The organism is Pseudomonas sp. BN411 (genome assembly GCF_029871235.1).
GTDB lineage: Bacteria > Pseudomonadota > Gammaproteobacteria > Pseudomonadales > Pseudomonadaceae > Metapseudomonas.
Map to the genome: position 1 here is coordinate 1 of NZ_SSOM01000019.1, position 112,125 is coordinate 112,125.

113 protein-coding genes and 1 pseudogene (1 of these 114 only partly in view) are annotated in these 112,125 nt (G+C 63.0%); 54 read left to right on the plus strand and 60 right to left on the minus strand.

Translation table 11 applies throughout. The annotated features are described in order from the left end of the window. Positions 1-62 precede the first annotated feature (62 nt). Positions 63-1,213, plus strand: a protein-coding gene (locus E8F06_RS00845; RefSeq protein WP_280363247.1) for an IS3 family transposase whose coding sequence is annotated in 2 segments (ribosomal slippage) — positions 63-306 and positions 306-1,213 — 1,152 coding nt in all. Because the reading frame shifts where the segments join, the coding sequence is not laid out codon by codon here. Positions 1,214-1,530: 317 nt separating this feature from the next. Continuing rightward, positions 1,531-1,902, plus strand: a complete 372-nt coding sequence (locus E8F06_RS00850) for an NUDIX domain-containing protein (RefSeq protein ID WP_280363249.1) — start codon at positions 1,531-1,533, stop codon at positions 1,900-1,902. Between the two features lie 130 nt (positions 1,903-2,032). Here the strand turns inward: E8F06_RS00850 and E8F06_RS00855 are convergent, their stop codons facing one another. Then, positions 2,033-2,680 carry a pentapeptide repeat-containing protein gene (locus E8F06_RS00855; protein ID WP_280363252.1) on the minus strand — a complete coding sequence of 216 codons (648 nt, stop codon included), beginning with the start codon at positions 2,678-2,680 and terminating at the stop codon, positions 2,033-2,035. A 59-nt stretch (positions 2,681-2,739) separates the two neighbouring features. Further along, positions 2,740-4,608, minus strand: coding sequence for a quinoprotein ethanol dehydrogenase (exaA, locus tag E8F06_RS00860; RefSeq protein ID WP_280363255.1), 1,869 nt, complete (start codon positions 4,606-4,608; stop codon positions 2,740-2,742). A gap of 407 nt (positions 4,609-5,015) precedes the next feature. Between exaA and E8F06_RS00865 the strand changes: the two genes are divergently transcribed. The 3 genes from E8F06_RS00865 to E8F06_RS00875 all read left to right on the plus strand — a co-directional run bounded on the left by E8F06_RS00865 (position 5,016) and on the right by E8F06_RS00875 (position 8,879). Continuing rightward, on the plus strand, positions 5,016-6,278 hold the full coding sequence (locus E8F06_RS00865; RefSeq protein ID WP_280363258.1) for a histidine kinase: 1,263 nt from the start codon (positions 5,016-5,018) through the stop codon (positions 6,276-6,278). After that, a complete protein-coding gene (locus tag E8F06_RS00870; protein WP_280363261.1) occupies positions 6,275-6,907 on the plus strand; it encodes a response regulator transcription factor in 633 nt (210 codons plus the stop codon). The genes E8F06_RS00865 and E8F06_RS00870 overlap by 4 nt, the downstream gene beginning before the upstream one ends. A gap of 1,174 nt (positions 6,908-8,081) precedes the next feature. Continuing rightward, on the plus strand, positions 8,082-8,879 hold the full coding sequence (locus E8F06_RS00875) for a sulfite exporter TauE/SafE family protein (protein WP_280363264.1): 798 nt from the start codon (positions 8,082-8,084) through the stop codon (positions 8,877-8,879). A 59-nt stretch (positions 8,880-8,938) separates the two neighbouring features. Here the strand turns inward: E8F06_RS00875 and E8F06_RS00880 are convergent, their stop codons facing one another. From E8F06_RS00880 to E8F06_RS00895, 4 genes are all read right to left on the minus strand, one after another. Beyond that, entirely contained in the window at positions 8,939-9,493 is a 555-nt protein-coding gene (locus E8F06_RS00880) for a transposase (protein ID WP_280363266.1), read from the minus strand. Positions 9,494-9,757: 264 nt separating this feature from the next. Continuing rightward, the gene (locus E8F06_RS00885) at positions 9,758-10,360 is read right to left on the minus strand and encodes a TetR/AcrR family transcriptional regulator (RefSeq protein ID WP_280363268.1); all 603 of its coding nucleotides are present in this window, start codon (positions 10,358-10,360) and stop codon (positions 9,758-9,760) included. Between the two features lie 2 nt (positions 10,361-10,362). Next, positions 10,363-10,584 (minus strand): GDCCVxC domain-containing (seleno)protein, encoded by a 222-nt coding sequence (locus E8F06_RS00890; RefSeq protein ID WP_280363271.1) that lies wholly within the window; start codon positions 10,582-10,584, stop codon positions 10,363-10,365. A 41-nt stretch (positions 10,585-10,625) separates the two neighbouring features. Further along, on the minus strand, positions 10,626-10,973 hold the full coding sequence (locus E8F06_RS00895; RefSeq protein ID WP_280363273.1) for a mercuric transporter MerT family protein: 348 nt from the start codon (positions 10,971-10,973) through the stop codon (positions 10,626-10,628). Positions 10,974-11,047: 74 nt separating this feature from the next. Here E8F06_RS00895 and E8F06_RS00900 point away from each other — a divergent pair, with 74 nt between their 5' ends. Next, entirely contained in the window at positions 11,048-11,446 is a 399-nt protein-coding gene (locus tag E8F06_RS00900; protein WP_280363276.1) for a MerR family transcriptional regulator, read from the plus strand. Between the two features lie 19 nt (positions 11,447-11,465). Here E8F06_RS00900 and E8F06_RS00905 read toward each other — a convergent pair whose 3' ends face one another. Next, on the minus strand, positions 11,466-11,723 hold the full coding sequence (locus E8F06_RS00905) for a hypothetical protein (protein WP_280363278.1): 258 nt from the start codon (positions 11,721-11,723) through the stop codon (positions 11,466-11,468). 851 nt (positions 11,724-12,574) lie between these two features. Beyond that, positions 12,575-12,741: pseudogene (locus E8F06_RS00910) on the minus strand (IS21 family transposase); the annotation flags it as partial. Between the two features lie 254 nt (positions 12,742-12,995). On the opposite strand from E8F06_RS00910, the gene E8F06_RS00915 reads away from it, so the two are divergent. Beyond that, positions 12,996-14,237: a hypothetical protein gene (locus E8F06_RS00915; RefSeq protein ID WP_280363281.1), complete on the plus strand. Its 1,242-nt coding sequence runs from the start codon at positions 12,996-12,998 to the stop codon at positions 14,235-14,237. Positions 14,238-14,785: 548 nt separating this feature from the next. After that, positions 14,786-15,247, plus strand: coding sequence for an antitoxin Xre/MbcA/ParS toxin-binding domain-containing protein (locus E8F06_RS00920; RefSeq protein ID WP_280363284.1), 462 nt, complete (start codon positions 14,786-14,788; stop codon positions 15,245-15,247). A 1,170-nt stretch (positions 15,248-16,417) separates the two neighbouring features. On the opposite strand, the gene glmS is transcribed toward E8F06_RS00920, so the two are convergent. The 21 genes from glmS to rpmH form a co-directional block, all read right to left on the minus strand. Next, complete coding sequence (gene glmS / locus E8F06_RS00925; protein WP_280363287.1) at positions 16,418-18,253, minus strand: glutamine--fructose-6-phosphate transaminase (isomerizing); 1,836 nt, start codon at positions 18,251-18,253, stop codon at positions 16,418-16,420. Between the two features lie 15 nt (positions 18,254-18,268). Next, a complete protein-coding gene (locus E8F06_RS00930; RefSeq protein ID WP_280363290.1) occupies positions 18,269-19,039 on the minus strand; it encodes a DeoR family transcriptional regulator in 771 nt (256 codons plus the stop codon). A gap of 140 nt (positions 19,040-19,179) precedes the next feature. Beyond that, the gene (gene glmU / locus E8F06_RS00935) at positions 19,180-20,544 is read right to left on the minus strand and encodes a bifunctional UDP-N-acetylglucosamine diphosphorylase/glucosamine-1-phosphate N-acetyltransferase GlmU (protein ID WP_280363292.1); all 1,365 of its coding nucleotides are present in this window, start codon (positions 20,542-20,544) and stop codon (positions 19,180-19,182) included. A 107-nt stretch (positions 20,545-20,651) separates the two neighbouring features. Beyond that, positions 20,652-21,077 (minus strand): F0F1 ATP synthase subunit epsilon, encoded by a 426-nt coding sequence (locus E8F06_RS00940; RefSeq protein WP_120653847.1) that lies wholly within the window; start codon positions 21,075-21,077, stop codon positions 20,652-20,654. A gap of 43 nt (positions 21,078-21,120) precedes the next feature. Next, the gene (atpD, locus tag E8F06_RS00945; protein ID WP_190829029.1) at positions 21,121-22,497 is read right to left on the minus strand and encodes a F0F1 ATP synthase subunit beta; all 1,377 of its coding nucleotides are present in this window, start codon (positions 22,495-22,497) and stop codon (positions 21,121-21,123) included. A 30-nt stretch (positions 22,498-22,527) separates the two neighbouring features. Then, positions 22,528-23,388, minus strand: coding sequence for a F0F1 ATP synthase subunit gamma (gene atpG, locus E8F06_RS00950; RefSeq protein WP_280363295.1), 861 nt, complete (start codon positions 23,386-23,388; stop codon positions 22,528-22,530). A gap of 52 nt (positions 23,389-23,440) precedes the next feature. Next, the gene (gene atpA / locus E8F06_RS00955; RefSeq protein ID WP_280363297.1) at positions 23,441-24,985 is read right to left on the minus strand and encodes a F0F1 ATP synthase subunit alpha; all 1,545 of its coding nucleotides are present in this window, start codon (positions 24,983-24,985) and stop codon (positions 23,441-23,443) included. Between the two features lie 21 nt (positions 24,986-25,006). Next, positions 25,007-25,543 (minus strand): F0F1 ATP synthase subunit delta, encoded by a 537-nt coding sequence (locus tag E8F06_RS00960; RefSeq protein ID WP_280363299.1) that lies wholly within the window; start codon positions 25,541-25,543, stop codon positions 25,007-25,009. Between the two features lie 12 nt (positions 25,544-25,555). Then, positions 25,556-26,026 carry a F0F1 ATP synthase subunit B gene (locus E8F06_RS00965; RefSeq protein WP_069086358.1) on the minus strand — a complete coding sequence of 157 codons (471 nt, stop codon included), beginning with the start codon at positions 26,024-26,026 and terminating at the stop codon, positions 25,556-25,558. 49 nt (positions 26,027-26,075) lie between these two features. Further along, positions 26,076-26,333, minus strand: a complete 258-nt coding sequence (atpE, locus tag E8F06_RS00970; protein ID WP_003457994.1) for a F0F1 ATP synthase subunit C — start codon at positions 26,331-26,333, stop codon at positions 26,076-26,078. Between the two features lie 181 nt (positions 26,334-26,514). Further along, positions 26,515-27,384 carry a F0F1 ATP synthase subunit A gene (gene atpB / locus E8F06_RS00975; protein WP_280363302.1) on the minus strand — a complete coding sequence of 290 codons (870 nt, stop codon included), beginning with the start codon at positions 27,382-27,384 and terminating at the stop codon, positions 26,515-26,517. 16 nt (positions 27,385-27,400) lie between these two features. Next, positions 27,401-27,808, minus strand: a complete 408-nt coding sequence (locus tag E8F06_RS00980; protein WP_190829025.1) for a F0F1 ATP synthase subunit I — start codon at positions 27,806-27,808, stop codon at positions 27,401-27,403. Between the two features lie 147 nt (positions 27,809-27,955). Next, on the minus strand, positions 27,956-28,828 hold the full coding sequence (locus E8F06_RS00985) for a ParB/RepB/Spo0J family partition protein (RefSeq protein WP_280363305.1): 873 nt from the start codon (positions 28,826-28,828) through the stop codon (positions 27,956-27,958). Between the two features lie 9 nt (positions 28,829-28,837). Next, the gene (locus E8F06_RS00990; RefSeq protein WP_280363308.1) at positions 28,838-29,626 is read right to left on the minus strand and encodes a ParA family protein; all 789 of its coding nucleotides are present in this window, start codon (positions 29,624-29,626) and stop codon (positions 28,838-28,840) included. Between the two features lie 14 nt (positions 29,627-29,640). Next, entirely contained in the window at positions 29,641-30,288 is a 648-nt protein-coding gene (gene rsmG / locus E8F06_RS00995; RefSeq protein ID WP_280363309.1) for a 16S rRNA (guanine(527)-N(7))-methyltransferase RsmG, read from the minus strand. Next, positions 30,288-32,180 carry a tRNA uridine-5-carboxymethylaminomethyl(34) synthesis enzyme MnmG gene (mnmG, locus tag E8F06_RS01000; protein ID WP_280363311.1) on the minus strand — a complete coding sequence of 631 codons (1,893 nt, stop codon included), beginning with the start codon at positions 32,178-32,180 and terminating at the stop codon, positions 30,288-30,290. Before mnmG ends, rsmG begins: the two co-directional genes overlap by 1 nt. Before the next feature lie 519 nt (positions 32,181-32,699). Further along, on the minus strand, positions 32,700-34,067 hold the full coding sequence (gene mnmE, locus E8F06_RS01005) for a tRNA uridine-5-carboxymethylaminomethyl(34) synthesis GTPase MnmE (RefSeq protein WP_280363314.1): 1,368 nt from the start codon (positions 34,065-34,067) through the stop codon (positions 32,700-32,702). Positions 34,068-34,151: 84 nt separating this feature from the next. Then, positions 34,152-35,831, minus strand: a complete 1,680-nt coding sequence (gene yidC / locus E8F06_RS01010) for a membrane protein insertase YidC (protein WP_280363317.1) — start codon at positions 35,829-35,831, stop codon at positions 34,152-34,154. Positions 35,832-35,833: 2 nt separating this feature from the next. Next, the gene (gene yidD, locus E8F06_RS01015; RefSeq protein WP_280363320.1) at positions 35,834-36,079 is read right to left on the minus strand and encodes a membrane protein insertion efficiency factor YidD; all 246 of its coding nucleotides are present in this window, start codon (positions 36,077-36,079) and stop codon (positions 35,834-35,836) included. Continuing rightward, on the minus strand, positions 36,072-36,476 hold the full coding sequence (rnpA, locus tag E8F06_RS01020; protein WP_280363322.1) for a ribonuclease P protein component: 405 nt from the start codon (positions 36,474-36,476) through the stop codon (positions 36,072-36,074). Before rnpA ends, yidD begins: the two co-directional genes overlap by 8 nt. 13 nt (positions 36,477-36,489) lie before the next feature. Next, entirely contained in the window at positions 36,490-36,624 is a 135-nt protein-coding gene (rpmH, locus tag E8F06_RS01025) for a 50S ribosomal protein L34 (protein ID WP_003290924.1), read from the minus strand. Positions 36,625-37,150: 526 nt separating this feature from the next. Here rpmH and dnaA point away from each other — a divergent pair. The 6 genes from dnaA (at position 37,151) to E8F06_RS01055 (ending at position 45,239) form a co-directional block, all read left to right on the plus strand. Beyond that, positions 37,151-38,614, plus strand: a complete 1,464-nt coding sequence (dnaA, locus tag E8F06_RS01030; protein WP_280363324.1) for a chromosomal replication initiator protein DnaA — start codon at positions 37,151-37,153, stop codon at positions 38,612-38,614. A 29-nt stretch (positions 38,615-38,643) separates the two neighbouring features. Further along, a complete protein-coding gene (gene dnaN / locus E8F06_RS01035) occupies positions 38,644-39,747 on the plus strand; it encodes a DNA polymerase III subunit beta (RefSeq protein ID WP_280363327.1) in 1,104 nt (367 codons plus the stop codon). A gap of 7 nt (positions 39,748-39,754) precedes the next feature. Then, positions 39,755-40,861: a DNA replication/repair protein RecF gene (gene recF / locus E8F06_RS01040; RefSeq protein WP_280363329.1), complete on the plus strand. Its 1,107-nt coding sequence runs from the start codon at positions 39,755-39,757 to the stop codon at positions 40,859-40,861. Next, positions 40,858-43,278, plus strand: coding sequence for a DNA topoisomerase (ATP-hydrolyzing) subunit B (gyrB, locus tag E8F06_RS01045; protein ID WP_280363332.1), 2,421 nt, complete (start codon positions 40,858-40,860; stop codon positions 43,276-43,278). Before recF ends, gyrB begins: the two co-directional genes overlap by 4 nt. Before the next feature lie 156 nt (positions 43,279-43,434). Further along, positions 43,435-44,289, plus strand: a complete 855-nt coding sequence (locus E8F06_RS01050; protein ID WP_280363334.1) for a hypothetical protein — start codon at positions 43,435-43,437, stop codon at positions 44,287-44,289. A 755-nt stretch (positions 44,290-45,044) separates the two neighbouring features. Further along, on the plus strand, positions 45,045-45,239 hold the full coding sequence (locus E8F06_RS01055; protein ID WP_280363337.1) for a hypothetical protein: 195 nt from the start codon (positions 45,045-45,047) through the stop codon (positions 45,237-45,239). 134 nt (positions 45,240-45,373) lie between these two features. On the opposite strand, the gene E8F06_RS01060 is transcribed toward E8F06_RS01055, so the two are convergent. The 4 genes from E8F06_RS01060 to glyQ form a co-directional block, all read right to left on the minus strand. After that, positions 45,374-46,138, minus strand: a complete 765-nt coding sequence (locus tag E8F06_RS01060; RefSeq protein ID WP_280363339.1) for a lysophospholipid acyltransferase family protein — start codon at positions 46,136-46,138, stop codon at positions 45,374-45,376. Between the two features lie 14 nt (positions 46,139-46,152). Next, a complete protein-coding gene (gene gmhB, locus E8F06_RS01065; protein ID WP_280363341.1) occupies positions 46,153-46,683 on the minus strand; it encodes a D-glycero-beta-D-manno-heptose 1,7-bisphosphate 7-phosphatase in 531 nt (176 codons plus the stop codon). 72 nt (positions 46,684-46,755) lie between these two features. After that, positions 46,756-48,801 (minus strand): glycine--tRNA ligase subunit beta, encoded by a 2,046-nt coding sequence (glyS, locus tag E8F06_RS01070; RefSeq protein ID WP_280363344.1) that lies wholly within the window; start codon positions 48,799-48,801, stop codon positions 46,756-46,758. Beyond that, the gene (gene glyQ / locus E8F06_RS01075; RefSeq protein WP_179061470.1) at positions 48,798-49,745 is read right to left on the minus strand and encodes a glycine--tRNA ligase subunit alpha; all 948 of its coding nucleotides are present in this window, start codon (positions 49,743-49,745) and stop codon (positions 48,798-48,800) included. The genes glyS and glyQ overlap by 4 nt, the downstream gene beginning before the upstream one ends. Before the next feature lie 82 nt (positions 49,746-49,827). Here glyQ and E8F06_RS01080 point away from each other — a divergent pair, with 82 nt between their 5' ends. The 3 genes from E8F06_RS01080 (at position 49,828) to E8F06_RS01090 (ending at position 51,712) form a co-directional block, all read left to right on the plus strand. Beyond that, complete coding sequence (locus E8F06_RS01080; RefSeq protein WP_280363348.1) at positions 49,828-50,379, plus strand: DNA-3-methyladenine glycosylase I; 552 nt, start codon at positions 49,828-49,830, stop codon at positions 50,377-50,379. A 60-nt stretch (positions 50,380-50,439) separates the two neighbouring features. Continuing rightward, positions 50,440-51,327, plus strand: coding sequence for a lysophospholipid acyltransferase (locus E8F06_RS01085; protein WP_280363351.1), 888 nt, complete (start codon positions 50,440-50,442; stop codon positions 51,325-51,327). A gap of 118 nt (positions 51,328-51,445) precedes the next feature. Further along, the gene (locus E8F06_RS01090; RefSeq protein WP_280363353.1) at positions 51,446-51,712 is read left to right on the plus strand and encodes a PilZ domain-containing protein; all 267 of its coding nucleotides are present in this window, start codon (positions 51,446-51,448) and stop codon (positions 51,710-51,712) included. A gap of 98 nt (positions 51,713-51,810) precedes the next feature. Here E8F06_RS01090 and E8F06_RS01095 read toward each other — a convergent pair whose 3' ends face one another. From E8F06_RS01095 to def, 5 genes are read right to left on the minus strand one after another with little or no spacing between them, the layout of a single operon-like run. Then, positions 51,811-52,134: a tetratricopeptide repeat protein gene (locus E8F06_RS01095; RefSeq protein ID WP_280363355.1), complete on the minus strand. Its 324-nt coding sequence runs from the start codon at positions 52,132-52,134 to the stop codon at positions 51,811-51,813. A gap of 12 nt (positions 52,135-52,146) precedes the next feature. Next, complete coding sequence (trkA, locus tag E8F06_RS01100; protein ID WP_280363356.1) at positions 52,147-53,520, minus strand: Trk system potassium transporter TrkA; 1,374 nt, start codon at positions 53,518-53,520, stop codon at positions 52,147-52,149. A gap of 11 nt (positions 53,521-53,531) precedes the next feature. Next, entirely contained in the window at positions 53,532-54,845 is a 1,314-nt protein-coding gene (gene rsmB / locus E8F06_RS01105) for a 16S rRNA (cytosine(967)-C(5))-methyltransferase RsmB (protein WP_280363359.1), read from the minus strand. Further along, the gene (gene fmt, locus E8F06_RS01110) at positions 54,842-55,786 is read right to left on the minus strand and encodes a methionyl-tRNA formyltransferase (protein WP_280363361.1); all 945 of its coding nucleotides are present in this window, start codon (positions 55,784-55,786) and stop codon (positions 54,842-54,844) included. The genes rsmB and fmt overlap by 4 nt, the downstream gene beginning before the upstream one ends. Before the next feature lie 55 nt (positions 55,787-55,841). Then, complete coding sequence (gene def / locus E8F06_RS01115) at positions 55,842-56,348, minus strand: peptide deformylase (protein WP_280363363.1); 507 nt, start codon at positions 56,346-56,348, stop codon at positions 55,842-55,844. Positions 56,349-56,490: 142 nt separating this feature from the next. Here def and E8F06_RS01120 point away from each other — a divergent pair, with 142 nt between their 5' ends. From E8F06_RS01120 to E8F06_RS01130, 3 genes are all read left to right on the plus strand, one after another. After that, a complete protein-coding gene (locus tag E8F06_RS01120; RefSeq protein WP_280363366.1) occupies positions 56,491-57,516 on the plus strand; it encodes a LysM peptidoglycan-binding domain-containing protein in 1,026 nt (341 codons plus the stop codon). Between the two features lie 83 nt (positions 57,517-57,599). Beyond that, on the plus strand, positions 57,600-58,694 hold the full coding sequence (dprA, locus tag E8F06_RS01125) for a DNA-processing protein DprA (protein WP_280363367.1): 1,095 nt from the start codon (positions 57,600-57,602) through the stop codon (positions 58,692-58,694). Between the two features lie 41 nt (positions 58,695-58,735). Beyond that, positions 58,736-59,290: a Sua5/YciO/YrdC/YwlC family protein gene (locus E8F06_RS01130; RefSeq protein ID WP_280363370.1), complete on the plus strand. Its 555-nt coding sequence runs from the start codon at positions 58,736-58,738 to the stop codon at positions 59,288-59,290. Here E8F06_RS01130 and E8F06_RS01135 read toward each other — a convergent pair. Beyond that, positions 59,280-60,257 (minus strand): NADPH:quinone reductase, encoded by a 978-nt coding sequence (locus tag E8F06_RS01135; RefSeq protein ID WP_280363372.1) that lies wholly within the window; start codon positions 60,255-60,257, stop codon positions 59,280-59,282. The two genes, E8F06_RS01130 and E8F06_RS01135, sit on opposite strands and share 11 nt — an antisense overlap. A 136-nt stretch (positions 60,258-60,393) precedes the next feature. Here E8F06_RS01135 and hemF point away from each other — a divergent pair, with 136 nt between their 5' ends. Next, entirely contained in the window at positions 60,394-61,314 is a 921-nt protein-coding gene (gene hemF / locus E8F06_RS01140) for an oxygen-dependent coproporphyrinogen oxidase (protein WP_280363375.1), read from the plus strand. Beyond that, a complete protein-coding gene (aroE, locus tag E8F06_RS01145) occupies positions 61,311-62,138 on the plus strand; it encodes a shikimate dehydrogenase (protein ID WP_280363376.1) in 828 nt (275 codons plus the stop codon). Before hemF ends, aroE begins: the two co-directional genes overlap by 4 nt. Before the next feature lie 192 nt (positions 62,139-62,330). Here the strand turns inward: aroE and E8F06_RS01150 are convergent, their stop codons facing one another. The 3 genes from E8F06_RS01150 to betC form a co-directional block, all read right to left on the minus strand. After that, a complete protein-coding gene (locus E8F06_RS01150; RefSeq protein ID WP_280363379.1) occupies positions 62,331-63,890 on the minus strand; it encodes a SulP family inorganic anion transporter in 1,560 nt (519 codons plus the stop codon). A gap of 154 nt (positions 63,891-64,044) precedes the next feature. Further along, positions 64,045-64,971 (minus strand): choline ABC transporter substrate-binding protein, encoded by a 927-nt coding sequence (gene choX, locus E8F06_RS01155; RefSeq protein ID WP_280363382.1) that lies wholly within the window; start codon positions 64,969-64,971, stop codon positions 64,045-64,047. A gap of 24 nt (positions 64,972-64,995) precedes the next feature. Next, the gene (gene betC / locus E8F06_RS01160; RefSeq protein ID WP_280363384.1) at positions 64,996-66,501 is read right to left on the minus strand and encodes a choline-sulfatase; all 1,506 of its coding nucleotides are present in this window, start codon (positions 66,499-66,501) and stop codon (positions 64,996-64,998) included. Positions 66,502-66,612: 111 nt separating this feature from the next. Here betC and E8F06_RS01165 point away from each other — a divergent pair, with 111 nt between their 5' ends. The 5 genes from E8F06_RS01165 to E8F06_RS01185 all read left to right on the plus strand — a co-directional run bounded on the left by E8F06_RS01165 (position 66,613) and on the right by E8F06_RS01185 (position 70,995). Continuing rightward, positions 66,613-67,566: a LysR family transcriptional regulator gene (locus E8F06_RS01165; RefSeq protein ID WP_280363386.1), complete on the plus strand. Its 954-nt coding sequence runs from the start codon at positions 66,613-66,615 to the stop codon at positions 67,564-67,566. A gap of 147 nt (positions 67,567-67,713) precedes the next feature. After that, the gene (locus E8F06_RS01170) at positions 67,714-68,700 is read left to right on the plus strand and encodes a hypothetical protein (protein ID WP_280363388.1); all 987 of its coding nucleotides are present in this window, start codon (positions 67,714-67,716) and stop codon (positions 68,698-68,700) included. A gap of 1 nt (position 68,701) precedes the next feature. Next, a complete protein-coding gene (locus E8F06_RS01175; protein WP_280363390.1) occupies positions 68,702-69,949 on the plus strand; it encodes a peptidyl-prolyl cis-trans isomerase in 1,248 nt (415 codons plus the stop codon). Continuing rightward, on the plus strand, positions 69,946-70,554 hold the full coding sequence (locus tag E8F06_RS01180; RefSeq protein ID WP_280363391.1) for a hypothetical protein: 609 nt from the start codon (positions 69,946-69,948) through the stop codon (positions 70,552-70,554). The genes E8F06_RS01175 and E8F06_RS01180 overlap by 4 nt, the downstream gene beginning before the upstream one ends. Positions 70,555-70,626: 72 nt before the next feature. After that, positions 70,627-70,995: a DOPA 4,5-dioxygenase family protein gene (locus E8F06_RS01185; RefSeq protein WP_280363393.1), complete on the plus strand. Its 369-nt coding sequence runs from the start codon at positions 70,627-70,629 to the stop codon at positions 70,993-70,995. Positions 70,996-71,262: 267 nt separating this feature from the next. On the opposite strand, the gene trpA is transcribed toward E8F06_RS01185, so the two are convergent. After that, positions 71,263-72,072, minus strand: a complete 810-nt coding sequence (gene trpA / locus E8F06_RS01190; protein ID WP_280363396.1) for a tryptophan synthase subunit alpha — start codon at positions 72,070-72,072, stop codon at positions 71,263-71,265. Further along, positions 72,069-73,277 carry a tryptophan synthase subunit beta gene (gene trpB / locus E8F06_RS01195; protein ID WP_280363399.1) on the minus strand — a complete coding sequence of 403 codons (1,209 nt, stop codon included), beginning with the start codon at positions 73,275-73,277 and terminating at the stop codon, positions 72,069-72,071. Before trpB ends, trpA begins: the two co-directional genes overlap by 4 nt. A 138-nt stretch (positions 73,278-73,415) precedes the next feature. On the opposite strand from trpB, the gene E8F06_RS01200 reads away from it, so the two are divergent. From E8F06_RS01200 to E8F06_RS01215, 4 genes are all read left to right on the plus strand, one after another. Next, positions 73,416-74,306 (plus strand): LysR family transcriptional regulator, encoded by an 891-nt coding sequence (locus E8F06_RS01200; RefSeq protein ID WP_280363401.1) that lies wholly within the window; start codon positions 73,416-73,418, stop codon positions 74,304-74,306. 59 nt (positions 74,307-74,365) lie between these two features. Next, a complete protein-coding gene (locus tag E8F06_RS01205; protein ID WP_190828978.1) occupies positions 74,366-74,581 on the plus strand; it encodes a dodecin in 216 nt (71 codons plus the stop codon). 125 nt (positions 74,582-74,706) lie between these two features. Beyond that, positions 74,707-74,931 carry a DUF1161 domain-containing protein gene (locus tag E8F06_RS01210; RefSeq protein ID WP_280363403.1) on the plus strand — a complete coding sequence of 75 codons (225 nt, stop codon included), beginning with the start codon at positions 74,707-74,709 and terminating at the stop codon, positions 74,929-74,931. A gap of 168 nt (positions 74,932-75,099) precedes the next feature. After that, complete coding sequence (locus E8F06_RS01215; RefSeq protein ID WP_280363407.1) at positions 75,100-76,098, plus strand: LLM class flavin-dependent oxidoreductase; 999 nt, start codon at positions 75,100-75,102, stop codon at positions 76,096-76,098. Between the two features lie 44 nt (positions 76,099-76,142). Here E8F06_RS01215 and E8F06_RS01220 read toward each other — a convergent pair whose 3' ends face one another. Beyond that, positions 76,143-76,574, minus strand: coding sequence for a hypothetical protein (locus E8F06_RS01220; RefSeq protein WP_280363409.1), 432 nt, complete (start codon positions 76,572-76,574; stop codon positions 76,143-76,145). A 53-nt stretch (positions 76,575-76,627) separates the two neighbouring features. Then, positions 76,628-77,044, minus strand: coding sequence for a hypothetical protein (locus tag E8F06_RS01225; protein ID WP_280363411.1), 417 nt, complete (start codon positions 77,042-77,044; stop codon positions 76,628-76,630). A gap of 56 nt (positions 77,045-77,100) precedes the next feature. On the opposite strand from E8F06_RS01225, the gene E8F06_RS01230 reads away from it, so the two are divergent. Together E8F06_RS01230 and E8F06_RS01235 are read left to right on the plus strand one after the other, a co-directional pair. Continuing rightward, positions 77,101-78,177, plus strand: coding sequence for an aminopeptidase (locus E8F06_RS01230; RefSeq protein ID WP_280363414.1), 1,077 nt, complete (start codon positions 77,101-77,103; stop codon positions 78,175-78,177). Positions 78,178-78,235: 58 nt separating this feature from the next. After that, entirely contained in the window at positions 78,236-78,469 is a 234-nt protein-coding gene (locus E8F06_RS01235; RefSeq protein WP_190828968.1) for a DUF1161 domain-containing protein, read from the plus strand. Positions 78,470-78,609: 140 nt separating this feature from the next. On the opposite strand, the gene E8F06_RS01240 is transcribed toward E8F06_RS01235, so the two are convergent. Both E8F06_RS01240 and E8F06_RS01245 read right to left on the minus strand, forming a co-directional pair. Further along, a complete protein-coding gene (locus tag E8F06_RS01240) occupies positions 78,610-79,254 on the minus strand; it encodes an HAD family hydrolase (protein WP_280363417.1) in 645 nt (214 codons plus the stop codon). Between the two features lies 1 nt (position 79,255). Beyond that, the gene (locus E8F06_RS01245) at positions 79,256-79,801 is read right to left on the minus strand and encodes a gamma carbonic anhydrase family protein (protein WP_280363419.1); all 546 of its coding nucleotides are present in this window, start codon (positions 79,799-79,801) and stop codon (positions 79,256-79,258) included. A 112-nt stretch (positions 79,802-79,913) separates the two neighbouring features. Between E8F06_RS01245 and prlC the strand changes: the two genes are divergently transcribed. From prlC to E8F06_RS01270, 5 genes are all read left to right on the plus strand, one after another. Next, entirely contained in the window at positions 79,914-81,962 is a 2,049-nt protein-coding gene (gene prlC / locus E8F06_RS01250) for an oligopeptidase A (protein ID WP_280363421.1), read from the plus strand. Continuing rightward, positions 81,959-82,225 (plus strand): YheV family putative zinc ribbon protein, encoded by a 267-nt coding sequence (locus E8F06_RS01255; RefSeq protein ID WP_280363423.1) that lies wholly within the window; start codon positions 81,959-81,961, stop codon positions 82,223-82,225. The genes prlC and E8F06_RS01255 overlap by 4 nt, the downstream gene beginning before the upstream one ends. Before the next feature lie 159 nt (positions 82,226-82,384). Further along, a complete protein-coding gene (locus E8F06_RS01260) occupies positions 82,385-83,026 on the plus strand; it encodes a Vat family streptogramin A O-acetyltransferase (RefSeq protein ID WP_280363425.1) in 642 nt (213 codons plus the stop codon). A gap of 81 nt (positions 83,027-83,107) precedes the next feature. Beyond that, positions 83,108-84,166, plus strand: coding sequence for a PA0069 family radical SAM protein (locus E8F06_RS01265; protein WP_280363428.1), 1,059 nt, complete (start codon positions 83,108-83,110; stop codon positions 84,164-84,166). Between the two features lie 110 nt (positions 84,167-84,276). Then, positions 84,277-84,984 (plus strand): carbonic anhydrase, encoded by a 708-nt coding sequence (locus tag E8F06_RS01270; RefSeq protein ID WP_280363431.1) that lies wholly within the window; start codon positions 84,277-84,279, stop codon positions 84,982-84,984. 36 nt (positions 84,985-85,020) lie between these two features. On the opposite strand, the gene E8F06_RS01275 is transcribed toward E8F06_RS01270, so the two are convergent. After that, positions 85,021-85,680: a hypothetical protein gene (locus E8F06_RS01275; RefSeq protein WP_280363432.1), complete on the minus strand. Its 660-nt coding sequence runs from the start codon at positions 85,678-85,680 to the stop codon at positions 85,021-85,023. 386 nt (positions 85,681-86,066) lie between these two features. Here E8F06_RS01275 and coxB point away from each other — a divergent pair, with 386 nt between their 5' ends. From coxB to E8F06_RS01295, 4 genes are read left to right on the plus strand one after another with little or no spacing between them, the layout of a single operon-like run. Further along, positions 86,067-87,194, plus strand: a complete 1,128-nt coding sequence (coxB, locus tag E8F06_RS01280) for a cytochrome c oxidase subunit II (protein WP_280363434.1) — start codon at positions 86,067-86,069, stop codon at positions 87,192-87,194. A 29-nt stretch (positions 87,195-87,223) separates the two neighbouring features. Beyond that, positions 87,224-88,813 carry a cytochrome c oxidase subunit I gene (ctaD, locus tag E8F06_RS01285; protein WP_280363436.1) on the plus strand — a complete coding sequence of 530 codons (1,590 nt, stop codon included), beginning with the start codon at positions 87,224-87,226 and terminating at the stop codon, positions 88,811-88,813. Position 88,814: 1 nt separating this feature from the next. Further along, positions 88,815-89,366, plus strand: coding sequence for a cytochrome c oxidase assembly protein (locus E8F06_RS01290; protein WP_151131116.1), 552 nt, complete (start codon positions 88,815-88,817; stop codon positions 89,364-89,366). A 25-nt stretch (positions 89,367-89,391) separates the two neighbouring features. Beyond that, positions 89,392-90,279, plus strand: coding sequence for a cytochrome c oxidase subunit 3 (locus E8F06_RS01295; RefSeq protein WP_280363439.1), 888 nt, complete (start codon positions 89,392-89,394; stop codon positions 90,277-90,279). Between the two features lie 33 nt (positions 90,280-90,312). Here the strand turns inward: E8F06_RS01295 and E8F06_RS01300 are convergent, their stop codons facing one another. Beyond that, positions 90,313-90,516: a twin transmembrane helix small protein gene (locus E8F06_RS01300; RefSeq protein ID WP_280363441.1), complete on the minus strand. Its 204-nt coding sequence runs from the start codon at positions 90,514-90,516 to the stop codon at positions 90,313-90,315. A 69-nt stretch (positions 90,517-90,585) separates the two neighbouring features. Between E8F06_RS01300 and E8F06_RS01305 the strand changes: the two genes are divergently transcribed. From E8F06_RS01305 to E8F06_RS01325, 5 genes are read left to right on the plus strand one after another with little or no spacing between them, the layout of a single operon-like run. Further along, complete coding sequence (locus tag E8F06_RS01305; RefSeq protein WP_280363443.1) at positions 90,586-91,314, plus strand: SURF1 family protein; 729 nt, start codon at positions 90,586-90,588, stop codon at positions 91,312-91,314. Next, positions 91,289-91,870 carry a hypothetical protein gene (locus E8F06_RS01310; protein ID WP_280363445.1) on the plus strand — a complete coding sequence of 194 codons (582 nt, stop codon included), beginning with the start codon at positions 91,289-91,291 and terminating at the stop codon, positions 91,868-91,870. Before E8F06_RS01305 ends, E8F06_RS01310 begins: the two co-directional genes overlap by 26 nt. Before the next feature lie 37 nt (positions 91,871-91,907). Then, complete coding sequence (locus E8F06_RS01315; protein WP_280363447.1) at positions 91,908-92,993, plus strand: COX15/CtaA family protein; 1,086 nt, start codon at positions 91,908-91,910, stop codon at positions 92,991-92,993. A 24-nt stretch (positions 92,994-93,017) separates the two neighbouring features. Beyond that, positions 93,018-93,923 (plus strand): heme o synthase, encoded by a 906-nt coding sequence (gene cyoE / locus E8F06_RS01320; RefSeq protein ID WP_280363450.1) that lies wholly within the window; start codon positions 93,018-93,020, stop codon positions 93,921-93,923. Then, the gene (locus E8F06_RS01325; protein ID WP_280363452.1) at positions 93,920-94,555 is read left to right on the plus strand and encodes an SCO family protein; all 636 of its coding nucleotides are present in this window, start codon (positions 93,920-93,922) and stop codon (positions 94,553-94,555) included. The genes cyoE and E8F06_RS01325 overlap by 4 nt, the downstream gene beginning before the upstream one ends. A 204-nt stretch (positions 94,556-94,759) precedes the next feature. On the opposite strand, the gene E8F06_RS01330 is transcribed toward E8F06_RS01325, so the two are convergent. From E8F06_RS01330 to E8F06_RS01345, 4 genes are all read right to left on the minus strand, one after another. Next, entirely contained in the window at positions 94,760-95,536 is a 777-nt protein-coding gene (locus E8F06_RS01330; protein ID WP_280363454.1) for a MetQ/NlpA family ABC transporter substrate-binding protein, read from the minus strand. A 54-nt stretch (positions 95,537-95,590) separates the two neighbouring features. After that, positions 95,591-96,256, minus strand: a complete 666-nt coding sequence (locus tag E8F06_RS01335) for a methionine ABC transporter permease (protein ID WP_179061520.1) — start codon at positions 96,254-96,256, stop codon at positions 95,591-95,593. Then, positions 96,256-97,263, minus strand: a complete 1,008-nt coding sequence (locus E8F06_RS01340; RefSeq protein WP_280363457.1) for a methionine ABC transporter ATP-binding protein — start codon at positions 97,261-97,263, stop codon at positions 96,256-96,258. The genes E8F06_RS01335 and E8F06_RS01340 overlap by 1 nt, the downstream gene beginning before the upstream one ends. Positions 97,264-97,426: 163 nt before the next feature. Then, positions 97,427-98,269: a PA5502 family lipoprotein gene (locus E8F06_RS01345; protein ID WP_280363459.1), complete on the minus strand. Its 843-nt coding sequence runs from the start codon at positions 98,267-98,269 to the stop codon at positions 97,427-97,429. Positions 98,270-98,471: 202 nt separating this feature from the next. Here E8F06_RS01345 and E8F06_RS01350 point away from each other — a divergent pair, with 202 nt between their 5' ends. Further along, positions 98,472-100,100, plus strand: a complete 1,629-nt coding sequence (locus E8F06_RS01350) for a GMC family oxidoreductase N-terminal domain-containing protein (protein ID WP_280363462.1) — start codon at positions 98,472-98,474, stop codon at positions 100,098-100,100. Here the strand turns inward: E8F06_RS01350 and znuB are convergent. From znuB to E8F06_RS01365, 3 genes are read right to left on the minus strand one after another with little or no spacing between them, the layout of a single operon-like run. Then, positions 100,072-100,857 carry a zinc ABC transporter permease subunit ZnuB gene (gene znuB / locus E8F06_RS01355; RefSeq protein ID WP_190828927.1) on the minus strand — a complete coding sequence of 262 codons (786 nt, stop codon included), beginning with the start codon at positions 100,855-100,857 and terminating at the stop codon, positions 100,072-100,074. The two genes, E8F06_RS01350 and znuB, sit on opposite strands and share 29 nt — an antisense overlap. After that, complete coding sequence (znuC, locus tag E8F06_RS01360; protein ID WP_280363464.1) at positions 100,850-101,650, minus strand: zinc ABC transporter ATP-binding protein ZnuC; 801 nt, start codon at positions 101,648-101,650, stop codon at positions 100,850-100,852. Before znuC ends, znuB begins: the two co-directional genes overlap by 8 nt. Next, a complete protein-coding gene (locus E8F06_RS01365; protein ID WP_280363466.1) occupies positions 101,647-102,147 on the minus strand; it encodes a Fur family transcriptional regulator in 501 nt (166 codons plus the stop codon). The genes znuC and E8F06_RS01365 overlap by 4 nt, the downstream gene beginning before the upstream one ends. Before the next feature lie 64 nt (positions 102,148-102,211). Between E8F06_RS01365 and E8F06_RS01370 the strand changes: the two genes are divergently transcribed. From E8F06_RS01370 to E8F06_RS01380, 3 genes are all read left to right on the plus strand, one after another. After that, positions 102,212-103,126: a zinc ABC transporter substrate-binding protein gene (locus E8F06_RS01370; protein ID WP_280363469.1), complete on the plus strand. Its 915-nt coding sequence runs from the start codon at positions 102,212-102,214 to the stop codon at positions 103,124-103,126. A gap of 177 nt (positions 103,127-103,303) precedes the next feature. Further along, positions 103,304-105,451, plus strand: coding sequence for an adenosylcobalamin-dependent ribonucleoside-diphosphate reductase (locus E8F06_RS01375; protein ID WP_280363473.1), 2,148 nt, complete (start codon positions 103,304-103,306; stop codon positions 105,449-105,451). A 16-nt stretch (positions 105,452-105,467) separates the two neighbouring features. Continuing rightward, a complete protein-coding gene (locus E8F06_RS01380) occupies positions 105,468-106,154 on the plus strand; it encodes an NrdJb (RefSeq protein ID WP_280363475.1) in 687 nt (228 codons plus the stop codon). Between the two features lie 165 nt (positions 106,155-106,319). Here E8F06_RS01380 and E8F06_RS01385 read toward each other — a convergent pair whose 3' ends face one another. Together E8F06_RS01385 and E8F06_RS01390 are read right to left on the minus strand one after the other, a co-directional pair. Then, on the minus strand, positions 106,320-107,270 hold the full coding sequence (locus E8F06_RS01385; RefSeq protein WP_280363478.1) for a homoserine kinase: 951 nt from the start codon (positions 107,268-107,270) through the stop codon (positions 106,320-106,322). A gap of 31 nt (positions 107,271-107,301) precedes the next feature. Then, entirely contained in the window at positions 107,302-107,583 is a 282-nt protein-coding gene (locus tag E8F06_RS01390; RefSeq protein WP_190828918.1) for a DUF2782 domain-containing protein, read from the minus strand. Between the two features lie 74 nt (positions 107,584-107,657). Between E8F06_RS01390 and polA the strand changes: the two genes are divergently transcribed. After that, on the plus strand, positions 107,658-110,405 hold the full coding sequence (gene polA / locus E8F06_RS01395) for a DNA polymerase I (protein WP_280363480.1): 2,748 nt from the start codon (positions 107,658-107,660) through the stop codon (positions 110,403-110,405). 277 nt (positions 110,406-110,682) lie between these two features. Here polA and yihA read toward each other — a convergent pair whose 3' ends face one another. After that, positions 110,683-111,324, minus strand: a complete 642-nt coding sequence (gene yihA, locus E8F06_RS01400) for a ribosome biogenesis GTP-binding protein YihA/YsxC (RefSeq protein ID WP_280363482.1) — start codon at positions 111,322-111,324, stop codon at positions 110,683-110,685. Between the two features lie 175 nt (positions 111,325-111,499). Here yihA and E8F06_RS01405 point away from each other — a divergent pair, with 175 nt between their 5' ends. Next, positions 111,500-111,790: a c-type cytochrome gene (locus E8F06_RS01405; RefSeq protein WP_280363484.1), complete on the plus strand. Its 291-nt coding sequence runs from the start codon at positions 111,500-111,502 to the stop codon at positions 111,788-111,790. Positions 111,791-111,841: 51 nt separating this feature from the next. Beyond that, positions 111,842-112,125, plus strand: partial view of a c-type cytochrome gene (locus E8F06_RS01410; RefSeq protein ID WP_280363486.1) — the start only. The gene runs 322 nt beyond the window's last position; the window shows 284 of its 606 coding nt (coding positions 1-284); its start codon is at positions 111,842-111,844; its stop codon lies off the right edge, out of view.

A 112,125-nucleotide genomic window follows, 5' to 3' on the forward strand; every position in this document is an offset into this window, starting at 1 on the left:
TGAATCGCCCCTAGTTTCGTAGACACCTCCAAGCCTCATAATGAGGCCCGTTAGGAGGTGCCATGAGCAACCAGCGTTACCCCGAAGAATTCAAAATCGAAGCGGTCAAGCAAGTGACCGAGCGCGGCCTCCCCGTAGCCGAGGTGGCAGCGCGGTTAGGCATGTCGGTGCACAGCCTGTATGCCTGGATCAAGCGCTACGGCAAGCCCCAGGCGCAGCGGCAGCAAGAAGATGATCAGCAGGCCGAACTGCGTCGTCTACGCGCCGAACTCAAGCGAGTGACCGAAGAGCGAGACATCCTAAAAAAGGCCGCCGCGTACTTTGCCAAGGAGTCCGGCTGAAGTACGCCTTCATCAGCAAGCTGTCGGTGGAGTACCCGGTACGGCGTCTCTGCCAGACCCTGAAAGTGCATCCCAGCGGTTACTACGCCTGGCTGGCCGAGCCGAAATCCGTACGCGCCAAGGAAGATCAGCGCCTGCTCGGGTTGATCAAACATGCCTGGCTGGAAAGCGGTGGGGTCTACGGCTATCGCAAGATTCACGACGACCTGCGTGAGCTGGGAGAGTCCTGTGGCCGGCACCGCGTGGCTCGCCTGATGCGGGGAGAAGGGCTGCGCTCGCAGACCGGCTATCGTCGGCGCCCCGGCTATTACGGCGGCCGGCCAACGGTAGCTTCGCCCAATCGCCTGGAGCGGCAGTTCAACGTCAGTGAACCGAACAAGGTCTGGGTCACCGACATCACCTACATCCGCACCTATGAGGGTTGGTTGTATTTGGCGGTGGTGCTGGATCTGTTTTCACGCCAGGTGATCGGCTGGTCGATGAAGCCACGGATGTGCAGCGACCTGGCCATCGATGCCCTGTTGATGGCGGTCTGGCGGCGCAAGCCCAAGCAGGAAGTGATGATCCACTCCGACCAGGGCAGCCAGTTCAGCAGCTCGGATTGGCAGAGTTTCCTCAAGGCCAACAACCTGATCAGCAGCATGAGCCGACGCGGCAACTGCCACGACAACGCGGTAGCGGAAAGCTTTTTTCAGTTGCTGAAACGGGAACGCATCCGACGGAAGACCTACGGCACCCGCGAAGAAGCTCGGAGTGATGTGTTCGATTACATCGAGATGTTTTATAACCCCAAACGCCGGCACAGCAGCGCTATGCAGCTATCGCCAGTGGAGTTTGAAAAGCGCTATTTCCAGAGCTTGGAGAGTGTCTAGGAAAGCCGGGGCGATTCACCTGACGGTGATTGACGACTTCACTAAGCAATCGGTGGGCAAACGGTCCGCTAAAGCCAATAGCTGCCTGCTGGAACCGGCTGAAATCGACCCATAGCTGCAGGTGGGAGCTGGCAGCAACTGGCCAGAAGCAGAAGTTTAGAGTAGGAGAAATATGCTCCGCTGAGTTCCAGCACCGGTAGATCAAGGATCAGGAAGGCCAGCCCAAGAGCCGCGTAATCACTCCCCTTACTGGGCGGTGACTCTTCTACCATTCTCATTGTCGAAGCCTGGGAACGCTCACGCTGTAAGGAGCAGTTATGGGCAATGCACTCAAGATCCGAGCTACAGTGATCTGCCGTCGAGACAACGAGGTATTGCTCGTCCGCAAGACTCAGAAGAAATGGAACCTTCCGGGTGGGCGGGTTGAGCCTGACGAGGCTCCACCGCAAGCGGCTCATCGGGAACTCATGGAGGAAATCGGGCTGGAAGCGGAACAGCTCGATTTTGTTACCCAGCTTGAGCTGTTCGAAACCCTCCACCATGTCTTCCATGCCCAGCTTCCCACGACGCAGGCTCCGCGGCCGCTCAATGAAATTGCAGAGTGCCGTTGGTTCCGGCTGGACTCTCTTGACGACCGCAAATGCCACAAGGCTGTAAGTCGCTTGTTCAAGGCTGTGCAGGTGCCTTAGCAACTGGCGGGAGCGCGAGCGACTGCCTATGCTGTTGAACGTTGGGAAGTAAATGGCTTATATCGACACTCTCGCTTGAGCCGGGGCAATGCCCCGGCTTTTTGTTGCCTGCAATTTCCATCGTCGCCGCTCAGTCCCACCCGCTCGGACAGCCCTTGCAGCCTTCCATGTTGGTAGCCTGAAAGGTGGCGTAATGCTTGCGGGCGCCGGTCAGGTCGGCGTTCTCCAGGTTGGCTTCGCTGATCTTGGCTTCCTGCAGGTTGGCGTCGCGCAGGTCGGCGTCCTTGAGGTCGGCTTTGCTCATCCAGGCCATTTCCAGGTCGGCGGCCTGGAGATTGACCTTATGCATCTTCGCTCCCGACAGGCGCGAAAACTCCAGGTAGGCCGCAGTGAGGTCCGCTCCTTCGAACTGCGCAGCCTGGGCGAACATCCCCCAGCCCTGTACGGCCACCATGCGGCTGTCGCGCAGGTCCGCCAGGCGCAGGTTCGCCTGCTGTAGGCTAGCGCGGGTCAGGTTGGCGCCTGCCAGGCGTGCCTTTTCCAGATTGGCCAGGTCGAGCCTGGCGTGGCGCAGATCGGCGCCTTCGAGGTTAGCGCCGGAAAGGTTCATCTTGCCCATGTCCTGGTTGGCCAGGTTAGCGCCGCGAAGGTCTGCGCCGGGGCAGTGGCTTTCCGGAGCGATGCGGCAGCCGTTGATCACCAGGTCACCGTCGTCGGCGATCGCGAGGCTGGTGGCAGCCAGCAAGACGAATGGAAGGAACAGGGTCAGGTTCTTCATGGCAGGTTTCCAGGTGAACAGGGAAAGGAAAACCGGGGCACTGGGCCCCGGTCCGTCACTCAGCGTTGCGCCGTCTTGTCCCAGCTCGGCAGCTTGAACACCCAGAAGGAACCGCCCTGGGCCACGGGCTTGGTCAGCTCGGCCATGTCGCCGCCCCAGAGGGGAACTGCGCCGCCGTAACCCACGGTCACGCCGATGTACTGCTCGCCGTCCTGCTCCCAGGTGATGGGCGGGGAGACGATGCCGCTGCCTGTCTGGAACTGCCACAGCTCCTTGCCGTTCTTGGCATCGAAGGCCTTGAGGAAACCGTCGCCGGTACCGGTGAACACCAGGTTGCCCTTGGTGGCCAGCACGCCGGCCCAGAGTGGCAGGCGTTCCTTGTGCTCCCAGACCACTTTGCCGGTGGTGGGGTTCATGGCTCGCAGAATGCCGACGTGGTCGTCATACATGCGCTTGATGCGGAAGCCCTGGCCGAGGTATGCCGAGCCCTTCTTGTAGGACAGTTCCTCGGTCCAGTAGTCCTCCTTCCAGTGGTTGGCCGGCACGTAGAACAGACCCGTGTCTTGGCTGTAGGCCATGGGGTTCCAGTTCTTGCCTCCGAGGAAGGGCGGCGAGACTTCCACCGGCTTGCCGTGCTTCTGGCCCGGCTCGGGCAGCTGCGGACGCTGGTTGGGGTTCTCAACCGGGCGGCCGGTCTTCATGTCGATATGGCTGGCCCAGGAGATGTTGTCGACAAAGGGGAAGGCGTTCTGCAGCTTGCCGTTGCTGCGGTCCACGACATAGAAGAAGCCGTTGCGGTCGGCGTGGGCGGTGGCCTTGATGGTCTTGCCGTCCTTGCCCTTGTAGTCGAACAGCACCAGTTCGTTGTTGCCGGAGAAGTCCCAGGCGTCATTGGGGGTGTGCTGGTAGAACCACTTCACCTCGCCGGTGCTCGGGTCTACACCTACCTGCCCGGAGGTGTAAAGGCTGTTGAAGTCCTTCGGATCTCCACCGTCCGCGGTGCGCGCCCAGCCGTTCCAGGGAGCCGGGTTGCCGGCGCCCACGATGATGGTGTTGGTCTCCGGGTCGAAGCTCGCGCTCTGCCAGGGGGCGCCGCCGCCGTGGCTCCAGGCTTCCTTCTTGCCGGTGGGGGAGTTTCGGTCGTCCGGCCAGGATGGTGCCTTGACGTCGCCGGTGGGGGTGCTGTCTTTACCGTTCAGGCGGCCCATGTGGCCTTCGACGAAGGGGCGCATCCACACCTCTTCGCCGGTATCCGGATCGCGGGCATAGAGCTGGCCGACCACGCCGAACTCGTCGCCGGAGCTACCGTGGATCAGCAGGACCTTGCCGGTCTTCTGGTCCTTCACGATGGTCGGTGCGCCAGTCATGGTGTAGCCGGCACCGTGATCGCCGAACTTCTTGTTCCAGACTACCTTGCCGGTCTTCTTGTCCAAGGCGACCACGCGGGCATCCAGTGTGCCGAAGAAAATCTTGTCGCCGTAGATGGCCGCGCCGCGGTTGATCACGTCGCAACAGGGCCGGATGTCATCGGGCAGGCGGTGGTTGTAGGTCCACAGGCGGTGGCCGGTCTTTGCGTCGAGGGCGAAGACGCGGGAATAGGAAGCGGTGACGTAGATCACCCCGTCGCTGACGATGGCCTGGGATTCCTGGCCGCGCTGCTTCTCGTCGCCGAAGGAAAAGGACCAGGCCGGGGCCAGCTTGAACACGTTGTCGGCGTTGACCTGGGCCAGCGGGCTCCAGCGTTGGGCATTGGTGCCGAGGCCGTACTGCAGCACGTCGCCGGTGGTGTTGTGGTCGTTGGCGATGTCGTCCCAGGTGACGCTCTTCGCGAAGGCGCCGCCGGCCGCGGCCAGGCCCCCGATGAGCAGCAGACAGCGGATGGTCGTGGCGAGCGGGTTGGCAGGAGAGGGTAGCGATCTTGTTGTCATGGTTGCGATTCCCATAGTCGATGGATACGGGGCAATGTGCTGGCCCAGCGTCTCGAATAGTGGGATTCGCGCCTTTTCCTTGATACGGAAATGCTCCCGCGCATGCCGGGAAAACTTCCCAGTGCGCCCATGAATTGGGCTTGCCACCAAATCCTCTGTCGCCACCTCCCGAGGAGCCAATACCAAGGGCGGCTAATGCGACTGCTACCAAGGTGCCGGTCGGGCATTACCAAGGTAGTAGAAGCTGGTCGTCAATTCGGCCCTAGCATGGTTGCACATGAACCAGAAGGAGGCCGTCCATGCGCATCCTCAGGCACCTGCTATTACCCTTGCTGCCGATCCTCAGCCCGCTCGGTTTAGACCGCCCCGGTGCTGCCGGTCATCTGGCTTGAGTGGTGAGGCCCGCCATGTCCGCGCTATGGCGAATCAACCTGCTGGTGACCCTGTTCTTCGCTCTGGTGGGTGCTGCCTGCCTGGCCCTGCTGCTGCGCCAGGCGGGGCAGGACGTGCACCGGGAGCTGATGGCCGCCGAAGCAGTGACGGAGTACCTGCGGGAAGCGGCGCGGCGTGATCCAGCGGCCTTGCAGCCGCACCTCACCGATAGTCTGCGGCATGTGCGCGTCCACCGTCTGGACCAGCCCGCCGCCGAACCGGCGCCCGGTCCGTTGCAACGCTGGCTGGCCCACTGGCTCTATCCCGCCGGCAATGCAGACACCGAAACGTTGCTGCTGGCCGATGGCAGTAAGGTACGTATTAGCGTCGACCCGCGCGACGAAGTGGACGAGATACGCGATTCCCTGCAGCAACTACTATTGCTTTTCGGCCTGGCCCTGGGTCTCAGCCTGATGGCTATCCGCTGGGCAGTGCGCCGGGGCTTGCGAGTGCTGGATGAACTGCTGCGAGCCTTGCAGCAGGTGTCCCGTGGCGACTTGCAGGCCCGCCTTCCGCCTCATTCATCCGCCGAATCCCGGCGGCTGGCCGGACACTTCAACCTGATGGCCACCTCCCTGGAGAGGGTAAAGACCGAGAATGCCGAACTCACCCACGCGCTGTTGGCCTTGCAGGAGCGTGAGCGTCGGCAACTGGCCCAGGCCCTGCACGACGACCTCGGTCAGTACCTGGCGGGCATCCGCGCCCAGCTCTTCCTATTGCGCAATGTCAGCGGGCAACTGCCGGTGGTGCATCGTACCGCCGAGGCCCTGGAGAACAATTGCCAGCACCTTCAGGATGGTTTTCGCGCATTGGTCCGCGATCTCTATCCGGTAATGCTGGAGCGCCTGGAGTTGGCCGAGGCATTTCACCTGCTCGGCCAGCAGTGGCAGCAGGCCCATGGCATCACCTGCCACATGCAGCTGGCCGACGAATTGCCGCCACTTTCTTGCGAAGCCAAGGCCCATCTCTACCGCCTGTTGCAGGAAGCCCTGACCAATGTGGTGCGCCATGCAGGCGCGAGCGAGGTGCGGGTGCGCCTTCGCGCCGGACGGCGACGGCTGCGCCTGCTGGTGCGTGACGACGGCCGAGGCGCCGGAAGCCTCGCCGGCGGAGGAATTGGCCTGCGCTCCATGCGCGAGCGCGCCCGCTGCCTGGGTGGCGAACTAAAACTGCTGACGCGCCCCGGCGCCGGACTGGCGCTGTGCCTCAGCGTGCCCGTGGAGGAGCTTGGACCATGAAAATCCTGTTGGTAGACGATCATGCCGTGGTGCGCCAGGGCTACGCTGCGCTTCTCGGCGCCCTGCTACCGGAGGTACGGGTGAGCGAGGCAGGAAGCGGCGAGGAAGCGCTGCAGAAGGTGCAGGAAGATATCCCCAATCTAGTTATCGTGGACGTCGGGTTGCCCGGCATCAGTGGCCTGGAAGTCACCCGCCGGCTGCGCCGGCGCTTGCCGCAACTGCGTGTGTTGTTCTTCAGCATGCACGACGAGCTTCCCCTCGTACGCCAGGCCCTGGACGCAGGTGCTACCGGCTACATCACCAAGAGTTCTCCTCCGGAAGTGCTACTGGAAGCGGTGCGGCGCATCCTCGCCGGCTACCTCTACATCGAGCAGCCGCTTGCCACCCAGCTAGCCTGCCAGCAGACCGATGATCCGCGCCTACGTGGTATCAGCCAGCGGGAATTCGAGATCTTCGTGATGCTCACCCGTGGCATGCCAGCCAGGGAGATCTCAGAGCGTCTGTGCATCAGCGGCAAGACGGTTTCCAACTACGTGACCCAGCTGAAAAGCAAATTGCAGGTGGAGTCCCAGGCGGAGATGGTGCACCTGGCGATTGATACCGGCGTATTGCGGATGGCAGCGCGTTAAGTGGGAGCGGCAGCGCTGCCCTTGGCACTTGCTAGGTCTTCGGGCCGATTAAGCTCCCTCACAAGGGGAGAATTTTTTGTAGTGGTTTTATGAAGCGTCTGCTTCTGGCCCAGGCCGTGTAAAAACGCAGCGGGTGATGAATAGCTGGACGTTGGATTGTTTTAGCTGCACCCAACGGCGCAGCTTTAGCCCTTTCTCGACGCTTGAGTAGCGCCAGATCAGACTTTGCCCAGCAGGGCATACCGCTGGATGCCCTCTATCGCATCTGTCGCGCGCCGAGGAGGCTGGTGAGCTGGATAACTTCATCCACCTGCGTTGATCAGCAAGTTCGAATCTCAGCCACTTCCTGGAGCCTGAGCAGTCGCCAACAAATACCCACAAAGGGATGGCGTCACCCTGGTCCCGCTACCCCAAAAATGGGAGTCGACACCGAAATTGGATTGACTGCCGTATCTATTTTCCCCCTGTCTAGAAGGGACACATCAGGGCTGCCGCGGCATTGACCCGTTCCCCAAGGGCTCGCAGGCGTGCCGGCATCATTTCCCCTGGGTGTATCGACTCCAGCGTGCTCCTCCCTGGACAGAGAACCATTGACGGCCACAGCTCTTCCCCATCGCTGTGGTGGCCCTCTTTCTCGGCCATGTGCATCAACTAGATTTATAGATAGCCCCACCGTCGGACCTGGGGCTTTCGACTGGCGCGGCATTTCCTCCCCCAATGCGATTGCTCGCAGGCCGCGCCGGCCGCTTTTTACCCCACCTATGAGCATCAACCATCAAGGACTTCAGTCTTCAACAACTCGAAGGCTTTCTGCTCGTTGCACATGTTCTCCAACAGATACACGCCCACACGCACGCCCCGAATAATGCTGGTGCTTGGCGCGGGTGGCTAGGTCGCCGCGCAGTTCAATCAAGGTAAGCGTCCGGCGATCCCACCTTGCTAACAAATTCTTCGTGTCGCCTGCCGGCCTTCGGGCGACCCGCCGCCTGTTTACGATTGCCGCCCCATGCACGGCAAAGCAGCGCCGCACATGGACAACCGCTTGCCTGGTCTATACCGTTGCCTGCCTGAAAAATCAGCCCTAGTGCTTCTACAGCGACCAACGTAGACGAATCCTAACTAGCCAAGGCGCGGCTTGATCGTCGCCCGGGCGCGATCCTCTAAAAGACGACTGATGGCCACCAGCAGAGCAAATAACAAGCTAACCGTATTTGGTAGCGGCACCGTCATCGGTGCTATGGGGGGATTGATAGGATTGGGTGGTGCGGAGTTCAGGCTGCCGCTGCTAATTGGTCTCTTCGGCTTCGGTGCGCTGGAGGCGGTCATCCTCAACAAGGCCATGAGCTTGGTCGTGGTCGCGACTGCACTGCCGTTCCGAGCCTTCAGCGTTCCCTACGCGGCTGTCGTCGAACGGTGGGACATCATCGTCACGTTGCTTGCCGGAAGCCTGGCAGGCGCCTGGTTCGGAGCTGGGTGGGCTACCAAGCTCAGAAGCCAGACGCTGTATCGGGTTCTGGCCGTGCTGTTGGTAGGCATCGCCGCCGCTCTTCTATTCGGCCATGAAGCCAGCGCGACCGGCACTCCGCTATTTCAGGGGGTGACCTTAGCCAGCGTGGGCATCATCGTCGGCTTTGGCATAGGCGTGGTTGCTGCCCTCATGGGCGTCGCAGGCGGAGAACTGTTGATCCCCACAATCGTCCTGCTTTTTGGTGCAGACCTTAAGCTAGCTGGCAGCCTTTCACTGGCGGTGAGCTTGCCGACCATGATCGTGGGCTTCACCCGCTACAGCCGCGACCAAAGCTTCTCGATCATTCGGGCTCAGTTGCCGTTCATCCTGATCATGGCAGTGGGCTCGATTGTCGGTACCTTCATCGGCGGTCAACTGCTTGGCTTGATTTCAACGAGCTACCTGCTCCCTTTGCTGGCCGCGATTCTGCTGATCTCGTCGGTAAAAGTCTGGCGCCATGGCTGATCTCGATGCTGCCCGGCAAAATTGCTCGACTGCGACCGAGCGAGCGACCGTATCTAGGGTCACTCTCGGCCAGGGTTTGGGCACCATCGATGCGGTAGCAGATCTGCAATTTCACTTGCCCGCTGTGTCGGCAGGCGCATGAGGACGTCCTTCAGGTAGGCATACGGATCGTGCCCGTTGAGCCGTGCTGACTGGATCAGACTCATGATCGCCGCCGCCCGTTTGCCGCTGCGCAGCGACCCGGCAAACAGCCAGTTCGAGCGACCGAGCGCCCACGGTCGGATCTGGTTCTCGACCCAATTGTTGTCGATGGGCACGACACCGTCCTCGAGGTAGCGAGTCAGGGCTACCCAACGCTTCAAGCTGTAGTCAAGTGCCTTGGCAGTCGCTGACCCGTCAGGCACCAAGTCGCGCTGGGCCAGCATCCAGGTATGCAGCGTTTCGAGTAGCCATTTACGGACGACGTTGGCGTTGATGCCGTGGTTCAAGGCGACACTGGCCACCGAGGCTCCTGGCTGGAGACACTCCTGGACGACCTGGGCCTTGAAGGGCTTGGGGTAAGAGTTTCGCTGGCGCATGAGGATCCGCTGGCAAGGGCTAAAAATGGTGTCCACTTAAATAGGTGGACACCATCGCCCTTAGCGTTGGAGCGGAAAAGGTGTGTTGGCTGGACGCTTACCAATCAAGGTCTGCACACGCCTGACCATCTGCTGCGACGGTCGAGAGTAGGTCGTCGCTAGGCCTGTCACTGAGCCCGACTAGATCGAAACCAGTGCGGCGGATCATCCGACTGGATTCTGGCCGCAGCGTTGTACTAACGGCGACGCCGCGGCCAACTCAGCAGTTAATCATCGGGGGCGATAACCTGGCGCAGCCGATCACACTGGGGTTAAGCGTTGCGGGCCGGCCACGCCGAGGATCAAGGCCGTGAGAGAGGAATTTGCAGTGGCCAGCTCGACACCCCCGCGAAGTAGCTCCCCACTGACGGCGCTGACTGCACCCAGAAGGGCAATACATCGTAGATGCAGCTGATCCGGATGTAGCTGCGAATAGGGCGCCAAAGCATGCTCCCATATCGCTACATGGTTTGCAGCCAGTCGTCGCTGAACTGTGGTCATTGCTTCATTGCCATTCAAGGCCGCTTGTAATGCATGCAACTCCTTGCCAGCGCCAAGAGCGTGGTTTATGTAGGCTTCACTGATCGCCCTTGCGATTCCGGGCAAATCACGCTTCGCCCGCTCAAGCGAGAATTGCAAAACTTCAACTTGATGCGCATCTGCCTGCTCACACAGCGCAATTAACAGCCCGGCTCGCGAATCGAAATGTCTGTAGACGACCGTGTGGGTTATGCCAACTTGATGCGCCAGCGAGCAAAGGGTCAAACCCTCTGTGCCTTGGTTACGTACCACTAGCAAGGCCGCATCCAGCAACTGATTGCGGCGTTCGCATTTCGGCAGGCGTAATGCATGACTCGCACTCATTTTCACACCTCCCCTTGATGATGCACGGGTTGTAGTTGGCGGGACGGGCACCGTACCGAGCCATACGAACAAAACACACAGCAGTCACCGGGCTTGGGTCGCAGCAAGGCATGGCAGCGACTGCACTCATGGAAGTACTCACAGGCGTCGGTTCGCATGCGTACCCGTGCAATAAATCCACAGTAAGGACAGCGCAAGTCGCAATCGAGTGTAAGAGCGTCCATCCTGACCTCGGCGAATACACCAAGCGGGTGAGCGACTGCGTTTAGCGTAGCAATAGCGCCAGCCAAGGTGCCGCAAGCAGCCCCATCACCACTGTCGAAATCCACCAGAACCAGCGCCGGTTTCGAGTCAGCGCGCACTTTGCGTCTGGCGACCAGTTAATCGCATACGGCGGCACCAGGTAGACGCGGCTGAAGGCAAACCCCAGACAAAGTACGGCCACCCCGACGAACAAGGGGCGATAAGGAACAACGAACTCCACGCGCACGGTCCAAGCTGCACCACCTAGCCCAAGAGCCAAGAGAGCAGCCGGGCCAATGCAGCACATCGAAGCCACTACCCCAGCTACTAGACTGGCATAGAGCGCGCGCGTCACGGTGAGAAAGGCCATGTCGGCCACCCGAAGCAAACCTGCCGTTCAGCTAGTCTAGTTTCTGTATCTAGGTACGGTTTCAAGAGGTTCGTATGGCCGAAGTTTTCAGCATCGGCAAGCTTGCAGAGCGGGCCGGCGTAGGGGTTGAGACAGTGCGCTATTACCAGCGTCGAGGGCTCTTGGAGGAACCTCGAAAAGGAATGGGCGGGCAGAGGCGCTATGCGCCAGATCAGCTCAAACGCTTGTGCTTCATCAAACGTGCGCAGGCCCTGGGCTTCACTTTGGCAGAGGTTAGTAGCCTCCTGGCGATAGCAGACGGGCAGCATTGTATGGATGCGCGAATGCTGGCAGTCGAAAAATTGCACGTGATCGAGATGAAACTGGCCGCACTCACGGCAATGCACCAGGCTTTATGCGCACTCGTTCAGCGATGCGAGGTGAATCCCTCCGAGCAAGCTTGCCCGCTCATAGAGACCTTGATCGAGGATTGATTTACTTGGACCTCATCGGTCAGAGCTTTCGAACAGCTCCGCGAACCGATCCAGACAGACAGCGTCCGTATGCCCAGCTGCCATACCCATGTGCGAGGAAACTGCGGTATTCATTGAGCGCCGCCATCTCGGCAGCGGAAATGCGTTGGAACTCCAGTACCTGATCATCGGACCAATGCACCATCGCCTGTTCCAGAAAAACCACCATTGCGATGTGTGTCGCCGAGACGTTCAACGACAGGCGATGTAGCTCGGCCCAGGTGAAAGGATTGTCCATTAAACGCTCCTGGCACGTTCGCTTGAAAAGCTGACGTGGTTCGGTGATCACCTCGTCTTCCGACTAGCCAACACCAGAGTGATAGTTCCGTCGGCGCTTGATGAAACGTAAGGATCAAGAGTCGGGAACCCGTCCGCCGCCCGTTCCACCAGCAACTCCCCCGCAAGGCGAATCCGCTCACGGGTAGGGTTCGGGAGCCTGATGCTCTCTTGCGCATAACCGTTGGCTGCCACTTCTGCGGCAGCTCGTTCGAACAGGTCATCCAGCAGGACCAGGGTTGCTCTATCCACAGTTTTTCCCGTTAACGCGAATGTTCTACGTCGATGTCGGGTTATCCACACCGATTTCCCACACCCGGAGTGGCTGGGACTCCAAAGACGCTGCTGCAACCCCAAGCAAGGGCGCGCCTGAACTGATGGGTGAGTGGGAGGACTCCGGAAAGTGCGAATGACTGGGACCGCGACGGCTGGCCAGTTGGGGGCACGGGGACAAGCATGCCGAGCGTTTTTCCAACGTCAGCAAAAGCAACTGAGCTCGATTCAAAACAAGTCGAGGCCAAGCTTCATACAGCTGGACGAGTGAGGACTGAAACTCAATCTTGGGTGAAGAAAACCCATCTTCGGGGCCAATGAGGACAGTGGCTCGGCGTGCGGCTGGCGTTAGAGGGTTTATCGAGAGGTGGCCTTTAGGGGCGTGGAAGGTCTGCGTCACGCAGACCAAAGGACCGCCATAGCTAGGCACGACATGGGGAAATGGCGAAGCTCCTGGCAGGGTAAACCCAACACTACTAGGACGAGCGTTTGTTAGGGCGTGCTCCCTTGAGCGCCCCAAGGGAAATACGCCATAAAGGCACTGAGCTTGTGGAAAACCTCACGCCGCTGATACACCGGCTGAGTCGCTTCCGGTGCCCTGACCCATTTGCGGATCGTGTTGCGCGACAACCCGTGCGCTTGGAAATCTCATGCAGCGACAGCTTGTCGCGAAAGTACATCCGCCGAATTTTTCCCATCATTTCCATGCTGATCACCCCTGTGTTTTCCTGCTCAAAAATTGAGCAGGTACAGTGAAACACCAGGGTCAGTTTTCGGTCAGCGGCAACAAACTGCTATTGCAAGCATGGTCAGGCCAGGGTGGTTGGGAACAATCTTGAAGCGCGTGACCGTAGGGTTACTTGCACCCAATTTGCGCCGAGCATCTGGCATTTTCTAAGGCTGGTCCAAGGAACCGAAGATGTGAGATAAAACGCGAAAATCCAGTAGGGACGGATCAATTTTGCGCGCTACAGAAGTTTTCAAACCACAAGGCACACCTATCCACACTCTCGTGCGTGAGCCGGTGGCTGTTGAGTCTGTTCAGGACTTTGACGATGCGATTGAAGAGACTGGCAAGCTGGTCAGGGTTGTAGGTCCGTCCAAATCCGGAAAAACGGTCTTCGTGGCTACGAAGGCGCAAGACCGTGACCTCATTCGCGTATCTGCTTCTGGTATCAACAGTGGGGCCGATCTCTGGAACAGGGTATTGGCGAGCGCAGGTGCGGAGGCTCAGCGGACTACATCTGTTGAGCTTGGAGGAACCGTTGGCGGAGAGGCCGGGGGTAAGGGCTCTGCAGGTGTGATATTCGCCAAAGTGGAAACTGAGGGTAAGGTAAAGGCTGACGTTTCCGCCAAGCGTACTACAGCAAGTACTCAGGCCTCAGACCCACTCCAAGCCGTTGTTCAACTCCTCGCACGGCAAGAGGTTTGGGTCTTCATTGATGATTTTCATTACGCGACTCCTGATGTACAAACTCAGCTGGCTGAACAGATAAAGTTTGCCGCCGAGGAGGGGGTTCAGCTCATCATTGCGTTAATCCCTGGCCGCTCGGAAGACATCCTCAGAAGGAATACAGATCTTCAAGGACGCATCGTCGACATTCCTTTCACATATTGGAATATCGACGATTTGTCTGAGATTGCTGAGCATGGATTTCCATTTTTGGGAGTACGGCTGGAGCCGGGCAGTGCGCAGCTTTTAGCTAAGGAGGCAGCAGGAACTCCGCAGCTGATGCAAGCCCTCTGCCTAGAGCTTGCACGGGAGCTGGGGGCCCGTGAAACTCTGGACCCACCGCAACATTTTGAGATGGGAGCAGATAAAGTAGCCACTATTTGTACGAAGTTGGCTAGCAATCGGGCTGATTTCAGTTCCACCATAGACCAAATGCGAAAGGGGCCACCAACGCGTGGAACTTCGCGCAAAAGCTATCCTGATACCAACGGGAAAGTTCGCGATGTCTACGAACTGCTCATTGCAGCCTTCGGAATGGACCCTCCGCAGCTCACTTTCACTTACGATGAATTGCAGAAACGTGTAGACCAATTAGCCGGGGCCGATGTCGCTAGCGTATGGGAATCCGTTCGGCACATGTCGGACATTGCCAACAACATGAGCGCCGAGAAGAAGCTCGATTTTGCAGGCGACCTGCGCTGGGTTTCAATCCTCGACCCATATCTGTTTTTCGCGTTGCGCTGGGGATAGCTTTCCGCTCAGCAAGGCTGAACATAGGGATCGGCTTAAGACACGCAGCTCAATGTGGAGATCAAAGACCGCATGTGAGCTGCGCGGCTTGATCGTCCAAAGCGCGAGCGACTTGCGCCACCCTAGCAATGCATGTGTGCAGCAGGATGGCGGTTTACTGGCCTCTGGCACCCTCTCATTGGTTTAACCTGCAAAAGACGTGTTTCGTCCAGAAGCACGCCTTCCCAGAGCTTTATCCCTCTGAACCGAGTTCTAGCCGAGCCATTCTTGGATGAGGCCGGCAGTCTGCCGAATGGACACCAGCGCTCAGGCACCGATGCTATATTAAACAGGCTGCCCATAAGCTTCCTCTCCCGGCGAATTTACCGGCGATGAAACCTGGTACACGGCCCCTATGGGGCCGCTAGAACCTGGCTGTATGGCGGTTTAGCCCACAGGCACTGAAGATATCCACAGCCTCAGCGACACTTCGAATCGGTCGATTGGGTGATCTCACGTAGCTGGGGGGACTTCCAGGCTGATGAACGTTATCCACAGCTGAGAACGTGATGCCTACCACTGCCCAATCAAACCAACTCCTTCCGACCGCGGACCCTATTGAGCTCCTGATCGGCCGAGAAAGAATTGGAAATCCACTCCAAATCTTTGAACTTATCGAGACCGGAATTCCGATCACAAATGCCGCGCGGGCTCTATCTGAGCTCGACTTGATGGGAAATCAGCAGGTTCTGGCCAAGATCATTGGCATGTCACCAAGAGCACTTTTGAGAAGGTCTCGGGTTGCCGACAAAGCATTGAGTCCCACGCTGAGCAGCCGCCTACTCACCTTCGTTCAAATTTTGATGCAGGCAGAAGTGGTGTTTGGCTCAAGGCAACTGGCCGCAAAGTGGATCACAAAACCTGCACTTGGACTCGAAAGTTATCCACCGATTGACCTGCTTACCAACCCGCAAGGGGCGGAGATTGTTGCTGACTTCTTGGCTCGAATTGAGTACGGCGTTTATCATTGAGCATTGACTTAAAACACTTATTGACTTGAAATCTTGAATCAATGTCTTACGCGAATGAAGAATGGTGTGTGTCAATAAGACAAGATCGAACAACACCCAAGTTGCTAAGGCCATCGTGCTCAAGGCTATGTAGAAATTCACCATAACTAGAAAATAACACAACCATAAATCCGATATGATGCGAAATCGGTAAGTTAAAGCAACCCGCCCCGATACTCTGATTGAGAATTTGCTGTATACATCGCTCGATATACGGATAGCGCGATACTTCTTGCCCCATCGCTCGTGAAATAAACTCCACAGCCCTTCCTATATCATCCTCCGTCTTTAGCTCGATTCCGACCTCGCTAAGTCTGAGCCAGTACCGTTCTAGGATACTGCTCCACTCAAACTGGAAATTACTTGAGTAAACGTCAAATACAATTTTTGCGTATTTTTGCAAAAACTCATCCGAGTTCGGCTCAGATTCGTACTGGTTCGCGCTAGTTCCACATTTGCAACGATCCCAAGGAATTCCAATATAAAGGTGCTCATTGCTGAATGGTGACTCGCAGAAAGGACAAGAAGATACCAATTTTGTGTTGTGGACAGGGCACACATAAACATCAAAAAACTGGTGACTTCTCCTCCAGTATGCAAACCCCAATTTACTTAAATCCTCCCTGACACAGTCCGGGCACAAATTATTATTTGGCCCACGAAGGTACTCATTAAGTTTTGAATAATTTCGGATTCCATAGAGCCATTCAGGGGACTTATTAAATCCATCATATGCTATCCACATGGATGGAACATAACCTGTATGGCCAATAAGCAGTCGACGGAATCCCGGCATTCCGTCCCATCCTAAAAACTCCGAAAGCCTTCTGAGCTTATGTAAAGTCCAGTCGCCATTGGAGACGGCAAAGCCCATTTTTTTGTAAAGACTATTGGTATTCCCACTACCCGAGAAAATTAGGTTCCTGGAGAAATAGGAATCCAAAGTCTCATCCGGTTCAGGTTGGATGAGCATTGGAGAGATTCGGAGTACGGGGGAAGGCAGACGTGGACGGTGCTGGGATGCACCGTCCACGAGACTCACTGCTTAGGAGGTCAGCTGCGCGACAGACTTTATTCTCTAGCGACAGACTTTATTGTCTAAGACCACCGTTCGTTCAAGCAGGCTGTGGATTACTCCACGGTCACCGACTTGGCCAGGTTTCGCGGCTGGTCGACGTCGGTGCCCTTGAGCACGGCGACGTAGTAGGACAGCAGCTGCAACGGGATGGTGTAGAGGATCGGCGCCAGCGCGTCGTCGATGTGCGGCATGGCCACGACATGGACGCCCTCGCCGTTGTCGATGCCGGCTTCGCGGTCAGCGAAGACGATCAGCTCGCCACCACGCGCACGCACTTCCTGCAGGTTGGACTTGAGCTTCTCAACCAGCTCGTTGTTCGGCGCAACGGTGACCACCGGCATGTCGCTGTCCACCAGCGCCAGCGGGCCATGCTTGAGTTCACCGGCCGGATAGGCTTCAGCGTGGATATAGGAAATCTCCTTGAGCTTCAGCGAGCCTTCCATCGCCACCGGGTACTGGGCGCCACGGCCGAGGAACAGGGTGTGGTGCTTCTCGGCGAACAGCTCGGCCACCTTTTCCACGGTCTTGTCCATGGCCAGGGCTTCGCCCAGGCGGGTCGGCAGGCGACGCAGTTCTTCCACCAAGCCGGCTTCCACGCCCGCCTCGAGGGTGCCGCGCACCTGGCCGAGGGACAGGGTCAGCAGCATCAGGCCGACGAGCTGGGTGGTGAAGGCCTTGGTTGAGGCCACGCCGATTTCCGGACCGGCCTGAGTCAGCAAGGTGAGGTCGGATTCGCGCACCAGGGAGCTGGTGCCAACGTTGCAGATGGCCAGGCTGGTCAGGTAGCCCAGCTCCTTGGCATTGCGCAGGGCGGCCAGGGTGTCGGCGGTTTCACCGGATTGGGAAATGGTGACGAACAGGGTGTCCGGCTGCACCACTACCTTGCGGTAACGGAATTCGCTGGCCACTTCGATCTGGCAGGGGATACCGGCCAGGCCTTCGAGCCAATAACGGGCAACCATGCCGGCGTGATAGCTGGTGCCACAGGCAACAATCTGCACATTGCGCACTTTGGCGAACAGCTCGGCGGCACGCGGGCCGAAGGCGTTGACCAGGACGTGGTCGGTGCCCAGACGGCCTTCCATGGTGCGCTGCACGACCTTGGGTTGCTCGTGGATTTCCTTGAGCATGAAGTGGCGGTACTCGCCCTTGTCGGCGGCTTCGGCACCTTCGTGGTACTGCACCTGCTCGCGCTGCACGGCGTGACCCTGCTCGTCCCAGATTTGCAGGCTGTCACGGCGGATCTCGGCGATATCCCCTTCTTCCAGGTAGATGAAGCGGTCGGTGACCTGGCGCAGGGCCAACTGGTCGGAGGCGAGGAAGTTCTCGCCCAGGCCCAGGCCGATCACCAGCGGGCTGCCGCTGCGGGCGGCGAGCAGGCGGTCCGGCTGGCTGGCGCTGATCACCGCCAGGCCATAGGCGCCATGCAATTCGGGCACGGCAGCCTTGAGGGCGTCGGCGAGGTCAGGGATGGTCTTCAGCTTGTGATGCAGCAGGTGGACGATGACTTCGGTGTCGGTGTCCGAGGTGAAGACATAGCCCAGGGCCTTGAGCTGTTCGCGCAGGGCTTCGTAGTTCTCGATGATGCCGTTGTGGACAACTGCCAGTTGCTCACCGGAGAAGTGCGGGTGGGCATTACGCTCGCTGGGGGCACCGTGGGTGGCCCAGCGGGTGTGGGCGATGCCCAGGCGACCGAGCAGGGGCTGCTCGGCCAGGGCCTGCTCCAGCTCGGCGACCTTGCCGACGCGACGGCGGCGGTCCAGCGTGCCGTCATTGGTGAAGACGGCCACACCAGCGCTGTCATAGCCGCGGTATTCGAGGCGCTTCAGGCCCTCGACCAGGATGGGGGTGATGTTGCGCTCGGCGATGGCGCCAACGATGCCACACATGGCTCTTCTCCTATTTCAATCTATGCGCGCGCAGATCAGCTTGATCCCGCGCGCGGCTATCTGTTCGCGCGCTTCGGCAGAAAGGCGCTCATCGGTAATCAGGGTGTGGATGCTGCTCCAGGGCAGCTCCAGGTTGGGAATGCGCCGGCCGACCTTGTCGGACTCGGCCATGACGATCACTTCGCGAGCCACTTCGGCCATGACGCGCGAGAGGCCCAGCAGTTCGTTGAAGGTGGTGGTGCCGCGCTGCAAGTCGATGCCATCAGCGCCGATGAACAGCTGGTCGAAGTCGTAGGAACGCAGGACCTGCTCGGCCACCTGACCCTGGAAGGATTCGGAATGCGGGTCCCAGGTGCCGCCGGTCATCAGCAGCACGGGCTCGTGTTCCACCTCGCGCAGGGCATTGGCAACGCTGAGAGAGTTGGTCATCACCACGAGGCCAGGCTTGTGCCCGAGTTCCGGGATCATCGCCGCAGTGGTGCTGCCGCTGTCGATGATGATGCGCGCGTGCTCACGGATGCAGCCGACGGCGGCGCGGGCGATGGCCAGCTTGTAGGACGAGACCGGCTGGGCGCCCTCACCGATCAGCTCCTGGGGCATCGGGACGGCCCCGCCGTAACGACGCAACAGCAGGCCGTTCTTTTCCAGGGCGGTGAGGTCCTTGCGGATGGTCACTTCGGACGTGGAAAAGGCCTTGGCCAGCTCATCGACACTCACCTCGCCGTGCTCGTCGAGCAGCGCAAGGATGGCGTGACGGCGCTGCGGTGTGTTGCGTTTGGTCATCACCGAAAGTTTCGTTTCGAAAGATAATGGCGCGAATCAAAACCTAAGATGCTTCCCGCGTCAATCCCGAAAACGACAAAAGGCGGCCTGAGCCGCCTTTTGCATGGGCTGCGGGTTATCCACAGCCCAGGTTTTCCACAACCTTACTTGTTGATTTTCACCGGGCGCTTCCAGCCTTCGATGTTGCGCTGCTTGGCACGGCCTACGGCCAGGGTGTCGGCTGGCACGTCCTGGGTGATGGTGGATCCGGCACCCGTGGTAACGCGGTCGCCCAGAGTGACCGGAGCCACCAGGGAGCTGTTGGAGCCTATGAACACGTCCTCGCCCATGACGGTGCGGAACTTGTTGGCGCCGTCGTAGTTGCAGGTGATGGTGCCGGCGCCGATGTTGGTGCGCGCACCGATTTCGGCATCGCCCAGGTACGACAGGTGGCCGGCCTTGGCGCCCTCGCCCATCACGGCGTTCTTCAATTCGACGAAGTTACCCACATGGGCCTTGGCGCCCAATACGGTGCCCGGACGCAGACGTGCAAACGGACCGCAATCGGCGCCCTCGCCCAGCTCGGCACCTTCCAGGTGGCTGTTGGCCTTGACCACGGCGCCGCGGCGCAGGGTGCTGTCCTTGATGACGCAGTTCGGGCCGATCTGCACACCATCCTCGATCACGACCTTGCCTTCGAGAATGACGTTGACGTCGATCAGCACATCGCGACCGACGCTGGCTTCGCCACGCAGGTCGAAGCGGGCGGGGTCCAGCAGGGTCACGCCCTGGGCCATCAGGCGACGGGCAGCGCGTTTCTGGTAGTGGCGCTCGAGGTCGGCGAGCTGGATGCGGTCGTTGGCGCCCTGCACTTCCATGGCGTCATGGGGGTGTTCGGTGGCCACCACTAGACCGTCGGCCACGGCCATGGCAATGACGTCGGTGAGGTAGTACTCGCCCTGGGCGTTGTTGTTGGACAGGCGGCCCAGCCAATCAGCCAGGCGCTTGCCGGGTACCGCGAGGATGCCGGTGTTGCCTTCACGAATGGCGCGCTGTTCGGGTGTCGCGTCCTTGTGCTCGACGATGGCCTTCACCACGCCAGCGGCATCACGGACGATCCGGCCGTAGCCGGTGGGGTCATCCAGTTCGACGGTGAGCAGGGCAAGCTGGTCGTCCTTCACCTTCTCCAGAAGGCGCTGAAGGGTCTCCACTTCGATCAGCGGAACGTCGCCGTAGAGGATCAGCACGCGCTCGGCAGTCAGCTGTGGCAGAGCCTGGGCGACGGCATGGCCGGTGCCCAGCTGTTCAGCCTGGAGGACGAAACTCAGGTCATCGGCAGCCAGGCGCTCGCGTACGGTCTCGGCGCCATGGCCGATCACCACGTGGATGCCCTTGGGCTCGAGTTTGCGGGCCGAGTCGATGACGTGGCCGAGCATGGCCTTGCCGGCCACCGGATGCAGGACCTTGGGCAGGGCCGAACGCATACGCGTGCCCTGGCCGGCGGCGAGGATGACGATATCGAGAGACATGGAGGGGATCACCGAATCAGGCTGGTAAGCAAAAACCGGAATGCCGGAAAAGAAAAAGGGTAGCCAAGGCTACCCTTTAACTTGTCTGCAATGAAGCCTGGGAGCTCTTAGCCGCCGAACTTCTTGCGGATCTGCTGGACGGTACGCAGCTGGGCCGCGGCCTCGGCCAGACGAGCAGAAGCGGCAGAGTAATCGAACTCCGCGCCCTTCTCGTGCAGGGCCTTCTCAGCAGCCTTGAGGGACTCCTGAGCAGCAGCTTCGTCCAGGTCGCCGGCGCGCAGCACGGTGTCGGCAAGGACCTTCACCATGTTCGGCTGGACTTCGAGGAAACCGCCGGAGATGTAGTACACCTCCTCCTCACCACCCTGTTTGACCAGGCGGATCGGACCCGGCTTGAGGTCGGTGATCAGCGGGGCGTGACCCGGAGCGATACCCAGATCGCCCAGGTGGCCGTGCGCAATCACCATCTCCACCAGACCGGAGAAGATCTCCGCTTCGGCGCTGACGATATCGCAATGGACAGTAATAGCCATACGCTTGCCTCACGTAAGCGCCCGTTGCCGGGCGCTCAGGGGGTTACAGTTTCTTCGCTTTCTCGATGGCTTCTTCGATGCCGCCGACCATGTAGAACGCCTGCTCGGGCAGGTGGTCGTAGTCACCGTTGAGGATGCCTTTGAAGCCAGCGATGGTGTCCTTCAGCGACACGTACTTACCCGGGGAACCGGTGAAGACTTCGGCCACGAAGAACGGCTGGGACAGGAAGCGCTGGATCTTACGAGCACGGTTAACGAGCTGCTTGTCCGCTTCGGACAGTTCGTCCATACCCAGGATCGCGATGATGTCCTTCAGTTCCTTGTAACGCTGCAGAACGTACTGGACGCCACGAGCGGTCTCGTAGTGGTCCTGACCAATCACCAGCGGGTCCAGCTGGCGGGAGGTCGAGTCCAGCGGGTCAACGGCCGGGTAGATACCCAGGGACGCGATGTCACGGGACAGTACGACGGTGGCGTCCAGGTGGGCGAAGGTGGTCGCCGGGGACGGGTCGGTCAGGTCGTCCGCAGGAACGTATACGGCCTGGATGGAGGTGATCGAACCGGTCTTGGTGGAGGTGATGCGCTCTTGCAGAACGCCCATTTCCTCGGCCAGGGTCGGCTGGTAACCCACAGCGGACGGCATACGACCCAGCAGCGCGGACACTTCGGTACCGGCCAGGGTGTAACGGTAGATGTTGTCGACGAACAGCAGAACGTCGCGGCCTTCGTCACGGAACTTCTCGGCCATGGTCAGGCCGGTCAGTGCAACGCGCAGACGGTTGCCCGGCGGCTCGTTCATCTGGCCGTATACCAGGGCCACTTTGTCCAGAACGTTGGAATCCTTCATCTCGTGGTAGAAGTCGTTACCCTCACGAGTACGCTCACCCACGCCGGCGAACACAGAGTAACCGCTGTGCTCGATCGCGATGTTACGGATCAGTTCCATCATGTTTACGGTCTTGCCTACACCGGCGCCACCGAACAGGCCGACCTTACCGCCTTTGGCGAAGGGGCAGACCAGGTCGATTACCTTGATGCCGGTTTCCAGCAGCTCGTTGCCACCCGCCTGCTCGGCGTAGGACGGAGCATCGCGGTGGATAACCCAACGCTCTTCTTCGCCGATGGGACCAGCTTCGTCGATGGGGTTGCCCAGCACGTCCATGATGCGGCCCAGGGTCGCTTTACCGACCGGGACGGCAATGGCCTTGCCAGTGTTGGATACGTCCAGGCCACGCTTGAGGCCTTCGGTCGAACCCATTGCGATGGAACGAACCACGCCGTCGCCCAGCTGCTGCTGAACTTCCAGGGTGGTTTCGACGCCGCTGACTTTCAGCGCGTCGTATACGTTCGGCACCTGATCACGCGGGAATTCCACGTCGATAACGGCGCCGATGATTTGAACGATACGTCCGCTACTCATATCTGGTTCCTCTAAATATATGAACCGGTCTTAAACCGCGGCAGCGCCGCCGACGATTTCCGAAATCTCTTGAGTGATCGCTGCCTGACGCGCCTTGTTGTAGATCAGCTGGAGGCTGCTGATCAGGTCACCGGCGTTGTCGGTGGCGTTCTTCATCGCGATCATCCGTGCCGCCTGCTCGCAAGCGTTGTTTTCAACCACGGACTGATACACCTGGGATTCCACGTAGCGCACCAGCAGACCCTCAAGGATCTCCTTGGCGTCAGGCTCGTAGAGGTAGTCCCAGTGGTGCTTCAACTCTTGATCGGCGTCGGCCACCAGCGGAACCAGTTGGTCCACGGTCGGCTTCTGCGTCATGGTGTTGACGAACTTGTTGGAAACCACGAACAGGCGGTCGATACGGCCGTCCAGGTATGCGTCGAGCATGACCTTGACGCTGCCGATCAGGTCGTTGATCGAAGGCTCCTCGCCGATGTGGCTGATAGCTGCCACGACGTTGCCGCCGTAGTTGCGGAAGAAGGCCGCACCCTTGCTACCAATCACGCAGAGGTCGATCTCCACGCCTTGTTCACGGTAACCCGCCATGTCCTTGACCAGGGTCTTGAACAGGTTGATGTTCAAGCCGCCACACAGACCACGGTCGCTGCTCACCACGACGTAACCGACGCGCTTGACTTCACGGTCGATCATGAACGGGTGGCGGTATTCCGGGTTCGCGTTGGCCAAATGACCGATCACCTGGCGGATGCGCTCCGCGTAGGGGCGGCTGGCAGCCATACGCAGTTGTGCCCTGCGCATCTTGCTGACCGCCACCTTTTCCATGGCGCTGGTGATCTTCTGCGTGCTTTTGATGCTCGCAATCTTGCTGCGAATCTCTTTTGCGCCTGCCATGTAACACCTATCGGGTTAGCAGGCGGGGGGCCTTTCGACCCCCCGCTGCGGCTTACCAGGTTTGGGTGGCCTTGAACTTCTCGATACCAGCCTTGATGCCGGCGTCGATTTCGTCGTTGAAGTCACCCTTCACGTTGATCTTGGCCATCAGTTCGGCGTGATCACGGTTGAAGTAGGCGATCAGGGCTTGTTCGAAGGCGCCGATCTTGGACAGTTCGATGTCCTGCAGGAAGCCACGCTCGGCGGCATACAGGCTCAGCGACATGTCGGCGATGGACATGGGCGCATACTGCTTCTGCTTCATCAGCTCGGTAACGCGCTGACCGTGTTCCAGCTGCTTACGGGTAGCCTCGTCCAGGTCGGAAGCGAACTGCGCGAACGCAGCCAGTTCACGGTACTGGGCCAGGGCGGTACGGATACCACCGGACAGCTTCTTGATGATCTTGGTCTGGGCCGCGCCACCAACACGGGATACCGAGATACCGGCGTTAACGGCCGGACGGATACCCGAGTTGAACAGGGCGGATTCCAGGAAGATCTGACCGTCGGTGATGGAGATCACGTTGGTCGGAACGAACGCGGAAACGTCACCAGCCTGGGTTTCGATGATCGGCAGGGCGGTCAGGGAACCGGTCTTGCCTTTCACGGCGCCGTTGGTGAACTTCTCTACGTACTCTTCGGAAACGCGGGAAGCGCGCTCCAGCAGACGGCTGTGGAGATAGAACACGTCGCCCGGGTAGGCTTCACGGCCCGGCGGGCGGCGCAGCAGCAGGGAGATCTGGCGGTAGGCTACGGCCTGCTTGGACAGGTCATCGTAAATGATCAGGGCGTCTTCACCGCGGTCGCGGAAGTATTCACCCATGGTGCAGCCAGAGTACGGAGCGATGTACTGCAGGGCAGGAGACTCGGAAGCACTGGCGGCCACGATGATGGTGTTGGCCAGGGCGCCGTTCTCTTCCAGCTTGCGAACTACGTTGGCGATGGTCGATTGCTTCTGACCGATGGCAACGTATACGCAGCGGATGCCGCTGTCTTTCTGGTTGATGATGGCGTCAACGGCCAGGGCGGTCTTACCGATCTGACGGTCGCCGATGATCAGCTCACGCTGGCCACGGCCGATCGGGATCATGGCGTCAACGGCCTTGTAACCAGTCTGTACCGGCTGGTCTACCGACTTACGCCAGATCACGCCCGGCGCTACTTTTTCCACCGCATCGGTGGCAGCAGCGTTGATCGGACCTTTGCCGTCGATCGGGTTGCCGAGGGCGTCAACGACGCGACCCAGCAGTTCCGGACCAACCGGTACTTCCAGGATGCGGCCGGTGCACTTGGCGCTCATACCTTCGGCCAGGCCGAGGTATTTGCCCAGGATTACGGCACCAACGGAGTCTTGCTCCAGGTTCAGCGCCATACCGTAGATGCCACCCGGGAACTCGATCATTTCACCGTACATCACGTCGGCCAGGCCGTAGATGCGCACGATGCCGTCGGAAACGGAGACGATGGTGCCTTCGTTGCGGGCTTGGGAAGAGACGTCGAGTTTCTCGATACGTCCCTTGATGATTTCACTAATTTCGGAAGGATTGAGTTGCTGCATTGCTCTGCTGCCCCTTCAAACTCAAGATTTCAACGCTTCGGCCAGTTTCGCGATCTTGCCGCGAACCGAGCCATCGATAACCAGGTCGCCGGCGCGGATGACTACACCACCAATGAGGCTGGAGTCTTCCACGGCGTGCAGACGCACTTCCCGGCTGAGCCGTGCGCTGAGAACCTTGGCGAGTTTGTCTTGCTGTTCATCGCTCAATGCGAAGGCACTGGTGACTTCCACATCTACCGATTTCTCTTGTTCGGCCTTGTACAGCTCGAACTGCTCGGCAATTTCCGGCAGCAGCACGAGGCGGCCGTTCTCGGAAACAACGTGGATGAAGTTCTGTGCCTGGGCGTCGAACTTGTCGCCAACCACCTCGACAAAGGCGGTGGCTTTCTCTGCGCTCGTCAGACGCGGGGCTTTGAGCACACGCTGCATGGTGTCGTCCTGCGACACCGCAGCGGCCAGGCCTAGCATGGCCGACCAAGCGGCCAGCTGCTGATGGGCCTGGGCGTACTCGAAAGCAGCCTTGGCGTAAGGTCGGGCCAGCGTGGTCAGTTCTGCCATGATCGCCCTCGCTTAAATTTCGGCTGCCAGTTTGTTAACCAGCTCCGCGTGCGCGTTTTGATCGATAGTGGCACCCAGGATCTTCTCGGCACCATTGACCGCCAGGCTACCCAGTTGGGCGCGCAGCGCGTCTTTGACGCTGTTCAGTTCCTGTTCGATCTCGGCCTGAGCTTGCGCCTTCAGGCGCTCGCCTTCAGCACGTGCCTGATCGCGAGCTTCGTCGACGATCTGGGTAGCGCGCTTTTTGGCTTGCTCAATGATTTCTGCCGCTTGACCTTTGGCTTCGCGCAGTTGCTGACCCACTTTTTCATGGGCCAGCTCCAGGTCACGAGCCGCACGGTTGGCAGCGTCCAGGCCATCAGCGATCTTCTTCTGACGTTCACGCAGAGCAGTGATGACCGGTGGCCACACGAACTTCATGCAGAACAGTACGAAGATGAAGAACGCAACGGACTGGCCGATCAGGGTTGCATTAATGTTCACGCCAACACCTCGCTCGTTCGTTGTCAGTCGAATCCTCGAAAATCGAGGATTACTGGGCTACCTGAGCAATGAACGGGTTAGCGAAGGTGAAGAACAGGGCGATACCAACGCCGATCATGGTTACGGCGTCGAGCAGACCGGCCACGATGAACATTTTAACTTGCAGCATCGGAACCATTTCCGGCTGGCGAGCAGCGCCTTCCAGGAACTTGCCACCCAGCAGACCGAAGCCAATGGCGGTACCCAGGGCACCCAGACCAATCAGCAGAGCTACGGCGATCGCGGTCAGACCTACTACAGTTTCCATTTTTCCTCCCGACTTTATGTCGTGTTGGTTAAGGTTTAAGTGAAGCGGTAAAGCGAAATCGTTGTTTCCCACTGCCCTTGCGGGCTTTCCGGCCCAGAGCCGGAACCATCTCAAACTGACTGTGCACCCTCTCGGCCTTTCTCTCTTCTCGGGAGAAGGTCAGCGGGTGCGCAGCGCGTTATTAATGGTTGTCCTCATGCGCCATCGACAGATAGACGATGGTCAGCATCATGAAGATGAAGGCCTGCAGGGTGATGATCAGGATGTGGAACACGGCCCACGCCCACTGCAGTGCGATACCCAGGCCGCTCAGCAGCAGGATGCCGGCGCCGAACATCACGGCGATCAGGATGAACACCAGCTCGCCGGCGTACATGTTGCCGAACAGACGCAGTGCCAGGGAGATCGGCTTGGCGATCAGGGTGACGAATTCGAGCAGGAAGTTGACCGGAATCAGCAGGATCTGAACCAGCATGTTCTTGCTGCTGAAGGGGTGCAGGGTCAGTTCGCCGAGGAAGCCGCCGATGCCCTTGACCTTGATGCTGTAGAAGATGATCAGGCCGAAGACCGAGAAGGCCATGCCGAGGGTGGCATTCGGGTCGGTGGTCGGAACGGCGCGGAAGAACAGGTGCTCGTTGCCGGTGATAGTGGCAGCCAGCATCGGGATCCAGTCGACCGGGATCAGGTCGATGGCGTTCATCAGGAAGATCCAGACGAAGATGGTCAGCGCCAGCGGAGCGATCAGCGGGTTGCGGCCGTGGAAGGTGTCTTTCACGTTGCTGTCGACGAAGTCGACCATCACTTCGACCAGGTTCTGCAGGCCGCCGGGAATGCCGGAAGTGGCTTTCTTGGCTGCCATGCGGAAGAGGAGAACGAAGAGCAGACCGAGGCCGATGGACCAGCCCAGGGTGTCGACGTGGAAGGCCCAGAAGCCCATTTCCTTGGCTTGCTCGGCGCTGTGGGCGAAGCCCCAATCGCCATTGGGCAGACGACCGAAGGTCAGGTTCTGCAGGTGGTGCTGGATATAGCCCGAAGCGGTTTGCTCTGCCATGTTTGCCTCAAACGCCCTAAGGTTTCGAAAATCTTGTTCTCATCAGCAGGGGCGCGAACCAGTTGACCGACTGGGTCAGCAGGAAAACACCGAAAACTGCCGGCGCATCCAGAGGTTTCACACCTGCAAACGTCAGTGCGAACAGCACTGCCGTCAGAATCAACTTGCCCATCTCGCCCGCATAGAAAGAGCGGACTATCGCCTGGGCTGCACGGGCTCCACTGTAGCGGAACGCCTTGCGGGCGAAATACAGGTTCGGCACCCAGGCGATAAGCCCGCCGCACAAGCCAGAGTATCCAGCCACCGTGCCACGCCACTGCCAGAGAACGACAGCGGCGAGCAGCAGGACGACCAGTTGGACCAGCAGCACCGGAAAGACCGGTAGGCGATGGAAGGGCAGGCGGTTTGGCGTGCGGATATCCATCGCAACAGTTCCTCTGGCGTCGGCCGCTGAATTCAACGACTTGGCATACTTTGTGCCGACAAAATTGCGCGCAGAGTATAGGGGGGGAACCCCCCCTGTTCAACTGCCGGGTAGTGAAATCCGACCGCCGCTACAGCGCCAAGTGTTTCAGCGGATGTGGGCCAGGACGCCCTGCAATTCGTCGAGGGAGTTGTAGCGGATGACCAGTTGGCCTTTGCCTTTCTGCCCGTGCTTGATCTGCACCGGAGCGCCCAGCCGCTCAGCCAGGCGCTGTTCGAGGCGACTGATGTCCGGATCCGCCTTGACCGGTTCGACAGCTTTTTCCTTGCTGTTCAACCAGTGCCGTACCAGTGCCTCGGTTTGGCGCACGGTGAGGCCTCGTGCGACAACATGTCGCGCCCCTTCTACCTGTCGCTCCAAGGGCAGACCGAGCAGGGCACGGGCGTGTCCCATCTCCAGGTCACCGTGGGAAAGCAGGGTCTTGATCTCTTCCGGCAGGCCGATCAGGCGCAGCAGGTTGGTGATGGTGACGCGCGACTTGCCGACCGCTTCCGCCACCTGTTGCTGAGTAAGCTGGAACTCCTGCTGCAGACGCTGCAGGGCGATGGCTTCCTCGATCGGATTGAGATCCTCGCGCTGGATGTTCTCGATCAGCGCCATGGCGATGGCGGCTTCGTCCGGCACTTCGCGGACCAGGGCCGGGATCTTTTCCAGTCCGGCCTGGTGGCTGGCGCGCCAGCGGCGCTCACCGGCGATGATCTCGTAGCGGCCCGCACCAATCGGGCGCACCACGATAGGCTGCATCACACCCTGGGCCCTGATGGACTGGGCAAGCTCTTCCAGGGCGGTGGGGTCCATGTCGCGGCGGGGCTGGTACTTGCCACGCTGGATCAGTTCCAGGGGCAGGTGCTGCAACTCGCGGCTGTCGATCTGGACGGCTTCGTCTTCGAGTTTGGTGACGGTGCTGCCGCCCAGCAGGGCGTCCAAGCCACGACCCAGACCTCGTTTTTTCGCGGCCATGCGGATTCCTTATGCGGTAGCGGTTTTGGCTTTGGCGCGCTGGCGGCGAACCAGTTCACCTGCCAGCGCCAGATAGGCGACGGCGCCACGGGATTGCTTGTCGTAGACCAACGCAGGCATGCCAAAGCTCGGTGCTTCCGCCAGGCGGACGTTGCGCGGAATTACGGCGTCGTAGAGCTGGTCGCCGAAATGCTCCTTGAGCTGGGCCGAGACTTCGTTGGTCAGGCTGATACGCGGGTCGTACATGGTGCGCAACAGGCCTTCGATCTTCAGGCTCGGATTCAGCAGCTGTCCGATGCGCTGGATGCTGTTGACCAGGTCCGACAAGCCTTCGAGTGCGTAGTACTCGCACTGCATGGGAATGATCACGCCATCGGACGCCGCCAGGGCGTTGATGGTGAGCATCGACAGCGAGGGTGGGCAGTCGATGAGGATGTAGTCGTAGTTCTCGCGGATCGGCGCCAGGGCCTCGCGCAGGCGATGCTCCTTGTTTGGCACGTTGAGCAGGGCCACTTCAGCCGCGGTGAGGTCGCGGTTGGCGGGCAGCAACTGGTAGCCGCCGTGCTCGGAGAACTGCATGGCGGTCGCCAAGTCGCACTCTCCTGTCAGCACGTCGTAGATGGAGTGCTCCAGTGCGAGCTTGTCGATGCCGCTCCCCATGGTGGCGTTGCCCTGGGGATCGAGGTCGATCAGCAGCACGCGTCTCTTGGTGGCGACCAGCGACGCGGCGAGGTTTACACAGGTGGTGGTCTTGCCGACCCCGCCCTTCTGATTGGCAATTGCGAATACCTTGCCCATGGCTGCCTTCCCCCTCATAGCGTGCGGCGCAGTATCAGCAGATGGCGCTGACCTTGGCAACCGGGAACCTCCAGCTGATGCGCGGACTCGACGCGGAAGTGCGCCGGCAGTGCCTGGAGCTCGTCATCCGGGTGCAATCCCTTCATCGCCAGCCAGCGTGTTTCGCCATCACCGAGATGGCGGGTCCAGTTGCTGAAGTCCTCCAGCGAGCTGAACGCGCGGGAGACGATGCCGCTGAACGGCTGTGCGGGCGTGAATGCTTCGACGCGGTTGTGGACAACTTCAAGGTTGTCGAGTTTCAGCTCCAGCTTCACCTGGGTGAGGAAGCGGGTCTTCTTGCCATTGGAGTCGAGCAAGGTGAAGCGCCGCTCGGGGAACAGGATGGCCAGCGGAATGCCGGGCATGCCGCCGCCGCTGCCGACGTCGAGCCAGTTATCCCCAAGCGCGCCGACAAAGGGCACGACGCTGAGGCTGTCGAGCAGGTGACGCGAGACCATTTCATCCGGATTGCGTACGGCAGTCAGGTTGTAGGCCTTGTTCCACTTGATCAGCAGGGCCAGGTAAGCGAGGAGCTTTTCCTGGGTTTCCGGCGTGAGTTCGACAGCAAGTTGCTTTGCGCCACGGGACAGTTCGTCTGCGTGGCGCGGGGTAACCAGGGACATCAGGCGCTTTGCTCCAGCTGACGGCCAGCGCCGCGTTTCTTCAGGTGAATCAGCAACAGGGAAATGGCTGCCGGGGTAACGCCAGGGATACGACCCGCCTGGCCCAATGTTTCCGGACGGGAGTTGCCCAGCTTGTGCTGGATCTCCTTGGACAGGCCGGAGATGGTGGCGTAGTCCAGATCCGCCGGCAGGCGAATGTCTTCACTGGCACGCAGACGGGCGATTTCGTCCTGCTGGCGGTCGATGTAGCCGGCGTACTTGGTCTTGATCTCGACCTGCTCGGCGACTTGGGGGTCCTCGGCGCCGCCGCCGGTGAGTTCGACCAGGCCGGCGTAATCGATTTCCGGGCGGCTAAGCAGATTGAGCAGGTTGTACTCATGGGCCAGCGGCGTGCCGAATCGCTGGGCGATGGCATCGCCTTCCGGCGTGCCGGGGCGGACCCAGGTGCTCTTCAGACGCTGCTCTTCGAGGGTGATGCCCTCGCGCTTGGCTTCGAAGGCGGCCCAACGCTTGTCGTCCACCAGGCCGAGCTCGCGGCCCTTTTCGGTAAGGCGCAGATCGGCGTTGTCCTCGCGCAGGATCAGCCGGTACTCGGCGCGCGAAGTGAACATGCGGTAAGGCTCCTGGGTACCCAGGGTGATCAGGTCGTCCACCAGCACGCCGATGTAGGCCTCGTCGCGACGCGGGCACCAGGCTTCCTTGCCCTGGGCGCGCAAGGCGGCATTGGCGCCGGCGAGCAGGCCCTGGGCACCGGCTTCTTCGTAGCCGGTGGTGCCGTTGATCTGGCCTGCGAAGAACAGGCCGGAGATGACTTTGGTTTCCAGGCTGTATTTCAGGTCGCGCGGATCGAAGTAGTCGTACTCGATGGCGTAGCCGGGACGAACGATATGGGCGTTCTCCATGCCGCGGATGGAGCGCACGATTTCCAGCTGCACATCGAACGGCAGCGAGGTGGAGATGCCGTTGGGATACAGCTCGTTGGTGGTCAGGCCTTCCGGCTCGAGGAACACCTGGTGGCTGTCCTTGTCGGCGAAGCGGTGGATCTTGTCTTCAATGGACGGGCAGTAGCGCGGGCCGATGCCTTCGATCACGCCCGAGTACATCGGCGAGCGATCGAGGTTGCTGGCGATGATATCGTGGGTACGTGCGTTGGTATGGGTGATCCAGCAGCTGACCTGGCGCGGGTGTTGTTCCTTGGAGCCAAGGAAGGACATCACCGGAATCGGCGTGTCGCCAGGCTGCTCGGTCATCACCGAGAAATCCACGGAACGGCCATCGATACGCGGCGGCGTGCCGGTCTTCAGGCGACCGACGCGCAGCGGCAGCTCACGCAGACGGTGGGCCAGTGCAATGGACGGCGGATCACCGGCACGGCCACCGGAATAGTTCTGCAGACCGATGTGGATAAGTCCGCCAAGGAAGGTACCTGTAGTGAGCACCACGGATTCCGCTAGGAAGCGCAGTCCCATCTGAGTCACTACGCCCTTGACCTGGTCGTTCTCGACGATCAGGTCATCGCAGGCCTGCTGGAATATCCACAGGTTCGGCTGGTTCTCGAGGATTTCGCGAATCGCCGCCTTATACAGCACGCGATCGGCCTGGGCGCGAGTGGCGCGTACGGCCGGACCCTTGCGGCTGTTCAGTACACGGAACTGGATGCCGCCCAAGTCGGTGGCAGTCGCCATGGCGCCGCCCAGGGCATCGATTTCCTTGACCAGGTGGCTCTTGCCGATACCGCCAATGGCCGGGTTGCAGCTCATCTGGCCGAGGGTTTCCACATTGTGGGTCAGCAGCAAGGTCTTCACGCCCATGCGTGCAGCCGCCAGAGCGGCCTCGGTGCCGGCATGGCCGCCGCCGATCACGATCACGTCAAAACGGGAAGGGAAATCCACCACGCACCTCGTGCCTGTTCAAGGCTGGGAAATAGAGAAAGCCGCACAGTATAGGGGAATTTCGCCATCGGCATGAAGCCGTCTGGACAAAAAACAACCAACCTTTCCGATCAATGCTTTCCCCTGAAAGTTATCCAGCTGGGGAAAAGTGGTTGTGGGTAAAAGAAAATAAGAGAGAAGAATTTCTTAAAAAGCCTGTTTTTATTTTTATACCTTAGGGGAAGGCCTTTCTGTGGATAAGTGACTAGAGCCCAATTAGGATGCTGGTTGCAGAGAATGATAACCCTGTTACGTTCCTGCCCGTAGCCGTTGTGTATGCCGTCAGAAACCTGTGCATGCAGAAGGCAGTTATTCACAGGCAATTTATCCCTCGGCTTTTCACCAGGCTTATGGACTGGGTTACGGGCAACTTATCAACAGGGTTCAGGTACGGGGTTTTTCAGGCGAACAGGCACGAACGGACCGCCCGGAAAACAGGCAGTCGCGTTCGTTGTGGATAAGAAGGAGAGGGGCTTCGGCTTATTTGCCGATGCAGAAGCTGGAGAAGATGCGACCGAGCAGGTCGTCCGAGCTGAAGGCGCCGGTAATTTCACCCAGGGCTTGCTGGGCCTGGCGCAAGTCTTCTGCCAGCAGTTCGCCGGCGCCCGCCAGGGTGAGCTGGGAACGGCCATGATCGAGGAAGGCGTTAGCCTGGCGCAGGGCTTCCAGGTGGCGTCGGCGGGCGCTGAAGCTGCTTTCGGCCGTCTGTTCATAACCCATGCAGGCCTTGAGATGCTCGCGCAGGAGCTCCAGGCCGTCGCCTGAGCGGGCAGACAGGCTCAAGGTGACATGGCCGTCGTCGCTCACTTCCAGGCCTATGGATTCACCACTGAGGTCGGCCTTGTTGCGGATCAGGGTGACCTTGGCTGGATCGGGTTTCTGGTCAAGGAATTCAGGCCACAAGGCGAATGGATCGGCCGCCTCGGGAGCAGTAGCGTCGACCACCAGCAGCACACGATCTGCTTCGCCAATGGCCTTCAGGGCGCGCTCGACGCCAATCTTTTCCACATGGTCGTCGGTGTCGCGCAAGCCTGCTGTATCCACTACGTGCAGCGGCATCCCATCGATGTGGATATGTTCGCGCAGTACATCTCGCGTGGTGCCGGCGATGTCGGTGACGATGGCCGCCTCACGCCCCGCGAGGGCGTTCAACAGGCTGGATTTTCCAGCATTCGGACGTCCCGCGATCACTACTGTCATGCCGTCGCGCAACAACGCACCTTGCCCCGCCTCGCGGATGACTGTGGATAAATTTTCCCTCACACCATCAAGCAGGCGCAGAACGTGGCCATCGGCTAGAAAGTCGATCTCCTCCTCGGGAAAGTCGATCGCCGCTTCCACATAGATGCGTAGCTCGATCAGCTTTTCGGTCAGCTCGTGTACCCGTTTGGAGAACGCGCCCTGTAGCGAGCGCAGGGCGTTACGTGCAGCCTGTTCGGAGCTGGCCTCGATGAGGTCGGCGATGGCCTCGGCCTGGGCCAGGTCGAGCTTGTCGTTGAGGAATGCGCGCTCGCTGAACTCGCCCGGGCGGGCTTGGCGAGCCCCAAGCTCCATGCAGCGGCGCACGAGCAAGTCGAGCACCACGGGGCCGCCGTGGCCCTGCAGTTCGAAGACGTCTTCACCGGTGAAGGAGTTGGGGGCGGGGAAGTACAGGGCGATGCCCTGGTCCAGGGTTTGTCCGGCGCCATCGAGGAAAGGCCCGTAGTGGGCGAAGCGGGGCTTGGGGATCCGGCCGCTGATGGCTTCGGCTATCCGCGCGGCGTGTGGCCCGGATACGCGGACGATTCCTACCCCGCCACGACCCTGGGCGGTGGCGACGGCGGCGATGGTTTCACGGACAGGATTCATCTGTGGATACCTTGAGGTCTGCGGATGGCGGATAGCAAGACGCCCCCAGAGGGGGCGTCTTGTTCAAGCTGACTGGCGTCGCTGTCAGGCTGCTGCCTTCTTGCTGGCCGCCTCGATCTGCCGCGTAATGTACCACTGCTGCGCGATCGACAGGACGTTGTTGACCACCCAGTACAGGACCAGGCCAGCCGGGAACCACAGGAAGAAGAAGGTGAAGATGATCGGCATCAGCTTCAGTACCTTGGCCTGCATGGGGTCCGGCGGAGTCGGGTTCAGCTGCTGCTGGATGAACATGGTGGCGCCCATGATGATCGGCAGGATGAAGAACGGATCCTTGATCGACAGGTCGGTGATCCAGAACATCCACGGGGCCTGGCGCATGTCCACGCTTTCCAGCAGAACCCAGTAGAGCGCGAGGAAGACCGGCATCTGTACCAGGATCGGCAGGCAGCCGCCCAGCGGGTTGATCTTCTCCTTCTTGTACAGCTCCATCATCGCCTGGGACATCTTCTGGCGATCATCACCGAACTGTTCCTTCAGCGCTTGCAGCTTCGGCGACACGGCACGCATGCGCGCCATGGATTTGTAGCTGGCGGCCGAAAGCGGGAAGAAGGCGCCCTTGATCAGGATGGTCAGGACGATGATGGACCAGCCCCAGTTGCCGAGCAGGCTGTGGATATGTTGCAGCAGCCAGAAGATCGGCTGGGCGATGAACCACAGGAAGCCGTAGTCGACGGTCAGTTCCAGGCCCGGGGACAGTTCCTTCAGGTGATTCTGGACTTTCGGGCCGGCGTACAGGGTGGCGGAGGTTTCGGCGGAGGCGCCGGCCGGAACGTTCAGCGAGGAACCCACGAGGCCAACGATGTAGTTGCCCTTGGAGTCCTTGCGAGTCTGAATGACGTTGTTCTGGTCCTTGCTCGCGACCCACGCGGTCACGAAGTAGTGCTGCAGCCAGGCAACCCAGCCGCCCTGGACGGTTTCCTTGAAGGGCTGCTTGTCCATGTCCTTCATGGAGATCTTTTTGTACGGCTCGTCCGGGGTCCAGACCGCAGCGCCCAGGTAGGTGGATACGCCGGTAGCGGTGGTGGAGGACGGGTCGGCACTGGAGTCACGTTTCAGCTGTGCGTACATGCTGCCGGTCCAGGGCTGGGCGCTCTGGTTGTCGATCTTGTACGACACCTGCAGCTCGTACTTGCCGCGATTCAGGGTGAAACGCTTGGTGTAGTTGACGCCAGCTTCGCTGAAGGTCAGGTCCACGACCAGCTGCTCCTGGCCATCGGCCAGTTTGTAGCTGCGTTGAGTGGCGCTGTACAGCGGGCGGCCATTGGCGCGGGCATCCGGGCCATTGGCACCGACCAGGCCGCTTTGTGCCTGGTAAAGACGCTCGCCGCCGTTGTCGAACAGCTGGAACGGCACGTCAGGACGGTCCTGGCGGCGCGGGAACTTCGGCAGGGTCAGCTGGACGATGTCACCGCCGTTCGGGTCGATGGCCAGATTGAGCACATCGGTTTCAACGCGGATCAGGTCGCTGCTGGGCGCTACCTGGGTGACTGCCGGCTCGTTGCGCTCGGCATTGGCGGCAGTCGGAACGTCGTCGCTGGACTTGGCGGTTGCGGTGTCGTCCGGCAGGGTCGCTTGAGCGCTGTTTGCGCTGGTGCCCGCGGTCGGCAGGGCGGCTTGACCGTAGTCCTGGTTCCACTGGAGAACCATGAGGTAGGACACGATTGCCAGGGCGACGATCAGGATCGAGCGTTGAATATCCATGATTACTCGGCCATCGAAGAGGATTGGGAAGTGTTGGCGGGTGGCACCGGGTCATAGCCGCCCGGATTCCACGGATGACAACGGCCCAGCCGACGCAAGGTCAGCCAGCCGCCTCGCAGGACGCCATGCTGTTCGATGGCTTCCAGCGCGTAGCAGGAACAACTGGGATAGAAACGACAGTGACTGGCCATCAGTGGGCTGATGGCGTAGCGGTAAAACTGGATCGGAGCGAGGGCCAGTTTACGCATGGGGACTGTCGGACACCCCTGATCCGGTTGGTGGTTCAGGGCGAGCCCGGCTGCGCGCTAGACGCTTCCAGAGTTTGCCGAACTGATGTTGCAGCTCGGGATTCTCCAGGTCGCCAATGCCTTTGCGCGCCACGATCACGATATCCCAACCGGCCAGCAACTCAAGGTTATGGCGGAAGGATTCGCGAATCTGACGCTTGAGGCGATTGCGCTCTACGGAGAGCTTGACGCTCTTCTTGCCGATCACCAGACCCAGGCGGGGATGATCGAGACCGTTGTCGCGCGCGAGGAGCAGGACGTGCTTGCCGGGAACCTTCCCGGTCGGTGAGTCGAAGACTGCCTTGAATTGTCGGGGAACCAGCAGACGCTTTTCCCGACCGAAGCCCTGACTCACCACCCGTTCCGGATAATCAGACGGTCAGGCGCTTGCGGCCCTTGGCGCGACGACGCGACAGGACTTGACGGCCGTTCTTGGTGGCCATGCGGGCACGGAAACCGTGGGTGCGAGCGCGCTTGATGGTGCTGGGTTGGAAAGTGCGTTTCATGATGCTTTACCTGGTGGTCACTACGGGCCGGAAGTGGCCCCCGTTTAAAGAGACCGGCAATTCTAGTGAAACGGTGCGGGCAGGTCAATTTCCAACCAGTGCCGTCGAGCGAAAGAATATAAAAGGAAGGAATTTTTAAAGAAAGGCTGGTTGTGTTTTTTAAAGCTGGGCCCCGGGTCTGCCTGTGGAAAACTCATCGGGGCCCGCATGCTGCCTGTTGATGAGCTTACTAACAACCCTGTCGAAAATCGGTTATTCGGCTGTGGGGTTTCTGGGTGGAAGCTGGGGGCGAATCGTCGATTTACCCACAGGCAGGTTGTTCATGACGTTTTCCCCAAGGCTGAAAGGGTGGTTATCGCATGGTTATCCACAAGATTCATGCCAATCAAAGGGAGATCTGGCGCGGTGAATAACGCATTGATTTTATTCAACCATTGGCCATCTTTCGTGTGGATAACTCTCCCCGTGGCAGCTACAATGACGGCTGTTTTTTGCGTCCGGCACCTTTCCGACTTGGGGGATATCCGTGTCAGTGGAACTTTGGCAGCAGTGCGTGGAACTCCTGCGCGATGAGCTGCCTGCCCAGCAATTCAACACCTGGATCCGCCCATTGCAGGTTGAAGCCGATGGAGACGAACTGCGCGTGTACGCGCCGAACCGGTTCGTGCTCGATTGGGTCAACGAGAAGTACATGGGGCGGCTCCTCGAGTTGCTCGGCGAACGGGGCAATGGCATGGCGCCTGCCCTTTCCTTATTAATAGGCAGCAAGCGCAGCCCGGCTCCGCGGAAGGCTCCGCCTCCCCCGCCACCGGTCATGGCGCCGCCCCCGCCTGCTCCAGTCGCACCGCCGCAGATGCGCATCGAGACCGTGGAAGAAACCCGCGACAACCTCGATCCGTTGGCTTCTGTCGTGCCCGCACCGGCGATTCGGACCGAGCGCTCCGTACAGGTGGAAGGTGCGCTCAAGCACACCAGCTACCTGAACCGTACCTTCACCTTCGAGAATTTCGTCGAGGGCAAGTCGAACCAGCTGGCCCGCGCTGCGGCCTGGCAGGTAGCGGACAATCCGAAGCACGGCTACAACCCGCTGTTCCTCTACGGCGGCGTTGGTCTCGGCAAGACTCACCTGATGCATGCTGTGGGTAACCATCTGCTGAAGAAGAATCCGAATGCCAAGGTGGTTTACCTGCATTCCGAGCGCTTCGTTGCGGACATGGTCAAGGCCCTCCAGCTCAATGCCATCAACGAGTTCAAGCGTTTCTACCGCTCTGTGGACGCGCTGCTGATCGACGACATCCAGTTCTTTGCCCGCAAGGAGCGCTCGCAGGAAGAGTTTTTCCACACCTTCAACGCCTTGTTGGAAGGTGGTCAGCAGGTGATTCTCACCAGCGACCGCTATCCGAAGGAAATCGAAGGCCTGGAAGAACGCCTGAAATCCCGCTTCGGCTGGGGTCTGACGGTGGCCGTCGAACCGCCGGAGCTGGAAACCCGCGTCGCGATCCTGATGAAGAAGGCCGAGCAGGCCAAGGTCGAACTGCCCCACGATGCCGCGTTCTTCATTGCCCAGCGCATCCGCTCCAACGTGCGCGAACTCGAAGGTGCGCTCAAGCGCGTGATCGCCCACGCCCACTTCATGGGCCGGGATATCACCATCGAGCTGATTCGCGAGTCGCTGAAGGACCTGCTGGCCCTGCAGGACAAGCTGGTCAGCATCGACAATATCCAGCGCACCGTAGTCGAGTACTACAAGATCAAGATGTCCGACATGCTGTCCAAGCGCCGCTCGCGCTCGGTGGCTCGGCCACGGCAGGTTGCCATGGCGTTGTCCAAGGAACTGACCAACCACAGCCTGCCTGAAATCGGCGATGCATTCGGCGGACGAGACCACACCACGGTGCTCCACGCCTGTCGTAAGATTGCGCAATTAAGGGAATCCGACGCGGATATCCGCGAGGATTACAAGAATCTGCTGCGTACATTGACCACCTGATCGCAGCCCAAGAGGCAAGGGACTAGACCATGCATTTCACAATTCAACGCGAAGCCCTGTTGAAACCCCTGCAACTGGTCGCCGGCGTCGTAGAGCGCCGCCAGACCTTGCCGGTCCTCTCCAACGTACTGCTGGTGGTCGAAGGCCAACAGCTGTCGTTGACCGGCACCGACCTCGAGGTCGAGCTGGTTGGGCGCGTTGCCCTGGAGGAGCCGGCGGAGCCAGGTGAGATCACTGTACCGGCGCGCAAGCTGATGGACATCTGCAAGAGCCTGCCGGGTGATGCGCTGATCGATATTCGCGTCGATGAGCAGAAGCTCCTGATCAAGGCAGGCCGCAGCCGATTCACCCTGTCCACCCTGCCGGCGAACGACTTCCCCACGGTGGAAGAAGGCCCGGGTTCGCTGAACTTCAGCCTGGTGCAGAGCAAGCTGCGCCGCCTGATCGAGCGCACCAGCTTCGCCATGGCCCAGCAGGACGTTCGTTACTACCTCAATGGCATGCTGCTGGAAGTTAACGCCGGTATCCTGCGTGCTGTCGCTACCGATGGCCATCGCCTGGCGATGTGCGCCATGCAGGCGGGTATCGAAGCCGCGGATCGCCACCAGGTGATCGTGCCGCGTAAAGGTATCCTCGAACTGGCGCGTCTCCTGACCGAACAGGATGGTGAGGTGCGTATCGTGCTCGGCCAGCACCACATCCGTGCTACCACCGGTGAGTTCACCTTTACTTCCAAGCTGGTCGACGGCAAGTTCCCGGACTATGAGCGTGTGCTGCCGCGTGGCGGCGACAAGCTCGTGGTGGGCGACCGTCAGGCGCTGCGTGAAGCATTCAGCCGGACTGCGATCCTCTCCAACGAGAAGTATCGTGGCATCCGCCTGACCCTGGCTTCCGGTCTGCTGAAAATCCAGGCCAACAACCCCGAGCAGGAAGAGGCCGAGGAAGAAGTCGCCGTTGAGTACGGTGGCAGCAATCTGGAAATCGGCTTCAACGTGAGCTATCTCCTGGACGTGCTGGGTGTGATGTCTACCGAACAGGTTCGCTTGATCCTGTCCGACGCCAACAGCAGCGCTCTGGTGCAGGAAGCTGATAACGACGATTCCTCGTACGTCGTAATGCCGATGCGCCTGTAACGACTCAATGTCCCTCAGCCGTATCTCGGTCACCGGTGTGCGCAACCTGCACCCGGTGACCCTCTCCCCCTCCCCCCGCATCAATATCCTCTACGGCGCCAACGGCAGCGGAAAGACCAGCCTGCTTGAAGCCATTCACCTTCTCGGTCTCGCCCGTTCCTTCCGCAGTACCCGATTGCAACCCGTCATTCAGTACGAGCAGCCTGCATGCACCGTGTTTGGTCAGGTGGGCCATCCCGAGGGTGGCCAGAGCAATCTGGGGATATCGCGGGACCGTCAGGGAGAGTTTCAGATTCGCATCGACGGAGAGAACGTCAGGAGCGCGTCGCAACTTGCCGAAGCACTGCCGTTGCAGCTTATCAATCCAGACAGTTTCCGCCTTCTGGAAGGGGCTCCGAAGATCCGCCGGCAGTTCCTCGATTGGGGAGTGTTCCACGTGGAACCTCGGTTCTTGCCGGCCTGGCAAAGGCTGCAGAAGGCCCTGAGGCAGCGGAACTCGTGGCTCCGGCATGGTACACTGGACGCCGCTTCGCAGGCGGCTTGGGACCGGGAGCTTTGCCTGGCCAGCGATGAAATCGACCAGTATCGCCGAGCCTATATCCAAGCATTGAAACCGGTCTTTGAACGGACTCTTGCTGACCTTGTGGAACTCGATAGTCTCACGCTCAGTTACTACCGCGGCTGGGACAAGGATCGGGAGCTGTCCGAAGTGCTGAACACTTCCCTCCTCCGCGACCAACAGATCGGGCACACCCAGGCAGGGCCACAACGCGCTGACCTGCGATTGCGTTCAGGTGCACATAACGCGGCTGACATATTGTCGCGTGGCCAACAGAAACTGGTTGTCTGCGCTTTGCGAATTGCGCAGGGCCATCTCGTCAATCAGGCGAAACGCGGACAGTGCATCTACCTAGTTGACGACTTACCGTCAGAGTTGGACGAACAGCATCGACAGGCACTTTGTCGATTGCTGGAAGATTTGGATTGCCAGGTGTTCATCACCTGCGTTGACCATGAATTTCTGAGGGACGGCTGGCGCATGGATACGCCGGTCGCCATGTTCCACGTGGAACATGGCTGTATCAGCCCCACGAACATCGGGAGTGAAGCATGAGCGAGAACAACACGTACGACTCTTCCAGCATCAAGGTGCTGAAGGGACTGGATGCCGTACGCAAACGCCCCGGTATGTACATCGGCGACACCGATGATGGGACAGGTCTGCACCACATGGTGTTCGAGGTCGTCGACAACTCGATCGACGAAGCACTTGCCGGCTTCTGCTCGGAAATCAGCATTACCATCCACACCGATGAATCCATCACCGTTCGCGACAACGGCCGTGGCATTCCGGTGGATATCCATAAGGAAGAAGGGGTTTCTGCCGCCGAGGTCATCATGACCGTGCTGCACGCTGGCGGTAAATTCGACGACAACACCTACAAGGTTTCCGGCGGTCTGCACGGTGTGGGTGTGTCGGTGGTGAACGCCCTCTCCGAAGAACTGCGCCTGACCATTCGCCGTGCAGGCCAGGTCTGGGAACAGATCTATCATCACGGCGTACCGCAGTTCCCGCTGCGCCCTGTGGGTGAAACCGAAGGCACGGGCACCGAGGTGCACTTCAAGGCTTCTGCCGAGACCTTCACCAACATTCACTTCAGTTGGGACATCCTGGCCAAGCGTATCCGTGAGCTGTCCTTCCTGAACTCTGGCGTGGGCATCGTGCTGCGCGACGAGCGCAGCGGCAAAGAGGAAATGTTCAAGTACGAAGGCGGTTTGAAAGCCTTCGTCGAGTACCTGAACACCAACAAGACTGCCGTCAACGAAGTGTTCCACTTCAATGTCCAGCGCGAAGAAGATGGTGTTGGTGTAGAAGTTGCCCTTCAGTGGAACGACAGCTTCAACGAAAACATCCTCTGCTTCACCAACAACATTCCCCAGCGTGACGGTGGTACCCACCTGGCAGGCTTCCGCTCTGCCCTCACTCGTCATCTGAACAACTACATCGAGCAGGAAGGCCTGGCGAAGAAGTACAAGATCGCCACCACCGGTGACGATGCTCGTGAAGGCCTGACCGCCATTATTTCGGTGAAGGTGCCGGATCCCAAGTTCAGTTCCCAGACCAAAGACAAGCTGGTTTCTTCGGAGGTGAAGACCGCCGTTGAACAGGAAATGGGCAAGTACTTTGCCGACTTCCTGCTGGAAAACCCGAACGAAGCCAAGGCAGTGGTCGGCAAGATGATCGATGCCGCACGTGCCCGTGAAGCCGCACGCAAGGCCCGTGAGATGACCCGCCGCAAGGGCGCCCTGGATATCGCAGGTCTGCCGGGCAAACTGGCTGACTGCCAGGAGAAGGACCCTGCCCTTTCCGAACTGTACATCGTGGAGGGTGACTCTGCGGGTGGCTCGGCCAAACAAGGTCGTAACCGCAAGACCCAGGCGATCCTGCCGCTCAAAGGCAAGATCCTCAACGTGGAAAAAGCGCGTTTCGACAAGATGCTGTCCTCGCAGGAAGTCGGCACCCTGATCACTGCATTGGGTTGTGGGATCGGCCGCGAGGAATACAACATCGACAAACTGCGTTACCACAACATCATCATCATGACCGACGCCGACGTCGACGGTTCGCACATCCGTACGCTGCTGCTGACCTTTTTCTTCCGTCAAATGCCGGAGCTGGTTGAGCGCGGCTACATCTACATCGCTCAGCCGCCGTTGTACAAGGTCAAGAAGGGCAAGCAGGAGCAGTACATCAAGGATGACGAGGCCATGGATGAATACATGACCCAGTCCGCCCTGGAAGACGCCAACCTGCACGTCAATGAGAACGCACCGGGCCTTTCCGGTGAGGCTCTTGAACGCCTGGTGAACGACTACCGCAATGTGATGCGTACCCTGAAGCGTCTGTCGCGCCTGTACCCGCAGGAGCTGACCGAGCACATGATCTACCTGCCTCGCGTTGGCGTGGAGCAGCTCTCCGACCAGGCGGTAATGCAGAACTGGCTGGAAGCATTCCAGGCGCGTCTGAAGGCCGCCGAGAAGTCTGGCCTGACCTACACCGCCAGCCTGCGCGAAGATCGTGAGCGTCACCTGTGGCTGCCGGAAGTGGAACAGACCGCCCATGGTCTGTCTCACTACATCACCTTCAACCGCGACTTCTTCGCCAGCAACGACTACCGCCAGGTGACCGAACTGGGCGACCAGCTCAACAATCTGCTGGAAGACGGTGCCTTCGTCCAGCGTGGCGAGCGCAAGAAGCCGGTGGCCACCTTCAAGGAAGCCCTGGCCTGGCTGATGACTGAAAGCACCAAGCGTCACACCATCCAGCGCTATAAGGGTCTGGGTGAGATGAACCCCGAGCAGCTGTGGGAAACCACCATGGACCCGAACGTCCGTCGCATGCTCAAGGTCACCATCGAAGACGCCATTGCCGCGGACCAGATCTTCAACACCCTGATGGGTGATGCTGTGGAACCGCGTCGTGACTTCATTGAGAGCAACGCCCTCGCGGTGTCCAACCTCGACGTCTGACACAAGCTACGCCAGAAGAAGAAACCCCCCGGCCAGTGCCGGGGGTTTTTGTTTTTGAAAGGCGATAATTTCTGCCCGTTTCCCAAGAAAGGGACACGTGGTTTGTGCCATGGCGCGCTGCCAGAATAGTGCAGGACAGGTGGAGGAAATCCAGCGATGCGCATCATCCTGAGCCGTAAAGGCTTCGATTCATCCGCTGGCGGTTGTCCGAGCCCGATCTTTCCGGATGGGCGACTCTGTTCATTACCCATTCCAGACCCGGAGTCTGCCATCTCCTTTGGTGATATCGCCTTTGACGGCATCAGCCTGGGTGACGTGGTGAACGGACTGAATCGCGAGGCGGGCTGGCATCATCGGCGTGCACATCTGGACCCAGACCTGCGACCCGACGCCCTGCCCCGCCTACCGGGCTGGATGCCAATGCTGGGCCAAAGCGGTAGCGCCCAAGGGCATTTGCGCAATGAGGGCGTTGCCGAGGGGGACCTGTTCCTTTTCTTCGGCTCCTTTCGTCCAGTCGAAGAAACGAGGCATGGCGATTGGCGTTTCAGCCCCGGTCAGCCCGCCCGCCAGGTGATCTGGGGATGGTTGCAGGTTGGCGAGATTCTAAAGGTCGACGATGTACCCACCGACGCGATGCCCTGGGCGCGCTACCACCCACACTTTGCCTACGGCCAGGACGCCAGCAATACCCTGTATGTGGCTACGGAAAGGCTTTGTCTCGACGGTCTGTCGGAGTACGTTTCGGGAGCCGGAAACTTTCGGATCCTGGACGAGCGCCTGGTGCTGACGGCACCTGATTCGACGCTACAGACGCGCTGGCAGGTGCCGGCATGGTTTGCTCCCAGTGCAGAGCGATCAGGATTGAGCTTTCACCGGAATCCAAATCGATGGACCACTGCTGGTGATCGTTGCATGCTGAACAGTGCATATCGAGGCCAGGAGTTCGTCTTCGACACGCTCGGAGAGCAAGCGCCACTGGATTGGATCAAGGCGTTGCTCAGGGCGGCATGAAGCAACTGGTCGAGCGAGAAAATTCGTTCTACGGCAATGAGTTACATGCCGGAAACAGGGGGTAACACTCTGGCTGGGGAAGGGGGCTTCGAGTGTTACCCACGACTCGGGCCGCGGGTACCCGGACGGGTCGTAAGGGAACATTTTAGGGCAAGGAATTGCGTTTATGAAATGAATGATTTTGATAACTTATTGATTTATAAGTGTTTTATAAAAGTTGGCACGAGGTGTGCTCTATATATGGCACAACAACAATAAAAAGCTTCAAAAAGAAAGTTTTCGACTCTGACAAAACAACAACAACAGCCCAGAGAAGAAGCAAACCGATTTTTTTGGACAGGGTGTGCCGTTCCGCATCCGGTGACTGGAGCAATAGAACAATAAAACTACCTCAAGGTAGCGGCGCTCTGGTTGGTTCAGAAATGACGATGGCATGATCAGCGTCCAAAAAAATCCGTTTGCCCTCGGTCCATGTTGGGACCAGCCAATTCTGGCTCGCTAGTAGCCAGTAGCGAAGAACAACAACGAATACTTAATAAGAACAACAACAAGAATGAAAAACCATTTGAGGGGAGCTTCGGCTCCCCTCAGTGCTTTCCGGCTTTCGTAAACTTCCCTTTCCTCCATCTCCCAGCTCATTCAGATAGCGTGCTCTCGCTCGTTCTGCGCTCGGGATGGGGCGTGGGCGTGCGTGGCTGGGAAGCGTAGTCTGGAACGGCTTGCAGAGGCCCTGGAGGCCCTAGAGGAGAAGTGGGATGGACGAGCACCAGGAAGATGCACCGAGCATCACCGATGAAGAAATTGGCGCCTACATGATGCGGCAGCTGCGGTCGGGGCGGGTCAAGGCGTCGGTGTTGGTGGTGCTGACCGAGAAGACCTTCCCAGGCGTTGCTCGCGAGCGGATCATCCGCTGCTTCAACGCCCTCGATTCGAAGTATCTGAAGGGATAGCGCTGGTGCCTTGCGAGAAATCGTTATGCACTTTCTCGCTAAGCTTTATTGTGAAACGCAAAGCCTTGTAAATCAGGGGCTTGAGCTGTGATTTCGGCGATTCGCCAAAATTTTGTTCACAGCTTATCCACAGATCAGGCTGGGGTCTCGACCTTGGCGGTGGTTTGCGGACCTTCCAACTCGCGCTGAGTCGCTTCCACCCAGGTAAAAGCCCGCTCATTCAGCTCGGCGATGGCCCTTGGCCCCTCACCTTCGGCATACATCACTGGACCGATCACGACCTGGATGGTGCCCGGGCGCTTAGCCCAACCTTCCTTCGGCCAGAAGTGCCCGGCATTGAGTGCCACCGGCAGGACAGGTAGCCCGGCATTCACCGCCAGGGCCGCGCCACCGCGGGAGAACTTGCCCATCTGGCCGACCGGCACACGGGTGCCCTCAGGGAAGATCAGCACCCAGGCACCCTGCTTGAGGCGTTCGTCGCCTTGCGCTGCAAGCTGCTTGAGGGCTGCCTTGGGGTTGCTGCGATCGATGGCGATGGGCTTCATCAGCGCCATCGCCCAGCCGAAGAAGGGCACGCGCAGCAGCTCACGCTTGACCACCTGGCTCAGGGGCTCGAAAGCGCCGGAGAGGAAGAAGGTTTCCCAGGTGCTCTGGTGCTTGGCGAGGATCACGCAAGGCTGTGCCGGAACGTTCTCCATGCCTTTCACTTCATAGCGGATGCCTACCATCACCTTTGCCAGCCAGACGGCAAATCGGCACCAGCGCCAGACGATGAAGCGGTAGCGCGCGCGAAATGGCATGAAAGGCGCGAAAAAGAGGCTCAACGTGCCCCAGATGAAGGCGCTAAGCGACAGCAGCAGGTAGAAAAGGAAGGTTCTGATGGCCTGCACTGTCGTCATGGGAGCTGTTGACCTTACTGAAGGAGATGCGCGGCAACCGCCGCAAGATCGTCGAATACCAGGGTGCCCGCTGGCAAGGTTTTAGCCAGTGTGCGTTCGCCCTTGCCGGTCTTCACCAGAACGGGCTGACAATCGACGGCCAGCGCGGCTTCCAGGTCACCACTGCTGTCGCCGACGAACCAGATTCCAGCAAGGTCCACGCCATAGTGCGCGGCGATGCGGTTGAGCATGCCGGGGCGCGGCTTGCGGCAATCGCAGCCTTCGTCGGGGCCGTGCGGGCAGTACTGGATGATGCCGAGTTCGCCGCCCTGCTCCGCCACCAACTCGCGCAGGCGGGCATGCATGGAGTCCAGGGTGGCAAGGTCGTAGTAACCGCGCGCGATACCGGATTGGTTGGTGGCCACGGCGACGGTCCAGCCGGCCTTGCTCAGGCGGGCGATGGCCGCGATGGCGCTGGGAATGGGGATCCATTCCTCAAGGGATTTGATGTAGTCGTCGGAGTCCTCGTTGATGACTCCGTCGCGGTCGAGAATCAGTAGTTTCATGAACGACGCCTGAAGCGTGGAGCCGGAGCGCCCGAAGCATGCTGCCTCGGACCTCCGGCCCACGGGCTTGCCTTAGCCCAGTACCGAGATGTCCGCTACGCCCAGGAACAGGCCGCGCAGCTTGGCCAGCAGCGCATAGCGATTGCCACGAACGGCGGCGTCTTCGGCGTTGACCAGTACCGCTTCGAAGAAGCTGTCCACCGGCTCGCGCAGGCTGGCCAGGCGCTCCAGGGTTTCGCGGTAGCTGCTGGCGCTCGCCAGGGCCTGCTCGGCGTCGGCCACGGCCTTGGCCAGGGCCTGCTCGGCAGCTTCCTGCAGCAAGGCATTGTCGACGCTGCCGGGAACATTGCCTTCGGCCTTGCTCAGCAGGTTGGACACGCGCTTGTTGGCGGCAGCCAGGGCCGCCGCTTCCGGCAGCTTGCGGAAGGCTTGGACGGCCTGCACGCGCTGGTCGAAGTCCAGGGCCGAGGACGGCTGCAGGGCGCGTACCGAGAGGTACACGGCCACGTCCACACCTTCGTCCTCATAGCGGGCGCGCAGGCGGTCGAAGACGAACTCCAGCACTTGCTCCGCAAGGCCTTCGGATTTCACCTTGGAACCGTAGAGGTCGATGGCGAAGGCGACGGCTGCGGCGAGGTCGAGGTTCAGCTGCTTCTCGATCAGGATGCGCAGGACGCCCAGGGCCTGGCGGCGCAGGGCGAAGGGGTCCTTGCTGCCGGTGGGCAGCATGCCGATGCCGAAGATACCCACCAGGGTGTCCAGCTTGTCGGCCACGGCAACGGCGGCGCCGGTGAGGGTCTGCGGCAGCTCGGCGCCGGCGCCACGGGGCATGTACTGCTCGTTCAGCGCCTTGGCGACGTCTTCCGGCTCACCGTCGTTGGTCGCGTAGTAATAGCCGGCAATGCCCTGCATTTCCGGGAATTCGCCGACCATCTCGGTGGCCAGGTCGCATTTGGCGAGGATGCCGGCGCGCGCAGCGCGGGCCGGATCGGCGCCGATCTGCTCGGCCACGAAACCCGCGAGGCGGGATACGCGTTCTGCTTTCTCGTAGACGGTACCGAGCTGAGCCTGGAACACCACGTTCTTCAGGCGCTCGTTGAAGACTTCGAGCTTCTGCTTCTTGTCCTGCTTGAAGAAGAACTCGGCGTCGGTGAGGCGCGGGCGAACCACCTTCTCGTTACCGGAGACGATTTGCGCCGGGTCCTTGCTGACCACGTTGGCCACGGTGATGAAGCGCGGCAGCAGCTTGCCGTTGGTATCCAGCAGGCAGAAGTACTTCTGGTTGTCCTGCATGGTGGAGATCAGGGCCTCCTGGGGTACGGCGAGGAAGCGCTCCTCGAAGGAGCACACCAGCGGCACCGGCCACTCGACCAGGGCAGTCACTTCGTCCAGCAGGTCGGCGGGCACCACGGCAGTGCCGTTCTGTTCGGCAGCCAGTTCGGCCACACGCTTGGCGATGATCTCGCGGCGTTCGGCGAAGTCGGCCAGCACGTGGGCGCTGCGCAGGTCTTCCAGATAGGTGGAAGGCTTGCTGATACGGATGTTGTCCGGATTGTGGAAACGGTGGCCACGGGATTCACGACCGGCTTTCTGGGTGAGGATCTCGCAATCCACCACGTCGTCGCCGAACAGCATGACCAGCCACTGGGTCGGACGGACGAACTCTTCGCGGCGAGCGGCCCAGCGCATGCGTTTCGGAATCGGCAAGGCAGCCAGGGAGGTTTCGACGATACCCGGCAGCAAGCCCGCGGCGGGCTGGCCGGGAATGGACTGGCTGAACTTCAGCTTCGGACCGCTCTTGTCGATCTGCTCCAGGTCGACACCGCACTTGCGGGCGAAGCCCAGTGCGGCCTGGGTCGGCTTGCCTTCAGCGTCGAAGGCAGCCTGGATCGGCGGACCGTCGAGGTTGACGCTGCGATCGGGTTGTTGGGTGGCCAGTTGCTCCACCAGCACGGCCAGACGGCGCGGGGCGGCGAATACCTGGGCCTTGGCATAGCCCAGGCCGGCGGCCTTGAGGCCTTGCTCGATGCCGCCGAGGAAGGCGTCACCCAGGGTTTTCAGGGCCTTGGGAGGCAGCTCTTCAGTGCCCAGCTCTACCAGGAAATCTTGTGCACTCATTCTTGAGCCTCCAGCTTGGCCAGTACTTCGTCACGCAGTTCGGGAGTGGCCATGGGGAAGCCGAGACGCGCGCGCGCCTGCAGGTAGCTTTGCGCCACGGCGCGGGCCAGGGTGCGCACGCGCAGGATGTAGCGCTGGCGCTCGGTCACCGAGATGGCGCGGCGGGCGTCCAGCAGGTTGAAGGTGTGGGAGGCCTTGAGGACCATCTCGTAGGTCGGCAGCGGCAGCTGCAGCTCGATCAAGCGGTTCGCTTCGCTTTCGTAGAAGTCGAACAGCTCGAACAGCTTCTCGACGTTGGCGTGCTCGAAGTTGTAGGTCGACTGCTCCACTTCGTTCTGGTGGAACACATCGCCATAGGTGACCTTGCCGAAGGGGCCGTCGGCCCAGATCAGGTCGTACACCGAGTCGACGCCCTGGATGTACATGGCCAGGCGCTCGAGACCGTAGGTGATCTCGCCGGTGACCGGGTAGCACTCGATGCCGCCCACCTGCTGGAAGTAGGTGAACTGGGTGACTTCCATGCCGTTCAGCCAGATTTCCCAGCCCAGGCCCCAGGCGCCGAGGGTCGGGGATTCCCAGTTGTCCTCGACGAAACGGATGTCATGCACCAGCGGGTCGACGCCGATGGCCTTCAGCGAGCCGAGGTACAGCTCCTGGAAGTTCTCCGGGTTGGGCTTGAGGACCACCTGGAACTGGTAGTAGTGCTGCAGGCGGTTGGGGTTCTCGCCGTAGCGGCCGTCGGTCGGACGGCGGGACGGCTGCACGTAGGCGGCGTTCCAGGTCTCCGGGCCGATGGCGCGGAGGAAGGTGGCGGTGTGGAAAGTACCGGCGCCCACTTCCATGTCGTAGGGCTGGAGCACCACGCAGCCCTGCTCGGCCCAGTATTGCTGCAGGGCGAGGATCAGGTCTTGGAAGGTGCGCACGGCGGGCGTAGTCTGGCTCACGAATTTCACCTGTGCTGGGTCTTCGACGGAAAATGCCGGAGTATACCCGATCCGACCCCGCCGCAACCGCATGGAAAGCCTTATGCCACGCTGCTTCTGGTGCAATGACGACCCCCTCTATATCGCCTACCACGACACCGAATGGGGCGTACCGCTGAAGGACCCGGCGGCGCTCTTCGAACTGCTCCTGCTGGAAGGCTTCCAGGCCGGCCTTTCGTGGATCACCGTGCTGAAGAAGCGTGAGCGTTACCGCGAGGTGCTGTTCGGTTTCGACCCGAAGCGCCTGGCGGTGATGAGCGACGAGGAAATCGAGACGCTGATGCAGGACCCGGGCATCATCCGCAACTTCCTCAAGCTCAAGGCTGCCCGGCAGAACGCCCAGGCCTGGCTGCGCCAGGACGACCCGGTGGCGCTGCTCTGGTCGTTCGTCGGTGGCAAGCCGAAGATCAATCACTTCAGCGAGCGCGGCCAGGTGCCGGCAGTAACGCCGGAGGCGGAGGCCATGAGCAAGGCCTTGAAGAAAGCCGGTTTCACCTTCGTCGGTCCGACCATCTGCTACGCCTTCATGCAGGCCGCTGGCATGGTCATGGATCACACCACGGACTGCGACCGTTACCGTGAACTGACCGCCTGAGGCGGCATCGTTCACGCGGCGAGGGTAGAATGCGCGCTTTTCGATCTACTGGAGATGCCTGTGGATAAGCTGAAAGGCGCGCTGGTCGTCGGTTTCCTGCGCCTCTTTGCCCTGCTCCCGTGGCGCGCCGTGCAAGCGGTCGGCGCCACCATCGGCTGGCTGATGTGGAAACTGCCGAACCGTTCCCGCGAAGTGGTGCGGATCAACCTGTCCAAGTGCTTTCCCGAGCTGTCGCCGGCCGAACTAGAACAGCGTGTGGGCCAGAGCCTGAAGGATATCGGCAAGACCTTCACCGAGAGCGCCTGTGCCTGGATCTGGCCGGCGGAGAAGTCCATCGGCCTGGTGCGCGAAGTGGAAGGCCTGCACGTGCTGCATGAGGCCCTGGCCAGCGGCAAGGGCGTAGTGGGCATCACCAGCCACCTGGGCAACTGGGAAGTGCTCAATCACTTCTACTGCGCCCAGTGCAAACCCATCATCTTCTACCGCCCGCCGAAGCTGAAGGCGGTGGACGATCTGCTGCAGAAGCAGCGCGTTCAGCTGGGCAACCGCGTGGCGCCTTCCACCAAGGAAGGCATCCTCAGCGTGATCAAGGAAGTGCGCAAAGGTGGCGCGGTGGGCATCCCCGCCGACCCTGAGCCGAGCCTCTCGGCTGGCGTCTTCGTGCCCTTCCTCGGCACCCAGGCACTGACCAGCAAGTTCGTTCCCGGCATGCTGGCCGGCGGCAAGGCGCGCGGCGTATTCCTGCATGCCCTGCGCCTGCCCGATGGTTCGGGCTTCAAGGTGATCCTCGAAGCCGCGCCCGAAGGCATGTACAGCGAGAACGTTGAAGAAGGCGTCGCGGCCATGAGCCAGGTGGTGGAGAAGTACGTACGGGCCTACCCGACCCAGTACATGTGGAGCATGAAACGCTTCAAGAAGCGCCCCGAGGGCGAGAAGAAGTGGTATTGACGAAAAAGGCGCCGAGAGGCGCCTTTTTTGTGGCCCTTATGCGGCTCGAGAAAGGGTTGTTCCAGATTTGATACATCGTTAACGTCGGCAACTCACCGGCTCAGGACGATGCGATCCCATGGCGAACCAGCGGCAATTTCCCCGAACTCCGATGAAATGCAGGATCAAGATCAGCCACCCGACCTTCGGTGAGCTGGTTGCCCAGACCCGCGACCTCTCCGATGGCGGCGTCTATGTCCGCCATCCGGACCTGGCGGCCCTTCCCGCCGGCAGCATCGTCCGCGGCCAGGTGCAGGACCTGCCCTTCGAGGCACCTGTCCTGGCGATGGAAGTGATGCGGGCGGATGCCGAGGGCGCCGGCTTTCGTTTCCTGACGGAAGGTTGATTCCCCTCCAGGCAAGACCACCTACCTCAGTCTCCCCCCTAATCGCTTCTCGGCCTTGCGCCGTTCTGTGCAACCTCTAATCGCGCGGGCAGAGTCGATCAGGCCGACGCGCCGCCCCGCTTGTCCAGGCGCTTGAGGAACACCGTCATTTCCTTCTCCGCCTGCTTGTCGCCATGGGCCTGGGCGGCCGCGAGGCCTTCGGTCCAGGCGGCGCGGGCGGCGGCGAGGTCTCCGTTCGCTTCCAGGGCCTTGCCCAGCAGCTTCCAGGCGGCGGAATACTTGGGGTCCTGCTCGACGCAACGGCGCAGGTGCAGAGCAGCCTGGGCTGCATCGCCCTGGTCGAGGTAACCCTTGCCCAGGCCGAAGCGCAGCAGCGGGTTATCCACACCCTTGGCCAGCATCTTTTCCAGTCCTTCGAGCATGGGACGTGCTCCTTAGAAGAAGGTCAGGCCCACCTGGAACAACCGCTCGGCGTCACGGATGTACTTCTTGTCCACGAGGAACAGGATCACGTGGTCGCCGGATTCGATCACGGTGTCGTCGTGGGCGATCAGCACTTCCTCGTCACGAATGATGGCGCCGATGGTGGTGCCCGGTGGCAGGGCAATTTCTTCGATCATCTTGCCCACCACCTTGCTCGACTTGGCGTCGCCATGGGCGATGGCTTCGATGGCTTCGGCCGCACCACGACGCAGGGAGTGCACGCTGACGATGTCGCCGCGGCGCACGTGGGTCAGCAGGGTGCCGATGGTGGCCAGCTGCGGGCTGATGGCGATGTCGATATCGCCGCCCTGCACCAGGTCCACGTAGGCCGGGTTGTTGATGATGGTCATCACTTTGCGCGCGCCCAGGCGTTTGGCCAGCAGCGAGGACATGATGTTGGCCTCGTCGTCGTTGGTCAGGGCGAGGAAGATGTCCGCGTCGCTGATGTTCTCTTCCACCAGCAGGTCGCGGTCGGAGGCGCTGCCCTGGAGCACGATGGTGCTGTCCAGGACTTCCGAGAGATGGCGGCAGCGTGCCGGGTTCATCTCGATGATCTTCACCTGGTAGCGGCTCTCGATGGCTTCGGCCAGGCGCTCGCCGATATGGCCGCCGCCGGCGATCACCACGCGCTTGTAGCTGTCTTCCAGGCGGCGCAGCTCGCTCATCACCGCGCGGATGTGCGCCTTGGCGGCGATGAAGAAGACTTCGTCATCGGCCTCGATCACGGTATCGCCCTTGGGCAGGATCGGCCGGTTGCGGCGGAAGATGGCGGCCACGCGGGTGTCTACGTTGGGCATGTGCTCGCGGATCTGGCGCAGCTCCTGGCCCACCAGCGGCCCGCCGTAGTAAGCCCTGACCCCCACCAGCTGGGCCTTGCCTTCGGCGAAGTCGATCACCTGCAGGGCACCGGGGTATTCGATCAGGCGCTTGATGTAGTTGGTCACCACCTGCTCGGGGCTGATCAGCACGTCCACCGGAATGGCTTCGTTGTCGAACAGGCCGGCGCGGGTCAGGTAGGCCGCTTCCCGTACCCGGGCGATCTTGGTCGGGGTGTGGAAGAAGGTGTAGGCCACCTGGCAGGCGACCATGTTCACTTCGTCGCTGTTGGTCACCGCCACCAGCATGTCGGCATCGTCGGCACCGGCCTGGCGCAGCACGGTGGGAAAGGAGCCTCGGCCCTGCACGGTTCGGATGTCGAGGCGGTCGCCGAGGTCGCGCAGGCGGTCACCGTCGGTGTCCACCACCGTAATGTCGTTGGCCTCGTCGGAAAGGTGTTCGGCAAGCGTACCGCCCACCTGGCCCGCACCGAGAATGATGATCTTCACTGCTAGCTCCGTTAGCCGCGTGGCGAGGCGGCGATCTTGATCAGCTTGGCATAGTAGAAACCGTCATGGCCGTCTTCCTGCGCCAGCAATTGGCGGCCATGGGGTTGTTTCAATCCGAAGGGACCGGGGATATCCAGTTCGCGGGCGCCGGGGGTGCGGGCGAGGAATGCGGCGATGTTGTCGCTGTTCTCCCGTGGCAGGGTGGAACAGGTGGCATAGAGCAGCACGCCACCCACTTCCAATGTCGGCCAGAGGGCGTCCAGCAGCTCGCCCTGGAGCTGAGCCAGGGCGGCGATGTCTTCTTCCTTGCGGGTCAGCTTGATGTCCGGGTGGCGGCGGATTACGCCGGTAGCCGAACAGGGCGCGTCGAGGAGGATGCGCTGGAACGGTTTGCCGTCCCACCAGCTGGCGGTAGCGCGGCCGTCGGCGGCGATCAGCTTCGCATCCAGGCCCAGCCGGTCGAGGTTTTCCCGCACGCGGACCAGGCGGCTTTCTTCCAGGTCCACCGCCACCACTTCGGCGAGGTCCGCTTCGGCCTCCAGCACGTGGCAGGTCTTGCCGCCGGGGGCGCAGCAGGCGTCCAGCACACGCTGTCCGGGCGCCAGTTCCAGCAGGTCGGCCGCCAGCTGTGCGGCTTCGTCCTGCACGCTGACGCGCCCTTCGGAGAAGCCCGGCAGGGTTTTCACGTCGCAGGCTTCGATGAGGCGGATGCCGTCGCGGCTGAAGGTGCAGGGTTCGGCTGCGATGCCGGCCTGTTGCAGCTCGGCCAGGTAGGCGTCGCGGCTGCCGTGGCGGCGATTGACCCGAAGGATCAGCGGCGGATGGGCGTTGTTCGCCGCGCAGACCGCTTCCCAATGTTCCGGCCAGGCGGCCTTGAGGGCCTTCTGCAACCAGCGTGGGTGGGCAGTACGCGCCGCCGGATCGCGTTCGAGCTCGGCGAAGATCGCTTCGCCCTGGCGCTGGGCGTTGCGCAGCACGGCGTTGAGCAGGCCCTTGGCCCAGGGCTTCTTCAGCTTGTCCGAGCAGCCGACGGTCTCGCCGATGGCGGCATGGGCGGGAATGCGGGTGTAGAAGAGCTGGTAGAGGCCGACCAGCAGCAGCGCCTCCACATCCTTGTCGGCGGACTTGAACGGCTTCTGCAGCAGACGCTCGGCCAGGGCAGCGAGGCGCGGTTGCCAGCGCGCGGCACCAAAGGCGAGGTCCTGGGCCAGGGCGCGATCGCGAGGCTCCACCTTGTCCAGTTGCGGCGGCAGGCTCCCGCCGAGGGAAGCCTTGCCTGAGAGCACCGCGGCCAGGGCTCGGGCGGCGGCGAGACGTGGATTCATGCGCCCAGCACCTTGCCCACGGCGAACTGCTCGCGACGGCTGTTGAAGAGGTCGGCAAAGTTCAGCGGCTTGCCGCCGGGCAATTGCAGGCGGGTCAGGCGCAGGGCGCCCTCGCCACAGGCCACGGTCAGGCCGTCCTTGCTGGCGGCGAGGATCTGGCCGGGCGCGCCCTTGCCATCGCCCAGCGCGGCGGCGAGCACTTTCAGCGGCTCGCCGTCGAGAGTGCTGTGGCAGATGGGCCAGGGGTTGAAGGCGCGAACCAGGCGCTCCAGCTCCACCGCCGGGCGGCTCCAGTCGAGGCGCGCCTCATCCTTGTTCAGCTTGTGGGCGTAGTTGGCCAGGGCGTCGTCCTGCACTTCGCCTTTCAAGGTGCCGGCGGCGAGACCTTCGATGGCTTCCAGCACGGCCTTCGGACCCAGTTGCGCGAGGCGGTCGTGCAGGCTGCCGCCAGTGTCTTCCGCGCTGATCGGGGTGGTGACCTTGAGCAGCATCGGACCGGTGTCGAGGCCCGCCTCCATCTGCATTACGGTGACGCCGCTTGCCGCGTCGCCCGCCTGCACCGCGCGCTGGATCGGCGCCGCGCCGCGCCAGCGTGGCAGCAGCGAGGCGTGGCTGTTGATGCAGCCCAGGCGCGGGGTGTCGAGCACCACCTGCGGCAGGATCAGGCCATAGGCAACTACCACCATCAGGTCGGCGCCGAGGGCCTTGAGCTCGGCCTGGGCGGCCGGATCACGCAGGGTCGGCGGCTGCAGCACCGGAATGCCGTGTTCGACCGCCAGTTGCTTGACCGGGCTCGGCATCAGCTTCTGGCCGCGACCGGCCGGGCGGTCCGGCTGGGTGTAGACGGCGATGACCTGGTGGCGGGAGCCCAGCAGGGCGTTGAGGTGCTCGGCGGCGAACTCGGGGGTGCCGGCGAAGACGAGGCGCAGTGGCTCGGTCATGGGGAAGTCACCAAAAAGAAAAGGCTTGCCGGGGCAAGCCTTTGGATCGGGGGAATCAAGCCTGTTGGCGGTGCTGCTTTTCCAGCTTCTTCTTGATGCGGTCGCGCTTGAGGGACGACAGGTAGTCGACGAAGAGCTTGCCGTTGAGGTGGTCGCACTCGTGCTGGATGCACACGGCGAGCAGTCCTTCGGCGATCAGTTCATAGGGCTGGCCATCGCGGTCCAGGGCCTTGATCTTCACCTTCTGCGGACGATCGACGTTTTCATAGAAACCCGGTACCGAAAGGCAGCCTTCCTGATACTGGTCCATCTCGTCGGTCAGGGACTCGAATTCGGGGTTGATGAAGACCCGTGGCTCGGATTTGTCTTCCGACAGGTCCATCACCACCACACGTTTGTGGACGTTCACCTGGGTGGCTGCCAAGCCGATACCGGGAGCGTCGTACATGGTTTCGAACATGTCGTCGATCAGCTTGCGGATGGAGTCGTCGACCACCTCCACCGGTTTGGCAATGGTGCGCAACCGCGGATCGGGGAATTCGAGAATGTTCAGAATCGCCATATGCGTTTGTGATGCACTTGTGGAATAAGTTGAAAATCCGCTGCTAAGATGGTGCGCAGCATCGAAAAAACGGCTGCAGAGCCCGGTTGGGGCGGCTCTCAGGGCGTTTCATGTGAATGAACATAATAAAGGGATTCACCGCATGAGGAAATCACTACTCGCCCTGCTGCTCCTGGCCGCCAGTGGCCTGACCCAGGCTGCGGTGGAACTCAAGGATGGGCATCCGGAGCGATATACCGTCGTCAAAGGCGACACGCTCTGGGATATCTCGGGCAAGTTCCTGAGCCAGCCATGGAAATGGCCGGAGATCTGGCACGCTAACCCGCAGATCGAAAACCCGCACCTGATCTATCCCGGCGACGTGCTCAGCCTGGTCTACGTCGATGGCCAGCCGCGCCTGATGCTGAACCGCGGCGCGTCCCGCGGCACCATCAAACTGTCGCCGACCGTGCGCAGCACGCCGATGGCCGAAGCCATCCCGGCCATTCCGCTGGAAGCCATCAACGCCTTCCTGCTGAGCAACCGCATCATCGACGATCCCAAGGAATTCGAAGGCGCGCCCTACATCGTCGCCGGCAACGCCGAACGCGTGGTCAGCGGCGCTGGTGATCGCGTCTATGCCCGTGGCAACTTCTCTCACGAGCAGCCGGCCTACGGCATCTTCCGCCAGGGCAAGACCTACCTGGATCCGGAAACCCAGGAATTCCTCGGCATCAACGCCGACGATATCGGCGGCGGCGAGATGGTGGCCGACGAGGGTGATATCGGCACCCTGCAACTGACCCGCTCCACCCAGGAAGTCCGCCTGGGCGACCGCCTGTTCCCCACCGAGGAACGCGCGATCAATTCCACCTTCATGCCCAGCGCGCCGGATCGCGACATCAGCGGCGTGATCCTCGATGTACCGCGCGGCGTGACCCAGATCGGCCAGTTCGATGTGGTCACCATCAACAAGGGCAGGCGCGACGGCCTGGTCGAAGGCAACGTGCTGGCGGTCTACAAGACCGGCGAAACCGTCCGTGACCGCATCACCGACGAGTTCATCAAGGTCCCGGACGAGCGCGCCGGCCTGCTGATGGTGTTCCGCACCTATGACAAGCTCAGCTACGGCCTGGTGCTCGCCGCCACCCGCCAGCTGGCGGTGCTGGACAAGGTACACAACCCGTAACACCTCCAAGCCCCCGCCATGCGGGGGCTTGTTGTATTGATGGCTGTTCTGCCGCGATTGCGGCGCGATCAAGGACCGATCGAATGCCATCAATCTCCCCTGCCGAGCTGGAAGCTCGCCTTCGTCTTCATCACCTCCCCGAACTCGGCCCCGCCCGTTTCCGTCGCCTGATCCAGGCTTTTGGTTCCGCCTCCGCAGCACTCAGCGCCCCGGCCTCTGCCTGGCGCTCGCTGGGCCTTCCAGAAGCCTCCACCGACCCACGACGTAGCCCGGAGATTCGTGACGCGGCCGCCCGCGCCCTGGCTTGGCAGGAGCGGCCCGGTCACCAGCTGCTGTGCTGGGACGATCCCGCCTACCCCGCTCTGCTGGCCGAACTCGGCAACGCGCCGCCGCTCCTGTATGTCGCCGGTGATGCGTCCCTGCTGGAGCGCCCGCAACTGGCCATGGTCGGCAGCCGCCGCGCTTCGGCAGCCGGGCTGGATACCGCCCGTGCCTTTGCCCGCAGCCTCGCCGGTGGTGGCTTCGTCATTACCAGTGGCCTGGCCCTGGGCATCGATGGTGCTGCCCATCTGGGCGCGCTGGAGGTCAAGGGTGCGACGGTGGCGGTGCTCGGCACCGGCCTCGAACGCGTCTACCCCAATCGCCACCGTGGCCTGGCGGCGCGCATCGTTGATGAAGGCGGCGCGCTGGTGTCCGAACTGCCGCTGGAATGTCCGCCTCAGCCGGCCAACTTTCCGCGGCGTAATCGCATCATCAGTGGGCTGTCCCTCGGCGTTCTGGTGGTGGAAGCCAGCCCCTCCAGCGGATCTCTGATCACCGCGCGCCTGGCCGCCGAGCAGGGGCGCGAGGTCTACGCCATCCCCGGTTCCATTCACCATCCCGGCGCCCGTGGCTGTCACCAATTGATTCGCGAAGGCGCGGCGCTGGTGGAGAAGGTCGAAGACATCCTCGAAGCGCTGCGTGGCTGGCAGACGGTGGCGTCCGAACCGCGGATCAAGGCGCCCCTTCAAGCGGAGCATCCGCTGCTCGATCTGCTGCGCGCGGCGCCCTACAGCAGCGAAGCCCTGGCCGTTGCCAGCGGCTGGGAACTGCCGCGCGTGCTCGCCGAACTCACCGACCTGGAACTGCTGGGGCGCGTCGCCCGTGAGGCGGGCTGCTGGGTGCATCGCCAAGGTTGAGCCCTGTACACTTTAGCGATCCAGTATTGCGGGAGCGGGTGATGGTCAGCAGTTGGCGTGTGCAGCAAGTGGCGCGGATCGTGCGTGAAGGCGGGGTCATCGCCTATCCCACCGAGGCGGTCTGGGGCCTGGGCTGCGACCCGTGGAACGAGGACGCGGTGTATCGCCTGCTGGCGCTCAAGGAGCGTCCCGTGGAGAAGGGCGTGATCCTGGTGGCGGACAACATCCGCCAGTTCGACTTCCTCCTCGAAGGCCTGCCGGATGCCTGGATCGACAAGCTCGCCAGCACCTGGCCGGGCCCCAACACCTGGCTGGTGCCGCATCAGGACCTGCTGCCGGAGTGGATCACAGGCCAGCACGACAGCGTCGCCCTGCGCGTCAGCGACCATCCGCTGGTGCGCGACCTCTGCGCCCTCACCGGGCCGCTGGTTTCCACCTCCGCCAACCCGTCGGGCCGTCCCGCCGCGTACTCGCGCCTGCGCGTCCAGCAGTACTTCGGCGACGAACTGGACGCGGTGCTGGGGGGCGCCCTCGGTGGGCGGCGCAACCCCAGCGTGATCCGCGACCTGGCCAGCGGGCGCGTGCTCAGGGGATAAGCACGGTCGAACCGGTGGTCTGGCGGCTGGCCAGGGCGGTGTGCGCCTTGGCAGCGTCGGCCAGGGCGAAGCGCTGGTTCACCTCCACCTTGATGCGCCCGTCGGCGATCAGCCCGAACAGCTCATCGGCCATGGCCTGCAGGCGTTCCGGCGTGCTGGCGTAGCCGAACAGCGTCGGCCGGGTGACGAAGAGCGAGCCCTTTTGCGCCAGGATGCCCAGGTTCACCCCGGTCACCGGCCCCGAGGCGTTGCCGAAGCTGACCATCAGGCCACGCGGTGCCACGCAGTCCAGCGAAGTTTCCCAGGTGTCCTTGCCTACCGAGTCGTAGACGACCGGGCACTTGGCGCCATTGGTGAGCTCCTGCACCCGCTGCACCACGTTCTCATGGCTGTAGTCGATGGTCGCCCAGGCACCGTTGGCCTTGGCCTGCGCGGCCTTTTCCGCCGAGCTGACGGTGCCGATCAGCTTCACGCCAAGGGCGCGGGCCCACTGACAGGCGATCAGCCCCACCCCGCCGGCCGCGGCGTGGAAGAGGATGGTTTCGCCGCCCTGCAACGGGAAGGTCTGGCGCAGCAGGTACTGCACGGTCAGGCCCTTGAGCATCACCGCCGCGGCCTGTTCGAAGCTGATGCCCTCCGGCAGGCGCACCAGTTTGTCCGCCGGCAGCACGTGCAATTCGCTGTAGGCGCCCAACGGGCCGGTGGCATAGGCGACGCGATCGCCCACCTTGAACTGGGTCACCGCGCTGCCCACCGCCTCCACCTCGCCGGCCCCTTCGGTGCCCAGGCTGGTGGGGAAGTTCGGTGCCGGGTAGAGGCCACTGCGGTAATAGGTGTCGATGAAGTTCAGGCCGATGGCGCGGTTGCGCACGCGCACTTCCTGCGGCCCCGGCTCTGCAGGCTGGTAGTCCGCGAACTCGAGGACTTCCGGACCGCCGTAGGCGGAGAACTGGATGCGTTTGGCCATGCTTGCAACCTCCTGGTCGGAAAAGCTCCCATCCAACGCCTCGCCTTGATTCCCGTCAAGCCACCAGGCCCCTCGGGCGGTGGTATGCTTGCCTGCTCATTTTTCCGCCACTCCACCTGCTTCCAGGGTTGACCACGTGACTGACCGTATCGAGGCCGTGAAGGCCTACCTGCTCGATCTGCAAGACCGCATCTGCGCCGCGCTCGCGGCCGAGGATGGCAAGACCGGTTTCTACGAGGACGCCTGGACCCGTCCTGCCGGTGGCGGTGGCCGTACGCGGGTGATCGAGAACGGCGCGCTGATCGAGAAGGGTGGCGTGAATTTCTCCCACGTATTCGGCGCCAACCTGCCGCCATCGGCCAGTGCCCACCGTCCGGAACTGGCCGGCCGTGGCTTCCAGGCGCTCGGCGTGTCCCTGGTGATCCACCCGGAAAACCCCCACGTACCCACCTCCCACGCCAACGTGCGTTTCTTCTGCGCCGAGAAGGAAGGCGAAGAGCCGGTCTGGTGGTTCGGCGGCGGCTTCGACCTGACCCCCTACTACGCCGTCGAAGAAGACTGCGTGTTCTGGCACCAGGTGGCCCGCGACGCCTGCGCGCCCTTCGGCGCCGACGTCTATCCGCGCTACAAGGAATGGTGCGACCGCTACTTCCACCTCAAGCATCGCAACGAGCCGCGTGGCATCGGCGGCCTGTTCTTCGACGACCTGAACCAGTGGGACTTCGACACCAGCTTCGCCTTCATGCGCGCCATCGGCGATGCCTACCTGGAGGCTTACCTGCCGATCCTGAAGAAGCGCAAGGACACCCCCTTCACCGAGCAGCAGCGCGAGTTCCAGGCTTTCCGCCGTGGCCGCTACGTGGAGTTCAACCTGGTGTTCGACCGCGGCACCCTGTTCGGCCTGCAGTCCGGTGGCCGCACCGAGTCCATCCTCATGTCCCTGCCGCCGCACGTGCGCTGGGGCTATGACTGGAAACCCGAGCCGGGCAGCGAGGAAGCGCGCCTGACCGAGTACTTCCTCAAGGATCGCGACTGGCTCGGGGAGGCAGGGCTGTGACCGATCGCTACTGTGTCTTCGGCAACCCCATCGGCCACAGCAAGTCGCCGCTGATCCACGGCCTGTTCGCCGAACAGACCGGCCAGCAGCTCACCTATGAAGCCGTGCTGGCGCCTCTGGATGACTTCACCGGCTGCGCCCGGCAGTTCTTCGCCACGGGCAAGGGCGGTAACGTCACCGTTCCGTTCAAGGAGCAGGCCTACCAGCTGGCCGGCAGCCTCAGTGCTCGCGCCCAGCGCGCTGGTGCGGTGAATACCCTGAAGAAGCTGGATGACGGCAGCCTGCTCGGCGACAACACCGACGGCGCCGGCCTGGTGCGTGACCTCACCCGCAACGCCGGTCTCGATCTGGCCGGTAAGCGCATCCTCCTGCTGGGCGCTGGTGGCGCCGCTCGCGGTGTGATCGAGCCGCTGCTGGCCGAGAAGCCGGCTGCCCTGGTGGTCGCCAACCGCACCGTGGGAAAGGCCGAAGCCCTGGCCCAGCTGTTCGCTGACCTCGGGCCGGTATCCGCCAGCGGTTTCGACTGGCTGGAAGAGCCGGTGGACCTGATCATCAACGGCACGTCGGCAAGTCTCGCCGGCGACCTGCCCCCCATCTCGCCGAGCCTGATCAAACCGGGCCACACCGTCTGCTACGACATGATGTACGGCAAGGAAATGACTGCCTTCAACCGCTGGGCTGCCGAACACGGCGCCGCGCGCACCCTCGATGGCCTGGGGATGCTGGTGGAGCAGGCAGCCGAAGCCTTCCTGCTGTGGCGCGGCGTGCTGCCGGACAGCGCACCGGTGCTGGCCGAGCTGCGCCGCCAGCTGGCGCAGGGATAGGATCGCGTCGTTTTCGGTGGGCTGAAGCCCACCCTACGGCGTGCAATCCGGGCACGCCGAGCGATGTGGCTTAGGTAGGATGGGATACCCATCAGGCTCTGCGCAGCAGCATGGGTATCGCTCCGCTCCACCCATCCTACAGACAGGAGCGTAGGGTGGGCTTCAGCCCACCATTGATAGGGCGAAGCCCGACTACCCCTCTATCACCAGCCGGCTATCGGTGCCTTCCAGCTTGCGCAGCTCCCGCGCCACCTGCGGTCGGGCGCGGCGGAGTACCAGGCTGCGCCCTTCTCCACCCAGGCGCCGCGCCTCTTCGTGAAGCATGCTCACCCCGGCGTAGTCGATGAAGTTCACATGGTGCGCATCCAGCACCAGACGCCCGGCGCGGCTGCGCTGGATCAGCTTCTGCAGGTACGGGCAGGCGCCGAAGAAGATCGACCCCTCGATGCGCAGGACCTCGGCGTCTTCTTCCGTCGCCTGCAGCACACGTGGCTGCGAGGTGCGCTTGAGGTAGAAGAACAGCGAAGCCAGCACCCCGGCGTAGATGGCGGTCTGTAGCTCCAGCAACAGGGTGGCGACGCAGGTCAGCGCCATCACCACGAACTCCGCCCGGCTGACCCGCCAGAGCTGGCGCACGCTGCGTCCATCCAGCAAACCCCAACAGATCAGCAGGATGCTCGCCGCCATGGCGGGCAGTGGGATATGGGCGATCAGGCTTGCCCCCAGCAGGGCGAACAACGCCACCCAGAGCGCCGAGAACACACCCGACAGCGGCGACTGCGCACCGGCCTGGAGATTCAGCCCGGAACGGGTGAACGAGCCGGCAGAGAGGTAGCCGGAAAACCAGGCACCGATCAGGTTGGACAGGCCTTGGCCACGGCATTCCTGGTCTGCATCCAGCACCTGGCGCGACTGGCAGGCCAAGGCGCGGGCGATGGACAGACTGGTGACCAGGCCGAGCAGACCGCAGGCGACCGCCGAGGGCAGCAGGCGCAGGATGTCCTCGGCATCGAAGCGGATCGCGGCCAGTGGCGGCAGGCTTCCGCTGAAGGGCTGCACCAGCGGGACGCCGGCGAAGGTGCCGGGTAGCGCCAGCACCAACAGGCTGCCGCCGATGATGCCGATCAGTAGCGCCGGCATGCGCGGCCACATGGTGCGCACAAGGATCGACAGACCCAGGGTGACGCTCGCCACCAGTAGCGACGGCCAGTGTACTTCGCGCACATGCCGCGCCAGTTCCAGGGCGCTCTGCCAGGCCGTTGCGCGCCCTTCCAGATGGGCCAGGCCCAGCAGGTTCGGCACCTGGCCGAGGGCGATCACCAGCGCCGCGCCCAGGGTGAAGCCGAGCACCACCGATTGCGAGACGAAGTTGGCCAGCGAGCCGAAGCGCAGGGCGCCCAGCAGCCACTGGAAGGCCCCGGCGAGGAAGGTCAGCAGCAACACCAGGCCGACGTAGTCCTGGCTGCCCGGCAGGGCCAGTGGGCTGACGCTGGCGAAGAGCACCACCGAGATGGCCGCCGTTGGCCCGCAGATCAGGTGCCGAGACGACCCCCAGAGGCAGGCGATGATGACCGGCACGACTGCCGCATAAAGCCCGTACTCCGCCGGCAACCCGGCGATCAGTGCATAGGCGATGGACTGGGGCAGGGCGAGGATGGCGCCGGTCAGGCCCACCAACGCGTCGCGGCCGAGGTCGCGTGGGCGAATGGCGGGTAGCCAGGTGAGGAAGGGGAAGAGGTTGGCGGCTTTCATCTTGGGCCTGGCGGTGGGGCTGTTACTGCCTTGTGGGGGCGAATTCATTCGCTATGCAGGCCGCAGGCCTGCCCATGAATTTCCATGGGGCTGCTTCGCAACCATTAGCGAATGAATTCGCCCCCACAGGGATTTGTACCCATAGGGCGATCCGTCAGAGCTTTGCCTGCACCGCCGCCACGGCATCGCCGCCCTCACGGGTGGTCACGCCCTGCAGCCAGCCCTGCACCACCGCCGGGTTGGCCTTGAGCCAGGCCTTCACCGCCGCGTCGTTGTTGGCATTGCCGTTGAGCACCTGGTCCATGATGGCGTTCTCCATCTCCTGGGTGAACTGCAGGTTGGTCAGTAGCTTGCCCACGTTCGGGCACTGCGCGGCATAGCCCTTGCGCGCCAGGGTGTTCACGCTGCCGCTTTCGCCGAAGTACTTCTCGCCGCCCTTGAGGTAGGCCATGTCGTACTGCACGTTCATCGGGTGCGGCGTCCAGCCCAGGAAGACCACGAACTGATCGCGTTTCACCGCACGGCCCACCTGCACCAGCATCGCTTGCTCGCTGGACTCCACCAGCTTCCAGTCGCCGAGGCCGAATTCATCCTTGGCGATCATCTGCCGGATCGACTCGTTGGCCGGAGAACCGGAAGCAATCCCGTAGAGCTTCTTGTCGAACTGGTCGGCGAAGCGGTCCAGGTCGGCGAAGGTCTTCACGCCCGCGTCGAAGGCGTAGCGCGGCACTGCCAGGGTGTATTCGGTGCCGCTGAGGTTCTGCGCCACCTTGTCGACATTGCCGGCGGCGACGAACTTGTCGTAGTTGCTCTGTTGCGCCGGCATCCAGTTGCCGAGGAAGGCGTCGATCTGTCCCTTGTGCAGGCCGGCGAAGATGATCGGCACCGCCAGTGTCGGGGTTTCCGTGCGATACCCCAGACCATCGAGCAGGATGCGCGCCACGCCATTGGTCACGGCGATATCGCTCCAGCCCGGATCACCCAGCTTCACCGTCGCGCAACTGGCGTCCTCCGCCTGGACGTTGAACGTCAGGCCGGTCAGCAGCACGCCGCCGGCAAGCACCGCATTGATCGTCTTCATGCCTTGGTTCCTCGCAAGAGTGGGTCAGGGTTGGGGAAAGCGCGCGCGGCGCTCCAGGTCGTCCAGGTCGATGTGGTTGCGCATGTACTGCTGGCTGGCGTCGACGAAAGGCTGGTGGTCCCAGCTCTTCAGCCGGCCATGGGTCAGGGCGTCGGCGACGAAGCGGCGGCGGCGCTGGCTGGCCAGTGCGGCTTCGGCGATGGTCGGGATATCCCAGCGTACGCGCGCCTCGTCGAGGAATACCGCAAGCAGTGCCTGGTGGTCCGGTGAGGTGGCCAGGTTCTCCAGCTCCTGCGGGTCGTTGGCCAGGTCGAAGAGCAGGCAGGGGTCTTCTTCCGAGTAGATGAACTTGTAGGGGCCGCGACGGATCATCATCAGCGGGCTGGTGGTGCCTTCGGCCATGTACTCGCCCAGCACCCCATCGTGCCCGCCCTCGCCCCGCAGGTGTGGCAACAGCGAGCGGCCATCCAGCGGCAGGTTGCGTTCCAGCGTGCCGCCGGCCAGTTCCACCAGCGTGGGCAGCAGGTCGACGGTGGAGACCGACTGGCTCACCCGATGCGCCTGGAAGCGGCCGGGAGCGTGGACCAGCAGCGGCACGCGGGCGGCCATCTCGAACCAGTGCATCTTGTACCAGAGGCCGCGCTCGCCAAGCATGTCGCCGTGGTCGCCGGAGAACACGACGATGGTGTCCTCTTCCAGCCCGCACTCGGCCAGGGTCTTCAGCAGGGCGCCGATCTGGTCGTCTACGTAGCTGCAGGCGCCGAAATAGGCACGGCGGGCGTCGCGGATCTTCTCGTCCGGTAGCGGTTTGCCCCAGAGGTCGATGACCTTGAGCAGGCGCTGGCTGTGCGGGTCCTGCTCGGCATCGGCGAAGCGCTGGCGCGGCAGGGGAATGTCCACATCCTCGTAGCGATCCCAGTACTCCGCCGGGATGGTGTAGGGATCGTGCGGATGGGTCAGCGACACAGTCAGGCAGAAGGGCTGCTCGGCGTTGTCGCGAACATGGTCGTAGAGGTACTGGCGGGCCTTGAACACCACCTCCTCGTCGAAATCCAGCTGGTTGGTGCGTACACACGGCCCGGCTTGCAGCACCGAGGACATGTTGTGGTACCAGCTCGGACGCACATCGGGCTCGTCCCAGTTCACCGCCCAGCCATAGTCGGCCGGATAGATGTCGCTGGTCAGGCGCTCCTCGTAGCCGTGCAACTGGTCCGGGCCGCAGAAGTGCATCTTGCCGGAGAGCGCCGTGCGGTAGCCGAGGCGGCGCAGGTGGTGGGCATAGGTTGGCACGTCGGCGGGAAAGTCAGCGGCGTTGTCGTAGGCGCCGATCTTCGACGGCAGTTGGCCGCTCACCAGGGTGAAGCGTGAGGGCGCGCAGAGCGGGCTGTTGCAGTAGGCCGAATCGAATACCACACCCTCGGCGGCGAGCCGCGACAGGTGCGGCACCTTGATCGGCGAGGGCGCGTAGAAGGGCAGCAGCGGCGCAGCCATCTGGTCGGCCATGATGAAGAGGATGTTGGGTCGTTTCATCGTTCGCTTATCCATACTGTCGAATTATGCGAAAGTGCTGGGAACGATGATTGCGCCAGCGATCAGCCCGGTAAACCGCATAGCGGAACATGACTCGGATAAGAGCTACTTATGGCAGAACTACAGTCTGAGCTGTCCCTGGACCTGCTGCGGGTATTCGAGTCCGCCGCCCGCCATCTCAGCTTCACGGCCGCCGCCGTGGAACTGGGCACCACCCAGCCGGCGGTGAGCCAGCAGATCCAGCGCCTGGAGAAGCAGTTGGCGACCCGCCTGTTCGACCGTGTATATCGCGGCATCGAACTCACCGACGCTGGCCGGCTTCTGTTCCTCCATGTCCAGGAAGGCTTGCAGGCCATCAGCGCCGGGCTCGAAGCCATCGGCTCGCGGCCCCAGCACGAGGTGCTGCAGGTGGCCACCGACTTCGCCTTCGCCGCCTACTGGCTGATGCCGCGCTTGCACCGTTTCCATGAGGCGAACCCCGAAATCGACGTCAGCATCGTCACCAGTGATCGCACCATGAACATGCTGCGCTCGGAGGTGGACATCGCCATCGCCTTCGGCGACGGCCGCTTCAAGCATGGCGAGGCGCTGCTGTTGTTCCGCGAAGAGGTCTTCCCCATCGCCAGCCCGCGCCTGCTGGCTGGACGCGACAAGCCACTGCCGGTGACGGCCCTGACTGAACTGCCGCTGCTGCACCTCAAGCCCGAGGTGCGCACCCGCTGGTTCGACTGGGGCGCGCTGTTCCGCGAGCTGGGGATCGCCCAGCCGCCCGGCTCGGGGATGCTGCGCTTCGACAACTACACCCTGCTGATCCAGGCCGCGATTGCCGGCCAGGGTGTGGCCATCGGCTGGCGCTATCTGGTGGACGACCTGCTCGACCAGGGCCTGCTGGTGCCTGTGCTGGAGACCAGTGTCAGTTCGGATTTCGGTTATTACCTGGTGCAGCCGGAGCGCAAGCGCCGTGCCCGGCTGATGAAGTGTTTCGTCGACTGGCTGCAGCAGGAATTGGGCGACGAGGCCCGCCACGCGCAGCTCATCCGGCATCGGGAAGGCATCGCCATCTGAGAGCCGGTCAGGGGGCGCGGAGGCCCAACTATCGGTTGGTTCTGCGCGGATCTGAGACGTTCGTGCCGAAATCGTGCCGCACTGTCATGCAGCGGGAAAGAACCTCGGCTATCAGTTCTGGCTTCGTCCATTTCATGAGAGCTGCCGATGAAAGTCCTCACCTGCCTGGCTGCCGGCCTCAGCCTCTGCGCCCTCGCCGGCCAGGCCAACGCCTGGTCGCAACCGACCCACAAGAACATCGTCAAGGATGCCCTGGCCTACATGAATTCCCCCTACGCGACGGCGGAAATGCGTGAGGCCTACCAGTTCTACGTGAGCGCCGCCGGCAGCGAGGCCAAGGCCGGGGAAGTCCTCGGCCAGGCCGCCTTCGACGTGGACGATTTCAAGGACACCCGCCTGGGCGGCTGGTGGGTCGGCTACGAATACGCGCCGGTGTGGAACGCCGCCGCCGGCCTGGTGAATTACACGTCCTACTGGCACTTCCTCAACCTCACCCGCGACGGCGACGCCCATGGCAATGCCCATGGCGGCTACGACTATCGCTACCACAAGGTGGACGGCGGCATTGCCGACGTGGACTGGTACGCCATGGTCTATCTCTACAACCGCGAGCTGAAGCGCGGCGACTTCGACACCACCGAAGCCCACTACCGGCGGGGCACCCGCTCCAACTGGCAGGAGCACTACGGCGACTTCCAGACCGCTGCCTTCCAGCCCATCGATAACCTCGCCGGCTACTGGTTCGACCAGTTCCGCGCCGCGCCCTCGCTGCAAACCATCGGCTATGCCCTGCACGCCACCGGCGATGTGGCGCAGCCGCACCACGTGTGGGTCACCTCGGCCAACGGCCACTCCAGCTGGGAAGGCTGGGTCGACGACCATTACGCCAGCGAGAAACTCAATGACCAGGCTGCCGTGGCCAACCTCATCGGCCGCTACGACGCCAGCCGGAGCATCCGCGAGCTGCTGACCCAGACCGGACAGGTCGCCTATGCCCATCCCGAGCCGCTGTATGACACCAGCTACGCCACGCGCCTGCGGGTGGCCAGGGAGCTGATCCCCGAATCCATTGCGCTGACCGTCACCGTGTTGACCAAGGGGGCCGACAGCTTCAATGCGACCGAAGGCATCTGACGTGCGCAGGTCGATTGTCGCTCTGGTGCTGGGGCTGTACCTGGGGGGCGCGCAGGCCATGCCGGCCGCGCCGGATTTGCGGGTCGACGGCGAGCTGCTGCCGGGCAAGAGCATCGCGCTGCTGGAACAGGTGCTCAGCCGGGTGAAGTTCAACACCGACTCGCAACAACTGCGCCGCGGGCTGCTGGAGAACCACCTGCTGGCCCGCGAGGTGGCGAGCGAGTTGAACGCCCAGAGCCGCAGCGACCTGGACGCCAGCGTCGAGATGGAAGCCGGCAACCTGCTTGAGCAGTACTACGGACGTGCCGGCCGGCAGGACCTGCGGCCCTTCCTGCGCCAGCCGCAACCGCTCAGTGCCCAGCGCCTGCGCGAGGTGCTGGCTCCCGCTTCCCGCGGGTTGGTGGAGAACAGCCTGCAGCTCAGCCCCGAGCAACAGCGCGAAGCCGCACAGGTGGAGCTGATCCGCTGGCAGTTCCCCGGTCAGCCCGAGCAGCGCCTGGACCTGTTGTCCCTCTACCAGGGCGACAACATCCAGGGGCAGGTGGAACTGCAACAGGGCAACCTGGAATACCTGGCGCGCCAGGTGCAGACCCGCGTGCAGCGTGACTACCTGTGGTTCCGTCTGGCTCAGGACGGCTTCACCCCGGCGGAACGACAGGGTCTGAAAATCCTGGTGCGGGATCGCCTGGTGCGCCAGCGCTATCTGCACCAGATCGGCCTGTACAGCGACTTCCACCATGAGTCGGAAGCCCTGCGCGAACTGGCAGCCAAGGTCACCGACGCCGAGGCGCAGGCCTACTACCAGCGCAACCAGGCGCGCTACCTCAATGTTGCGGGCGTACAGGCGGCGCATATCCGCCTGCCCGACCAGGCCAGCGCTGATCGCGTCTATGCCGAGTTGCAAAAAGGGCTGGCGTTCGACGAGGCGGTGCGGCGCTATTCCCTGGCGCAGGACAAGGATCGGACACCACCGGGCGATCTCGGTTTGATCCGTCCTGAGGATGGCGAGCTGGACCTGCTGCGCAAGACGGCGCTGATCCAGAAGGCCGACACCCTGTCGCAGCCCATGCGCATCGGTGGCGTGTTCGAGATCGTCCGGGTACGCAGCCGTGAAGACCGGCAATTACCCCTCAGCGACCGCAGCGTGCGTTATGAGGTGAACCAGGCGGTGGCGCGGGAGAAGCTGGCTGCCGAGCTCGATGAGCGCCTGAGCCGCCTGCTCGCCAGTGCACAGGTGGAAGGGCTGTGAAGGCCTGGCTTGGCGTGGCCCTGGCCTGCAGCGCGGGCGTTGCGGCGTTGGCCTGCGCGACCGTGCTGCTGACACCGGCGCCGCAGCCGGTATCGGCGTCCAGACCCATACCGCCGCCGATCATCGCCCCCGCGCCTCCGTTGCCGGTAGCGCCTCCTGCGCCTGCCCTGCCTGCGGAAGGTCGAGGCAGGCCCCTGGCTGTCGCTTCGTCGGAGCGGGAAACACCGAGCCTGGACCAGGCCGAGGCTATCCAGCTCATGCAGTGGATGTCCGAAAAGGGCGACCCGCGCAGCCCGACCCTGGGTGGCCTGAAACCGCGCCAGGCTGCCACCGCCGCCGAGCTGGCCGACCCGCGCCAGTACGCAGCCCTGGAGGAACGCCAGACCCGCGAGCTGCTCCAGGCCTATGCCGGCGGCGTGCAGCAGATTCCGGAAATTCGTGCGCGCATCGAGGCGGCGGAACAGAGTGGCGAACGCAGCGTCAGCGAACTGGACGAAGCACGCGCCGCGTTGGAGCAGCTGGAGGCTATGAAGGGCCGGCTCGAAAGCGAGGCACCGCAACTGCTTCCCGAAGCAGGCACCCAGGCCCCGGCGAAAGACCGATAGCGGCGGAAATCCTCGCGGCCAAGCCATCGCTTGCAGGTACCATGGGAGCCTTCGCATTCCGGGAGGCGTGATATGCAGGACTTCTCCACACCCCGCATCAAGGGCTTTCACGCCCACGTTTACTTTGACGCCACGACCCTTGAGCAGGCGCGCACGCTCTGCGAGGAAGCCGCGCGGCGCTTTCCGCTGAAGATGGGACGCGTACACGAGAAACTTGTCGGCCCGCATCCCGACTGGAGCTGCCAACTGGCATTCAAGCCCGACCTGTTCGGCGACGTGATCCCCTGGCTGGCGCTGCACCGCAATGGCCTGACGGTGCTCATCCACCCCATCACCGGCAGCGACCTGCGCGACCACCGCGACTACCCCATGTGGATGGGGGCGATTCGGCCGCTGGACCTTTCCTGCCTCGAAGATGGCGAGATCGAGTACGACCTCTGAATCGATCGACTGTGGGTTCTAATTCATTGGAAAAGGGCCGCGAAGCGGACCCACCTGGCGAGCCTTCGGCCCGTTTGGCGAATGAATTCGCCCCTACAAGGAGCGTCCGAGGCGTAGGGTGGATCACGCTTCACCGATCCACCATCGATGCCCAGCCTGGCTGTGCTGGTGGACATGAAAAGCGATGTCCACCCTACGGGACGAGGGCCCAGAAAAAAGCCGCTGTTTCCCAGAGGGACAGCGGCTTTCTTGTGCTGCTGGCGTGAATCAGGCGCGAGCGCCGCGTACGCCTTCGGCGAGGGTCTTGCAGAGGCCGAGGACGCCGTTCACGGCCTGTTCCGGGGTTTCGGCATTGGCGATCTGGTCCACCAGGGCAGAACCCACCACCACGCCATCGGCCAGTTTGGCGATGCTCGCGGCATGTTCGGCGGTGCGGATGCCGAAGCCGATGGCCACCGGCAGGTCGGTGTGGCGACGCAGGCGGGTGACGGCTTCCTGCACGTGCTCCAGGGTGGCGGAGCCGGCACCGGTCACGCCCGCTACGGAGACGTAGTAGACGAAGCCGGAGCTGCCATCGAGCACCACGGGCAGGCGCTTGTCGTCGGTGGTCGGGGTGGTCAGGCGGATGAAGTCGATGCCCGCGGCCTGGGCCGGGTGGCAGAGGTCTTCGTTATGTTCCGGCGGCAGGTCGACCACGATCAGGCCGTCTACGCCCGCTTCCTTGGCGTCGCTGATGAAGCGGTCCACGCCGTAGTAGTGGATGGGGTTGAAGTAACCCATCAGCACCAGCGGAGTGGTTTGGTTGCCAGCGCGGAATTCGCGAACCATCTGCAGGGTCTTGGCCAGGTTCTGCTTGGCACCCAGTGCGCGGATGTTGGCCAGCTGGATGGACGGGCCGTCGGCCATCGGATCGGTGAAGGGCATGCCCAGTTCGATCACGTCGGCACCGGCTTCCGGCAGGCCCTTGAGGATGGCCAGGGAGGCGTCGTAGCCCGGGTCGCCTGCGGTGACGAAGGTCACCAGGGCGGCGCGGTTCTGTTCTTTCAGTTCGGCGAAGCGAGTCTGCAGGCGGCTCATGCTTTCTGCTCCTGTTGCATGTGGTGCATAACGGTCTGCATGTCCTTGTCGCCGCGGCCGGAGAGGTTCACCACCATCAGGTGGTCCTTCGGCAGCTTCGGCGCGCGCTTGAACACTTCAGCCAGGGCGTGGGAGCTCTCCAGCGCCGGAATGATGCCTTCCAGGCGGCAGCACTGGTGGAAGGCTTCCAGGGCTTCATGGTCGGTGATCGAGGTGTACTCGACGCGGCCGATGTCGTGCAGCCAGGCGTGTTCCGGGCCGATGCCGGGATAGTCCAGGCCGGCGGAGATCGAGTGGGCGTCGATGATCTGGCCGTCTTCGTCTTGCAGCAGGAAGGTGCGGTTACCGTGCAGCACGCCCGGTACGCCACCGTTCAGGCTGGCCGCGTGCTTGCCGGTCTCGATGCCGTGGCCGGCGGCTTCTACGCCGACGATCTTCACCGAGGTGTCATCGAGGAACGGGTGGAACAGGCCCATGGCGTTGGAACCGCCACCGATGCAGGCGACCAGCGAATCGGGCAGGCGGCCTTCCTGTTCGGCCAGCTGCTCGCGGGTTTCCTTGCCGATCACGGCCTGGAAGTCGCGGACCATGGCCGGGTAAGGGTGCGGACCGGCGACGGTGCCGATCAGGTAGAAGGTGCTGTCGACGTTGGTCACCCAGTCGCGCAGGGCTTCGTTCATCGCGTCCTTCAGGGTGCCGGTGCCGGCGGTGACCGGGATCACTTCGGCGCCGAGCAGCTTCATGCGGAAGACGTTGGCCTGCTGGCGGTCGATGTCGGTGGTGCCCATGTAGATCACGCACTGCAGGCCGAAGCGGGCAGCCACGGTGGCGGTGGCCACGCCGTGCATGCCGGCGCCGGTCTCGGCGATGATGCGTTTCTTGCCCATGCGCCGGGCCAGGAGGATCTGGCCGATGCAGTTGTTGATCTTGTGCGCGCCGGTGTGGTTCAGCTCTTCGCGCTTGAGGTAGATCTTCGCGCCGCCGAAGTGCTCGGTCAGGCGTTCGGCGAAGTACAGCGGGCTCGGGCGGCCGACGTAGTCACGCTGGAAGTAGGCCAGCTCTTTCTGGAATTCCGGATCATCCTTGGCCTTTTCGTATTCGCGGGCCAGGTCGTGGATCAGCGGCATCAGGGTTTCGGCGACGTATTGCCCGCCGAAGCTGCCGAAGAGGCCCTTGGTATCGGGGCCGGTGCGCAGAGAGGTCATGCTGGACTCCTGTTTCTGCACCCCTCGCTCGTCGGCGAGGGGCTGGGGAAGAGGGTTGATGGCGCCATTCTACCCTTGGCGAGGTGACGGAAAAGCGATTAGATTGCCTTTACCTGTCAGAAAAACTCACGAATAGCCATGAGCCGTGACCTGCCTCCCCTGAATGCCCTTCGCGCCTTCGAGGCCGCCGCCCGACTGCAGAGCATCAGCCGCGCCGCCGAAGAACTGCACGTCACCCATGGCGCCGTGAGCCGGCAGGTGAGGATGCTGGAGGAGGAGCTGGGCATCGCCCTGTTCAGCAAGGATGGTCGCGGCGTAAAACTCACGGATGCCGGCCAGCGCTTGCGCGATGCCGCCGGTGACGCCTTCGAGCGCCTGCGCAGCGCCTACGCCGATCTGCAGAAGCGCAGCGAGGATGCGCCCTTCGTCCTCGGATGTCCGGGCAGCCTGCTGGCGCGCTGGTTCATTCCACGCCTGGACCGGCTCAACCGCGAACTCCCCGAACTGCGCCTGCAGCTCTCGGCCAGCGAGGGTGAACTGGACCCGCGTCGTCCTGGCGTGGATGCCACCCTGTGCTTCGCCGAGCCGCCCTGGCCGGCGGACATGCGGGTGTTCGAGCTGGCCGCCGAATCCATCGGCCCGGTACTGAGTCCACGCTATGCCCGCCACGACGTGCTGGCTTGCACTGCGCCCGCCGCACTGCTGGATGAGGCCGTGCTGCACACCGTGTCGCGGCCTCAGGCATGGCCGCAGTGGGCCGCAGCCCAGGGGCTGGACCCGGGCCGCCTGCGCCAGGGGCAGGGTTTCGAGCATCTCTACTACCTGCTGGAGGCGGCCGTGGCCGGGCTCGGCGTGGCCATCGCCCCGCAGCAACTGGTCGCCGACGAACTCGCATCCGGCCGCCTGGTGGCGCCCTGGGGCTTCGTCGAAACCCCTGCGCGCCTGGCGCTCTGGGTCCAGGCGCGGCAGCTGGATCGTCGAGCCGAACGCCTGGCCCATTGGTTGAGCAAGGAGTTGGCCGGCCGATAGCGGCATTCTTGGCTAGCCTTGCAGGGGAACCCACTCGTGCCCGGCACAGGAGATACACCATGTCTGATCACCGCACCTACAAGAAGATCGAGATAGTTGGCACCTCCCGCAGCAGCATCGACGACGCGATCAACAATGCCATCACCGAGGCGTCGAGGACGGTCCGCAACATGGACTGGTTCGAAGTCGTGGACACCCGTGGGCATATAGAGAACGGCAAAGTGGCGCACTTCCAGGTGACCCTGAAGATCGGCTTCCGCATCAGCGACAGCTGACGCGCCACATCCTCCCTCGCCTGAATTCGGCTAGTCTCTGGCCGTCCGCTTCTGGCCTTTCCTGGATCCAGGCGGGAGCGGATAGCTCTTGCGAGCACTTCATTCATCACGAGGGAGCGTTACACATGAAGAAACTGCTGTTGGGCCTTGGCCTGTTCGCCCTGGCCGGTTCGGCCTTCGCCGCCGTCAAACCCTGCGAAGAGCTCAAGGCCGAGATCGACGCCAAGCTCAAGGACAAGGGCGTCGTCTCCTACAGCCTGGAAGTCGTCGACAAGGGCAATGCCGCCGGCAAGCAGGTGGTGGGTACCTGCGAGGGCGGCACCAAGGAGATCGCCTACCAGCGCAAATGATCGCGCGGTACTCCCCGGGCCGGCGCCTGTGCCGGCCCAATCCTTACCTTCTGGTGCCCTGGTTACCGAAAAGTGCCTTCTAGCGGCCTTGGGCGCCAATCCCTAGAGTAAGACCTACTGATTCACTCGGATAAGGCTCCACGCCTTTCCCCTGCCAAGGTCTTGCCTATGTCTGCCCTGTCCAAGCTGCCCCTTTCCGTCCTCGATCTGGCCCCTGTGCGCGACCACGGCGGCGCCACCCAGGCCCTGCACAACTCCCTGGAGCTGGCGCGCCACGTCGAACAGCTGGGTTTTTCGCGCTTCTGGGTAGCCGAGCACCACAACATGGACGGCATCGCCAGCTCCGCGACCGCCGTGCTGCTCGCGTACCTGGCCGGCGGTACCTCGCGCATCCGTCTGGGTTCCGGGGGCATCATGCTGCCCAACCACGCGCCACTGGTGGTCGCCGAACAATTCGGCACCCTCGCCAGCCTCTATCCGGGCCGCATTGAACTGGGCCTTGGCCGTGCGCCGGGGGCTGACCATCTCACCGCCCGCGCCCTGCGCCGCGACCGCCTGGGCAGCGCCGACGACTTCCCGCAGGACGTCGAAGAGCTGGAAATGCTCCTCGGCCCGCGCCAGCCGGAGCAGAAGGTGATCGCCATGCCGGGCGTGGACACCAATGTGCCCATCTGGCTGCTTGGCTCCAGCCTGTTCAGCGCCCAGCTGGCCGGGCAGAAAGGTCTGCCCTATGCCTTCGCCTCGCACTTCGCGCCGCGCTACATGCATGAGGCGATTCGCGTCTACCGCAATCATTTCCGCCCCTCGGCGGTGCTGGACAAGCCCTATGTGATGCTGGGCGTGCCGCTGGTGGCAGCACCCACCGACGAAGAGGCGGAATTCCTCGCCACCACGGTGTACCAGCGTGTCCTGGCGCTGATTCGTGGCGAAAGCCTGGTGCTGCGCCCGCCTGTGGAAAGCATGGCGGGTCGCTGGCTGCCCCATGAGAAGGATGCGGTGGGCAGTTTCCTGGCCATGGCCATGGTGGGCGGCCCGGAGAAGATCCGTGCGCGCCTGCAGGTGCTGCTGGACCAGACCGATGCCGACGAGCTGATCTTCACCTGCGACCTCTACCAGCACGAACACCGGCTCAGGGCATTCGACATCCTCGCCAGCCTTCGCGACTGAAGCACGCTGGGCAGGCAGCAACGGCCAGGGCGGCCGCTATCAGTTCACAAGGCGCCGCAGCGCGGGAAGATCTCATGGCGCGCCAGCACGTTGCGCTGGTCGTCGTAGAGCCAAACCCAAGGCTGGTTGGCGGCGTTCCGTGCTTCCACGCGGTAGCGCTTGCCGGCTTCGAACTTGTCGTAGCGCAGCACCACGTAGCAGGTGGTTTGGGTGGGGCCTGAGTTCATGTCTCTGCCGAAGCCACCGCCGCCACCACCGATTTCAAACTGGTAGCGCAACTCCAGCTCGTGCTTGCCGGGCAATACCTGGTAGTAGCGGCCGTCGCCCCAGCGCCTGTCGTCGAGGCGGTCGGCCATGAGGGTATCGCCGGGCTCGGGAGAAATGTCGATCCACGCCATCCGCGGATCGGGTTCGGGCAACTTGCTGGCGCAGGCGGAGAGGCTGGCCAGCAGCGTCAGGGCCAACAGCGTGCGCATGTAGGAACTCCTGATGGGGTAGGTGCTTTCAGCATACCCCCATGCCGAAGATTTCAGACATCGCCGCAGCGACTTTCCCGCGCCTTGGCGACTTCCTGGTTGCGCTCGTCATACAGCCGCGCCCAGGGACGGAAGCCGATACCGCCGGCCTGCAGCAGATAGCGCTCGCCTGCCGCGAAGTCGGCATAGTCCAGCTTGAGCAGGCAGGTGCGCCGATAATTCGTGCTGCCCTGGCCGATGTCCTGACCGCCCACGTCGAACTCCAGGCGCACTTCCAGTTCGTGCCGGCCCGGCGTGACCTGGAAGTAGCGCGGGTCGGAGAGTGCCTTGTTATCCACCCGGCTGGCCTGGATGTCCTGGCCTTCCTGCTTGTGCAGGGAGATCCAGGCCTGGTTCGGGTCGGGGCTGGGCAGCATCAGGGCGCAGCCGCCAAGGCTGAGAAGCGGCAGGAAAAGCAGCAGAGGGCGCATGGAAAGCTCCAACAGGCCAGTAGTGGTGGATGGCTCCGATGCGCTAGTGTCGCGGCATGCTGACCACCCTTGTTATCGAACTGCTTGACCGCATCCACAGGCCCTGGGTTCCCTTGTTGGGCGCCGTGCTGCTGAGCGGTTGTTCCAGCCTGGATTACTACGGCCAATTGGCGCGCGGACAGCTCGCTCTGCTGCACGCCCGCCAGCCGGTGCAGGCGCTGATCGACGACCCCGCCCAACCGCAACCGCTACGCCAGCGCCTGGCACTCACCCAGGAGGCGCGGACCTTCGCCAGTGCGTCCCTGGGGTTGCCTGACAACGACAGCTACCGCGTCTACGCCGATATCCAGCGGCCCTATGTGGTGTGGAACCTGTTCGCCACGGCGGAGTTCTCCCTGCAGCCGGAAACCCACTGCTTCCCCATCGCCGGTTGTGTCGCCTATCGCGGCTACTACCAGTTGAGCCGTGCCAGGGGCGCGGCGGCATTGCTCCGGCAACAGGGCCTGGATACCTGGGTTGGCGGCGTTGAGGCCTATTCCACCCTGGGCTGGTTCGACGACCCGCTGCTCAACACCATGCTGCGCTGGGACGACGACCGCCTTGCCGCGCTGATCTTCCACGAGCTGGCCCACCAGCAGCTTTATGTGCCGGGGGATACGGCGTTCAACGAGTCTTTCGCCAGCTTCGTCGAGCGCGAAGGCCTGAACCAGTGGCGCGCCAGCCGTGGCCTATCCACCCGGGGCGACGAAGGCTCCCGGCGCCGAGACGCCCTGACCCGCCTGGTGCTGGACGCCCGCGAGCGGCTGGAACGCCTCTACGCCAGTGACTTGCCGCCCGAGCGAATGCGCCAAGCCAAGACCGAGGAATTCGAGCGCCTGCGCCGCGACTACCGCACCATGCGCGACCGCGATTGGGGCGGCTACAACCGCTTCGACGCCTGGGTGGACGGGCCGATGAACAACGCCAAGCTGCTGCCCTTCGGCCTCTACGACCAGTGGGTACCGGCCTTCGCCGCGCTGTTCCGCGAGGCGGGAGGAAACTGGCAAGCCTTCTACCGGCGCGCCGGGGAGCTGGGGGACCTGTCTCAGCAGGAACGCACGCGAGCACTGGAAAGCCTGACGGCGAACCGCTAGAACTTGCCTGGCTGGCTGTCAGTCCAACGGCCGGGAGATCAAGAAAATGGAGTTGGCGATGAGAAGAATGGCTGTAGTCCTGATGCTGGGCGCGTTGGCGGGCACCGCTGTGGCGGCACCCAAGCCTTGCGAGGAGCTGAAGCAGGAAATCGAAGTGAAGATCCAGGCTGCGGGTGTCACCAGCTACACCCTGGAGATAGTCCCCAACGCCGAAGTGAAGGACCAGAACATGGTGGTCGGCTCCTGCGAGAACGGCACCAAGAAGATCATCTACCAGCGCAATGGGGATTGATGCCGACGCTGGGTTGGCCCTGTAGGGGCGAATTCATTCGCCAAGCAGGCCGAAGGCCTGCCCTGCTGGATCATTGGGGCCGCTGCGCGCCCCCAGGCGAATGAATTCGCCCCCACAAGTCATTGACCCAACTTGCCCCATCAACCAAACGCCCGGCTCAGCTCATCCAGGCTGGCGAAGTAGTAGGCCGGCGCCTCGCCCATCAGCTCCTCGCGGCTGCCGAATCCATAGCCCACGCCGGCCCCGTGCAGGCCATTGCGGCTTGCGCCGATCAGGTCGTGCTTGCGATCGCCGATCATCAGGGTATCGGCGCGGTCCAGGCGTTCCTCCTCCAGCAGGTGGGCGATCAGCTCCACCTTGTTGGTGCGGGTGCCGTCCAGTTCACTGCCGTAGATATGTTTGAAGTGCCGGTCGAAGCCGAAGTGCCGGGCGATCTCGCGGGCGAATACCGTCGGCTTGCTGGTGGCGATGAACAGGGTGCGGCCCTGTTCGCGCAGGCGTCCGAGCAACGCATCGATGCCGTCGAACACGCGGTTCTCGTAGAGCCCGGTGACCTTGAAGCGGTCGCGGTAGTGGTTCACCGCTTCCCAGGCGCGCTCCTCGGGGAGGTCGTAGGTCTGCATGAAGCACTGCAGCAGCGGTGGGCCGATGAAGTGTTCCAGCTTCGCCAGGTCCGGCTCGTGGATGTCCAGCTTGCCAAGCGCGTACTGCACCGAACGGGTGATGCCCTCGCGCGGGTCGGTGAGGGTGCCGTCGAGGTCGAAGAGGATGTTGCGGTAATCCATCTCAGACCCCGTAGCCTTCGGCGATGTGCAGGTCCTTCAGCTTCACGTAGTTGGCCGCGCTGTAGGTGAAGAAGGCCTTTTCCTTGTCGCTCAGCGGTCGGGCCTGCTTCACCGGGCTGCCGACGTAGAGATAGCCGCTTTCCAGGCGCTTGCCCGGCGGCACCAGGCTACCGGCGCCGAGCACTACGTCGTCCTCGATCACCGCGCCGTCCATGACAATGCTGCCCATGCCGATCAGCACCCGGCTGCCGACCTTGCAGCCGTGCAGCAGGGCCTTGTGGCCGATGGTCACGTCGTCACCGATTTCCAGCGGGTAGCCGTCGGGATTGAAGGGGCCGGCGTGGGTGATGTGCAGCACGCTGCCGTCCTGCACGCTGGTGCGCGCGCCGATGCGGATGCGGTGCATGTCGCCACGGATGGTCACCAGCGGCCAGACCGAGCTGTCGTCGCCAAGGTGCACATCGCCGATGACCACGGCGGAGGCGTCGACGAAGATCCGCTCGCCGAGCTGGGGGCTGATGCCCTGGTAGGTTCTGATCGGGTTCATAGAGATTCCTGAGGCTGCGTCAGCCGGCGATTGTAATTAAGATGGCTCCAATCCGGGCTGTGTCTCGTCTCCTCGCGCAGCCCGCGCCCTTCCTCGAATACAGGTGAATGCCGTGACCCTGAGCAATCCCCTCCTGCAAGACTTCGACCTGCCGCCCTACTCCGCCATTCGTCCGGAACATGTCGAACCGGCCGTCGACCAGATCCTCGCCGACAACCGTGCCGCCATCGCCGAGCTGCTCGAACGCCAGGACGGCACCCCCACCTGGCAGGGGCTGGTGCTGGCACTGGACGAACTGGGCGAACGCCTGGGGCGAGCCTGGAGCCCGGTGAGCCACCTGAACGCCGTGTGCAACAACGCCGAACTGCGCAATGCCTACGAGGCCTGCCTGCCCAAGCTGTCCGAATACTGGACCGAGATGGGCCAGAACCGAGCGTTGTTCCAGGCCTACGAGGCGCTGGCCGCCGGTCCCGAAGCCGCCGGCTTCGACGTGGCGCAGAAGACCATCCTCGACCACGCACTGCGCGACTTCCGCCTGTCCGGCATCGACCTGCCGGCCGACAAGCAACAGCGTTACGGCGAAATCCAGATGAAGCTGTCCGAGCTGGGCAGCCGCTTCTCCAACCAACTGCTGGACGCCACCCAGGCCTGGACCAAAGAGGTGCACGACGAAGCGGCCCTGGCCGGTCTCACCGATTCGGCCAAGGCACAGATGAAGCAGGCCGCCGAAGCCAAGGGCCTGGGCGGCTGGCTGATCACCCTGGAATTCCCCAGCTACTACGCGGTGATGACCTACGCCGATGACCGCGCCCTGCGCGAAGAGGTCTACACCGCCTACAGCACCCGCGCCTCCGACCAGGGGCCGAATGCCGGGCAGAACGACAACGGCCCGGTGATGGCCGAAATCCTCGACCTGCGCCAGGAGCTGGCCCGCCTGCTGGGCTTCGAGCATTTCTCCGACCTCAGCCTGGCCACCAAGATGGCCGAGTCCACCCCGCAGGTGCTGGGCTTCCTCCGCGATCTGGCCAAGCGCAGCAAGCCGTTTGCCGCCAACGACCTGGACGAGCTCAAGGCCTTCGCCGCCGAGCGCGGCGTGGGCGACCTGCATAGCTGGGACGTGGGCTACTTCAGCGAGAAGCTGCGCGAGCAGCGCTACAGTATTTCCCAGGAAACCCTGCGCGCCTACTTCCCCGTCGACAAGGTGCTGTCCGGCCTCTTCGCCATCGTGCAGAAGCTCTACGGCATCGAGATCCGCGAGCTGTCCGGCTTCGACACCTGGCACCCGGACGTGCGCCTGTTCGAGATCAGCGAGAACGGCCAGCACGTCGGCCGCTTCTTCTTCGACCTCTATGCCCGCGCCAACAAGCGCGGTGGCGCCTGGATGGACGGCGCCCGTGACAAGCGCCGCAACGTCGGTGGCGAACTGGTGAGCCCGGTGGCCAACCTGGTCTGCAACTTCACCCCAGCGGTGGGCGACAAGCCGGCCCTGCTGACCCACGATGAAGTCACCACCCTCTTCCACGAGTTCGGCCATGGCCTGCATCACCTACTGACCCGCGTCGAGCATGCCGGTGCGTCCGGCATCAACGGCGTGGCTTGGGACGCGGTGGAGCTGCCCAGCCAGTTCATGGAGAACTGGTGCTGGGAGCCGGAAGGCCTGGCGCTGATCTCCGGTCACTACCAGTCCGCTGAGCCGCTGCCCCAGGACCTGCTGGACAAGATGCTCGCGGCGAAGAACTTCCAGTCCGGCCTGATGATGGTGCGCCAGCTGGAGTTCTCCCTGTTCGACTTCGAACTGCATGCCGCCCACGGCGACGGCCGCAGTGTCCTCGACGTGCTGGAGGCGATCCGCTCCGAAGTCGCGGTGATGCGTCCGCCGGCGTTCAATCGTTTCGCCAACAGCTTCGCGCACATCTTTGCCGGCGGTTACGCAGCCGGTTACTACAGCTACAAGTGGGCGGAAGTGCTGTCCGCTGACGCCTTCTCTCGCTTCGAGGAGGAAGGTGTGCTCAATCCGGCCACCGGTCGCGCATTCCGCGAGGCCATCCTGGCCCGTGGCGGTTCCCAGGAGCCCATGGTGCTGTTCGTCGACTTCCGTGGTCGCGAGCCCTCCATCGACGCCCTGTTGCGCCACAGCGGCCTGACGGAGGACGCAGCATGACCGCCACGCCGAAACGCTTCATCGCCGGTGCCGTGTGCCCGGCGTGCAGCGAGATGGACAAGATCCAGATGTGGGACGAGGACGGTGTGCCGCACCGCCAGTGCGTGGCCTGCGGCTATGCCGACACCCTGAACGCCCAGGGCCAGTCGGTGCCGAAGGAGCTCGGTACCCGCGTCAATCAGCCCAAGCCCAAGGCGGCCGATCCCAAGGTGCAGGGGGTGCAGTTCTTCCCCAATCCGAAGCTGAAGAAACCCAGCGAGTGAGCGGAACGCCAAGGAGGGCGCATGTGGCATCTGGTGTGTGGTGATGGAGGGGCGGTGAGCGTTGGGCTTTCCGTCCGTCTCATCTGATCCGTAGGTTGGTGCTGAGCGCAGCGAAGCCCAACATGCCCGCCCACTGTCCGATCTGCCAGGAGGCACAGCATGCACGGCCCTGACCCCCGCAACCTGCACCCCATGGCTGGCTTTCCGCAGGTCTGCTACATCCGCAATGTGGTGAACAACCCGCAGATCGAGATCGGCGAGTACACCTACTACGACGACCCGGACGGCGCGGAAAACTTCGAGCGCAACGTGCTCTATCTCTTTCCCTTCATCGGCGACCGGCTGGTGATCGGCCGGTTCTGCGCTCTGGCGCGCGGCGTGAAATTCATCATGAACGGCGCAAACCACAAGATGTCGGGCTTCTCCACCTATCCCTTCCAGATATTCGGTGGCGGCTGGGAGAAGCACATGCCGGCGATGGAAGAGTTTCCCTACAAGGGCGACACCGTCATTGGCAACGACGTGTGGATTGGCTACGACGCACTGATCATGCCCGGCGTGCGCATCGGTGATGGCGCCATCATTTCCTCGCGCTCAGTGGTCACTCGCGACGTACCGCCTTACACCATTGTCGGAGGCAATCCGGCCGAACCGCTGAAACAGCGCTTCCCGGACGAACAGGTACAGCGCCTGCTGGCGGTGGCCTGGTGGAACTGGTCGGTGGAAAAGATCAGTCGTCATATGGCGGCCATCATGGGCGCCGACATCGACGAACTGGAGCGTTGCGCCGCGTCCGAGTGATGCACCGCCCGGCAGAATCCGGCTAGTCGTAGGAAGAATCTCAATATACTGTATGAATATACAGTTTGTGGAAATTCTCCCATGCCTGCCCCTCTTCCGCCCCGTGGCCGTGGTACGGCCAGCAACCCCTTCAACCGTTTCGCACCAACCACCTCGGTGGCGATGGATGACGGCTGGTTCCAGGAAGTCCCGCCCAGCCGCGCGACCGAAGTCCGGCAGGAAACCGCGAAGAGCATCATCACCCGCAACCAGTCGCCGGACCTGCCCTTCGACCGCTCGGTGAATCCCTATCGCGGCTGCGAGCACGGTTGCATCTACTGCTATGCGCGGCCCAGCCATGCCTATTGGGACATGTCGCCGGGGCTGGATTTCGAAACCCGGCTGATCGCCAAAACCAACGCCGTCGCCCTGCTCGAACAGCAGCTCTCCAAGCCGGGTTACCAGTGCGCGCCGATCAACCTCGGTTCCAACACCGACCCTTACCAGCCCATCGAGCGCGAATACCGCCTCACCCGCCAGACTCTCGAAGTGCTGCTGCGCTATCGCCACCCGGTGACCATCGTCACCAAGGGCTCGCTGGTGTTGCGCGATCTCGACCTGCTCACCGAGCTGGCGGAGCAGAACCTGGTGGCCGTGATGATCAGCCTCACCACCCTCGACGACGAACTGAAACGCACCCTGGAACCCCGCGCCGCCGCTCCATCGGCACGCCTGCGGGCGATCCGCGTGCTGAGCGAGAACCGTATTCCGGTGGGTGTGCTCTGTTCGCCGATGATCCCCATGATCAACGACATGGAGCTGGAGAGCCTGCTGGAAGCCGCGCGAGATGCCGGCGCGCGGCAGGCGAACTACATGCTGCTGCGCCTGCCCAGGGAGGTGGGGCCGCTGTTCGAGGAATGGCTCCAGGCGCATTACCCGCAGCGTGCTGCCCATGTGATGAGCATCATTCGCCAGTGCCGGGGCGGGGAAATCTACGACAGCCGTTTCGGCCACCGCTTCAAGGGCCAGGGACCTTTCGCCGAGCTGCTGGCGCAGCGTTTTGCCGTCGCCATCCGCAAGCTGGGACTGAACCGGCGGCGCGACTATGAACTGGACTGTTCACGCTTCTGTCCGCCCGGTGGACAGATGGCGTTACTTTGAGGTGTGACTCGGGAGGCTGTAACGACAGTCCTGTAGGAATTCAAATGCCGACAATCAGTGGATAATGGGCGGCAGAACAGACAATTCCTAAGATGACTGAGGTTGGCAGCATGAGCAACGAGCGCGACAAGCAACGTGGTGAGAGTGCGGAAGAGGCCCTGCGGAACATAGTCGAGGGCTTCCAGCGCTTCCGCGACGAAGTCTTCCCGCAACAGGAAGAACTGTTCAAGAAGCTCGCCCATGAGCAGAAACCCCGCGCCATGTTCATCACCTGCGCCGACTCGCGAATCGTCCCCGAGCTGATTACCCAGAGCTCGCCCGGCGACCTGTTCGTCACCCGTAACGTCGGCAACGTGGTGCCGCCTTACGGCCAGATGAACGGCGGCGTGTCGACGGCCATCGAGTTCGCGGTGATGGCCCTCGGCGTGCACCACATCATCATCTGCGGCCACTCCGACTGCGGCGCCATGAAGGCCGTGATGGACCCGCAGACGCTGGAGCGCATGCCCACCGTAAAGGCCTGGCTGCGCCATGCCGAGGTGGCCAAGGTGGTGGTCCAGGAAAATTGCGGCTGCGCCAGCCACGAGTCCCTGGCGGTGCTCACCGAAGAGAACGTGGTGGCCCAGCTCGACCACCTGCGCACCCACCCCTCGGTGGCGGCGCGCCTGGCCAGCGGCCAGCTGTTCATCCATGGCTGGGTCTATGACATCGAGACGTCCGTCATCAAGGCCTATGACGCCGAGCAGGGGCGCTTCCGCGTGATCGGTGACGGTCCGCTGCCGATGGCCACGCCACGGCCGCGCTACCAGGTGGATTGATGAAAAAAGGGGCTGCCGGTGCAGCCCCTTTTTCATTCAGCCAGCAGAACGCTGGCCCTGGTTCAGTTCCAGCCCGACACCCAGTTGCTGGGACATGCATGGCCAGCGTTTCCAGGCTTCTTCCACCTTGGGGTCGTGCAGTTGCTGGCGATAGGCCTGGGCCGAGGGTTGGCTGAATACGTCGTCGTCCAGCAGGCCGTCCACGGCATGGTGCACGGCTTCGTCCAACTGGTTGGCGAAAGGCTCGCCGATCAGCTGGTGGGCGATCAGGTTGGCCACCGTGGTATCCAGCGGGATCAGCGGCTGGCCGAAATGCACGATGTAGCGGTCATTGACCTCTTCCACCAGGCGATGGGCCAGGTAGGCCTCGTCGAGCAGGCCTTCCAGGCCTTCATGACCTGCCATCAGGGCCGGGGGCTGCAGGAAGAACTGCTCGGCGACCTGGAGCACTGGTTTGATGCGGGCTTCGATTCCGGCTTCACGGGCGACATTGGCGGCGGCATCCAGCACGTCCGGGACTTGTTCCACATAGGCGGCGATGAAGCGGGCGAGCACGCCCTGGGCATCCTCTGCCGGCAGGCGAATGGCGGGGTGCAGGCTGGCGACCTGGGCTTCCAGTATCCGGGTCAGTTGGGAGGAGGCGACTTCGTTCTGGAGGGCGCGCTGGATGAGTTCGCGCAGTGCGGCGGTGTTCATGACTGCTCCTGAAAAGGACATGGCGGTTGCAGGTGAATGAAAAGTTGAAGACAAGACCTTAGCTCGCTCAGCGGAACTGCTAAGACCGGATTGTCATAATTGCTTAGCGGTTATTCGGGCAGGATATAACAGCACTTTGCCATCCGCTTGCAGCCCACGCCAGCCGTGGCGTTTAGGACAAGGCTTACGCGCCTTCAGCCATTTCTTCGGTCGCGTTGCGCACCCGAAGTCCCTGTCTATACTCCGACTCGAAAGGCATTACCTGATGGAACCCGACTGTGCACCTGCGTGCCGAGGTCGGCGGTCCGAGTGTGGTAGTCCGGGCAGCCGTCCCCAAGCCGTTGGCCCAGCCGGCGGGATAACAAGAACGAGAAGGGGAACCCGCAATGATGCGACATCCACGAGTCTGGATGGGACTCCTGCTGCTGTCTGTTCTCAGCCAGGCGGAGGCTGCCTGGACAGTCAACATGGCGCCTGGGGCAACCGAGGTCAGCCGCACCGTTTTCGATCTGCACATGACTATCTTCTGGATCTGCGTCGTCATCGGCGTACTGGTCTTCGGTGCCATGTTCTGGTCGATGATCATCCACCGCCGCTCCACCGGCCAGCAGCCGGCGCATTTCCACGAGAGCACCACGGTTGAAATCCTCTGGACCGTCGTGCCCTTCGTCATCCTCGTGCTGATGGCGGTGCCGGCGACCAAGACGCTGATCGACATCTACGACACCTCCGAATCCGGGCTGGACGTGCAGGTCACTGGCTACCAGTGGAAATGGCACTACAAGTACCTGGGCCAGGACGTGGAGTTCTTCAGCAACCTGGCCACGCCTGCTGACCAGATCCACAACAAGGCGCCGAAGGACGAGCACTACCTGCTGGAAGTCGACCAGCCGCTGGTGGTGCCGGTGGGCACCAAGGTGCGCTTCCTGATCACCGCCGCCGACGTGATCCACTCCTGGTGGGTGCCGGCGCTGGCAGTGAAGAAGGACGCCATTCCCGGCTTCGTCAACGAATCCTGGACGCGCATCGAGAAGCCCGGCATCTACCGTGGCCAGTGCACCGAACTGTGCGGCAAGGACCACGGTTTCATGCCCATCGTGGTCGAGGCCAAGTCCCAGGAGGACTTCGCCAAATGGCTGGCGGCTCGCAAGGAAGAGACCGCCAAGCAGAAGGAGCTGACCGACAAGGATTGGACCCTGGAGGAGCTGGTTGCGCGGGGTGACAAGGTCTACCACACCACCTGCGCCGCCTGTCACCAGGCCGAGGGCCAGGGCCTGCCGCCCATGTTCCCGGCACTCAAGGGTTCGAAGATCGCCACCGGTCCCAAGGCTGATCACCTGAGCATCGTCTTCCACGGCAAGCAGGGCACTGCCATGGCCGCCTTCGGCAAGCAACTGTCCGAAGTCGATATCGCCGCCGTCATTACCTACGAGCGCAATTCCTGGGGCAACAACACCGGGGACATGGTGACGCCGAAGGAAGTGCTGGCCCTGAAACAGGCGGAAAGCCAATGAAGAAGACACCGGCCTATATGGAGACTGACATGAGTGCAGTGATCGATCACGATCATGCCGGGCATGATCACCACCACGGTCCGGCCAAGGGCCTGATGCGCTGGGTGCTGACCACCAACCACAAGGACATCGGCACGATGTACCTGTGGTTCAGCTTCGCCGCGTTCCTCCTCGGGGGTTCCATGGCGATGGTGATCCGCGCCGAGCTGTTCCAGCCCGGCCTGCAGATCGTGCAGCCGGAATTCTTCAACCAGATGACCACCATGCACGGCCTGATCATGGTGTTCGGCGCGGTGATGCCGGCCTTCGTCGGCCTCGCGAACTGGATGATCCCGCTGATGATCGGCGCGCCGGACATGGCCCTGCCGCGCATGAACAACTTCAGCTTCTGGCTGCTGCCGGCGGCCTTCGGCCTGCTGGTCAGCACCCTGTTCACCGCCGGCGGCGGGCCAAACTTCGGCTGGACCTTCTACGCGCCGCTATCGACCACCTACGCGCCGGAGAGCGTCACCTACTTCATCTTCGCCATCCACCTGATGGGCATCAGCTCGATCATGGGCGCGATCAACGTGATCGCCACCATCCTCAACCTGCGTGCCCCGGGCATGACCCTGATGAAGATGCCGCTGTTCGTCTGGACCTGGCTGATCACCGCCTTCCTGCTGATCGCGGTGATGCCGGTGCTGGCCGGTTGCGTGACCATGATGCTGATGGACATCCACTTCGGCACCAGCTTCTTCAGTGCTGCCGGCGGTGGTGACCCGGTGCTGTTCCAGCACGTGTTCTGGTTCTTCGGCCACCCCGAGGTGTACATCATGATCCTGCCCGCCTTCGGTGCGGTCAGCTCGATCATCCCGGCCTTCAGCCGCAAGCCGCTGTTCGGTTACACCTCGATGGTCTACGCCACCGCGTCCATCGCCTTCCTGTCGTTCATCGTCTGGGCGCACCACATGTTCACCGTGGGCATTCCGCTGACCGGTGAGCTGTTCTTCATGTTCGCCACCATGCTGATCGCCGTGCCCACCGGGGTGAAGGTGTTCAACTGGGTGAGCACCATGTGGGAAGGCTCGCTGACCTTCGAGACGCCCATGCTGTTCGCCGTGGCCTTCGTCATCCTGTTCACCATCGGCGGGTTCTCCGGCCTGATGCTGGCCATCGCCCCGGCGGACTTCCAGTACCACGACACCTACTTCGTGGTGGCGCACTTCCACTACGTGCTGGTGCCCGGCGCCATCTTCGGCATCTTCGCCTCGGCCTACTACTGGCTGCCGAAGTGGACCGGCCACATGTACGACGAGACCCTCGGCAAGCTGCACTTCTGGATGAGCTTCATCGGCATGAACATGGCGTTCTTCCCCATGCACTTCGTGGGGCTGGCAGGCATGCCTCGGCGAATTCCGGACTACAACCTGCAGTTCGCCGACTTCAACATGATCTCGTCCATCGGCGCCTTCACCTTCGGTGCCACCCAGCTCCTCTTCCTGTTCATCGTCATCAAGTGCATCCGTGGCGGCAAGAAGGCCCCGGCCAAGCCCTGGGATGGTGCCGAGGGCCTGGAGTGGACCGTGCCGTCGCCGGCGCCCTACCACACCTTCACCACGCCGCCGGAAGTGAAGTGAGATGAGCGGGGAAATGAGCACTCGCCGCCTGATCCAGCGCCTGCTGTTGCTGGTGGTGGTGATGTTCGGCTTCGGTTTTGCCCTGGTGCCGATCTATGACGTGATGTGCCAGGCCTTCGGCATCAATGGCAAGACCACCGGGTCGGCCTACGAGGGCGCGCAGAACGAAGACCAGCAGCGCCAGGTGCGGGTGCAGTTCCTCGCCACCAACGCAGCGGGGATGAGCTGGGAATTCCGCCCCAAGGCGGATGACCTGGTGGTGCACCCGGGGGCGAGCAACGAGATGCTGTTCATTGCCTACAACCCCACCGACAAGCCGATGACGGCCCAGGCCATTCCCAGCGTGGCGCCGTCGAAGGCAGCGGCGTTCTTCCACAAGACCGAATGCTTCTGTTTCACCCAGCAGGTCCTGCAGCCCGGCCAGCGCATCGAGATGCCGGTGCGCTTCATCGTCGACCGTGACCTGCCGGCCGATGTGCATCACCTGACCCTCGCTTACACGCTGTTCGATATCACTGCCCGCAAGCCACCAGTCGCCAGGAATGACGGCTGACGGGCCGATAAGGAGAACAACAACGATGGCTAGTCACGAGCAGTACTACGTCCCGGCCCAGAGCAAGTGGCCGATCATCGCCACCATCGGCCTGCTGACCACGGTCTACGGCCTGGGCACCTGGTTCAACGACCTCAAGGCGGCGCGCCCGGATTCAAACGGCCCGATCATCTTCTTCGTCGGTGGGCTCATCGTCGCCTACATGCTGTTCGGCTGGTTCGGCAATGTGATCCGCGAGAGCCGAGGCGGTCTCTACAGCCCACAGATGGACCGTTCCTTCCGCTGGGGTATGAGCTGGTTCATCTTCTCCGAGGTGATGTTCTTCGCGGCCTTCTTCGGTGCGCTGTTCTATGTGCGCCACTTCGCCGGCCCCTGGCTCGGTGGCGAGGGCGCCAAGGGTGTCGCCAACATGCTCTGGCCGAATTTCGAATACACCTGGCCGCTGCTGAACAACCCGGATTCCAAGCTGTTCCCGCCGCCCAAGGCGGTGATCGATCCGTGGCATCTGCCGCTGATCAACACCCTGCTGCTGGTGACCTCCAGCTTCACCGTGACCTTCGCCCACCACGCCCTGCGCAAGAACAAGCGTGGTCCGCTGAAGATCTGGCTGGCGCTGACCATCCTGCTCGGTGCGACCTTCCTGGGCTTCCAGGCCGAGGAATACATCCACGCCTACAAGGAACTGGGGCTGACCCTCGGTTCGGGCATCTACGGCGCCACCTTCTTCATGCTCACCGGCTTCCACGGCGCCCACGTGACCATGGGGGCGCTGATCCTGACGGTGATGCTGGTGCGCATCCTGCGCGGCCACTTCGACCCCGAGCATCACTTCGGATTCGAGGCGGCGGCCTGGTACTGGCACTTCGTGGACGTGGTCTGGATCGGCCTGTTCACCTTCGTCTACGTGCTGTGAAGGCGGTGGCCAAAGGCGGGGGCCTTTGGCTAATCACCAGGTGACATGAGAAACGAACTGGCCGCTGTAGAAACCCCAGGCAATGAGCGCCAGGGTGACAGCGGTCAGGATTACACGAACCGTTAGCGCATTGACCACGCGGGAGCTGCGTCCTTCGTCCCTGACCAGGAAGAAAAGGCCGCTGAACAGGCTGACCATCGTGGCAAGCAACATGAGGACGATCGCAGCTTTGAGCATGCGTGACTCCGGGGGAAGGGGGATGTTTTGCAGTATAGCCAGCCCTGTTCTGCCTCGCGGACGGCGGCCATGAGCGCCTTCCGGCCCGGCCTGGCGCCCACCCTGGTGGTGCTCGCCCTGCTGCCGGTGCTGCTCGGGCTGGGCTTCTGGCAGCTCTCCCGCGCCGAGGAAAAAAGCCAGCTGCTGGCTGCCGCCGATGCCCGTCGCATCACTGACCCTGTCGATATCGAGAGTCTTCGCGCCAGCGCCGATCCGGCCTACCTGCGCGTACGCCTGAGCGGCCATTTCGACGCCGCCCACAGCCTGCTGCTGGACAGCCGCATCCGTGACGGCAAGGCCGGCGTCGAACTGCTGCAACCCTTCCAGGACAGCGCCAGTGGCCAGTGGCTGCTGGTCAACCGTGGCTGGCTGCCCTGGCCGGATCGCCGCGTGGCACCGGCCTTCACCACCCCCGATAGCGAGCAGGCGCTGGTTGCCTGGGCCTATGTGCCGCCGGGCGCCGCGTTCGAACTCAAGCACCTGCAAGCGAGCGGTTGGCCGCAACTGATCAACCAGGTGGATGCCGCAGCGCTCTGGCAACACCTCGGCCGCAACGGCCTGCCACTGGAACTGCGCCTGGAGGACGGCCCGGTGGCCTACCGCACCGGCTGGCCGGTGGTCGCCATGGGGCCGGAAAAACACATCGGCTACGCCGTGCAGTGGTTTGCCCTCGCGGCGGCCCTGCTTGGCCTGTTCATCTATTTCGGACTGCGCAAAGGACGGGAGAACAACAATGAACCCAGCACTCGCCATGCCTGAGGCCGCGCCGCCGCGCCGCCGTGGGCGCATCCAGCTGCTGCTGATCCTGATGGTGGTGATCGGCCCGATGATGCTCGCCACCGCCATGTACAAGTTCAGCTTCTGGGTGCCGGAAGGCCGCAGTTATCACGGCGCCATGATCGGCAATGGCCAGACCAGCGCCGATATCGGTATCCAGGGCGCAGCGCCGCAGGAGACCTGGCAATTGCTGGTCACCGCGCCGGGCGCCTGCGAGGCCGATTGCCAGCAGTTGGTCTACCTGGCGCGGCAGATCCATATCGGCCTGGGCCGCGATGCGTCGCGCGCCAGCCACTCCCTGGCCGCTGCTGATGTGCCGGCGGACTACGCCGACAAGCTCAAACTGGAATATCCGCAGTTGAAACGCTACGGCCTGGACACGGTCACCTACGGTAAGGCCACCGACAACCTGAGTGGCGCCCGCCTGTGGATCGTTGACCCCCACGGCAACCTCGTCCTGCGTTACGACGGCACCGCCAAGGGCAAGCAGATCCTCAACGACCTGCGCCACCTGCTGAAGCTTTCCAATATCGGTTGATCGACCCCTTTCTCAGGAAAGGTGAGGAGCGACTGCTGTGGATACCTACAAGAACCGGCCCGGATTCCGCCTCGCCCTGTTCGCCACCCTGCTGGCGCTGGTGGTGGTGCTGCTGGGCGCCTACACCCGCCTGACCCACGCCGGCCTCGGCTGCCCCGACTGGCCGGGCTGCTATGGCTTCATCAGCGTGCCGCAGACCGACGCCCAACTCGCCCATGCCGAGGCCAATTTCCCCCACGCGCCGGTGGAGGCCCAGAAGGGCTGGAACGAGATGGTCCACCGCTACTTTGCCGGCACCCTCGGCCTGGTGATCCTCGGCCTGGCCATCCATGCTGCGCGCCTGCGCGGCCGTGACGGCCAGCCGCTGAAGCTGCCGCTGCTGCTGGTGGCGGTGGTCGTCGCCCAGGCCGCCTTCGGCATGTGGACGGTGACCCTGCAGCTCTGGCCCCAGGTGGTGACCGCGCACCTGCTGGGCGGCTTCACCACGCTCTCGCTCTTGCTGCTGCTGAGCCTGCGGTTGTCCAACGCCTTCCCGCCGCTGCAATTGCCACAGCGGCTGCGGCTGTGGGCGGCACTCGGGCTGGCGCTGGTGATCGGACAGATCGCCCTCGGTGGCTGGGTCAGCTCCAACTACGCGGCCGTGGCCTGCGTCGACCTGCCCACCTGCCATGGTCAGTGGTGGCCGGCGATGGACTTCGCCAACGGCTTCCACCTCACCCAGCACATCGGCCCCAACTACCTGGGCGGGCAACTGGATAGCGACGCCCGCACTGCCATTCACATGACCCATCGCCTCGGTGCATTGGCCGTGACCCTGGTGCTGTTGGCCCTTGCCTGGCAACTGCGCGCCGCCGGCCTCAAGGGCTTGGCCGGGCTGCTGCTGGCGGCCCTGTGCCTGCAGGTCGGCCTGGGCATCAGCAACGTGATCTTCCACCTGCCGCTGCCGGTGGCGGTGGCCCACAACGGCGGCGGCGCCCTGCTGCTGCTGGTGCTGGTCACCACCAATTACCGGGTGCGCAACGCGGCTCTTTTTGTAGGAGCGAGCTCTGCTCGCGAAATTGGCGGCGGCGGCGGTTCGCGAGCAGAGCTCGCTCCTACGGCATTGACCCCGCACGGCAAGTAACCGAATCACCAAGGAGAAAACGCCATGGCCACTCTGCTCAGCCAAGGACACAGCCAGGCCCGCGCCAGCTGGCGCGACTACCTGGAACTGACCAAGCCCAAGGTGGTGGTGCTGATGCTCATCACCTCCCTGGTGGGCATGTTCCTCGCCACCCGCGCCGGTGTGCCCTGGGAGGTGCTGCTGTTCGGCAACCTCGGCATCGGTCTCTGCGCCGGGGCGGCGGCGGCGGTCAACCATGTGGTGGACCGGCGCATCGATTCGATCATGGCGAGAACCCTGAAACGCCCGGTGGTCAATGGTCGCGTCTCGCCGGTGGCTGCCTTGAGCTTCGCTTTCATACTGGCCGTGCTTGGTCAGGCGCTGTTGCTGACTTTCACCAATGAGCTGACCGCCTGGCTGACCCTGGCGTCCTTGGTGGGCTACGCGGTGCTCTACACCGGTTTCCTCAAGCGCGCCACGCCGCAGAACATCGTCATCGGCGGCCTGGCCGGCGCCGCGCCGCCGCTGCTGGGCTGGGTTGCCGTCACCGGGCATATGTCCGCCGAACCGCTGCTGCTGGTGCTGATCATCTTCGCCTGGACCCCGCCGCACTTCTGGGCCCTGGCCATCCACCGCAAGGAGGAGTACGCCAAGGCCGACATCCCCATGCTGCCGGTGACCCACGGCGAGCACTACACCAAGGTGCACATCCTGCTCTACACCCTGGTGATGTTCGCGGTCAGCCTGCTGCCCTACGTCATTCACATGAGCGGCGTGCTCTACCTGGCGTGCGCGGTGGCCCTGGGGGCGCGCTTCCTGCAGTGGGCCTGGGTGCTGTACCGTGACAGCAAACCGCACGCTGCGATCAGGACCTTCAAGTACTCTATCGCCTACCTCTTCTTGCTGTTCATCGCCCTGCTGGTGGACCACTACCTGATGCTGAACCTATGACCAGAATCCAGAAAACCGTCTTTGTCCTCGTCGCGATCGTGGCCGTGGTGCTCGGCCTCACCGTGCACCGTGTCCTGACCAGCCAGGGCCAGGCCGACCCCACCAAGTTGCTCGATGCCGGCATCGTCCTGCTGCCCCAGAGCCGCACCCTGCCGACGCTGGAAATGGTCGACCAGAACGGTCAGAAGGTCGCGGTGGACCAGCTCAAGGACAAGTGGAGCCTGGTGTTCTTCGGCTACACCTTCTGCCCCGATATCTGCCCCACTACCCTGGCGCAGATGCGTGAGCTCAAGGGCCTGCTGCCGCAGCAGGCGCAGGACAACCTGCGCTTCGTGTTCGTCAGCGTCGACCCGAACCGCGACACGCCGCAGCAGATCAAGCAGTACATCGGCTATTTCGACCCGACGTTCGTCGGCATCACCGGTGACCTGCCGACCCTGCAGAAGCTGGCCAACGCCGTGAGCATTCCGTTTATCCCGGCCGATACCAGCAAGGAAAACTACACCGTCGACCACAGCGGCAACCTGGTAGTCCTCGGCCCGGACGGCACCCAGCGCGGCTTCATCCGCTCGCCGCTGAACAACCAGAAGCTCAAGGAGCAATTGCCGGGGTTGGTGACGCCGAAGAGCTGAGGGCTCTTTGGGTGGGCTCGGCTCTTGTAGGTTGGTGCGGGCGGCGTTCCGTCAGAGCGCAGCGAAGCCCAACGCGCGAGTCCCGACTCTGAATTGTTGGGCCTCGTGGGCTCGGACCAACCTACGGACCTGCGATGTATCTCCGTACAGCACCCACAAAAAAGCCCGCTCATTGAGCGGGCTTTTTCATTCAGCCGGACGCGATCAGAACGCCGGAACCACAGCGCCTTTGTACTTCTCCTCGATGAATTTCTTCACCTCGGGGCTGTTCAGGGCCTTGGCCAGTTTCTGCATGTCGGCGTTGGCCTTGTTGTCCTCGCGGGATACCAGGATGTTCACGTAGGGCGAGTCGCTGCCTTCGATCACCAGGGCGTCCTTGGTGGGGTTCAGCTTGGCTTCCAGCGCGTAGTTGGTGTTGATCAGCGCCAGGTCCACCTGGTTCAGCACGCGCGGCAGGGTCGCGGCTTCCAGTTCACGCACCTTGATGCCCTTCGGGTTCTCGACGATGTCCTTCGGGGTGGCGGTGATGCTGGTGTTGTCCTTCAGCTTGATCACACCGGCCTTGTCCAGCAGCAGCAGGGCACGGCCGCCGTTGGTGGCGTCGTTGGGGATGACCACCTGGGCGCCTTCCGGCAGATCGGCCAGGGACTTCACCTTGCTGGAGTAGGCGCCGAAGGGCTCGACGTGCACGCCGGTGACGGAAACCAGTTTCACCTTGGTCTGGCGCGCCTTGTTGAACTCATCGAGGTAAGGCTGGTGCTGGAAGAAGTTGGCATCCAGGCGGCCTTCGGCAACTTGCACGTTGGGCTGCACGTAGTCGGTGAAGACTTTCACCTGCAGGTCCACGCCTTCTTTGGCCAGCTGCGGCTTGATGAATTCGAGAATCTCCGCGTGGGGCACCGGGGTAGCGGCCACTTTCAGGGTGTCGGCCTGGGCGGAGAGGGCGGTCAGGGCGGCGAAGGCCACCAGCAATTTCTTCATGAACGGCTCCTTGTGGGAAGTCATCGGGCCGGCGCAACTGGCGCCGGCGCCAGGTCATTTACGGGAAAAGTGCACCACCAGCTTGTCGCCGACGGTTTGCAGGATCTGGACGAGCACCAGCAGCAGGACCACGGTGACCACCATCACGTCGGTCTGGAAGCGCTGGTAGCCGAAGCGGATGGCCAGGTCGCCGAGGCCGCCCGCGCCCACCACGCCGGCCATCGCGGTGTAGGACACCAGGGTGATGGCGGTGACGGTGATGGCGGCGAAGATGCCCGGTCGCGCTTCCGGCAGCAGGGCGTTCCAGATGATCTGGCGGGTGGTGGCGCCCATTGCCTGGGTGGCTTCGAGGATGCCGCGGTCCACTTCACGCAGGGCGGTTTCCACCAGGCGCGCGAAGAACGGCGTGGCACCCACCACCAGTGGCGGGATGGCGCCGGCGACCCCCAGGGAGGTGCCGGTGATGAACACGGTGAAGGGGATCATCACGATCAGCAGGATGATGAAGGGCAGCGAACGCAGCACGTTCACCAGCAGCGACAGCAGGCCGTAAACGGTCTTCTGCTCGAACAGCTGGCGCGGGCCGGTGAGGAACAGCAGCACGCCCAGCGGCAGGCCGAGCAGCACGGTGAACAGCAGCGAGCCACCGAGCATGAGGAAGGTATCGAGGGTGGCGAGCCAGATTTCGTACCAGTCGATATTGGCGAGCAGGGCGTCCATCAACGCAGGATCTCCAGGTGCACGTCCGCCTCGCGGAAGCAGCCAAGCGCGGCGTCGATGTCGCCGCCGGTCAGGGCCAGGGTCAGCTGGCCGTAGGGGGTGTCCTTGATGCGGTCGATGCGCCCGGCAAGGATGCTGTAGTCCACGCCGGTCTGACGCGCGACGGTGCCCAGCAGCGGGGCGTAGGTCGCCTCGCCACGGAAGGTCAGGCGCAGGATGCGGCCGCTGACGTGAGCGAAGTCATCGTGCTGCTCACTCTCGTCCACCTGCTCGTCTTCCAGCACGAAGCGCTGGGTGGTGATGTGCTGCGGATGCAGGAACACATCGGCCACCGCGCCCTGCTCGACGATCACGCCGTTGTCCATCACTGCCACGCGGTCGCAGACCCGGCGGATCACGTCCATCTCGTGGGTAATGAGGACGATGGTGAGTTTCAGCTCGCGGTTGATCTCGGCCAGTAGTTGCAGCACCGAGGCGGTGGTCTGCGGGTCGAGAGCGCTGGTGGCCTCGTCGCAGAGCAGAATCTTCGGCTGGGTGGCCAGGGCGCGGGCGATGCCGACGCGCTGCTTCTGGCCGCCGGAGAGTTGCGCCGGGTATTTGCGGGCGTGGTCGCTGAGACCGACGCGAGCCAGCAGTTCGGCGACGCGGCGATCGATCTCTGCGCGGGACAACTCACCGGCCAGCTTCAGCGGTAATCCGACGTTTTCAGCAACGGTCTTGGATGCCAGCAGGTTGAAGTGCTGGAAGATCATCCCGACGCGCTGACGGAAGCGGCGCAGGCCTTCGCTGTCCAGGGCGGTGATGTCGTCGCCATCGATGACGATGCGACCACCGGTGGGTTCTTCAAGGCGGTTGATCAGGCGCAGCAGGGTGCTCTTGCCGGCTCCCGAGTGGCCGATCAGGCCGAACACTTCGCCGCTCTGGATGGCGAGGTCGGTCGGCTGCAGGGCCGGGATTTCGCGGCCTTCGACGCGGTACGCCTTGTGGACGTTATGGAATTCGATCACTGCGGAAACCTTGTGGGTTCGTCGTTAGCCGGATCGGCTAAAAACCGGCAAGTTTACCTGCTGGCACATAGGCACAGAAAATCTTTCTGGACCTATGGCTATAGCAAGTGGGAATAAGCGACAGGCGGACTGCGTGGAGTCTAGCTGCCGCCAGCCGGGACGTTCAGTGGCGCGGGCTGAGAACCAGGCGCGGCACCTGGTCGGGGTTCAGGGCCTGGCTGTATTGAGTCTTGAAGCCGGGGTCGAGCTTCTTCACCCGTGCCGACAGCAGGGCGGCGACCCAGGGATAGTCCTTGGCCTCCCGCACCTGGATCTGCACGGCGCAGTCGTGGGCGACGATGTCGGCGGCCACGTCGTCCAGTAGGCGGCGCAGGTTCTCGTTGTCGTCGCGGTCGAGCATGGGCAGCTCCACCAGCGGTTTCAGGGCGCGCGGCTTGCTGGCCTGGACAATAGGCTTCTCACCCTGGGGGGTGTTGGGCAGAACGGTCTGCGCCTGGATGGCGGCGGCCTGGCGTTCGGCGGCTTCGCGCAGTTGACGGGCCTGTTCCAGGCGCGCGGCATTTTCCTTGGCAGCGGCGGCCTCGGCAGCGCGGCGGGCCTGCTCGGCACGGGCCTCGGCGGCTTCGCGGGCCTGGTCGATGGCGCCGTCCAGGCCGGTGGTCAGGGCGGGCGCCTGGGGCATCAAGCCACGGGCGTGGCTGAGGGCCTTGGTGGCGTTGTCCAGGTCGCCTTTCTGCAGGGCGTCCTGGCCGCGCTTGAGCCAGGCATCGGCCAGTTGACGCTGGTATTGCTCGAGACGGGTGTCGCCGGCGGCCTTTACTTCCAGGCCCTTGAGCTGGGCCTCGGCTTCGGTGAGCTTGCCTTCGGTAAGGTCCTGGTCGAGATGTCGGAAGCTGTTGACCAGATCGTCAGTTGGTACCTCGGCTACTTGCTGGGCGGTCTGACAGGCGGCCAACAGCAGGGAAAAGGCGACAACGGGCAGGCAACGAGTGGCGAACAGCTTCATTCCAGCGGGTCTCTGATTGCTCAAAAAACGCGCGATTCTACACTGCGGTGTTGATCAGGACAAAAAGTAGGGGCAAATCGGCCGCGAAGATGGCATTTCCAGAGGCATCTCAGCGGCCCTACAGACCCCTTTCCCGGCTCCTGTCGGAACCGCCACTGCTGCAATATGGCCAGCCACAACGACCAGAACGGCGAGGATTGCCATGTACCCAGCCCTCCAGGACTTCGACTACCTCATCGTCGGTGCCGGCCCGGCCGGCTGCCTGCTGGCCAACCGGCTATCTGCCGACCCCAGCGTGCGCGTGCTGCTGCTGGAAGCGGGCGGCCGTGACACCTATCCGTGGATCCACATTCCGGTCGGCTACCTCTATTGCATCGGCAACCCGCGCACCGACTGGTGCTACCGCACCGAGGCCGAGCCCGGCCTGCATGGCCGCAGCCTGGGCTACCCGCGCGGCCGGGTGCTGGGTGGCAGTTCGTCGATCAACGGGATGATCTACATGCGCGGCCAGGCCGCCGACTACGACCGCTGGGCCGAGCTGGGCAATGCGGGCTGGAGCTGGAAGGACGTGCTGCCGCTGTTCCTGCGCAGCGAAAGCCACTTCGGCGGCACCAGCGAATTCCACAACGGTGCCGGCGAGTGGCGGGTGGAGCGCCAGCGCCTGTCCTGGGAAATCCTCGACGCCTTCCGTCTGGCCGCCGGCGAATGCGGTATTGCCCCGGTGGACGACTTCAATACCGGCGACAACGCGGGGTGCGGCTACTTCCAGGTCAACCAGCGCGGCGGGGTGCGCTGGAATGCGTCCAAGGCGTTCCTGCGGCCGGCGTCGCAGCGGCCCAATCTCACGGTGCGCACCGGGGTGGAGGTGCAGCACTTGTTGCTGGAGCAGGGCCGCGCGGTGGGTGTGTCGGGGCGCTGGGAAGGTGTGCAGCATGAATTCCGGGCGCGGCGGGAAGTGATTCTCTGCGCCGGTGCCGTGGGTACGCCGATGCTGCTGCAACGCTCGGGAATCGGTCCGCGACCGCTGCTGGAGCGCCTCGGCATCGGCGTGCGACACGAGCTCGCCGGGGTAGGCGGCAATCTGCAGGACCACCTGCAGCTACGGCTGATCTTCAAGGTTTCCGGCGTGCCGACCCTCAACCAGATGGCCGGCAGCCTGTGGGGGCGTCTGGGCATGGGCCTGCGCTATCTCGCCAGCCGCAGCGGACCACTGGCCATGGCGCCGAGCCAGCTGGGGGCATTCGTCCGTTCCGGCCCCGAGCAGACCCGGGCGAATCTCGAATACCACGTGCAGCCGCTGTCCCTGGAGCGTTTCGGCGAGCCGCTGCACCCCTTCCCCGCCTTTACTGCGTCCGTGTGCAACTTGCGCCCGCGAAGTCGTGGCCGGGTGGATATCCGTTCCGTCGATCACAAGGCGCCGCCGCTGATCCAGCCCAACTACCTGAGTGATGCCGAGGACCTGCGGGTGGCCGCCGATGCCATCCGCCTGACCCGGCGCATCGCCGCTGCGCCAGCGCTGGCGCGCTATCGACCGGAGGAATACCTGCCGGGCCCGGCGCTGCAGAGCGAAGCGGAGCTGCATGAGGCTGCGGGGCAGATCGGCACCACCATCTTCCATCCGGTGGGTACCTGCCGCATGGGGCAGGATCGGGACGCCGTGGTGGATGCCGAACTCAAGGTGCACGGCGTACCGGGATTGCGCATTGCCGATGCCTCGGTGATGCCGGAAATCGTCTCCGGCAACACCTGCTCACCGACCCTGATGATCGCGGAGAAGGCCGCGTCCCTGGTGCTTGCCGACCTCAGGCGCGGCGCGGCAGCGCAAAGCTGAAGAGGAACAGGCTGGCGGCGGAGACCACGATGGACGGGCCGGCCGGGGTGTCCTTGAACCAGGACAGCGCGAGGCCCGCGCAGACCGCCACCAGGCCCAGCAGGCTGGCGCCCAGGGCCATCTGCTCGGGGCTGCGGGCGTGGCGCTGGGCGGCGGCGGCCGGGATGATCAGCAGCGAGGTGATCAACAGCACGCCGACGATCTTCATCGCCACGGCGATCACCACCGCGATCAGCAGCATCAGCGCAAGGCGGATGGCCGCCACTGGCAGGCCTTCCACCCGCGCCAGTTCCTCGTGCACGGTGATCGCCAGCAGCGGCCGCCACATGGGGATCAGCACCAGCAGCACCAGGGCGCTGCCGCCGAGGATCCAGGCGAGGTCGGTGCGGCTGACCGCCAGCAGGTCGCCGAACAGGTAGCCCATCAGGTCGATTCGCACTTCGCTCATGAAGCTCAGGGCCACGAGGCCCAGGGACAGGGTGCTGTGGGCGAGGATGCCCAGCAACGTGTCCGATGCCAGCGGCTGGCGCTGTTGCAGGGTGACCAGCAGCACCGCGAGCAGTACGCAGCCGACGGTCACGGCGAGGGTCGGGCTGACGTCCAGCATCAGGCCCAGGGCTACGCCAAGCAGCGCGGCGTGGGACAGGGTGTCGCCGAAGTAGGCCATGCGCCGCCAGACCACGAAGGAGCCGAGGGGGCCGGCCACCAGGGCCAGGGCCAGGCCGGCGAGCAGTGCGTTGAGCAGGAAATCAGCCATGGTTGCAGTCGGGGCCGTGCTGGTGGACGGGAGTGAAACGGGTGCCGCTGGGGAAAGGTTGCTTCACCACCCCGCCATGCAGGTCGTGGGCGTGGTCGTGATGGTGGTGGTAGACCGCGAGGCTCTTGGCGTCCTGGCCGAATAGTTCGACGAACGCCGGATCGCCGCTGACCTGTTCCGGGTGGCCGGAGCAGCAGACGTGGCGGTTGAGGCAGACCACCTGGTCGGTGGCGCTCATCACCAGGTGCAGGTCGTGGGAAACCATCAGCACGCCGCAGCCGTGACGGTCGCGCAGGCGGGTGATCAGACGGTAGAGCTCGGCCTGGCCGGCGACGTCGACGCCCTGCACCGGCTCGTCGAGCACCAGCAGTTCGGGTTCGCGCAACAGGGCACGGGCCAGCAGCACGCGCTGCAATTCGCCGCCGGAAATGTTCTGCAGTGGGCTGTCGATCACCTGCACGGCGCCTACTTCATCCAGCGCGGCGAGGGCCGCCTTGCGGTCCACGCCCGGCACCAGGCGCAGGAAACGCAGTACGGTGAGCGGCAGGGTGGCATCCACCTGGAGCTTTTGCGGCATGTAGCCGATATGCAGCCGTGGCTTGCGCCAGACCTCGCCCTTGTCCGGCTTGAGCAGGCCGAGCACGGTGCGCACCAGGGTGGTCTTGCCGGCGCCGTTGGGGCCGATCAGGGTGACGATCTCCCCAGCCTTCACGGCCAGATGCACGTCCTGCAGCACCGGCTGCCCGGCAAAGTCGACGCCGACCTTTTCGAGGCGAATCAGTGCGTCGCTCATGCGGCCACCTGGCAGCTGGCGCAGAGGCCGACGACTTCGACGGTCTGGCTTTCGACGACGAATCCGACGGATTTCGCGCTGTCGACGATGGCCTGGCTGATGCTCGAATGCTCCAGCTCGATGGCCGTCTGGCAATTGCGGCAGATGAGGAACTGGCCCTGGTGGGATTCGCCCGGGTGGTTGCAGCCGACAAAGGCGTTGAGCGAGGCGATGCGGTGCACCAGGCCGTTTTCCAGGAGGAAGTCCAGGGCGCGGTAGACGGTGGGCGGCGCCGCACGGCGGCCATCTTCCTCGGTTAGCACGCCGAGGATGTCGTAGGCGCCCAGCGGTTTGTGGCTCTGCCACACCAGTTCCAGCACGCGCTTGCGCAGGGCGGTCAGGCGCAGGCCCTGCCGGCCGCAGATGGCTTCGGCTTCGGCCAGGGCGTTGGACACGCAGTGGGAGTGGTCGTGGGGGCGACAGGCCAGGGGGGCTTTTGCGCTGATCGGCTTGAGCATGGCGGCGGCGACGTCTGGAGAAAGAGACGTTATTCTATAACTCTTTTCCCGCCGAGTCTGTGCCGTGTTCCGTCTATTCGTCTCCCTGTTCCTCAGCGCCTGCGCCCTGTCTGCCCAGGCCGACGTACGCCTGCTGACCAGCATCAAACCGCTGCAACTGATCGCCGCAGCCGTGCAGGACGGCGCCGGCCAGCCGGAGGTGCTGCTGCCCCCCGGAGCCTCGCCGCACCAGTACGCCCTGCGCCCTTCCGACGTACGCCGGGTGCGTGAGGCTGACCTGTTCTACTGGGTCGGGCCCGACCTGGAAGGCTTCCTGCCCCGCGTGCTGAAAGGGCGTGACAAGCCCAGCGTGGCATTGCAGAGCGAACCCGGCATGACCCTGCGCCATTTCGAGGCGCTGCAGGATGAGCATGAAGGCGAACACGACGAACACGAGCACGACCATGCCCATCGCCCCGGTTCCCTGGACGCCCACCTCTGGCTGCTGCCGGCCAACGCCCGGGTAATCGCCGCGCGCATGGCTGCCGACCTGGCTGCCGCCGACCCGGCCAATGCCGCGCGCTACCAGGCCAACCTGGCGGCGTTCCAGGGCCGTCTCGACCAGCTCGATGCCACCCTCAAGGCGCGCATGGCCAAGGTCGCCGACAAGCCGTTCTTCGTCTTCCACGAGGCCTTCGACTACTTCGAGGCGGCCTACGGCTTGCGCCATTCCGGCGTATTCAGCGTCGCCAGCGAAGTCCAGCCCGGTGCCCGCCACGTCGCTGCGATGCGTGAGCGGTTGCAGGCGGCAGGCCCGAGCTGCGTGTTCAGCGAGCCGCCGGTACGCCCGCGCCTGGCCGACACCCTGACCGCCGGCCTCTCGGTGCGTCTGGCCGAACTGGATGCCCTGGGCATAAACGCCCCGGTGGCCGCCAACGGCTACGAGACCCTGCTGCAGAACCTAAGCGATGGCCTGGCGGGGTGTCTGGAAGCGCTCTGAGTGTTGCTCCCCTCTCCCTCCGGTGGGCTGAAGCGGTTCGCCGCCCGGCCCACCCTACAAGGGCGTTCCGCACGGACTGCTAAGGTGAGAGAGGGGCCGCGGGCCGTCTTGATGTGAATCAGCGGCCGGCATTCGTGGTCAGACTAGTCTGGACTCTTCATCGAGGGAGGGCAGCGGATGGCCAGGACGGGAACCCCCAGGCAGGTCCAGGGTAACCACGGCATCGCCTTGCAGGCGGCGTCGGAAGACATCTGGGACAGCAAGTACCGCCTCAAGCACAAGGACGGTACGCCGATCGACCTCACCCCTGATGCCACCTGGCAGCGCGTGGCCCGCGCCCTGTCGGAGGTGGAGGCCGATTCCGCAGCCCGCGAGCACTGGTACGAACGCTTCCTCTGGGCCCTGCGCAATGGCGCCATCCCCGCCGGCCGGATCATTTCCAACGCTGGCGCCCAGGACATCAAGCCCGCCACCTCCACCATCAATTGCACCGTTTCCGGCACCATCCTCGATTCCATGGACGACATCCTCGGCAAGGTCCATGAAGCCGGGCTCACCCTCAAGGCCGGCTGCGGTATCGGCTACGAATTCAGCACCCTGCGCCCACATGGCGCCTATGTTTCCGGGGCCGGCGCGCAGACCAGCGGGCCGCTGTCCTTCATGGATATCTACGACAAGATGTGCTTCACCGTGAGCTCTGCCGGTGGCCGCCGTGGTGCGCAGATGGGTACCTTCGACGTCTGCCATCCGGATGTGCGTGAGTTCATCCGTGCCAAGCGCGAGGACGGCCGCCTGCGCCAGTTCAACCTCAGCCTGCTGGTGAGCGATGCCTTCATGCACGCGGTGGAGAACGACACCGAATGGCCGCTGCTCTACCCGGTGCACCCCAAGGAGCGCGAAGAGCTCGACTTCGGTGATTCGACCCAGGTGATCTGGCGCGACTGGCCGGTGCACGAGGGCTACATCACCCGCGAGGATGGCCTGGTGGCCTGCAAGGTCTACGGCCGCGTCCAGGCCCGGCACCTGTGGGACATGATCATGGTCTCCACCTACGACTTCGCCGAGCCGGGCTTCATCCTCATCGACCGGGTCAATGAGCTGAACAACAACTGGTGGTGCGAGGCGATCCGCGCGACCAACCCGTGCGGAGAGCAGCCACTTCCTCCTTATGGCTCCTGCCTGCTGGGTTCGATCAACCTCACCGCCTTCGTCGAAGAGCCGTTCACCGAAGACGCGCATTTCGACTGGGAGCGCTTCCGCGCCGTGGTGCGGGTATTCACCCGCATGCTCGACAACGTGGTGGAGATCAATGGGCTGCCGCTGGAGAAGCAGCGCGAGGAAATCCTCGGCAAGCGCCGCCACGGCATGGGCTTTCTCGGCCTGGGCTCGGCCCTCGCGCTGCTGCGGTTGCGCTACGGCAGCACCGAGGCCTGTGTGTTCACCGAGGAAGTGACGCGGGAAATGGCCCTGGCCGGCTGGCAGGTAGCCCTGGAGCTGGCGCGGGAGAAAGGGCCGGCGCCCATCCTGGCCCTCGACTATGAGGTCAACGCCGCCATGCTGCGCAAGCGCCCGGAAATGGTGGATGACGGCTACAAGGTGGGCGACCGCGTGCCCGGCCGCATCCTCCACGCCCGCTATTCCCGCTACATGCAGCGTGTCGCCGAACATGCCCCGGAACTGGTGGCGGAACTGGCCGAGGTGGGCGCGCGCTTCACCCATCACAGCTCCATCGCCCCCACCGGCACCATCAGCCTCAGCCTGGCGAACAACGCCTCCAACGGCATCGAGCCGAGCTACGCCCACCAGTATTCGCGCAACCTGATCCGCCCCGGGCGCAAGACCAAGGAGAAGATCGAGGTCCGCAGTTATGAGCTGCTGGCCTACCGCTCCCTCGTCAACAGCCAGGCCCGGCCGGATGCCGAGCACCCGGCGCAGCGCTTGCCGGACTATTTCGTCAGCGCTGACGACATCAGCCCGGCCGAGCACGTGGACATGCAGGCGGCGGCGCAGAAGTGGATCGACTCGTCCATCTCCAAGACCGCCAACGTGCCCACCGACTTCCCCTTCGAAGCGTTCAAGGACATCTATCTGCACGGCTGGCGCCAGGGTCTCAAGGGATGCACCACCTTCCGCTTCAATCCGGCGGCCTTCCAGGGTGTGCTGGTCAAGGACGCGGATCTGGAGAGGACGGTTTACCGCTTCGAGTTGGAGGACGGCACCCTGGTGGAGCTGCGCGGTAACGAAGAAGTGGAGTACGACGGCGAATTACACACCGCCGCCAACCTGTTCGAGGCCTTGAAGGAAGGCTACTACGGCAAGTACTGAACGATCGGAGGCGGTCATGACCATCAAGATCGAGAAGAAGATCAAGGGCTTCAGCCTGGTGGACCTGGAACAGGAAAAGGCCCGCAAGGCCGCCGAGGAAGCGGCTGCCGTCGTGCAGATGGATGAAACCCTGCAGCGGCCGGAAACCCTGGTGGGTGCCACCTACAAGATCAAGTCGCCGCTGTTCGAGCACGCGCTCTACGTGACCATCAACGACATCGTGCTCAACCCCGACACCGCCTTCGAGCAGCGCCGGCCCTTCGAAATCTTCATCAACTCCAAGGGCATGGAGCACTTCCAGTGGATCGTCGCCCTCACCCGCATCATGTCGGCGGTGTTCCGCAAGGGCGGCGACTGCACCTTCCTGGTGGAAGAGCTCAAGGCGGTGTTCGACCCGCGAGGCGGCTACCTCAAGCGTGGCGGCGTCTACATGCCGTCGCTGGTGGCCGAGATCGGCGCCGTGCTGGAGCGCCACCTGATCGCCATTGGCCTGATGGAGGGCCAGAAGCTGGACGAGGAACAGCGGCTCTACCTGGCGGAAAAGCGTGCCGCCTACGAGGCCAGCCAAGGCACCACCACCGCCGAACCCGGCGAGGGCTTCCCACCCGGCGCCCAGCTCTGTGGCAAGTGCAATACGCAGGCGGTGGTGCAAATGGATGGCTGCGCGACCTGTCTCAACTGCGGCCATTCCAAGTGCGGGTGAATTCGTTCAGAGCGCACACATATCGTCGGGCTGGAACGAACCTTGTGGGGGCGAATTCATTCGCCAAGCAGGCCGAAGGTCTGCCCTGACGGCTGTCGGGACAGCTGCGCTGTCCTTCGCGAATGAATTCGCCCCCACAGGAAAAGCGAAGAACTCGCGTCCTTCTCAGAGCGCGAATGGCAGCGGCAACTCCACCTTCTGCCGCTGCGCGAGACGCCGCTGGAACACACTCGGATCGTGGATCAGCACGTCCTGCCCGGCGAAGGCATTGGCGGCGATCAGGCGCGACAGCCAGAAGCGCACGCAGGCGATGCGCAGGGCGGTCGGCCAGAGTTCGGCTTCGGCGGCGGTGAAAGGGCGCAGCGCGGCGTAGGCGCCGAGCAGGGCGCGGGCGAGTTGGCCGTCGAGGCGGCCGTCGGCGTCCGAACACCAGTCGTTCAGGCAGATGGCCAGGTCGTAGAGCATTGGCCCGGAGCAGGCGTTGTAGAAGTCGATCAGGCCGGACAGGTGGGGGCCGTCGAACAGGGCGTTGTCCTTGAACAGGTCGGCGTGCAGGTTGGCGCGCGGCAGGGCGAGGAAACGCGCCTTCACCTCGCCGATTTCCTTCAGCGCATCACGCAGCAGCGGCAGGGCCGTCTTGTCCAGTTGCAGGGCCAGCGCCGGGCCTTCATCGAGCATCCAGTCCAGGCCGCGATCGCTCTTGCGCTCCAGTACCCGCTCGCGGGTGGCCAGGTGCAGGCGCGCCAGCAGGGCACCGACCTCGGCGCAGTGGTGGGCATTGGGCTGGTGCACGTGCTTGCCCGGCAGGCGCGGTTGCAGCAGCGCCGGTTTGCCGGCGAGTTCGCGCAGGGCGTCGCCGCCCCCGGTGCGCAGCGCAAAAGGGACCGGCAGGTCCGCGTCGTGGAGCACATCCAGTAGTTCGATGAAGAACGGCAGGTCGTGGACCGGGCCGCGCTCCACCAGGGTCAGTACGTATTCACCCCCTTCCAGGCTGACGAAGAAGTTGCTGTTCTCGGAGCCTTCGGCGATGCCCTGGAAGTCCTTCAGCCGGCCCAGCCCGTAGGGGGCGAGGAAGTCTTCCAGTTCCGGACGTTCGAGCGGAGTGAATACAGACATTGGACTACCTTGTTACGGGGTTGCGTGTGCGCTACCAGCTGAAGATTTCCCAGGCTGGGATGAGCATGTCGGGATAATCCGAGCGGACGAAATTGTTTTCGCCGTCGGCGCGGACCAGGAAGTACGGCTTGCCACCCTTGGGGGTCACCTTGATGGCGTAGAGGATGCCGTTGACGCGGTATTCCTGGATGGTCTTGTCGCCTTCCTGGCGGATGGTCACGTCCGGCTCGGCGGACGGCTCGTCTGCGGCGAAGGTGGCGACTGGTGCGAGAGCCAGCAGGCTGGCCAGCAAAAGGCGGTTCAGTGCGCGCATGGTAACCTTGTCCCTTCTCGTCAATGATCGGTCCATTCTACTTCGGGTCCGGTGAATAAAGGTTGAATTCACGCATGAGCCAAGCCCCCCTCGTCCTGGTGGACGGATCCTCCTACCTGTACCGCGCCTTCCATGCCTTGCCGCCGCTGACCACTTCGGCCGGCCTGCCCACGGGCGCGGTCAAAGGCGTGCTGAACATGCTCAAGAGCCTGCGCCGGCAGTTCCCGGACAGCCCCTTCGCGGTGGTGTTCGACGCCAAGGGCGGCACCTTCCGCGATGAAATGTTCGCCGAGTACAAGGCCAATCGCCCCTCGATGCCGGATGAGCTGCGCGTGCAGGTGGAGCCGTTGCATGCCAGCGTGCGCGCACTGGGGCTGCCGCTGCTCTGTGTGGAGGGCGTGGAAGCCGACGACGTGATCGGCACCCTGGCCCGGCAGAGTGCAGCGGGCGGGCGTCCGGTGGTGATCTCCACCGGTGACAAGGACATGGCGCAGTTGGTCGACGGGCACATTACGCTGGTCAACACCATGACCGGTAGCACGCTGGACGTGGATGGCGTGAAGGAGAAATTCGGTGTCGGTCCTGAGCTCATCATCGACTACTTGGCGCTGATGGGGGACAAGGTGGACAACATCCCCGGCGTGCCCGGCGTCGGCGAGAAGACCGCCCTCGGCCTGCTCACCGGCGTGGGTGGTGGCCTGGATGTCCTCTACGCCAGCCTGGACAAGGTACCCGCCCTGCCGATCCGTGGCGCCAAGGGCCTGCCGGCCAAGCTCGAAGAGCACAAGGACATGGCCTACCTGTCCTACAAGCTGGCGACCATCAAGTGCGACGTCGAGCTGAACGTCGAGATCGACGCCCTGCACCCCGGAGAACCCGACCGCGAGGCCCTGGCCGAGCTGTATCGCACCCTGGAATTCAAGACCTGGCTGGACGACCTGCAGCGCCAGGCCAAGTCCGATGGCGAGCAACTGGAACTTGTCGAAGCTGCGCCCGCCAAGGCCGAGGCGCGCTATGAGGTGGTCCTGGAGCAGGCGCAGTTCGATGCCTGGCTGAAGAAGCTGGAAGCCGCCCCGCTGTTCGCCTTCGACACTGAAACCACCAGCATCGACGCCCAGCAGGCGCAGGTGGTGGGAGTGTCTTTTGCTGTGGAAGCCGGTGAAGCCGCCTACGTGCCCCTGGCCCACAGCTATATGGGCGTACCGGCGCAGCTTGATCGCGACGCCGTGCTCAAGGCCCTCAAGCCGCTGCTGGAAGACCCAAACAAGGCCAAGGTCGGCCAGCATGCCAAGTACGACATGAACGTCCTGGCCAATGCCACGACGCCTATCGCCGTACAGGGCATCACCTTCGACACCATGCTCGAGTCCTACGTGCTGGACGCCACGGCCACCCGCCACGACATGGACAGCCTGTCCCTCAAGTACCTGGGGCACAGCACCATCCGTTTCGAAGACATTGCCGGCAAAGGCGCCAAGCAGCTGACCTTCGACCAGATCGCCATCGAGCAGGCCGGCCCCTATGCGGCGGAAGATGCCGACGTCACCCTGCGCCTGCACCAGACCCTGTGGCAGAAGCTGGAAGCCATTCCCTCCCTGGCCAAGGTGCTGCGCGAAATCGAGATGCCGCTGGTGCCGGTCCTGGCACGCATCGAGCGCAACGGCGCCTACGTCGACGGCACGTTGCTGGGCCAGCAGAGCCTGGAGCTGGGCGAGAAGATGGTTGCCCTGGAGCGCCAGGCATTCGAGCTGGCCGGGCAGGAGTTCAACCTTGGCTCACCCAAGCAGCTCGGCGCCATCCTCTATGAAAAGCTCGGCCTGCCAGTGCTGGCCAAGACCGCGACCGGCCAGCCTTCCACTGCCGAGAACGTGCTCGCTGACCTCGCCGAACAGGATTACGAGCTGCCCAAGGTGATCATGCAGTACCGCTCCCTGAGCAAGCTCAAGAGCACCTACACCGACAAGCTGCCGGAGCAGATCAACCCGCGCACCGGACGTATCCACACGTCCTACCACCAGGCGGTGGCGGCGACCGGGCGCCTGTCGTCCTCCGATCCGAACCTGCAGAACATCCCGATCCGCACCGCCGAGGGCCGTCGCATCCGCCAGGCCTTCGTCGCGCCCAAGGGCTACAAGCTGTTGGCGGCGGACTATTCGCAGATCGAGCTGCGCATCATGGCCCACCTGGCCAAGGATGAAGGCCTGCTGGACGCCTTCCGCCATGACCGCGACGTGCACCGTGCCACCGCTTCCGAGGTGTTCGGCGTGCCGCTGGACGAGGTCACCTCGAACCAGCGCCGCAGCGCCAAGGCGATCAACTTCGGCCTGATCTACGGCATGAGCGCCTTCGGCCTGGCCAAGCAGATCGGCGTCGAGCGCAAGGAAGCCCAGGCTTACATCGACCGCTACTTCGCTCGCTATCCCGGTGTGCTGGCTTATATGGAGCGCACCCGCGAGCAGGCCGCGCAGCAGGGCTTCGTCGAAACCCTGTTCGGCCGCCGCCTGTACCTGCCGGAAATCCACTCCAAGAACCAGGCCATGCGCAAGGGCGCCGAGCGCACCGCGATCAACGCGCCGATGCAGGGCACCGCGGCCGATATCATGAAGCGCGCCATGGTGGCCGTGGATAACTGGCTGCAGGAAAGCGGCCTGGACGTCCGCGTCATCCTTCAGGTGCACGACGAACTGGTGCTGGAAGTGCGCGAGGACCTGGTGGATCAGGTTTCCGAGCAGATTCGTCCGCTCATGAGCGGTGCCGCCGAGCTGGATGTGCCGCTGGTGGTGGAAGTGGGCGTGGGTGACAACTGGGATGAGGCGCACTGAGTGCGCCTTCGGGGCGAGCATTTGTTTCACAGCTGAAACAGATGCTTATTTCCTGATCGAATAAACAGATTTTTTTGATAGCAAACTGTTTTTAGGGGCGGTCTGAACTTTCTGCGAGGCAGGGGAGTCACACACATGAATGGCTGGTGAAGCCTTTCGATGCTCCTTTTGCTGTGTTTAGTGTTGGCAGATATCTGAACCCCGCCCTAGCGGTTCAGACTTAGACCCCGAACTTCCCCCTCCCCATACGAAGTCCGGGGTTTTTTTTGCCCGGAATTCAGGCTTCGGCCTCGCCTTCTTCCAGATCCAGCTGCAGCCAGTGCGCCAGCACTGCATGGGCTTCCTCGATGCCCTGGCGCTTGGGCGCCGAGAACAGCTGGATGCTCACGCCCTCGCCCCAGCCCTTGCGGATTTCCTGACGCACCTTGAGCAGGGCGTTCTTCGCCGCGCCGAAGGCCAGCTTGTCGGCCTTGGTCAGCAGGATGTGCATGGGCATGTTGCCGGCGGTGGACCAGTCCAGCATCAGGCGGTCGAAGTCGGTCAGCGGGTGGCGGATGTCCATCATCAGGATCAGCCCGGCGAGGCTTTCGCGGCTGCTGAGGTAGGCCTCCAGGTGATGCTGCCAGTGTTGCTTGAGGGGGATCGGCACCTTGGCGTAGCCGTAGCCGGGCAGGTCTACCAGGCGACGTTCTTCATCCAGGGAGAAGAAGTTCAGCAGCTGGGTGCGCCCCGGGGTTTTCGAGGTGCGCGCCAGGCTGGCGTGGGTCAGGGTGTTCAGTGCGCTCGACTTGCCGGCGTTGGAACGCCCGGCAAAGGCCACTTCCAGGCCGCTGTCCGGCGGGCACTGGTCGACCTTGGCGGCACTGATGAGGAAGCGGGCTTGTTGGCACAGGCCAAGAATGGGGTTCTTCAATGACATGGGGAATCCAAGGGTGCGACGCGGTGTCGCATAGGGCGGTTTCGTTTCCGTTTATGCCTCGCCAGTATATAATGCCGCAGATTTAGTGTGCGCTTTATCCCCCAGGGTCTGGTGTCCACGGCAACGACCGACGCACGAAAGAATGCGCGGCAATGCCCTCCCGATGAGGTTGATCATGAAGAAAGTACTGCTCGTCGCTAGCCTTGCGGCGCTGTCCTTCGCCGCTCAGGCGGCTCAGGATCCGGAAGCGGTTTTCAACAGGGCCTGTGGTGCCTGTCACTCTGGTCAGCTGCCGATGGCGCCGAAAAAGGGCGACAAGGCTGCCTGGGAACCGCGACTGGCCAAGGGCATCGACACTCTGGTGCAGAGCGTCACCAATGGTTTGAACGCCATGCCGCCGAAAGGCCTGTGCATGGATTGCAGCGCCGAGGACTACAAGGCCGTCATCCAATGGATGAGCCAATAAAGTAGCCCGGCACATAACACCTTTACCCTTTAGCCGTAGTTGGATTAGCTGATGAACAAAGTAATCGTGAGTCTGCTGTTGACCCTGGGCATCACCGGCATGGCCCACGCCGCTGGCGACGCCAAGGCTGGCCAGGCCAAGGCCGCTGTTTGTGGCGCTTGCCACGGTCCCGATGGCAACAGTGCCGCCCCGAACTTCCCGAAACTGGCTGGCCAGGGCGAACGCTACCTGCTCAAGCAGATGAAGGACATCAAGGCCGGTAACCGCACCGTGTTGGAAATGACCGGCCTGCTGACCAACATCAGCGACCAGGACCTGGCTGACATCGCCGCCTA

Excerpts from the sequence above, each read along its gene's own strand:
- coxB (WP_280363434.1), top strand. The coding sequence starts at position 86,067 with ATGATGCGACATCCACGAGTCTGGATGGGACTCCTGCTGCTGTCTGTT.
- E8F06_RS01385 (WP_280363478.1), bottom strand. The coding sequence starts at position 107,270 with ATGTCTGTATTCACTCCGCTCGAACGTCCGGAACTGGAAGACTTCCTC.
- E8F06_RS01050 (WP_280363334.1), top strand. The coding sequence starts at position 43,435 with ATGCGCATCATCCTGAGCCGTAAAGGCTTCGATTCATCCGCTGGCGGT.
- E8F06_RS00885 (WP_280363268.1), bottom strand. The coding sequence starts at position 10,360 with ATGAGTGCGAGTCATGCATTACGCCTGCCGAAATGCGAACGCCGCAAT.
- E8F06_RS01150 (WP_280363379.1), bottom strand. The coding sequence starts at position 63,890 with ATGAAAGCCGCCAACCTCTTCCCCTTCCTCACCTGGCTACCCGCCATT.
- E8F06_RS01260 (WP_280363425.1), top strand. The coding sequence starts at position 82,385 with ATGCACGGCCCTGACCCCCGCAACCTGCACCCCATGGCTGGCTTTCCG.
- trpB (WP_280363399.1), bottom strand. The coding sequence starts at position 73,277 with ATGACCTCTCTGCGCACCGGCCCCGATACCAAGGGCCTCTTCGGCAGC.
- betC (WP_280363384.1), bottom strand. The coding sequence starts at position 66,501 with ATGAAACGACCCAACATCCTCTTCATCATGGCCGACCAGATGGCTGCG.
- glyS (WP_280363344.1), bottom strand. The coding sequence starts at position 48,801 with ATGAGTGCACAAGATTTCCTGGTAGAGCTGGGCACTGAAGAGCTGCCT.
- fmt (WP_280363361.1), bottom strand. The coding sequence starts at position 55,786 with ATGACCGAGCCACTGCGCCTCGTCTTCGCCGGCACCCCCGAGTTCGCC.
- E8F06_RS01245 (WP_280363419.1), bottom strand. The coding sequence starts at position 79,801 with ATGAACCCGATCAGAACCTACCAGGGCATCAGCCCCCAGCTCGGCGAG.
- E8F06_RS01200 (WP_280363401.1), top strand. The coding sequence starts at position 73,416 with ATGAGCCGTGACCTGCCTCCCCTGAATGCCCTTCGCGCCTTCGAGGCC.
- trpA (WP_280363396.1), bottom strand. The coding sequence starts at position 72,072 with ATGAGCCGCCTGCAGACTCGCTTCGCCGAACTGAAAGAACAGAACCGC.
- E8F06_RS01290 (WP_151131116.1), top strand. The coding sequence starts at position 88,815 with ATGAGCGGGGAAATGAGCACTCGCCGCCTGATCCAGCGCCTGCTGTTG.
- E8F06_RS01230 (WP_280363414.1), top strand. The coding sequence starts at position 77,101 with ATGCTGACCACCCTTGTTATCGAACTGCTTGACCGCATCCACAGGCCC.
- E8F06_RS01405 (WP_280363484.1), top strand. The coding sequence starts at position 111,500 with ATGAAGAAAGTACTGCTCGTCGCTAGCCTTGCGGCGCTGTCCTTCGCC.
- E8F06_RS01170 (WP_280363388.1), top strand. The coding sequence starts at position 67,714 with ATGAAAGTCCTCACCTGCCTGGCTGCCGGCCTCAGCCTCTGCGCCCTC.
- E8F06_RS00940 (WP_120653847.1), bottom strand. The coding sequence starts at position 21,077 with ATGGCTATTACTGTCCATTGCGATATCGTCAGCGCCGAAGCGGAGATC.
- E8F06_RS01305 (WP_280363443.1), top strand. The coding sequence starts at position 90,586 with ATGAGCGCCTTCCGGCCCGGCCTGGCGCCCACCCTGGTGGTGCTCGCC.
- E8F06_RS01325 (WP_280363452.1), top strand. The coding sequence starts at position 93,920 with ATGACCAGAATCCAGAAAACCGTCTTTGTCCTCGTCGCGATCGTGGCC.
- recF (WP_280363329.1), top strand. The coding sequence starts at position 39,755 with ATGTCCCTCAGCCGTATCTCGGTCACCGGTGTGCGCAACCTGCACCCG.
- E8F06_RS01090 (WP_280363353.1), top strand. The coding sequence starts at position 51,446 with ATGGCGAACCAGCGGCAATTTCCCCGAACTCCGATGAAATGCAGGATC.
- choX (WP_280363382.1), bottom strand. The coding sequence starts at position 64,971 with ATGAAGACGATCAATGCGGTGCTTGCCGGCGGCGTGCTGCTGACCGGC.
- atpB (WP_280363302.1), bottom strand. The coding sequence starts at position 27,384 with ATGGCAGAGCAAACCGCTTCGGGCTATATCCAGCACCACCTGCAGAAC.
- E8F06_RS01275 (WP_280363432.1), bottom strand. The coding sequence starts at position 85,680 with ATGAACACCGCCGCACTGCGCGAACTCATCCAGCGCGCCCTCCAGAAC.
- E8F06_RS00990 (WP_280363308.1), bottom strand. The coding sequence starts at position 29,626 with ATGGGCAAGGTATTCGCAATTGCCAATCAGAAGGGCGGGGTCGGCAAG.
- E8F06_RS01300 (WP_280363441.1), bottom strand. The coding sequence starts at position 90,516 with ATGCTCAAAGCTGCGATCGTCCTCATGTTGCTTGCCACGATGGTCAGC.
- E8F06_RS01205 (WP_190828978.1), top strand. The coding sequence starts at position 74,366 with ATGTCTGATCACCGCACCTACAAGAAGATCGAGATAGTTGGCACCTCC.
- E8F06_RS01165 (WP_280363386.1), top strand. The coding sequence starts at position 66,613 with ATGGCAGAACTACAGTCTGAGCTGTCCCTGGACCTGCTGCGGGTATTC.
- E8F06_RS01380 (WP_280363475.1), top strand. The coding sequence starts at position 105,468 with ATGACCATCAAGATCGAGAAGAAGATCAAGGGCTTCAGCCTGGTGGAC.
- dprA (WP_280363367.1), top strand. The coding sequence starts at position 57,600 with ATGCCATCAATCTCCCCTGCCGAGCTGGAAGCTCGCCTTCGTCTTCAT.
- E8F06_RS00870 (WP_280363261.1), top strand. The coding sequence starts at position 6,275 with ATGAAAATCCTGTTGGTAGACGATCATGCCGTGGTGCGCCAGGGCTAC.
- rpmH (WP_003290924.1), bottom strand. The coding sequence starts at position 36,624 with ATGAAACGCACTTTCCAACCCAGCACCATCAAGCGCGCTCGCACCCAC.
- E8F06_RS01375 (WP_280363473.1), top strand. The coding sequence starts at position 103,304 with ATGGCCAGGACGGGAACCCCCAGGCAGGTCCAGGGTAACCACGGCATC.
- E8F06_RS01135 (WP_280363372.1), bottom strand. The coding sequence starts at position 60,257 with ATGGCCAAACGCATCCAGTTCTCCGCCTACGGCGGTCCGGAAGTCCTC.
- E8F06_RS01120 (WP_280363366.1), top strand. The coding sequence starts at position 56,491 with ATGAGGAAATCACTACTCGCCCTGCTGCTCCTGGCCGCCAGTGGCCTG.
- gyrB (WP_280363332.1), top strand. The coding sequence starts at position 40,858 with ATGAGCGAGAACAACACGTACGACTCTTCCAGCATCAAGGTGCTGAAG.
- E8F06_RS01055 (WP_280363337.1), top strand. The coding sequence starts at position 45,045 with ATGGACGAGCACCAGGAAGATGCACCGAGCATCACCGATGAAGAAATT.
- dnaN (WP_280363327.1), top strand. The coding sequence starts at position 38,644 with ATGCATTTCACAATTCAACGCGAAGCCCTGTTGAAACCCCTGCAACTG.
- yidD (WP_280363320.1), bottom strand. The coding sequence starts at position 36,079 with ATGCGTAAACTGGCCCTCGCTCCGATCCAGTTTTACCGCTACGCCATC.
- E8F06_RS00920 (WP_280363284.1), top strand. The coding sequence starts at position 14,786 with ATGCCTACCACTGCCCAATCAAACCAACTCCTTCCGACCGCGGACCCT.
- atpE (WP_003457994.1), bottom strand. The coding sequence starts at position 26,333 with ATGGAAACTGTAGTAGGTCTGACCGCGATCGCCGTAGCTCTGCTGATT.
- E8F06_RS00865 (WP_280363258.1), top strand. The coding sequence starts at position 5,016 with ATGTCCGCGCTATGGCGAATCAACCTGCTGGTGACCCTGTTCTTCGCT.
- E8F06_RS01080 (WP_280363348.1), top strand. The coding sequence starts at position 49,828 with ATGCCACGCTGCTTCTGGTGCAATGACGACCCCCTCTATATCGCCTAC.
- E8F06_RS01220 (WP_280363409.1), bottom strand. The coding sequence starts at position 76,574 with ATGCGCACGCTGTTGGCCCTGACGCTGCTGGCCAGCCTCTCCGCCTGC.
- atpD (WP_190829029.1), bottom strand. The coding sequence starts at position 22,497 with ATGAGTAGCGGACGTATCGTTCAAATCATCGGCGCCGTTATCGACGTG.
- E8F06_RS01060 (WP_280363339.1), bottom strand. The coding sequence starts at position 46,138 with ATGACGACAGTGCAGGCCATCAGAACCTTCCTTTTCTACCTGCTGCTG.
- E8F06_RS01335 (WP_179061520.1), bottom strand. The coding sequence starts at position 96,256 with ATGGACGCCCTGCTCGCCAATATCGACTGGTACGAAATCTGGCTCGCC.
- def (WP_280363363.1), bottom strand. The coding sequence starts at position 56,348 with ATGGCGATTCTGAACATTCTCGAATTCCCCGATCCGCGGTTGCGCACC.
- yidC (WP_280363317.1), bottom strand. The coding sequence starts at position 35,831 with ATGGATATTCAACGCTCGATCCTGATCGTCGCCCTGGCAATCGTGTCC.
- E8F06_RS00905 (WP_280363278.1), bottom strand. The coding sequence starts at position 11,723 with ATGGACAATCCTTTCACCTGGGCCGAGCTACATCGCCTGTCGTTGAAC.
- exaA (WP_280363255.1), bottom strand. The coding sequence starts at position 4,608 with ATGACAACAAGATCGCTACCCTCTCCTGCCAACCCGCTCGCCACGACC.
- E8F06_RS00900 (WP_280363276.1), top strand. The coding sequence starts at position 11,048 with ATGGCCGAAGTTTTCAGCATCGGCAAGCTTGCAGAGCGGGCCGGCGTA.
- atpA (WP_280363297.1), bottom strand. The coding sequence starts at position 24,985 with ATGCAGCAACTCAATCCTTCCGAAATTAGTGAAATCATCAAGGGACGT.
- glmS (WP_280363287.1), bottom strand. The coding sequence starts at position 18,253 with ATGTGTGGCATCGTTGGCGCCATCGCCGAGCGCAACATCACCCCCATC.
- E8F06_RS01350 (WP_280363462.1), top strand. The coding sequence starts at position 98,472 with ATGTACCCAGCCCTCCAGGACTTCGACTACCTCATCGTCGGTGCCGGC.
- E8F06_RS00895 (WP_280363273.1), bottom strand. The coding sequence starts at position 10,973 with ATGGCCTTTCTCACCGTGACGCGCGCGCTCTATGCCAGTCTAGTAGCT.
- E8F06_RS01365 (WP_280363466.1), bottom strand. The coding sequence starts at position 102,147 with ATGCTCAAGCCGATCAGCGCAAAAGCCCCCCTGGCCTGTCGCCCCCAC.
- rsmG (WP_280363309.1), bottom strand. The coding sequence starts at position 30,288 with ATGTCCCTGGTTACCCCGCGCCACGCAGACGAACTGTCCCGTGGCGCA.
- E8F06_RS01265 (WP_280363428.1), top strand. The coding sequence starts at position 83,108 with ATGCCTGCCCCTCTTCCGCCCCGTGGCCGTGGTACGGCCAGCAACCCC.
- gmhB (WP_280363341.1), bottom strand. The coding sequence starts at position 46,683 with ATGAAACTACTGATTCTCGACCGCGACGGAGTCATCAACGAGGACTCC.
- E8F06_RS01185 (WP_280363393.1), top strand. The coding sequence starts at position 70,627 with ATGCAGGACTTCTCCACACCCCGCATCAAGGGCTTTCACGCCCACGTT.
- E8F06_RS00850 (WP_280363249.1), top strand. The coding sequence starts at position 1,531 with ATGGGCAATGCACTCAAGATCCGAGCTACAGTGATCTGCCGTCGAGAC.
- ctaD (WP_280363436.1), top strand. The coding sequence starts at position 87,224 with ATGAGTGCAGTGATCGATCACGATCATGCCGGGCATGATCACCACCAC.
- rsmB (WP_280363359.1), bottom strand. The coding sequence starts at position 54,845 with ATGAATCCACGTCTCGCCGCCGCCCGAGCCCTGGCCGCGGTGCTCTCA.
- E8F06_RS01130 (WP_280363370.1), top strand. The coding sequence starts at position 58,736 with ATGGTCAGCAGTTGGCGTGTGCAGCAAGTGGCGCGGATCGTGCGTGAA.
- E8F06_RS01225 (WP_280363411.1), bottom strand. The coding sequence starts at position 77,044 with ATGCGCCCTCTGCTGCTTTTCCTGCCGCTTCTCAGCCTTGGCGGCTGC.
- E8F06_RS01215 (WP_280363407.1), top strand. The coding sequence starts at position 75,100 with ATGTCTGCCCTGTCCAAGCTGCCCCTTTCCGTCCTCGATCTGGCCCCT.
- E8F06_RS01390 (WP_190828918.1), bottom strand. The coding sequence starts at position 107,583 with ATGCGCGCACTGAACCGCCTTTTGCTGGCCAGCCTGCTGGCTCTCGCA.
- E8F06_RS01255 (WP_280363423.1), top strand. The coding sequence starts at position 81,959 with ATGACCGCCACGCCGAAACGCTTCATCGCCGGTGCCGTGTGCCCGGCG.
- E8F06_RS00855 (WP_280363252.1), bottom strand. The coding sequence starts at position 2,680 with ATGAAGAACCTGACCCTGTTCCTTCCATTCGTCTTGCTGGCTGCCACC.
- glmU (WP_280363292.1), bottom strand. The coding sequence starts at position 20,544 with ATGTCTCTCGATATCGTCATCCTCGCCGCCGGCCAGGGCACGCGTATG.
- E8F06_RS01210 (WP_280363403.1), top strand. The coding sequence starts at position 74,707 with ATGAAGAAACTGCTGTTGGGCCTTGGCCTGTTCGCCCTGGCCGGTTCG.
- atpG (WP_280363295.1), bottom strand. The coding sequence starts at position 23,388 with ATGGCAGGCGCAAAAGAGATTCGCAGCAAGATTGCGAGCATCAAAAGC.
- mnmE (WP_280363314.1), bottom strand. The coding sequence starts at position 34,067 with ATGAATCCTGTCCGTGAAACCATCGCCGCCGTCGCCACCGCCCAGGGT.
- E8F06_RS00875 (WP_280363264.1), top strand. The coding sequence starts at position 8,082 with ATGGCCACCAGCAGAGCAAATAACAAGCTAACCGTATTTGGTAGCGGC.
- E8F06_RS01330 (WP_280363454.1), bottom strand. The coding sequence starts at position 95,536 with ATGAAGAAATTGCTGGTGGCCTTCGCCGCCCTGACCGCCCTCTCCGCC.
- E8F06_RS00980 (WP_190829025.1), bottom strand. The coding sequence starts at position 27,808 with ATGGATATCCGCACGCCAAACCGCCTGCCCTTCCATCGCCTACCGGTC.
- znuB (WP_190828927.1), bottom strand. The coding sequence starts at position 100,857 with ATGGCTGATTTCCTGCTCAACGCACTGCTCGCCGGCCTGGCCCTGGCC.
- E8F06_RS00985 (WP_280363305.1), bottom strand. The coding sequence starts at position 28,828 with ATGGCCGCGAAAAAACGAGGTCTGGGTCGTGGCTTGGACGCCCTGCTG.
- yihA (WP_280363482.1), bottom strand. The coding sequence starts at position 111,324 with ATGTCATTGAAGAACCCCATTCTTGGCCTGTGCCAACAAGCCCGCTTC.
- E8F06_RS01345 (WP_280363459.1), bottom strand. The coding sequence starts at position 98,269 with ATGAAGCTGTTCGCCACTCGTTGCCTGCCCGTTGTCGCCTTTTCCCTG.
- E8F06_RS01095 (WP_280363355.1), bottom strand. The coding sequence starts at position 52,134 with ATGCTCGAAGGACTGGAAAAGATGCTGGCCAAGGGTGTGGATAACCCG.
- E8F06_RS01240 (WP_280363417.1), bottom strand. The coding sequence starts at position 79,254 with ATGGATTACCGCAACATCCTCTTCGACCTCGACGGCACCCTCACCGAC.
- E8F06_RS01310 (WP_280363445.1), top strand. The coding sequence starts at position 91,289 with ATGAACCCAGCACTCGCCATGCCTGAGGCCGCGCCGCCGCGCCGCCGT.
- E8F06_RS00960 (WP_280363299.1), bottom strand. The coding sequence starts at position 25,543 with ATGGCAGAACTGACCACGCTGGCCCGACCTTACGCCAAGGCTGCTTTC.
- E8F06_RS01235 (WP_190828968.1), top strand. The coding sequence starts at position 78,236 with ATGAGAAGAATGGCTGTAGTCCTGATGCTGGGCGCGTTGGCGGGCACC.
- cyoE (WP_280363450.1), top strand. The coding sequence starts at position 93,018 with ATGGCCACTCTGCTCAGCCAAGGACACAGCCAGGCCCGCGCCAGCTGG.
- E8F06_RS01295 (WP_280363439.1), top strand. The coding sequence starts at position 89,392 with ATGGCTAGTCACGAGCAGTACTACGTCCCGGCCCAGAGCAAGTGGCCG.
- E8F06_RS01270 (WP_280363431.1), top strand. The coding sequence starts at position 84,277 with ATGAGCAACGAGCGCGACAAGCAACGTGGTGAGAGTGCGGAAGAGGCC.
- E8F06_RS00890 (WP_280363271.1), bottom strand. The coding sequence starts at position 10,584 with ATGGACGCTCTTACACTCGATTGCGACTTGCGCTGTCCTTACTGTGGA.
- znuC (WP_280363464.1), bottom strand. The coding sequence starts at position 101,650 with ATGAGCGACGCACTGATTCGCCTCGAAAAGGTCGGCGTCGACTTTGCC.
- polA (WP_280363480.1), top strand. The coding sequence starts at position 107,658 with ATGAGCCAAGCCCCCCTCGTCCTGGTGGACGGATCCTCCTACCTGTAC.